This window comes from Escherichia sp. 10290, from assembly GCF_030295155.1.
In the GTDB taxonomy this organism is placed as follows: Bacteria; Pseudomonadota; Gammaproteobacteria; order Enterobacterales; family Enterobacteriaceae; genus Escherichia; species Escherichia coli_F.
Genome location: NZ_AP025742.1, coordinates 57672 through 170424 on the forward strand (window position 1 = coordinate 57672; position 112753 = coordinate 170424).

General features: G+C 49.0%; 114 protein-coding genes and 43 pseudogenes (1 of these 157 running past the window's edge). 37 read left to right on the forward strand and 120 right to left on the reverse strand.

Annotated elements, in window-relative coordinates:
• Positions 1-50: 50 nt before the first annotated feature.
• Together QUE74_RS27630 and QUE74_RS27635 are read left to right on the forward strand one after the other, a co-directional pair.
• Positions 51-985: pseudogene (locus QUE74_RS27630) on the forward strand (IS3 family transposase); the annotation flags it as partial.
• A gap of 152 nt (positions 986-1137) precedes the next feature.
• A pseudogene (locus QUE74_RS27635) lies at positions 1138-1797 on the forward strand (helix-turn-helix domain-containing protein); the annotation flags it as partial.
• On the opposite strand, the pseudogene QUE74_RS27640 reads toward QUE74_RS27635, so the two are convergent.
• The 7 genes and pseudogenes from QUE74_RS27640 to QUE74_RS27670 form a co-directional block, all read right to left on the reverse strand.
• A pseudogene (locus QUE74_RS27640) lies at positions 1792-1875 on the reverse strand (hypothetical protein); the annotation flags it as partial. The pseudogenes QUE74_RS27635 and QUE74_RS27640 sit on opposite strands and share 6 nt — an antisense overlap.
• Positions 1876-2039: 164 nt before the next feature.
• Positions 2040-2321 carry a HigA family addiction module antitoxin gene (locus QUE74_RS27645; RefSeq protein WP_001081196.1) on the reverse strand — a complete coding sequence of 94 codons (282 nt, stop codon included), beginning with the start codon at positions 2319-2321 and terminating at the stop codon, positions 2040-2042.
• 8 nt (positions 2322-2329) lie between these two features.
• Positions 2330-2611, reverse strand: coding sequence for a type II toxin-antitoxin system RelE/ParE family toxin (locus QUE74_RS27650; protein WP_024166187.1), 282 nt, complete (start codon positions 2609-2611; stop codon positions 2330-2332).
• A gap of 164 nt (positions 2612-2775) precedes the next feature.
• Positions 2776-3117, reverse strand: coding sequence for a group II intron maturase-specific domain-containing protein (locus QUE74_RS29695; protein ID WP_001355313.1), 342 nt, complete (start codon positions 3115-3117; stop codon positions 2776-2778).
• On the reverse strand, positions 3108-4019 hold the full coding sequence (ltrA, locus tag QUE74_RS27655) for a group II intron reverse transcriptase/maturase (RefSeq protein ID WP_001355314.1): 912 nt from the start codon (positions 4017-4019) through the stop codon (positions 3108-3110). The genes QUE74_RS29695 and ltrA overlap by 10 nt, the downstream gene beginning before the upstream one ends.
• 580 nt (positions 4020-4599) lie before the next feature.
• Positions 4600-4831, reverse strand: a pseudogene (locus QUE74_RS27665) (arylsulfatase regulator).
• 22 nt (positions 4832-4853) lie between these two features.
• Positions 4854-5432: a recombinase family protein gene (locus QUE74_RS27670; RefSeq protein ID WP_000136193.1), complete on the reverse strand. Its 579-nt coding sequence runs from the start codon at positions 5430-5432 to the stop codon at positions 4854-4856.
• 301 nt (positions 5433-5733) lie between these two features.
• On the opposite strand from QUE74_RS27670, the gene katP reads away from it, so the two are divergent.
• From katP to QUE74_RS27685, 3 genes and pseudogenes are all read left to right on the forward strand, one after another.
• Positions 5734-7944 carry a catalase/peroxidase KatP gene (gene katP, locus QUE74_RS27675; RefSeq protein ID WP_000592772.1) on the forward strand — a complete coding sequence of 737 codons (2211 nt, stop codon included), beginning with the start codon at positions 5734-5736 and terminating at the stop codon, positions 7942-7944.
• Positions 7945-7987: 43 nt separating this feature from the next.
• Positions 7988-8377, forward strand: coding sequence for a cytochrome b562 (locus QUE74_RS27680; protein WP_001172749.1), 390 nt, complete (start codon positions 7988-7990; stop codon positions 8375-8377).
• 104 nt (positions 8378-8481) lie between these two features.
• A pseudogene (locus tag QUE74_RS27685) lies at positions 8482-8853 on the forward strand (helix-turn-helix domain-containing protein); the annotation flags it as partial.
• Positions 8854-8878: 25 nt separating this feature from the next.
• On the opposite strand, the pseudogene tnpC reads toward QUE74_RS27685, so the two are convergent.
• The 3 genes and pseudogenes from tnpC to tnpA (QUE74_RS27700) all read right to left on the reverse strand — a co-directional run bounded on the left by tnpC (position 8879) and on the right by tnpA (QUE74_RS27700) (position 11268).
• Positions 8879-10471, reverse strand: a pseudogene (tnpC, locus tag QUE74_RS27690) (IS66 family transposase).
• A 30-nt stretch (positions 10472-10501) separates the two neighbouring features.
• A complete protein-coding gene (tnpB, locus tag QUE74_RS27695; protein WP_000624677.1) occupies positions 10502-10852 on the reverse strand; it encodes an IS66 family insertion sequence element accessory protein TnpB in 351 nt (116 codons plus the stop codon).
• On the reverse strand, positions 10849-11268 hold the full coding sequence (gene tnpA, locus QUE74_RS27700) for an IS66-like element accessory protein TnpA (protein WP_000422696.1): 420 nt from the start codon (positions 11266-11268) through the stop codon (positions 10849-10851). The genes tnpB (QUE74_RS27695) and tnpA (QUE74_RS27700) overlap by 4 nt, the downstream gene beginning before the upstream one ends.
• Positions 11269-11354: 86 nt before the next feature.
• On the opposite strand from tnpA (QUE74_RS27700), the pseudogene QUE74_RS27705 reads away from it, so the two are divergent.
• Positions 11355-12035: pseudogene (locus QUE74_RS27705) on the forward strand (integrase core domain-containing protein); the annotation flags it as partial.
• Between the two features lie 211 nt (positions 12036-12246).
• Here the strand turns inward: QUE74_RS27705 and QUE74_RS27710 are convergent.
• The 9 genes and pseudogenes from QUE74_RS27710 to QUE74_RS29705 form a co-directional block, all read right to left on the reverse strand.
• The gene (locus QUE74_RS27710) at positions 12247-12492 is read right to left on the reverse strand and encodes a helix-turn-helix domain-containing protein (RefSeq protein ID WP_307722354.1); all 246 of its coding nucleotides are present in this window, start codon (positions 12490-12492) and stop codon (positions 12247-12249) included.
• Between the two features lie 209 nt (positions 12493-12701).
• Complete coding sequence (locus tag QUE74_RS27715; RefSeq protein ID WP_071986334.1) at positions 12702-12968, reverse strand: type II toxin-antitoxin system RelE/ParE family toxin; 267 nt, start codon at positions 12966-12968, stop codon at positions 12702-12704.
• A gap of 22 nt (positions 12969-12990) precedes the next feature.
• The gene (locus QUE74_RS27720) at positions 12991-13254 is read right to left on the reverse strand and encodes a hypothetical protein (protein WP_001089472.1); all 264 of its coding nucleotides are present in this window, start codon (positions 13252-13254) and stop codon (positions 12991-12993) included.
• A 19-nt stretch (positions 13255-13273) separates the two neighbouring features.
• Positions 13274-13411: pseudogene (locus QUE74_RS27725) on the reverse strand (helix-turn-helix domain-containing protein); the annotation flags it as partial.
• A 35-nt stretch (positions 13412-13446) separates the two neighbouring features.
• The gene (locus tag QUE74_RS27730) at positions 13447-13578 is read right to left on the reverse strand and encodes a hypothetical protein (protein ID WP_263811068.1); all 132 of its coding nucleotides are present in this window, start codon (positions 13576-13578) and stop codon (positions 13447-13449) included.
• Between the two features lie 43 nt (positions 13579-13621).
• Positions 13622-13717: pseudogene (locus QUE74_RS29700) on the reverse strand (replication-associated protein RepA4); the annotation flags it as partial.
• Positions 13718-15655: 1938 nt separating this feature from the next.
• Positions 15656-15883: a hypothetical protein gene (locus tag QUE74_RS27735; protein ID WP_000819260.1), complete on the reverse strand. Its 228-nt coding sequence runs from the start codon at positions 15881-15883 to the stop codon at positions 15656-15658.
• A 95-nt stretch (positions 15884-15978) separates the two neighbouring features.
• Positions 15979-16455: a putative adhesin gene (locus QUE74_RS29500; protein WP_349815476.1), complete on the reverse strand. Its 477-nt coding sequence runs from the start codon at positions 16453-16455 to the stop codon at positions 15979-15981.
• A 55-nt stretch (positions 16456-16510) separates the two neighbouring features.
• Positions 16511-16696: pseudogene (locus tag QUE74_RS29705) on the reverse strand (hypothetical protein); the annotation flags it as partial.
• A gap of 387 nt (positions 16697-17083) precedes the next feature.
• Between QUE74_RS29705 and QUE74_RS27740 the strand changes: the two are divergent.
• The 3 genes and pseudogenes from QUE74_RS27740 to QUE74_RS27750 all read left to right on the forward strand — a co-directional run.
• On the forward strand, positions 17084-17602 hold the full coding sequence (locus QUE74_RS27740) for a hypothetical protein (protein WP_024262281.1): 519 nt from the start codon (positions 17084-17086) through the stop codon (positions 17600-17602).
• A gap of 69 nt (positions 17603-17671) precedes the next feature.
• Positions 17672-18037, forward strand: coding sequence for a hypothetical protein (locus tag QUE74_RS27745; protein WP_000124080.1), 366 nt, complete (start codon positions 17672-17674; stop codon positions 18035-18037).
• Positions 18037-18168 (forward strand): annotated as a pseudogene (locus tag QUE74_RS27750) (IS91 family transposase); the annotation flags it as partial. The gene QUE74_RS27745 and the pseudogene QUE74_RS27750, both read left to right, overlap by 1 nt.
• Here QUE74_RS27750 and QUE74_RS27755 read toward each other — a convergent pair.
• From QUE74_RS27755 to istA (QUE74_RS27765), 3 genes and pseudogenes are all read right to left on the reverse strand, one after another.
• Positions 18136-18717: pseudogene (locus QUE74_RS27755) on the reverse strand (transposase); the annotation flags it as partial. The pseudogenes QUE74_RS27750 and QUE74_RS27755 overlap by 33 nt on opposite strands.
• A pseudogene (gene istB, locus QUE74_RS27760) lies at positions 18706-19311 on the reverse strand (IS21-like element IS21 family helper ATPase IstB); the annotation flags it as partial. The pseudogenes QUE74_RS27755 and istB, both read right to left, overlap by 12 nt.
• The gene (istA, locus tag QUE74_RS27765) at positions 19311-20483 is read right to left on the reverse strand and encodes an IS21 family transposase (RefSeq protein WP_000952361.1); all 1173 of its coding nucleotides are present in this window, start codon (positions 20481-20483) and stop codon (positions 19311-19313) included. The gene istA (QUE74_RS27765) and the pseudogene istB, both read right to left, overlap by 1 nt.
• 102 nt (positions 20484-20585) lie before the next feature.
• Between istA (QUE74_RS27765) and QUE74_RS27770 the strand changes: the two are divergent.
• The 3 genes and pseudogenes from QUE74_RS27770 to QUE74_RS27780 form a co-directional block, all read left to right on the forward strand.
• Positions 20586-21011: pseudogene (locus QUE74_RS27770) on the forward strand (transposase); the annotation flags it as partial.
• 115 nt (positions 21012-21126) lie between these two features.
• A complete protein-coding gene (locus QUE74_RS27775; protein ID WP_135276003.1) occupies positions 21127-21378 on the forward strand; it encodes a hypothetical protein in 252 nt (83 codons plus the stop codon).
• 446 nt (positions 21379-21824) lie between these two features.
• Positions 21825-22142 (forward strand): annotated as a pseudogene (locus tag QUE74_RS27780) (helix-turn-helix domain-containing protein); the annotation flags it as partial.
• A gap of 133 nt (positions 22143-22275) precedes the next feature.
• Here the strand turns inward: QUE74_RS27780 and QUE74_RS27785 are convergent.
• The 14 genes and pseudogenes from QUE74_RS27785 to traI form a co-directional block, all read right to left on the reverse strand.
• Positions 22276-22462, reverse strand: a pseudogene (locus QUE74_RS27785) (hypothetical protein).
• A pseudogene (locus tag QUE74_RS29710) lies at positions 22459-22801 on the reverse strand (replication-associated protein RepA4). Before QUE74_RS29710 ends, QUE74_RS27785 begins: the two co-directional pseudogenes overlap by 4 nt.
• Before the next feature lie 363 nt (positions 22802-23164).
• Positions 23165-24022 (reverse strand): incFII family plasmid replication initiator RepA, encoded by an 858-nt coding sequence (gene repA / locus QUE74_RS27790; RefSeq protein ID WP_000829162.1) that lies wholly within the window; start codon positions 24020-24022, stop codon positions 23165-23167.
• A complete protein-coding gene (gene tap, locus QUE74_RS27795; RefSeq protein ID WP_001364037.1) occupies positions 24015-24089 on the reverse strand; it encodes a RepA leader peptide Tap in 75 nt (24 codons plus the stop codon). The genes repA and tap overlap by 8 nt, the downstream gene beginning before the upstream one ends.
• A 243-nt stretch (positions 24090-24332) precedes the next feature.
• Positions 24333-24581: a replication regulatory protein RepA gene (locus tag QUE74_RS27800; RefSeq protein ID WP_000083838.1), complete on the reverse strand. Its 249-nt coding sequence runs from the start codon at positions 24579-24581 to the stop codon at positions 24333-24335.
• A gap of 283 nt (positions 24582-24864) precedes the next feature.
• Complete coding sequence (locus tag QUE74_RS27805; protein ID WP_001312851.1) at positions 24865-25014, reverse strand: Hok/Gef family protein; 150 nt, start codon at positions 25012-25014, stop codon at positions 24865-24867.
• A 255-nt stretch (positions 25015-25269) separates the two neighbouring features.
• Complete coding sequence (locus QUE74_RS27810) at positions 25270-25734, reverse strand: hypothetical protein (RefSeq protein WP_000455478.1); 465 nt, start codon at positions 25732-25734, stop codon at positions 25270-25272.
• 154 nt (positions 25735-25888) lie between these two features.
• The gene (locus QUE74_RS27815) at positions 25889-26479 is read right to left on the reverse strand and encodes a DUF2726 domain-containing protein (RefSeq protein WP_000766788.1); all 591 of its coding nucleotides are present in this window, start codon (positions 26477-26479) and stop codon (positions 25889-25891) included.
• A gap of 37 nt (positions 26480-26516) precedes the next feature.
• Positions 26517-26726 (reverse strand): hemolysin expression modulator Hha, encoded by a 210-nt coding sequence (gene hha / locus QUE74_RS27820; RefSeq protein WP_001355319.1) that lies wholly within the window; start codon positions 26724-26726, stop codon positions 26517-26519.
• 327 nt (positions 26727-27053) lie between these two features.
• Positions 27054-27266: a hypothetical protein gene (locus tag QUE74_RS27825; RefSeq protein WP_001364091.1), complete on the reverse strand. Its 213-nt coding sequence runs from the start codon at positions 27264-27266 to the stop codon at positions 27054-27056.
• A 134-nt stretch (positions 27267-27400) separates the two neighbouring features.
• Positions 27401-27961 carry a fertility inhibition protein FinO gene (locus tag QUE74_RS27830; RefSeq protein ID WP_000139355.1) on the reverse strand — a complete coding sequence of 187 codons (561 nt, stop codon included), beginning with the start codon at positions 27959-27961 and terminating at the stop codon, positions 27401-27403.
• A gap of 54 nt (positions 27962-28015) precedes the next feature.
• Positions 28016-28753, reverse strand: a complete 738-nt coding sequence (gene traX, locus QUE74_RS27835) for a conjugal transfer pilus acetylase TraX (protein WP_000429592.1) — start codon at positions 28751-28753, stop codon at positions 28016-28018.
• Between the two features lie 21 nt (positions 28754-28774).
• The gene (locus tag QUE74_RS27840) at positions 28775-29206 is read right to left on the reverse strand and encodes a hypothetical protein (protein ID WP_000447372.1); all 432 of its coding nucleotides are present in this window, start codon (positions 29204-29206) and stop codon (positions 28775-28777) included.
• Positions 29207-29254: 48 nt separating this feature from the next.
• Positions 29255-34525: a conjugative transfer relaxase/helicase TraI gene (traI, locus tag QUE74_RS27845; RefSeq protein ID WP_000986971.1), complete on the reverse strand. Its 5271-nt coding sequence runs from the start codon at positions 34523-34525 to the stop codon at positions 29255-29257.
• Between the two features lie 81 nt (positions 34526-34606).
• Between traI and vapB the strand changes: the two genes are divergently transcribed.
• Together vapB and vapC are read left to right on the forward strand one after the other, a co-directional pair.
• A complete protein-coding gene (vapB, locus tag QUE74_RS27850; protein ID WP_000450526.1) occupies positions 34607-34834 on the forward strand; it encodes a toxin-antitoxin system antitoxin VapB in 228 nt (75 codons plus the stop codon).
• Positions 34834-35232 carry a type II toxin-antitoxin system tRNA(fMet)-specific endonuclease VapC gene (gene vapC / locus QUE74_RS27855; RefSeq protein WP_000911316.1) on the forward strand — a complete coding sequence of 133 codons (399 nt, stop codon included), beginning with the start codon at positions 34834-34836 and terminating at the stop codon, positions 35230-35232. The genes vapB and vapC overlap by 1 nt, the downstream gene beginning before the upstream one ends.
• Positions 35233-35240: 8 nt before the next feature.
• Here the strand turns inward: vapC and traD are convergent, their stop codons facing one another.
• From traD to traQ, 11 genes are all read right to left on the reverse strand, one after another.
• Positions 35241-37385 (reverse strand): type IV conjugative transfer system coupling protein TraD, encoded by a 2145-nt coding sequence (traD, locus tag QUE74_RS27860; protein WP_000009375.1) that lies wholly within the window; start codon positions 37383-37385, stop codon positions 35241-35243.
• 55 nt (positions 37386-37440) lie between these two features.
• Complete coding sequence (locus QUE74_RS27865) at positions 37441-37977, reverse strand: hypothetical protein (RefSeq protein WP_001355323.1); 537 nt, start codon at positions 37975-37977, stop codon at positions 37441-37443.
• 428 nt (positions 37978-38405) lie between these two features.
• On the reverse strand, positions 38406-38885 hold the full coding sequence (locus tag QUE74_RS27870) for a hypothetical protein (protein WP_001355324.1): 480 nt from the start codon (positions 38883-38885) through the stop codon (positions 38406-38408).
• 203 nt (positions 38886-39088) lie between these two features.
• Positions 39089-39820 carry a conjugal transfer complement resistance protein TraT gene (gene traT / locus QUE74_RS27875; RefSeq protein WP_001364068.1) on the reverse strand — a complete coding sequence of 244 codons (732 nt, stop codon included), beginning with the start codon at positions 39818-39820 and terminating at the stop codon, positions 39089-39091.
• 31 nt (positions 39821-39851) lie between these two features.
• Positions 39852-40349 (reverse strand): conjugative transfer entry exclusion protein TraS, encoded by a 498-nt coding sequence (gene traS / locus QUE74_RS27880; protein WP_024166185.1) that lies wholly within the window; start codon positions 40347-40349, stop codon positions 39852-39854.
• Between the two features lie 21 nt (positions 40350-40370).
• A complete protein-coding gene (gene traG / locus QUE74_RS27885; protein ID WP_001006995.1) occupies positions 40371-43214 on the reverse strand; it encodes a conjugal transfer mating-pair stabilization protein TraG in 2844 nt (947 codons plus the stop codon).
• Entirely contained in the window at positions 43211-44584 is a 1374-nt protein-coding gene (gene traH, locus QUE74_RS27890; RefSeq protein ID WP_001137366.1) for a conjugal transfer pilus assembly protein TraH, read from the reverse strand. The genes traG and traH overlap by 4 nt, the downstream gene beginning before the upstream one ends.
• Positions 44571-44963: an F-type conjugal transfer protein TrbF gene (gene trbF, locus QUE74_RS27895; RefSeq protein WP_000138366.1), complete on the reverse strand. Its 393-nt coding sequence runs from the start codon at positions 44961-44963 to the stop codon at positions 44571-44573. Before trbF ends, traH begins: the two co-directional genes overlap by 14 nt.
• Positions 44917-45231, reverse strand: a complete 315-nt coding sequence (gene trbJ, locus QUE74_RS27900; RefSeq protein ID WP_001244895.1) for a P-type conjugative transfer protein TrbJ — start codon at positions 45229-45231, stop codon at positions 44917-44919. The genes trbF and trbJ overlap by 47 nt, the downstream gene beginning before the upstream one ends.
• Positions 45221-45757 (reverse strand): type-F conjugative transfer system pilin assembly thiol-disulfide isomerase TrbB, encoded by a 537-nt coding sequence (gene trbB / locus QUE74_RS27905; RefSeq protein ID WP_000059854.1) that lies wholly within the window; start codon positions 45755-45757, stop codon positions 45221-45223. The genes trbJ and trbB overlap by 11 nt, the downstream gene beginning before the upstream one ends.
• Complete coding sequence (gene traQ / locus QUE74_RS27910; RefSeq protein ID WP_000624195.1) at positions 45744-46028, reverse strand: type-F conjugative transfer system pilin chaperone TraQ; 285 nt, start codon at positions 46026-46028, stop codon at positions 45744-45746. The genes trbB and traQ overlap by 14 nt, the downstream gene beginning before the upstream one ends.
• 80 nt (positions 46029-46108) lie before the next feature.
• On the opposite strand from traQ, the gene QUE74_RS27915 reads away from it, so the two are divergent.
• Positions 46109-46444 carry a hypothetical protein gene (locus tag QUE74_RS27915; RefSeq protein WP_000415768.1) on the forward strand — a complete coding sequence of 112 codons (336 nt, stop codon included), beginning with the start codon at positions 46109-46111 and terminating at the stop codon, positions 46442-46444.
• Here the strand turns inward: QUE74_RS27915 and trbA are convergent.
• From trbA to traN, 4 genes are read right to left on the reverse strand one after another with little or no spacing between them, the layout of a single operon-like run.
• Positions 46425-46730, reverse strand: coding sequence for a conjugal transfer protein TrbA (gene trbA / locus QUE74_RS27920; RefSeq protein ID WP_236922840.1), 306 nt, complete (start codon positions 46728-46730; stop codon positions 46425-46427). The genes QUE74_RS27915 and trbA overlap by 20 nt on opposite strands.
• Before the next feature lie 44 nt (positions 46731-46774).
• Positions 46775-47518: a type-F conjugative transfer system pilin assembly protein TraF gene (gene traF, locus QUE74_RS27925; RefSeq protein ID WP_001030399.1), complete on the reverse strand. Its 744-nt coding sequence runs from the start codon at positions 47516-47518 to the stop codon at positions 46775-46777.
• Positions 47511-47768 (reverse strand): conjugal transfer protein TrbE, encoded by a 258-nt coding sequence (locus QUE74_RS27930; RefSeq protein ID WP_000864356.1) that lies wholly within the window; start codon positions 47766-47768, stop codon positions 47511-47513. The genes traF and QUE74_RS27930 overlap by 8 nt, the downstream gene beginning before the upstream one ends.
• Positions 47769-47781: 13 nt before the next feature.
• Positions 47782-49686, reverse strand: coding sequence for a type-F conjugative transfer system mating-pair stabilization protein TraN (traN, locus tag QUE74_RS27935; RefSeq protein WP_000662057.1), 1905 nt, complete (start codon positions 49684-49686; stop codon positions 47782-47784).
• A gap of 27 nt (positions 49687-49713) precedes the next feature.
• On the opposite strand from traN, the gene QUE74_RS27940 reads away from it, so the two are divergent.
• Positions 49714-49932, forward strand: coding sequence for a hypothetical protein (locus tag QUE74_RS27940; RefSeq protein ID WP_001364024.1), 219 nt, complete (start codon positions 49714-49716; stop codon positions 49930-49932).
• Here the strand turns inward: QUE74_RS27940 and QUE74_RS27945 are convergent.
• From QUE74_RS27945 to traM, 19 genes are all read right to left on the reverse strand, one after another.
• A complete protein-coding gene (locus QUE74_RS27945) occupies positions 49921-50301 on the reverse strand; it encodes a hypothetical protein (RefSeq protein WP_000009645.1) in 381 nt (126 codons plus the stop codon). The genes QUE74_RS27940 and QUE74_RS27945 overlap by 12 nt on opposite strands.
• Complete coding sequence (gene trbC, locus QUE74_RS27950; RefSeq protein WP_000087541.1) at positions 50298-50936, reverse strand: type-F conjugative transfer system pilin assembly protein TrbC; 639 nt, start codon at positions 50934-50936, stop codon at positions 50298-50300. The genes QUE74_RS27945 and trbC overlap by 4 nt, the downstream gene beginning before the upstream one ends.
• A gap of 249 nt (positions 50937-51185) precedes the next feature.
• A complete protein-coding gene (locus tag QUE74_RS29715) occupies positions 51186-51482 on the reverse strand; it encodes a hypothetical protein (RefSeq protein WP_001364039.1) in 297 nt (98 codons plus the stop codon).
• Between the two features lie 275 nt (positions 51483-51757).
• Complete coding sequence (traU, locus tag QUE74_RS27960; RefSeq protein ID WP_001355328.1) at positions 51758-52750, reverse strand: conjugal transfer pilus assembly protein TraU; 993 nt, start codon at positions 52748-52750, stop codon at positions 51758-51760.
• Complete coding sequence (traW, locus tag QUE74_RS27965; RefSeq protein WP_000650119.1) at positions 52747-53379, reverse strand: type-F conjugative transfer system protein TraW; 633 nt, start codon at positions 53377-53379, stop codon at positions 52747-52749. The genes traU and traW overlap by 4 nt, the downstream gene beginning before the upstream one ends.
• On the reverse strand, positions 53376-53762 hold the full coding sequence (gene trbI, locus QUE74_RS27970) for a type-F conjugative transfer system protein TrbI (RefSeq protein WP_000214089.1): 387 nt from the start codon (positions 53760-53762) through the stop codon (positions 53376-53378). The genes traW and trbI overlap by 4 nt, the downstream gene beginning before the upstream one ends.
• Positions 53759-56386 (reverse strand): type IV secretion system protein TraC, encoded by a 2628-nt coding sequence (gene traC / locus QUE74_RS27975; protein ID WP_001064271.1) that lies wholly within the window; start codon positions 56384-56386, stop codon positions 53759-53761. Before traC ends, trbI begins: the two co-directional genes overlap by 4 nt.
• A 159-nt stretch (positions 56387-56545) precedes the next feature.
• The gene (gene traR / locus QUE74_RS27980; RefSeq protein WP_001278688.1) at positions 56546-56767 is read right to left on the reverse strand and encodes a conjugal transfer protein TraR; all 222 of its coding nucleotides are present in this window, start codon (positions 56765-56767) and stop codon (positions 56546-56548) included.
• Between the two features lie 134 nt (positions 56768-56901).
• On the reverse strand, positions 56902-57417 hold the full coding sequence (gene traV / locus QUE74_RS27985) for a type IV conjugative transfer system lipoprotein TraV (protein ID WP_000802746.1): 516 nt from the start codon (positions 57415-57417) through the stop codon (positions 56902-56904).
• Positions 57414-57734, reverse strand: coding sequence for a conjugal transfer protein TrbD (locus QUE74_RS27990; RefSeq protein ID WP_001057269.1), 321 nt, complete (start codon positions 57732-57734; stop codon positions 57414-57416). Before QUE74_RS27990 ends, traV begins: the two co-directional genes overlap by 4 nt.
• Positions 57721-58308 carry a conjugal transfer pilus-stabilizing protein TraP gene (gene traP / locus QUE74_RS27995; RefSeq protein WP_000002892.1) on the reverse strand — a complete coding sequence of 196 codons (588 nt, stop codon included), beginning with the start codon at positions 58306-58308 and terminating at the stop codon, positions 57721-57723. Before traP ends, QUE74_RS27990 begins: the two co-directional genes overlap by 14 nt.
• Positions 58298-59728 (reverse strand): F-type conjugal transfer pilus assembly protein TraB, encoded by a 1431-nt coding sequence (gene traB / locus QUE74_RS28000; RefSeq protein WP_000146619.1) that lies wholly within the window; start codon positions 59726-59728, stop codon positions 58298-58300. Before traB ends, traP begins: the two co-directional genes overlap by 11 nt.
• The gene (gene traK / locus QUE74_RS28005) at positions 59728-60456 is read right to left on the reverse strand and encodes a type-F conjugative transfer system secretin TraK (protein ID WP_001355329.1); all 729 of its coding nucleotides are present in this window, start codon (positions 60454-60456) and stop codon (positions 59728-59730) included. The genes traB and traK overlap by 1 nt, the downstream gene beginning before the upstream one ends.
• Positions 60443-61009 carry a type IV conjugative transfer system protein TraE gene (gene traE / locus QUE74_RS28010; RefSeq protein WP_000399757.1) on the reverse strand — a complete coding sequence of 189 codons (567 nt, stop codon included), beginning with the start codon at positions 61007-61009 and terminating at the stop codon, positions 60443-60445. The genes traK and traE overlap by 14 nt, the downstream gene beginning before the upstream one ends.
• Before the next feature lie 21 nt (positions 61010-61030).
• On the reverse strand, positions 61031-61342 hold the full coding sequence (traL, locus tag QUE74_RS28015) for a type IV conjugative transfer system protein TraL (RefSeq protein ID WP_000012121.1): 312 nt from the start codon (positions 61340-61342) through the stop codon (positions 61031-61033).
• 14 nt (positions 61343-61356) lie between these two features.
• The gene (gene traA, locus QUE74_RS28020) at positions 61357-61716 is read right to left on the reverse strand and encodes a type IV conjugative transfer system pilin TraA (protein ID WP_000340277.1); all 360 of its coding nucleotides are present in this window, start codon (positions 61714-61716) and stop codon (positions 61357-61359) included.
• A gap of 33 nt (positions 61717-61749) precedes the next feature.
• Positions 61750-61977 carry a conjugal transfer relaxosome protein TraY gene (gene traY / locus QUE74_RS28025; protein ID WP_001254381.1) on the reverse strand — a complete coding sequence of 76 codons (228 nt, stop codon included), beginning with the start codon at positions 61975-61977 and terminating at the stop codon, positions 61750-61752.
• Positions 61978-62070: 93 nt separating this feature from the next.
• Positions 62071-62757 (reverse strand): PAS domain-containing protein, encoded by a 687-nt coding sequence (locus tag QUE74_RS28030; protein WP_000332479.1) that lies wholly within the window; start codon positions 62755-62757, stop codon positions 62071-62073.
• Positions 62758-62950: 193 nt separating this feature from the next.
• Positions 62951-63334 (reverse strand): conjugal transfer relaxosome DNA-binding protein TraM, encoded by a 384-nt coding sequence (gene traM, locus QUE74_RS28035; RefSeq protein ID WP_001151555.1) that lies wholly within the window; start codon positions 63332-63334, stop codon positions 62951-62953.
• Between the two features lie 423 nt (positions 63335-63757).
• Between traM and QUE74_RS28040 the strand changes: the two genes are divergently transcribed.
• On the forward strand, positions 63758-64267 hold the full coding sequence (locus tag QUE74_RS28040) for a transglycosylase SLT domain-containing protein (RefSeq protein WP_000759166.1): 510 nt from the start codon (positions 63758-63760) through the stop codon (positions 64265-64267).
• Between the two features lie 296 nt (positions 64268-64563).
• Here QUE74_RS28040 and QUE74_RS28045 read toward each other — a convergent pair.
• Both QUE74_RS28045 and QUE74_RS28050 read right to left on the reverse strand, forming a co-directional pair.
• Positions 64564-65385, reverse strand: a pseudogene (locus tag QUE74_RS28045) (DUF932 domain-containing protein).
• Positions 65386-65503: 118 nt separating this feature from the next.
• Positions 65504-65791 carry a hypothetical protein gene (locus tag QUE74_RS28050; RefSeq protein ID WP_000107535.1) on the reverse strand — a complete coding sequence of 96 codons (288 nt, stop codon included), beginning with the start codon at positions 65789-65791 and terminating at the stop codon, positions 65504-65506.
• Between the two features lie 244 nt (positions 65792-66035).
• Here QUE74_RS28050 and QUE74_RS28055 point away from each other — a divergent pair, with 244 nt between their 5' ends.
• Positions 66036-67046, forward strand: coding sequence for an IS110 family RNA-guided transposase (locus QUE74_RS28055; protein WP_001132300.1), 1011 nt, complete (start codon positions 66036-66038; stop codon positions 67044-67046).
• 93 nt (positions 67047-67139) lie between these two features.
• On the opposite strand, the gene QUE74_RS28060 is transcribed toward QUE74_RS28055, so the two are convergent.
• Positions 67140-67400, reverse strand: coding sequence for a hypothetical protein (locus QUE74_RS28060; RefSeq protein WP_000547943.1), 261 nt, complete (start codon positions 67398-67400; stop codon positions 67140-67142).
• Positions 67401-67469: 69 nt separating this feature from the next.
• Between QUE74_RS28060 and QUE74_RS28065 the strand changes: the two are divergent.
• Positions 67470-67642 (forward strand): annotated as a pseudogene (locus tag QUE74_RS28065) (hypothetical protein); the annotation flags it as partial.
• A 424-nt stretch (positions 67643-68066) separates the two neighbouring features.
• Here the strand turns inward: QUE74_RS28065 and QUE74_RS28070 are convergent.
• Positions 68067-68192: a type I toxin-antitoxin system Hok/Gef family toxin gene (locus QUE74_RS28070; RefSeq protein WP_001372321.1), complete on the reverse strand. Its 126-nt coding sequence runs from the start codon at positions 68190-68192 to the stop codon at positions 68067-68069.
• Positions 68134-68283 (reverse strand): annotated as a pseudogene (mok, locus tag QUE74_RS28075) (plasmid maintenance protein Mok); the annotation flags it as partial. The gene QUE74_RS28070 and the pseudogene mok, both read right to left, overlap by 59 nt.
• Positions 68284-68304: 21 nt before the next feature.
• On the opposite strand from mok, the gene QUE74_RS28080 reads away from it, so the two are divergent.
• The gene (locus QUE74_RS28080; RefSeq protein WP_001355331.1) at positions 68305-68493 is read left to right on the forward strand and encodes a hypothetical protein; all 189 of its coding nucleotides are present in this window, start codon (positions 68305-68307) and stop codon (positions 68491-68493) included.
• On the opposite strand, the pseudogene QUE74_RS28085 reads toward QUE74_RS28080, so the two are convergent.
• The 5 genes and pseudogenes from QUE74_RS28085 to QUE74_RS28105 form a co-directional block, all read right to left on the reverse strand.
• A pseudogene (locus tag QUE74_RS28085) lies at positions 68438-69224 on the reverse strand (plasmid SOS inhibition protein A). The gene QUE74_RS28080 and the pseudogene QUE74_RS28085 overlap by 56 nt on opposite strands.
• Positions 69221-69655 (reverse strand): conjugation system SOS inhibitor PsiB, encoded by a 435-nt coding sequence (gene psiB / locus QUE74_RS28090; protein ID WP_000845944.1) that lies wholly within the window; start codon positions 69653-69655, stop codon positions 69221-69223. The pseudogene QUE74_RS28085 and the gene psiB overlap by 4 nt, the downstream one beginning before the upstream one ends.
• A gap of 68 nt (positions 69656-69723) precedes the next feature.
• A complete protein-coding gene (locus tag QUE74_RS28095) occupies positions 69724-71688 on the reverse strand; it encodes a ParB/RepB/Spo0J family partition protein (RefSeq protein ID WP_000117199.1) in 1965 nt (654 codons plus the stop codon).
• Positions 71689-71751: 63 nt separating this feature from the next.
• A complete protein-coding gene (locus QUE74_RS28100) occupies positions 71752-71985 on the reverse strand; it encodes a DUF905 family protein (RefSeq protein ID WP_000005990.1) in 234 nt (77 codons plus the stop codon).
• A gap of 57 nt (positions 71986-72042) precedes the next feature.
• Positions 72043-72582, reverse strand: a complete 540-nt coding sequence (locus QUE74_RS28105) for a single-stranded DNA-binding protein (protein ID WP_000290857.1) — start codon at positions 72580-72582, stop codon at positions 72043-72045.
• A 225-nt stretch (positions 72583-72807) separates the two neighbouring features.
• On the opposite strand from QUE74_RS28105, the pseudogene QUE74_RS29720 reads away from it, so the two are divergent.
• Positions 72808-72966 (forward strand): annotated as a pseudogene (locus QUE74_RS29720) (hypothetical protein); the annotation flags it as partial.
• Here QUE74_RS29720 and QUE74_RS28110 read toward each other — a convergent pair.
• From QUE74_RS28110 to QUE74_RS28130, 5 genes and pseudogenes are all read right to left on the reverse strand, one after another.
• Complete coding sequence (locus tag QUE74_RS28110; protein WP_023147917.1) at positions 72966-73223, reverse strand: hypothetical protein; 258 nt, start codon at positions 73221-73223, stop codon at positions 72966-72968. The pseudogene QUE74_RS29720 and the gene QUE74_RS28110 sit on opposite strands and share 1 nt — an antisense overlap.
• Positions 73136-73349, reverse strand: a pseudogene (locus tag QUE74_RS28115) (hypothetical protein). Before QUE74_RS28115 ends, QUE74_RS28110 begins: the two are co-directional and overlap by 88 nt.
• A gap of 25 nt (positions 73350-73374) precedes the next feature.
• Positions 73375-73938 (reverse strand): class I SAM-dependent methyltransferase, encoded by a 564-nt coding sequence (locus tag QUE74_RS28120; protein WP_047088974.1) that lies wholly within the window; start codon positions 73936-73938, stop codon positions 73375-73377.
• 46 nt (positions 73939-73984) lie between these two features.
• Positions 73985-75346 (reverse strand): DUF3560 domain-containing protein, encoded by a 1362-nt coding sequence (locus QUE74_RS28125; RefSeq protein WP_000170660.1) that lies wholly within the window; start codon positions 75344-75346, stop codon positions 73985-73987.
• Between the two features lie 51 nt (positions 75347-75397).
• A complete protein-coding gene (locus tag QUE74_RS28130) occupies positions 75398-75628 on the reverse strand; it encodes a hypothetical protein (RefSeq protein WP_000218637.1) in 231 nt (76 codons plus the stop codon).
• A 516-nt stretch (positions 75629-76144) separates the two neighbouring features.
• Here QUE74_RS28130 and QUE74_RS28135 point away from each other — a divergent pair.
• Positions 76145-76462 (forward strand): hypothetical protein, encoded by a 318-nt coding sequence (locus QUE74_RS28135; RefSeq protein ID WP_179799909.1) that lies wholly within the window; start codon positions 76145-76147, stop codon positions 76460-76462.
• Between the two features lie 146 nt (positions 76463-76608).
• Here QUE74_RS28135 and QUE74_RS28140 read toward each other — a convergent pair whose 3' ends face one another.
• The 8 genes and pseudogenes from QUE74_RS28140 to QUE74_RS28175 form a co-directional block, all read right to left on the reverse strand.
• Positions 76609-76800 carry a hypothetical protein gene (locus QUE74_RS28140; protein WP_001027514.1) on the reverse strand — a complete coding sequence of 64 codons (192 nt, stop codon included), beginning with the start codon at positions 76798-76800 and terminating at the stop codon, positions 76609-76611.
• Entirely contained in the window at positions 76800-77219 is a 420-nt protein-coding gene (locus tag QUE74_RS28145; RefSeq protein WP_000271768.1) for a DUF1380 family protein, read from the reverse strand. Before QUE74_RS28145 ends, QUE74_RS28140 begins: the two co-directional genes overlap by 1 nt.
• Positions 77220-77265: 46 nt before the next feature.
• On the reverse strand, positions 77266-77691 hold the full coding sequence (locus tag QUE74_RS28150; RefSeq protein ID WP_001198949.1) for an antirestriction protein: 426 nt from the start codon (positions 77689-77691) through the stop codon (positions 77266-77268).
• Between the two features lie 417 nt (positions 77692-78108).
• The gene (locus QUE74_RS28155; protein ID WP_001006229.1) at positions 78109-78879 is read right to left on the reverse strand and encodes a YubG family protein; all 771 of its coding nucleotides are present in this window, start codon (positions 78877-78879) and stop codon (positions 78109-78111) included.
• A 44-nt stretch (positions 78880-78923) separates the two neighbouring features.
• Positions 78924-79351 (reverse strand): annotated as a pseudogene (locus tag QUE74_RS28160) (DUF1380 family protein).
• Complete coding sequence (locus tag QUE74_RS28165) at positions 79347-79568, reverse strand: YubE family protein (RefSeq protein WP_001104895.1); 222 nt, start codon at positions 79566-79568, stop codon at positions 79347-79349. Before QUE74_RS28165 ends, QUE74_RS28160 begins: the two are co-directional and overlap by 5 nt.
• Positions 79569-80252, reverse strand: coding sequence for a DNA methylase (locus QUE74_RS28170; protein WP_000085877.1), 684 nt, complete (start codon positions 80250-80252; stop codon positions 79569-79571).
• 78 nt (positions 80253-80330) lie between these two features.
• Entirely contained in the window at positions 80331-80627 is a 297-nt protein-coding gene (locus tag QUE74_RS28175; protein WP_001364075.1) for a hypothetical protein, read from the reverse strand.
• Positions 80628-80769: 142 nt separating this feature from the next.
• Here QUE74_RS28175 and parM point away from each other — a divergent pair, with 142 nt between their 5' ends.
• From parM to QUE74_RS28190, 3 genes and pseudogenes are all read left to right on the forward strand, one after another.
• The gene (parM, locus tag QUE74_RS28180) at positions 80770-81732 is read left to right on the forward strand and encodes a plasmid segregation protein ParM (protein WP_105279257.1); all 963 of its coding nucleotides are present in this window, start codon (positions 80770-80772) and stop codon (positions 81730-81732) included.
• Positions 81733-81734: 2 nt separating this feature from the next.
• On the forward strand, positions 81735-82085 hold the full coding sequence (locus QUE74_RS28185; protein WP_024166183.1) for a plasmid partitioning/stability family protein: 351 nt from the start codon (positions 81735-81737) through the stop codon (positions 82083-82085).
• Positions 82086-82191: 106 nt separating this feature from the next.
• Positions 82192-82665, forward strand: a pseudogene (locus QUE74_RS28190) (AcrIF11 family anti-CRISPR ADP-ribosyltransferase).
• A gap of 303 nt (positions 82666-82968) precedes the next feature.
• Here QUE74_RS28190 and QUE74_RS28195 read toward each other — a convergent pair.
• The 5 genes and pseudogenes from QUE74_RS28195 to QUE74_RS28210 all read right to left on the reverse strand — a co-directional run.
• A pseudogene (locus QUE74_RS28195) lies at positions 82969-83172 on the reverse strand (hypothetical protein); the annotation flags it as partial.
• 105 nt (positions 83173-83277) lie between these two features.
• Entirely contained in the window at positions 83278-83553 is a 276-nt protein-coding gene (locus tag QUE74_RS28200) for a type II toxin-antitoxin system RelE/ParE family toxin (protein ID WP_000421249.1), read from the reverse strand.
• Positions 83553-83837: a CopG family ribbon-helix-helix protein gene (locus QUE74_RS28205; protein ID WP_001355337.1), complete on the reverse strand. Its 285-nt coding sequence runs from the start codon at positions 83835-83837 to the stop codon at positions 83553-83555. The genes QUE74_RS28200 and QUE74_RS28205 overlap by 1 nt, the downstream gene beginning before the upstream one ends.
• Before the next feature lie 189 nt (positions 83838-84026).
• A pseudogene (locus QUE74_RS29725) lies at positions 84027-84149 on the reverse strand (replication-associated protein RepA4); the annotation flags it as partial.
• Between the two features lie 80 nt (positions 84150-84229).
• Positions 84230-84451, reverse strand: coding sequence for a MarR family transcriptional regulator (locus QUE74_RS28210; RefSeq protein ID WP_001261037.1), 222 nt, complete (start codon positions 84449-84451; stop codon positions 84230-84232).
• A 106-nt stretch (positions 84452-84557) separates the two neighbouring features.
• On the opposite strand from QUE74_RS28210, the pseudogene QUE74_RS28215 reads away from it, so the two are divergent.
• From QUE74_RS28215 to QUE74_RS28230, 4 genes and pseudogenes are all read left to right on the forward strand, one after another.
• Positions 84558-84966: pseudogene (locus tag QUE74_RS28215) on the forward strand (hypothetical protein); the annotation flags it as partial.
• A 3-nt stretch (positions 84967-84969) separates the two neighbouring features.
• Positions 84970-85221 (forward strand): annotated as a pseudogene (locus QUE74_RS28220) (integrase core domain-containing protein); the annotation flags it as partial.
• Between the two features lie 115 nt (positions 85222-85336).
• A complete protein-coding gene (locus tag QUE74_RS28225) occupies positions 85337-85927 on the forward strand; it encodes a hypothetical protein (protein ID WP_001355339.1) in 591 nt (196 codons plus the stop codon).
• 1684 nt (positions 85928-87611) lie between these two features.
• Positions 87612-88484, forward strand: a pseudogene (locus QUE74_RS28230) (IS3 family transposase); the annotation flags it as partial.
• Here QUE74_RS28230 and QUE74_RS29730 read toward each other — a convergent pair.
• The 6 genes and pseudogenes from QUE74_RS29730 to QUE74_RS28255 form a co-directional block, all read right to left on the reverse strand.
• Positions 88428-88643, reverse strand: coding sequence for a replication-associated protein RepA4 (locus QUE74_RS29730; protein ID WP_502877073.1), 216 nt, complete (start codon positions 88641-88643; stop codon positions 88428-88430). The pseudogene QUE74_RS28230 and the gene QUE74_RS29730 overlap by 57 nt on opposite strands.
• A 96-nt stretch (positions 88644-88739) precedes the next feature.
• Positions 88740-89117, reverse strand: a pseudogene (locus QUE74_RS28235) (transposase); the annotation flags it as partial.
• Positions 89118-89237: 120 nt separating this feature from the next.
• Positions 89238-89600, reverse strand: coding sequence for a YopT-type cysteine protease domain-containing protein (locus tag QUE74_RS28240; protein ID WP_001355468.1), 363 nt, complete (start codon positions 89598-89600; stop codon positions 89238-89240).
• A 195-nt stretch (positions 89601-89795) separates the two neighbouring features.
• A protein-coding gene (locus QUE74_RS28245) for an IS3-like element IS2 family transposase (protein WP_088895425.1) occupies positions 89796-91024 on the reverse strand; the annotation gives its coding sequence in 2 pieces (ribosomal slippage) (positions 89796-90709 and positions 90709-91024; 1230 coding nt in all).
• 179 nt (positions 91025-91203) lie between these two features.
• A protein-coding gene (locus tag QUE74_RS28250; RefSeq protein WP_088895425.1) for an IS3-like element IS2 family transposase occupies positions 91204-92432 on the reverse strand; the annotation gives its coding sequence in 2 pieces (ribosomal slippage) (positions 91204-92117 and positions 92117-92432; 1230 coding nt in all).
• Positions 92433-92744: 312 nt separating this feature from the next.
• Positions 92745-92873: pseudogene (locus tag QUE74_RS28255) on the reverse strand (transposase zinc-binding domain-containing protein); the annotation flags it as partial.
• Between the two features lie 30 nt (positions 92874-92903).
• Here QUE74_RS28255 and umuC point away from each other — a divergent pair.
• Positions 92904-93850, forward strand: a pseudogene (gene umuC / locus QUE74_RS28260) (translesion error-prone DNA polymerase V subunit UmuC); the annotation flags it as partial.
• 1 nt (position 93851) lies between these two features.
• Here umuC and QUE74_RS28265 read toward each other — a convergent pair.
• A complete protein-coding gene (locus QUE74_RS28265) occupies positions 93852-94268 on the reverse strand; it encodes a plasmid partitioning/stability family protein (RefSeq protein ID WP_001278817.1) in 417 nt (138 codons plus the stop codon).
• A gap of 79 nt (positions 94269-94347) precedes the next feature.
• Here QUE74_RS28265 and tnpA (QUE74_RS28270) point away from each other — a divergent pair, with 79 nt between their 5' ends.
• From tnpA (QUE74_RS28270) to QUE74_RS28280, 3 genes are read left to right on the forward strand one after another with little or no spacing between them, the layout of a single operon-like run.
• A complete protein-coding gene (gene tnpA, locus QUE74_RS28270; RefSeq protein WP_001339397.1) occupies positions 94348-95025 on the forward strand; it encodes an IS66-like element accessory protein TnpA in 678 nt (225 codons plus the stop codon).
• Positions 95025-95372: an IS66 family insertion sequence element accessory protein TnpB gene (gene tnpB / locus QUE74_RS28275; protein WP_000624622.1), complete on the forward strand. Its 348-nt coding sequence runs from the start codon at positions 95025-95027 to the stop codon at positions 95370-95372. Before tnpA (QUE74_RS28270) ends, tnpB (QUE74_RS28275) begins: the two co-directional genes overlap by 1 nt.
• A 19-nt stretch (positions 95373-95391) precedes the next feature.
• Positions 95392-96963 (forward strand): IS66-like element ISCro1 family transposase, encoded by a 1572-nt coding sequence (locus QUE74_RS28280; RefSeq protein ID WP_000381395.1) that lies wholly within the window; start codon positions 95392-95394, stop codon positions 96961-96963.
• A gap of 25 nt (positions 96964-96988) precedes the next feature.
• On the opposite strand, the pseudogene QUE74_RS28285 reads toward QUE74_RS28280, so the two are convergent.
• The 5 genes and pseudogenes from QUE74_RS28285 to QUE74_RS28305 form a co-directional block, all read right to left on the reverse strand.
• A pseudogene (locus QUE74_RS28285) lies at positions 96989-97948 on the reverse strand (plasmid segregation protein ParM); the annotation flags it as partial.
• Positions 97949-98360: 412 nt separating this feature from the next.
• On the reverse strand, positions 98361-98669 hold the full coding sequence (locus QUE74_RS28290; RefSeq protein WP_000030204.1) for a molecular chaperone GroEL: 309 nt from the start codon (positions 98667-98669) through the stop codon (positions 98361-98363).
• An 86-nt stretch (positions 98670-98755) separates the two neighbouring features.
• Positions 98756-99400: a ParA family protein gene (locus tag QUE74_RS28295; RefSeq protein WP_001144034.1), complete on the reverse strand. Its 645-nt coding sequence runs from the start codon at positions 99398-99400 to the stop codon at positions 98756-98758.
• A gap of 179 nt (positions 99401-99579) precedes the next feature.
• Positions 99580-100387, reverse strand: a pseudogene (locus QUE74_RS28300) (site-specific integrase).
• Positions 100388-100510, reverse strand: a complete 123-nt coding sequence (locus tag QUE74_RS28305; protein ID WP_001364100.1) for a putative type II toxin-antitoxin system PemK/MazF family toxin — start codon at positions 100508-100510, stop codon at positions 100388-100390.
• A 40-nt stretch (positions 100511-100550) separates the two neighbouring features.
• Between QUE74_RS28305 and istA (QUE74_RS28310) the strand changes: the two are divergent.
• Positions 100551-101074: pseudogene (gene istA, locus QUE74_RS28310) on the forward strand (IS21-like element IS21 family transposase); the annotation flags it as partial.
• Here istA (QUE74_RS28310) and QUE74_RS28315 read toward each other — a convergent pair.
• The 10 genes and pseudogenes from QUE74_RS28315 to QUE74_RS28360 form a co-directional block, all read right to left on the reverse strand.
• Positions 101074-101168: pseudogene (locus QUE74_RS28315) on the reverse strand (transcriptional regulator); the annotation flags it as partial. The pseudogenes istA (QUE74_RS28310) and QUE74_RS28315 overlap by 1 nt on opposite strands.
• 66 nt (positions 101169-101234) lie before the next feature.
• Positions 101235-102672, reverse strand: a pseudogene (ehxD, locus tag QUE74_RS28320) (enterohemolysin T1SS ABC transporter subunit EhxD).
• A gap of 3 nt (positions 102673-102675) precedes the next feature.
• Positions 102676-104795 (reverse strand): annotated as a pseudogene (gene ehxB, locus QUE74_RS28325) (enterohemolysin T1SS ABC transporter permease/ATPase EhxB).
• Between the two features lie 49 nt (positions 104796-104844).
• Positions 104845-106239, reverse strand: a pseudogene (gene ehxA, locus QUE74_RS28330) (enterohemolysin EhxA); the annotation flags it as partial.
• Positions 106240-106342: 103 nt separating this feature from the next.
• Positions 106343-107571 (reverse strand): IS3-like element IS2 family transposase gene (locus tag QUE74_RS28335; RefSeq protein WP_088895425.1). Its coding sequence is split into 2 segments (ribosomal slippage): positions 106343-107256 and positions 107256-107571, totalling 1230 coding nucleotides; the frame shifts between segments, so codons are not numbered across the junction.
• A 75-nt stretch (positions 107572-107646) separates the two neighbouring features.
• Positions 107647-108815, reverse strand: a protein-coding gene (locus tag QUE74_RS28340; protein ID WP_286332277.1) for an IS3-like element IS2 family transposase whose coding sequence is annotated in 2 segments (ribosomal slippage) — positions 107647-108491 and positions 108491-108815 — 1170 coding nt in all. Because the reading frame shifts where the segments join, the coding sequence is not laid out codon by codon here.
• A gap of 31 nt (positions 108816-108846) precedes the next feature.
• Positions 108847-109050 (reverse strand): annotated as a pseudogene (locus QUE74_RS28345) (IS3 family transposase); the annotation flags it as partial.
• A 90-nt stretch (positions 109051-109140) separates the two neighbouring features.
• A pseudogene (gene ehxA, locus QUE74_RS28350) lies at positions 109141-110745 on the reverse strand (enterohemolysin EhxA); the annotation flags it as partial.
• Position 110746: 1 nt separating this feature from the next.
• Positions 110747-111262, reverse strand: a complete 516-nt coding sequence (gene ehxC / locus QUE74_RS28355; RefSeq protein ID WP_001355427.1) for an enterohemolysin-activating lysine-acyltransferase EhxC — start codon at positions 111260-111262, stop codon at positions 110747-110749.
• A 358-nt stretch (positions 111263-111620) separates the two neighbouring features.
• Positions 111621-111794: pseudogene (locus QUE74_RS28360) on the reverse strand (IS3 family transposase); the annotation flags it as partial.
• Between the two features lie 64 nt (positions 111795-111858).
• Here QUE74_RS28360 and QUE74_RS28365 point away from each other — a divergent pair.
• The 3 genes from QUE74_RS28365 to QUE74_RS28375 form a co-directional block, all read left to right on the forward strand.
• Positions 111859-112137, forward strand: a complete 279-nt coding sequence (locus QUE74_RS28365; protein WP_000982737.1) for a plasmid pRiA4b ORF-3 family protein — start codon at positions 111859-111861, stop codon at positions 112135-112137.
• A 69-nt stretch (positions 112138-112206) separates the two neighbouring features.
• Positions 112207-112404, forward strand: coding sequence for a hypothetical protein (locus QUE74_RS28370; protein ID WP_001355426.1), 198 nt, complete (start codon positions 112207-112209; stop codon positions 112402-112404).
• A gap of 34 nt (positions 112405-112438) precedes the next feature.
• A protein-coding gene (locus QUE74_RS28375) for a hypothetical protein (protein ID WP_000124091.1) crosses the window boundary here: on the forward strand, positions 112439-112753 show its 5' portion. Its footprint extends 51 nt past the window's final position; 315 of the gene's 366 nt are visible here — the first part of the coding sequence; the start codon lies at positions 112439-112441; the stop codon falls past the right edge of the window.

Sequence of the window (112753 nt, forward strand, 5' to 3'; positions counted from 1 at the left end):
AAACACTCTACCAGGGTACAGCTCACAGGGTGGTGGGGACCATCTCATTAACCATGGAAGTTGAGATCCTCAAAGAAGCGGTGGAGTATGGTCAGTCGCGAAAATGGATAGCGCATGCGCTCTTGTTGCCAACGGACAAGGAATAACCCTGGTAAGCCGTATTCTGGGCGTGTCGCGTGCGCAACTGGCACAACGGATGAAAACATCTGGTAATAAGCCGAATAAACGTTGTCGCAGATGTGATGAGGCTGCGGATGCGGAAGTGGTAGCACGCATCCTTGATATCATCAGCGATATGCCGACATATGGCTATCGTCGTGTCTGGGCCATTCTCAGACGACAGTCCCGTAACGAAGGACTGCCGTTCGTGAATGCAAAGCGCGTTTATCGGATAATGAGGGAAAATAGCCTGTTGTTGTTACATGACAAACCATCACGACCGCAGCGGGAACATAAAGGCCGAATATCGGTGAAGGAAAGCGACCAGCGCTGGTGTTCCGATGGCTTTGAGTTCGGTTGTGATGATGGCGCAAAACTGCGTGTCACGTTCGCACTGGACTGTTGCGCTCGTGAAGCCATAGACTGGGCAGCAGGCACGGGAGGTTATGACAAAGCAACGGTGCAGGATGTCATGTCAGGAGCAATAGAAAAACGCTTTGGCGATAAAGGAGCGGAACGGCCAATCCAGTGGCTGACTGATAACGGTTCGGCTTATACAGCTCATGAAACACGGCAGTTCGCCAGGGAGTTGAATCTGGAGCCCTGCACGACGGCAGTCAGTAGCCCTCAGAGCAATGGAATGGCAGAAAGGTTCGTGAAAATGATGAAAGAAGACTACATCGCGTTCATGCCGAAACCGAATGTAAGAACGGCATTGCATAACCTTGCAGTGGCGATCGAGCATTACAATGAAAACCATCCGCATAGTGCGTTAGGTTATCTCTCACCAAGGGAATATCGACGTCAGCGGGTAACGTCAACTTAAGATACAACGACTGTCTGAATATCGTGGGTCAAGGACATATATACATCAATTGTATTAGTCGCGACTTGATCTGACACTGAGCCTTGAAAGGTTGAGAGTTACCGGTTTTGATATGGGTGTCGAATCCTTATACAAAACACGAGGTAACTCTCATGCTTCATACTACCAATCCCGTTATCAAACACAAAGCCGGTTTGCTCAATCTGGCTGAAGAACTCAGCAACGTATCAAAAGCCTGTAAAATCATGGGCGTTTCGCGTGATACGTTTTATCGTTACCGCGAACTGGCCGATGAAGGCGGTGTGGATGCGCTGATTCATCGTAATCGCCGCGCTCCTAACTTTAAGAACCGTACCGATGAGGCAACTGAACAGGCTGTTGTTGATTACGCCGTCGCTTTCCCGGCACACGGTCAGCACCGGACCAGCAACGAGCTGCGTAAACAGGGCGTTTTTATCTCCGGCAGTGGTGTCCGTTCTGTCTGGTTACGCTATAACCTTGAGAATTTCAAAAAACGTCTGAAAGCACTGGAAGAAAAAGTAGCCCGTGATGGTATTGAGCTAACTGACAGCCAGATCGCAGCACTGGAGCGTAAAGCCAGTGATGACGAGGCCTGTGGCGAAATCGAAACAACTCATCCGGGATATCTGGGTTCGCAGGACACGTTCTATGTAGGCAACCTGAAAGGTGTCGGGCGTATTAATCAGCAGACGTTCGTTGATACGTACTCGAAAGTGGCTCACTGTAAACTTTACGTCACCAAAACACCGATTACCGCGGCTGACTTACTGAATGATCGTGTACTCAGCTTCAGAGTCTGTATTAACTGCTTCGGTCATGTAGTCGCTAATACGTTCAGCGGTGATTTTCGTTATTTCATCGTAGTTCATTTTATCCCCCTACAAGGCGCCGCTTTACCCGTTCAATTTCAGCCAGCGTTGCGGTGTCAGCTCCAGTGTAGTCCGGCGGCATGACGATTTGGGCTGCATACTCGCCTCAATCCTTAAGTACCAACAACATTATAGGGGGGCCAGACGGCCCCCTATAATGGATGTCAGGCATGGTGAAATAATGGGCGAATGTTTGGGCGAGCGGTTTGCGAAGCAACCCAAAGCTCATACTGAGATTGCATACCAGTCCACATTTCGGCGCTAGTTCCGAGTGCGGATTCCAGGCGGAGCGCCATATCCGCAGAGATACCAGCTTTTTCATTCAGAATCCGGGAAAGCGCCGTGCGAGTAATGCCTAATGCGGTGGCAGCGTCTGTGACTGACATTTCTCCCAGATATTCACGAAGAACCGCGCCTGGGTGCGCGGGATTATGCATACGATTCATAGTTTCCCTCAATGATAATCCTGATAGTCAACCAGAATTGCGTCTTCACCTTCAAATCGGAAGGTAAGTCGCCAGTTACCGTTTACAGATATAGCCCAATGGCCTTTAAGATCAGCTCCCTTCAGAGGGTGTAATTTCCAGCCTGGTGCAGACATATCGTCTGGGCGTTTAGCCATATTAAGGGCGGTTAATTGAATGCGTAGCTTAACCGCATGTTTGGCCTGAATGCCTGCGGTTGAACCTGTCTTGAAAAAGTGTTCAAGCCCTTTATGGCGAAATGACTTAATCAAAATAATTTCATCCATACGCGCAAACTGTGTGTATACACTACACAGGCGTAACGTAAAATGCAACCATCAAGGGGTTATCGGGTGGCGCAGGGGAACTGCCCCCTACGCTCCCACGGAACCGTACGTGACACTCTCGCGTCATACGGCTCTTGTCGTTGAATCATTCAAGTATCGTAAGCTAAGCACCAGTGTGCAAACAGCGTCGGGCAGTCGTGACGAATTCGCCGTAACCACTCGAATGCACGCACCAGACTACCTCGCGCTCGCTTGTGTTTGCGGGCAATCCACTTGGCCAAGTGCAGGTCAACCTGCGCCATTACCGGGTATAACTTCAATTGGTAAAAGCGACTGTAATAGGTTATCCACCCCTGAAGAATGGGGTTGATCCGGCGCGCTATTTCTCCAAGAGGAATAGGCGTGCGCCGTTGCAGTTCCCAATCCCGCACAGTTTGACGAATAGCCTTAGCCGCCTTGCCACTTATGGCTGCCAGGAAACTCAGGAACACTGACCCGTCGCCAGCTTTTGTCTTCCGAGGGCGAAACGTATAGCCCAGGAAGTCAAAACTGATCTCAGGATAATCGTCTGTTCGCTTCCCATCCCATCCTTGCAGTAGACAATCTTGGTCTTGCTCGGACTCAGTTCCAGCTGGCAAGCTGCCAGACGACGCTTGAGCTTGTCCCGCACCATAGTTGCCTGCGCGAGACTTTTACAGTGGATTACGATGTCATCGGCATATCGCTCAAACCGGATGCTCGGGAATTCCCGCTCCATCCAGGCATCGAATGCATAATGCAGAAACAGGTTGGCCAGCAGCGGGCTAATGACCCCACCTTGCGGCGTTCCTTTGTCTCTTGCCAGTAGCGTCCCATCCGGCATTTGTACCGGCGCAGTCAGCCACCGTTCGATATAGAGCAATACCCATTTGCAATCGGTGTGCTTGCATACCGCCTTCATCAGAAGTTTGTGATCGAGGTTATCGAAGAACCCCTTGATGTCCACGTCCAGTACCCAGTCATTACGCCAGCATCGTCGCCGGGCAACGCCTAGCGCATCATGCGCGGATTTGTGTGGTCGGTAACCATAGGAGTAGGCATGAAAGCACGGCTCCAGTATCGGCTCCAACGCATCTTTGACGACCATCTGCGCAATGCGGTCTGCTACCGTGGGTATACCCAACGGTCGTACCCCGCCTGACGCTTTTGGAATCTCGACGCGCCGCACTGCTGGCGGCATGTAGCTGCCGGAGGCCATTCGGTTCCAGAGTTTGTAGAGATTTCCTGTCAGGTTCTCCTCAAACGCCTCGACTGACTGCCCATCGACACCTGCCGCACCTCGATTAGCTTTGACCCGCTGGTATGCTTTCCAAACCGCATACTTAGAGACCTCGAACGGCTTTGGCTGACTCATGGGCTCCTCCCGGCTATCCGGTTGACCGATAAACCAGCCCCAACGACTGCCCCCCTTCGCTTCATGCCCATTACAGGCACTTCCTCACTACTACGAGGCCATCTGCCCCTGTGTCTCGCATCTGTACTCAGGAGCTTGCAGTGCCTCTGCTCCACGCCGCTCCCTTGGCATCGAGACGACAGGTTCCCACGTTCCGTACGAGAGCCTGTGTTGCGTTCATGCTGCCTATATGCCGGATGCCGCCCAGCCAGTACCCAGATATCTGCTGGACTCGTCATGCGCTGCGTAGATAGCACATTTTCGACATCGCCTAGAGGTTCCTTTCGACACTTCATCGACAGTTCACTTTCGTTCATCTCCGCAACACCTACCTGACGCATGTTCTGCGCCTTTTAACCTTGACGCTCACCACCACCGCTCTTAACGGCAGCAGCTCAAGGCGGTTTGAAGGCTGCGTCTGGACGCCGCCTCCGAGGGGCCGCCCCTCATCTCTCATACAGCATTGCATCCAACATCACGCCACTGGATGCATTCGTGGCACACCTACGCCGGAACCACCGAAATTTCCGGCCTGTGATTTTTAGCGGTCCTTCGGGACTTCAATAACACCATCCGCTATCCCCTGAGCAAGTTGTTCCATCCATTTCGCAAACCGAAAATACCCAGGGTATTGCAGCCATCTGAACTTTTGAGGCGTTGTCCATTACCCGTTTAAAGGCATCCATGTAGTCATAACAACCTTGCAATAATTGAGCATCACCATCTGCTGTCAGTGGGAACCGACTGGCATAATCATGAACTATTTTTGTCAGTTATCGTTGTTCTGCTGTCAAATCAATCATTTTTTCCTCGCAAAAGTGTCCGGTAGACTGTTGGACGTGAAACGGAAAATAATTCAGCCAGATCGCTGATTGAGTACTGCCCGGTTTCATGCATCCGGCAAAGCTCTTTTTGTTGTTTATCTGATAGTTTTGGCTGCTTCCCCCGCAACTTTCCCTTTGCCCGTGCAATTGCCATACCTTCCCGTGTGCGAAGACGTATCAGCTCACTCTCAAATTCGGCAAAGGTTGCCAGAACGTTAAAAAACATCTTCCCCATCGGGTCCCCAGGATCATAGAGGGTGGTACCCAATGCCAGTTTCACTCCCCTGGCCTGTAATGTATCGGCTATTTCCTTGGCATCAGGTACCGAACGCGCCAAACAATCAAGTTTCGGTACAACCAGCGTGTCTCCCTGGCGTACAGCAGCCAGAGCCTGCTCCAGACCGGGCCTCTGACGGTTTGCTCCTGTCAGCCCTTTGTCAATGTAAATCCGCTCCGGAGAGACCCCCAGTTTTATCAGAGCCTCCTGTTGGGCGGTCAAATCCTGTTTATCAGTGAAACAACGGGCATAACCAATCCGTATTTCAGTCATAATATGTACGTTTAAGGGGCCATGGAAGAGATTGATACCGTACCAGTTATATGAGACAACGTCAGCAGTGATTTTCTCTGAAATGTGAATTTAATTTTTTACCGTCCGCAGAGCGCAGTCTTACGTACAGGTTGCCGAGCGCAAAATTTATACATTCCGGAAATTTCTGCGCTTGCGGCTTGAAACCCCTTAGTATTTTTTGTCTGTAGTATCTATCCCAGCAATAGGTATATCCTGTTGCATCAATAAAGTTGACTTTTGTATACAACATGCGAATTTTCCTTAATCCGGAGCTATTCGTATGATAAAAAAAACTCTTCCTGTTCTGATTCTTCTGGCGCTATCGGGGAGTTTTTCTACCGCTGTAGCCGCTGATAAAAAAGAGACTCAAAATTTCTACTATCCAGAAACACTGGATTTAACTCCTCTGAGATTACACAGCCCTGAATCAAATCCCTGGGGGGCTGATTTTGATTATGCCACCAGATTTCAACAGCTGGATATGGAGGCTCTGAAAAAAGATATCAAAGATTTGCTGACAACTTCCCAGGATTGGTGGCCTGCGGATTATGGTCATTATGGTCCTTTCTTTATTCGTATGGCTTGGCACGGTGCCGGAACATACAGGACATATGATGGCCGGGGAGGCGCCAGTGGTGGTCAGCAACGTTTTGAACCGCTGAACAGCTGGCCGGATAACGTTAATCTGGATAAAGCCCGTCGATTGCTGTGGCCAGTCAAGAAAAAATACGGCTCCAGTATTTCCTGGGGAGACCTGATGGTCCTGACTGGTAATGTTGCCCTTGAATCCATGGGATTTAAAACGCTGGGATTTGCTGGCGGAAGAGAAGATGACTGGGAGTCGGACCTGGTATACTGGGGGCCTGACAACAAGCCTCTTGCAGATAACCGGGATAAAAACGGGAAACTTCAGAAACCTCTTGCCGCCACGCAGATGGGACTTATTTATGTCAATCCTGAAGGCCCCGGTGGAAAACCAGATCCTCTGGCTTCCGCGAAAGATATCAGGGAAGCTTTTTCACGTATGGCCATGGATGATGAGGAGACTGTGGCCCTGATCGCGGGAGGGCATACATTTGGTAAAGCACATGGTGCAGCGTCTCCTGAAAAATGTATTGGCGCAGGGCCTGATGGTGCACCTGTGGAGGAGCAGGGACTGGGATGGAAAAATAAATGTGGTACAGGAAACGGCAAATATACCATCACCAGTGGCCTGGAAGGAGCCTGGTCAACATCGCCAACCCAGTTCACAATGCAGTATCTGAAGAATTTATATAAATATGAATGGGAGCTGCACAAGAGTCCTGCCGGTGCTTATCAGTGGAAGCCTAAAAAAGCGTCAAATATAGTTCAGGACGCGCATGATCCGTCTGTCCTGCATCCGTTGATGATGTTTACGACGGATATTGCTCTTAAAGTTGATCCTGAATATAAGAAAATAACCACCCGTTTCCTGAATGATCCAAAAGCTTTTGAGCAGGCATTCGCAAGAGCATGGTTTAAACTGACCCACCGGGATATGGGACCGGCAGCCCGATATCTTGGTAATGAAGTTCCTGCAGAATCATTTATCTGGCAGGATCCTCTTCCTGCGGCGGATTATACAATGATTGATGGTAAAGACATTAAGTCGCTGAAAGAGCAGGTTATGGATTTGGGTATCCCTGCATCTGAGCTGATAAAGACAGCCTGGGCTTCAGCTTCCACATTTCGTGTGACTGATTATCGTGGGGGAAATAATGGTGCCCGCATCAGGTTACAGCCCGAAATTAACTGGGAAGTTAATGAGCCTGAAAAACTGAAGAAAGTACTGGCATCCCTGACCTCATTACAGCGTGAATTTAACAAAAAACAGTCTGACGGAAAGAAAGTGTCGTTGGCTGATTTAATTGTTCTTTCGGGTAATGCTGCAATCGAAGATGCGGCCAGAAAAGCCGGGGTGGAACTTGAGATTCCCTTTACTCCGGGAAGAACTGACGCCTCTCAGGAGCAGACGGATGTTGCCTCATTCAGTGTACTGGAGCCGACAGCAGATGGATTCAGAAATTATTACTCAAAAAGCAGAAGTCATATATCGCCGGTTGAAAGCCTCATTGATAAAGCCAGTCAGCTGGATCTCACCGTTCCTGAAATGACGGCATTACTGGGTGGTCTGCGGGTAATGGATATTAATACAAATAATTCTTCGTTGGGAGTATTTACCGATACCCCTGGTGTTCTGGATAACAAGTTTTTTGTTAATCTGCTGGATATGTCAACACGATGGAGTAAAGCAGATAAAGAAGATACATACAATGGATTCGATCGTAAAACGGGAGCATTAAAATGGAAAGCATCCTCTGTTGATTTAATATTCAGTTCAAATCCTGAATTACGTGCGGTGGCAGAAGTATATGCCTCGGATGATGCGAGAAATAAGTTTATTCATGATTTTGTTAAATCGTGGAATAAAGTTATGAATAGCGATCGGTTTGATTTAAACAATAAATGATAAAACTGATGAGGGAGGGCACCTCCCTCATGAAGGAGAAATTATGCAGAAAAGCAATAAAGTTATAATCAGCTGTGGTATGGCATTATATTTTGTGTGTGTGGGGATTACAGTGGCAGAAGAACTTGATGAAAGCATGCAAGTTCTTGCAAGGAATATGAGTGTACTTCAGTCATCAATGGATAAAAAGGAGCTTCTTGAAGCTCTTGACAGAATGGATGATGCTGTAGATGAGTCAATGAAGCGTCTTCCTGAGAGCATTTCACCGGCTGATGAAGAAGGGAAGAATGACTATATAAAAGAACTTCAAAAGCTTGAAAAAGAGATTATGCTGGCGAAACAAAAAATCTTATCGGGACAGTTATCAGATATACCCGATTCGGTAAACAAGATGAATAAAATCAGAGTTGAGGGGCATGATAAATTCAGATAAATTGTATTAGTCGCGACTTGATCTGACACTGAGCCTTGAAAGGTTGAGAGTTACCGGTTTTGATATGGGTGTCGAATCCTTATACAAAACACGAGGTAACTCTCATGCTTCATACTACCAATCCCGTTATCAAACACAAAGCCGGTTTGCTCAATCTGGCTGAAGAACTCAGCAACGTATCAAAAGCCTGTAAAATCATGGGCGTTTCGCGTGATACGTTTTATCGTTACCGCGAACTGGCCGATGAAGGCGGTGTGGATGCGCTGTTTCATCGTAATCGCCGCGCTCCTAACTTTAAGAACCGTACCGATGAGGCAACTGAACAGGCTGTTGTTGATTACGCCGTCGCTTTCCCGGCACACGGTCAGCACCGGACCAGCAACGAGCTGCGTAAACAGGGCGTTTTTATCTCCGGCAGTGGTGTCCGTTCTGTCTGGTTACGCCATAACCTTGAGAATTTCAAAAAACGTCGTAAGCGTCAACGGAGCACCGTATTGACGCTTATTTATTGGTGAGAACCACGTTCCATGGCAGGAGTTCGTCAACACGGTTGGAGGGCCATTCCGGCAGTACGCTCAGAATATGGCGCAGATACGCTTCCGGATCGATACCGTTCAGACGGCAGGTGCCGATCAGCCCGTATAGCAGTGCACCACGCTCGCCACCGTGATCGCTACCGAAGAACACGTAATTTTTCTTTCCAAGACAGACTGCACGAAGCGCTCTTTCCGCTGTGTTATTGTCCGTCTCCGCCAGTCCGTCATCACTGTAATAACAGAGGGCGTCCCACTGATTCAGTACATAGCTGAACGCTTCGCCCAGTCTGGATTTTTTCGACAGCGTGCCATTCTTCTCCACCATCCATTCATGCAGCGACGTCAGTAACGCTTTGCTTCACTGCTGTCTGACTGCAAGACGCTCTGACTCTGGTAATCCCCGTATTTCATCCTCGATGGCGTACAGTTCACTGATTCGCTTCAGGGCTTCTTCTGCCGTCGCACTTTTGCTGCTGATGTATACATCGTGGATTTTTCTCCGGGCATGGGCCCAGCACGCAACTTCTGTCAGCGCACCACCTTCACGTTCTGCACTGAACAGCCTGTCATAACCTGTGAACGCATCCGCCTGCAGGATACCCCGGAAGGGGCGGAGGTGTTGCTCCGGGTGTTTCCCCTGCCGGTTCGGTGAGTACGCGAACCAGACCGCCGGAGGAGATGACGAACCCGCATTGCGATCATCCCGGACATACGTCCAGATGCGCCCTGTTTTCGTCTTTTTCAAGCCCGGTGCCAGTACCTTTACCGGTGTGTCGTCAGTGTGAAGCTTGCGGGTATTCATCACATAACGGTACAGGGCATCATTCAGCGGCATCATTAACTGGCAGCACGCGTCAACCCAGTTGGAGAGTAATGCACGGCTCAGTTCGACACCCTGTCGGGCAAAGATTTCACTCTGACGATACAGTGGCAGGTGTTCGCAGTATTTTCCCGTTAACACGCGGGCAAGTAATCCGGGGCCCGCGATACCACGCTCTATCGGGCGGGACGGCGCCGGTGCTTCAATGATGCAGTCACATTTTGTACAGGCTTTTTTTACCCGTTCTGTGCGGATCACTTTCAGGGCGCTGCTCACCAGTTCCAGCTGCTCAGTACTGACTTCCCCCAGATAATCCAGCTCGCCGCCACATTCCGGGCAACAACTTTCTTCAGACTCCAGACGGTGTATTTCACGGGGAAGGTGTGCCGGTAACGGACGACGATGGCGCGACTGTCGCAACTGGCGGGGAACCTGTGGATCGTCTTCCCGCCCACTGTAACGATCGCTGTCCTGTTCGCGTTGTTTCAGCAGGGCCTCAGCCTGTTCAACTTCACGACGCAGTTTTTCAGAACGGGTACCGAACAGCATCCGGCGCAGTTTTTCTATCTGAGCCCGCAGATGTTCTATTTCCCGTTCATCTTCTTCGATCTTTTCTTCGGCACGTGCCAGTGCAGAGCGCAGGAAGGCCTCCGTCTCTTCAACCAGACTCAGTTGCTGGTCTTTCTGACGGAGCTGGCTTTCCAGTTCTGCAATGCGAATGAGGTATTTCTGACTCATGGCCGTTTTTATAATGCGGCCAGGCGTTTTTTACAACATTGTCAGGGCGTTAAGGCGGGATGTTTTTGGCTGACGCCAGTCCAGCTTATCGAGGAGCATTGCCAGTTGCGAGCGGGTAATGGATACCTTACCGTCACGCACCGCAGGCCAGATAAACTGGCCTTCCTCCAGGCGTTTGGTGAACAGGCACAGACCATCAGCATCAGCCCAAAGAATTTTAACGGTGTCACCCCGTCGGCCACGGAAGATAAACAGGTGACCGGAGAAGGGATTAACATTTAACACATGCTGTACCTGTTCACCCAGCCCGTTGAAAGACTTACGCATATCGGTTATCCCGGCAACGAGCCAGATACGGGTACCGGATGGGAGTGAGATCATCTTCCCCTCCCGGTCAGTTCACGAATCAATACAGTGAGCAGCTCTGGTGAAGGATTTTCCAGCGTCATGTTACCGTGACGGAACTCCACCTTGCAGGAGCTGGCACTGACAGTAGTCTGAGTGGATAAGGGCGGAGTAAGAGCAGCCATCGGTTCTTTCGGCTCATCAGAGGTTATCTCTACAGGTAATAATTCAAGGCCTGCATCAGAAGTGGTTGTCACCGGAAGACGCCGTGATATACGCCCTTCGTTTTGCCAGAGTCTGAGCCATTTGAAAATAACATTATCATTGACGCCATTTTCTCGTGCAATCTGAGCCACACAAGCACCGGGTTGTGATGCCAGTTCAACCATACGAAGTTTGAATTCATTCGAATACTTTTTACGAGGTTCTTTTCGCCAGTCCTGTAATTCCATACTTAGATGTCCGTCTGTGTCAGATGGGCGTCTAAGTTACCAATTCTTGTCTAATGGCTACATACGGCGGTCGGTTTACGCTTACAAAACGTCTGAAAGCGCTGGAAGAAAAAGTAGCCCGTGATGGTATTGAGCTAACTGACAGCCAGATCGCAGCACTGGAGCGTAAAGCCAGTGATGACGAGGCCTGTGGCGAAATCGAAACTGCTCATCCGGGATATCTGGGTTCGCAGGACACGTTCTATGTAGGCAACCTGAAAGGTGTCGGGCGTATTAATCAGCAGACGTTCGTTGATACGTACTCGAAAGTGGCTCACTGTAAACTTTACGTCACCAAAACACCGATTACCGCGGCTGACTTACTGAATGATCGTGTACTGCCGTTTTATGCGTCTCAGGGCCTGCCGATGCTGAGAATACTGACCGACAGAGGCACGGAGTACTGTGGCAAAGTAGAGCAGCATGATTATCAGCTTTATCTGGCAATAAACGACATAGAACACACGAAAACGAAGGCGATGTCCCCGCAGACCAACGGCATCTGCGAGCGGTTCCATAAAACAATCCTGAACGAATTTTATCAGGTAACGTTCCGTAAAAAACTGTACGGCGATCTTGATACATTACTGTCGGATCTTGATGAATGGCTGGCTCACTATAATAATGAGCGAACCCATCAGGGAAAAATGTGCAATGGGCGGACGCCAATGGAAACGTTACTTGATGGAAAGCGCATCTGGGCCGGGAAAAATTTAAGCCAGATGTAATCTGACAGATACCTGTATAAATAACCGGTAACTGTCAGATCAGGTCTGAGCTAATACACATCAATAGCATAAAACTGAGCGTTTGTTTTAGCATGTCGTTTATAATAATTGATACACTTCTATATTTTTTATTCTTTGATGTGTTTTTGGATATTTACTTTTCTATTAGTCTAAACACTACCATAGTTAAAATAGTTAATTCTCAGAGCGATTAGTAAGCAACCAAATAGGAGAGCATTTTCAACGCAATACTCGACGGGATACTCCGTTTCTGTTCCCGGCTGCGGATCAGGTCAACGCTGACTCCCACCACTTCTGCAAATTCAGCCTGTTTCATTCCGACATGTTTACTAATAGCCTTCACATCCGGCAGTGTATGACGGTGAATATTTTTTGCAGCTGGCTGGATTTGACCATTCTCACTGGCTACCATTTCTTCCATGCTGTTGATAAGCAATTCAAAAATTTTCTTTTACATATATTTTTCCTCGTTATGGAGAGACCTGCCACCATTTCTCAGGCACTGTTGGCACACCAGTGCATCACATCTGCGAAGAAGTGTACTTACCTGTCGCGATAGGGTGTACTTCCGCGCTCTACGGTGTTTTCAGAATTGTATTTTTTCATCATTTATAATTCCCAGTAACCAGCTCCCTACTCGAGCACTCAAAGAATGAATCGGGGATTCTGACGCTGGCCTACAACCGCCAGGATATTGACACGACTGGCTTTATCATTCACTTCATAAAGTACATGCTGCCCAAGTAAGCTAATGCGACGCCCCCCTTCGCCATAGCGTTCATCAGTTTCATACAGGCGAGGGTAATCGGCCAGGCGCTCGGTTGCAGTGATCAGACTCTCAGTCACGTTCCTTGCATCCCAAAGAGATGCATTCTCGACCAGATATTCAAACAACACCGTTATATCCTCAATCGCACCTGGTCGCTATTCTACTTCATAACTCATTGTGCAGTTCCTGATAACGTCCCTGTAGTCGCTGGCGCAGTTGCGCATAACTCATTCCCGGCCGCTTATCGGCGCGAGCAGCGGCAACTTTCGCTCGTACCTGTTCGTCGTATTCCGCCCGTGCCAGTTCTTCATTAGCGAGGCGTTGCAATAGTGCAAACTTGTCTGTGCTGCCTTCTGGCAAAATACGAGTCAGGTTTTCGGCCAGCTCGCGCAGGAAATTGGCGTTTTCGTAATGTGTGGTGCTATTCACAGTTGACTCCTCCCTTCATTCAATAAAGGGCAATTGCAGTTCTTTTGATGCCGCACGCATAGGTATAACGAGTCAGAGTATCGATATTGGCCCCGGTGATATTGTTTCACAGGCAGGCGATAAGAGGAGGAATAATGCCCATTCGCCTGGTAATCTGCGTGTTGTCAGGTTTTATGCAGAGTATATAACCTTTCAGACACAGCCACCAACATATGCCGCGTCAGCGGCATGGAAGGCGGCAACTATGGTTACATGTGGCACAGAAACAAAACCACCGAAGCCCGGCGTAAGCCGGTACTGATTGACAGATTTCACCTTACCCATCTCCATCCTGCAAAGCTATATCCACTTTCAGCCATGACAGAGCCTATGTGCGCGGTCGGAGTGGTCCCGACAAGGGTTTACCCACAGTCGGAGCGTATCTCCGCGTAAGCGGGCCGTCAGGGCCGCTTACGAGCGTGTATGACAGACATTAGCGGGCATAAAAATGGCAACTATCAAAGACAGTGGCGTTGACACAGCGGCAACAACAACTACCTCTCTAATCCTGGTCTGGCAGGTTATGTGGAACAATTACGTATTCCGGGCGTATCCCTTTAACGACACACGGAATAAAAAAATCCCCACAAAAAAGTGGGGGCTCCAAGAGAAACAACAATTACAGGTGCGTTGGTCATATTCGAATAACGATAAATCAGCTACGCTGAAACAAAAATTTAACCGTACAGCCCACTGATTTCAATACTTAACTTAAGCTTCTGGCGTATAATTAATACGCATCAACAAACTCACATCAGACAAAACAACCATTCGAGTAAACAAAAACAAGAATAACCATCTGCACAATACTTTAAAGATATATGCTTTTATCCATTAACTCCTTCATGTTTATATGATTATTTTTTGTGAAATAAATCGCATTTTTAATAAAAACTCAAAACAAAAGCTTATCTCTTATCAGTTGATACGCAGAAACTATGGCAGAGTCCATGGTCAATAAATAACTAAAAATACCCCGAACAATATCACAAAAATTCTACATTTAATATTAATCTATTGCAAAAAAGGAGTGGGTGATTTATAAGTGGAAATGTAACAACCTCCTCTATAGTTCCATTAGTTTAAAGTGCAACATAAACTGAGCATTCATTTGTTCTCTTACCCCTGTGTTACCAGGGTTTTTTTATACTTATAACAAACCGAAGAGTTATCAGGCACTATAAGCAAAGCACCAGTAAGACAATAAGTTAAAAAACAAACACCAGAAGACATGATTTGCATATTATTTCGCAACAGAAGCTTCCCCCCATTATTCTGGACATGAAAAAACAAACATGTAACATGATATTAATACGATTCCGGTACTGTATGTCAGGGTAATGATGTAAATGGTGGTACCGTAATATTCATTCAGGAAATAAAAAAAGCCCTCTGAGAGCATACAGAGGGGGTAAGGAATGATTCAGTCAGAATAATGAGTCCTTAGTATTTATATACATTCAATACAACATTATTCAACAAGATACAATATTAAATCCTAAAATTTGTGAGCTGAAACCTTAAAGCTGAGTTCATTTGTATATCTGTCGCACAGAACATAAATCTTACCCTGAACATTGAGGCGAAGTACGGCTGATTAATACGTTGCGTGCAGTATTTTTCACGTTACACAAGCATCTGCGAAGTTATTTCTTCTTAACGTCGCCACTACCAATGTTTTTTTCTGACTTACTGACTCATAAATAATAGTGACAAACACTCGTTCTCACACTATTGTCAGTGCTGGTGATTCAGGACGGTAACCGGAGTTTACCCGGAACACGTAATCTATGGTCACTCCCGTTTTAGTAACACCGGTTTTGAAGATAAGCTGACAACCTGTATCTGTCGTGGTAAAGATGAAATCTGGTAAACCATGTCAGAATTGTTTTTATCCCGTTCTCTTTTGATACTCACCACTACTGAACGTCATCGACTGAGGAGCCGTTCATGATTTTCTTTTCCGGGTTTCCGTTTATTCTCCCCCCTGTCGATACCCCTACTGATAAATTTTTTTCGAGCGATATGCCTGCCACAGGGGCAACGAAAAGACATCCTCCTGAGATAGTTTTTTGTAGTTCTTCCAGAAGACAAGATTCTTTCGTACATCTGGCATGTGACGGTGTCTGTACAGCCATCGCAACTCACTTGCTGTAACACTCCTTCCGTGCCCATCGGTTTTACTGGCAACAGAGGATAAATCAAGACCATCAATAAAAAAAATGCACTCTGTTTTTCAAAATAAGTAACTGATATTCAAGCCCGTACTTGCTTGTCTTTTTAAATACATTAACTCTGTTTTTAAATGTGTTTGAAATAAACAATGCAGAGACATTATATCTGTCGTGCATTGATATGTGATTTAAAAACCCACGGACCTGTCATTTGTATTTTTTACGGCAAATCGGGTATCAGCGTAACTCCACACATCATTTGTTAAATCTGCCTGAATAATATACTGACAGTTTCTGTCCTTAATCAGATGGAGCTGTATTTCTTTTATTATAATGGCAATACCAAAAATGAGTTCTCCATCAGAAAACTCATCATCAATTTCTTTATATTTGTTTTTTAAGAAGAAACGTTTCATATCAAACTACCAGAGAATGATTCAGAACAACATCCGCCCACGGATGTTACCATGTTTTTTTTGCACAGATAATAAATGTTTTCTTATTAATAATGCTATATGATGTCCCCCTGAGTTAAGCGGAGCGCCCTGCACGAAAGGAAATGAACTTCTTTATATTTTAATACATTATTATTTATACCCTCAATGATATCCTGCGTCGTAACAGGGTCCACAGGGTTAAGTACATCACATTTACCTCCGGCGCGTGGAGTACAGCATCGTTCAAGAGCTGGCTCAGGACGTGATGAGTAGTTTTTCACCATTATTCTCCCGGAGTAATCTTTCTGAGACTCGGGATGTCTTCCCTGATGAAGAAGCTCAAAAATCTTTATGACATTATGATTAGAAATCGTCTCTCCATGCCTTACATACCAGTGAACGGATATGTCCATCCGGTTGACAGATGCAGATACATGGGGCAAAAGTGGAGTGTATCGGCCATGACTGATAACAGCAAGACGTTCAGAAAAAACATGGTTACATGTTCTTAACCTGACCCTTTTTCCATTCAGATATAATATCTCATCCATTCAGGAGCACTCTTCGCTTCTCAAAACATTCACAGAGCATCTGCCATCCACATAATTACCGGAACCATGAGTTTTCCATGTTGCGGATATCATATGTCTGACGCAAAAAACACCATCCACCGGAGATACTCTCTCTGTACCCAAAAAAGAGTGTTTTATAAAACATAGCATTTTCACCATGATGCCCATAATGCCATGGGGATATAATTTTTGCATCGTTTCCTGCTACATTATTTACTATTGCTAATATCTGCATTCATACTAATCCATTCATTTCCGATATTAATAATATACAGTAATAAAATTAATATAAACCTGAGCAAAAATAACACAAGGATACTGTATTATATCCAACGGAAAAACGTTTCTTCATTCAGTGGAACAAGGATAAAGACGGTCAGCCCCCAACGTCAGGGGCATGCTGGTTACAGGCTTATCATCAAAATCTGTACGAAACCACAGATTTCATTTTCCGGGCGAACTCCGGATACAGCGAAAGCGTTCGCATACCAGCTGAAACAGTGGGCGGAGTGAATTTGCACTACAGTAATGGTTGATTATGATATATTGCAAAGCTGTACGACCATTAATGTTTAAAATATTTTATAAATAAAGAGATATTAATGTCATGAAAAAACCAATGTCTGATATAAAGTTCATTTTTCACACAAAATCACCTCTGACAATATATAAGCAGATGCATAAAGGTAATGTCAGATTAAATATTGATGTTCATGGTAGTCCCTATAAAAGTGGTCAGGGTGGGCTTTACGTTGGTGATGCTATTTATAGCCCCGGAATGCTGCATGACTGGCTTAAGACGGTCGTGGATTTACAGACAATACATTGCATAAGACTTGTTTCATGTTTTTCCGCTTATGGTGGAGGCAGCAGCTTTGTTTGCCGTTTATCCCGACTGCTTCCTGAGGTGTATATCAAAGGTTATGTTAATGAAGTGTTCAGCGAAATGTCTCCTCAGGCAATAGGATATTGTCTGGGCGAATTTGGGCCTGTTCAGACAACTGTACTACTACAGAGACTGTTTCCTGATGGTCCTCCACCGCTGGATAAATTTGATAAGGATTTTTGTTCTGTCACCTATAAAAATGGTATTTTAATTAAAAGAACAGACAGTAAAAGCAAATAATTTCGTTGCTGTTCATTTGAATCAGATGTTACTGAAGTCGAGCAGGCAGCCTGACGGCTGCAGCTTGTCATGGCCCGTTCAGCTAAACCCCGTAAACGAAAACCTGCACCTCAAATAAGCAAACTTCCCCGCTATGTCGTGAGGCTTCACGACGATAACTTTTTTGATGAAGAAGAAGCTGAGGTTCTGCACTTTGATAATTTTGACAATGCCGTTAAGTGCTGCGCAGACCTGAATATTTCGTTCTTTGTGGATGTGGGAAACAAAAAGCTGGTCTTCTGGTTTGTACGTGTTGATGACGAAGGGTATCCGGAAATCGCCCGTTGCACGGAGCGGGAGTTTGCGACCATTCTTGCCGGTATCAGCGCCGGCGGCATGTTCTGCCCGGAATGTGGCACCGTTCACTGGCCGGATAGTGTAAACCCGCCCTTCTGATGCTTCCCCGTTTTGCGGATATTTTTCAGCAGGGAAACCGCTGGCTTAACTGGCTGGAGAAGCAGCCGGAAGGTTCAGTGCGTCCGGTAGTCATTGAATCGGTGACAAAAATAACTGCTACGGGCAAGACCCAGAACACGCAGTAATTCTGTCAGGGGATATGTTTGTCTCAGGGCATCAATAATCTTTGTTTTTTCTCTGTTGTTCAGGTGACTGATACTGATGCCCGGGTCTTTTTTTATGATTTCCTCCGCTTTTTTCAGAATATCCAGCTCCATCTGCCGGCGGCGTATTTCCTGATTCAGTCGGGCGACTTCCTCCCGCAACGCATCGCGTTCTGCCTCCAGGGAAGGGGCGTTATGTTTACGCATAGTCTGGTAAGCACTGTTGCCGATAATTTCATCTTTCCATTTATACAATACCGCACGACTGACACCAATACGCCTGGCGATTTCACTGGCTGATCCTTGTCGTGTACAGAGTGCCATGACAGCCTGACGTTTGACTTCTGGTTCAAAGGGGGCAACCGGATTGGTCTTACTGGTAAATATACGTCGTCTGTCGGGGTAACGTTCATTAACCCAGCGAGCGAGCACATCGGTGCAGGGATAACCCAGAGTTCTGCTGGTAAACGCCAGGCAGCAGCCGTGGTTAAGATAATGTTCAACGGCAACCCCTTTGTTTGACGTCAGTATGATGCTCGCTTTTTCATATCGACGGTTCAGTAGCCGGAAGAACAGGCTGGCTTCCTCCCTGTTCATCGGCAGATAGCCTATTTCATCCAGGATCAACACCCGGGCATAACTCAGTTGCTGTAGCTGACGCTCCAGCCGGTTTTCCTGTTTCGCTTTCATCAGTGTCGCGATCAGTCTGTCCAGTGGCATAAACAGTACCCGATGTCCCGCATCCACCGCTTTCACACCAAGCGCTATGGCCAGATGCGTTTTTCCGGCACCAGGAGGTCCCAGCAGGATCACGTTTTCGCTGCGCTCCACGAACGCCAGACCAGCCAGTTCCCGGACAACCTTACGGTCGATGCCCGGCTGGAAGGTAAAGTCGAACTGCTCCAGCGTTTTGACCCACGGCAGACGAGCCTGCTTCAGCCTGGACTCCATACCGCGCTGATGCCTGCCGTTCCATTCCTGCTGTAGCGCCATGCACAGGAACTCCCGGTAGTTCAGCTCTTTTTTAGCTGCCTGTTCCAGCAGGCTTTCAACGTGATAACTCAGATGCTCCATTTTCAGGCGACTCAGCAGGACTTCCAGTTCATGCATCACAACAGCTCCTCACAGGCACTCAGTGGTCGATGTTCCACCTGACTGACCTGCTGCCAGAGCGGGGAGTGATGCTCCGGCACTGTCTGCCAGCCAGACGATGCCGAACAGAGGCGATGTGAGGCCACCAGTTTCTCATTACTGTAGATCCGTAACTCGTCATCCAGCGATATTCGTATCGATACCGGCTGACCACACAGCGCTTCGGGAACGCTGTAACGATTACCACCAACCTCGATATAGCTGTCCCAGGACACATGGCGGATATCGAAGTAACTGGTATCGAAGTCCGTATCCGGTAACGGCTGCAGATGTTCCTGCTCCAGCGCGAAGCGCTGTTCCGGCGTTTCTTTGAACTGGCGAAGTTCCCGTTTGTCAGCCACATCGGCTATCCATTGCTCCAGTTGTTGATTAACATGAGTGAAGCTGTCGAACCTGCGGTACCGGATGAAGAAGTTCTCCTTGAGGTATTTCACCATCCGCTCAACCTTACCTTTTGTTCTGGCCCTGCATGGACGGCATGCCCGTGGCAGGAAGTTATAGTGGTCGGCCAGCAACAGGAATCCGGAGTTGAACACGACTTTCCCGTTGTTATTCTTCAGCACCGCAGCCTTCTGGCTATCAACCAGCACCGTTTTCACACAACCACCGAAGTAGCGGAAGGCGCGAACCAGTGATTCGTAGGTATGCTCAGCATCCTGTTTTAGTGCGGCAAAGGCATGGAAGCGGCGGGAGAATCCCGGCATATTAACCGCAAAGTTAATTTTGCACCGTTGCCCGGCAACCTCCACCTCAACGTCGCCCCAGTCTTGCTGGAGCTGGTATCCAGGCTGAGTTTCGAAGCGAACTGTTCTTTTTGACGGACGCATTTTACGTTTGGGCTGGATGTAGTAACGCAGCATGGAACGTCCGCCCGTATAGGCCATTGCCTTAATCTCCGCGAAGATAACCTCGCTATTCCAGACATTCTCTGCCAGGCGCATGTCGATGTAATCCATAAACGGTTTCAGCTTAACCATTTTGTGGCGGGTCTTTCTGGCTGGCGGTTCAGGGTATTTGAGGTAGCGTCTGACCGTCCGTTCAGAGCAACCAATCTGAGTCGCAATATCGACAATGTACGCGCCCTGCTGGCGCATTTGCTTTATCATGTAAAAGTCCTCTCTGCTCAGCATGTTGATGTCCTTTCTGGTGTGAGAACCTTAAGGAAACAACATGTTGGGTGGAGCGGACAATCCAAATGGTGAATTACCGTCTTATATCACTGGCGCTGACAGCACTGCGGAGTGAAGGCTGGCGCACAGAGGATACAGTATCTGCTGAGTCTGGTCCCCGACTGCCCGTGGCAGCATATAGTGTTCACACTTCCCTGCCAGAACTGGTCCCTGGTGTTCCACAACCGATGGTTACTGCGCATTGCAGCGGATGTGATACAGGAAATCTGCCGTCAGGCAGATGTGGAGCCGGGGATATTCACGGTAATCCACACATGGGGGCGTGACCAGCAGTGGCATCCGCACATTCACCTGTCGACCACAGTCGGAGGAGTGACGCCGGGTCACACCTGGAAAAACCTTCATTTTTACGCCCGTAAGGTGATGAGCATGTGGCGTTACCGGATAACACGGTTACTGTCACGGAAATATCCGGAACTGTTGATACCGGATGAGCTGGCCGTTGAGGGAAGCAGCAGACAGGAATTTACTTACTGATCTTGCCGAGATGCATCATGAGCAAAATCTTATATTATCTGCAACTAGATCATTTTATCGCGCAAAGGAATATTCTGAAATGATAAAAGCATCCAGGAATATTCTTATGAATCATACTCTTCTTGGCTTTACTGCATTCAGGCAAAGAATAATCAATTTGCAACTGAGTAATGAGACTAAAAATTTCAATAAAATTAATGATAAATATATTCGCGGCGCGGTGCTTTTAAAACTTTCAGTTGGATCTGTCGAGAACCGAAAAAATGCCGGGACTGCCTTCAACACCAGTAATTGGGATTATGCTCAAAATCATATGGGGTTAGCTGTATTTGAAGGTAATGGGGGTGTTTGTTTTTGACCCTAATTGTGGTGGTGCGCTAGTCAATTGGGTGGCGGATGTTTATTTACCAACCCCAGTAAAACTAGTGGATTCAATTTTATTGCGAATGTACCGTTTATATGATAGAGAAAATGGAAAAGAACTGCCAGTCTTAAACGATTTGAATGTCTGAACTATAATGAATTGCCGTTTGGTGATTCTGTTATTTGAGTAATTGTAAATAAAGACCAATAAGGAATTGCTTTTGGGTGTGAGCATCTTTTTGGTTGAAAAGACTACTGATTCACTAAATAGCTGCGCGAATTTTGGACAGACCTTGTGAGGCAAGATCGCCAGGGCATTTCCGCAGCCATGTGGCGTTACATCAGGCTTGTCATATTAGACGCGGCTATTTAGTTCAATCATCTCGGCATGGTTAAAAAACAGCCTTAACGTACAATAATTTTCGATATCCAAACTGACCCCTCTATGAAAAACATGGAGAAAAAGGTTTAATTCCCAAACCTAAAGGTGTTAGTGCTGATCCAGAGTTGCGTATTAAGGTCGTGAAAGCTGTGATCGAGCAGCACATGTCCCTTAATCAGCCTGCTGCTCACTTTATGCTTGCTGGTAGTGGTTCTGTAGCCAGGTGGCTGAAGGTTTATGAAGAGCGCGGAGAAGCTGATTTACGCGCGCTCAAGATTGGCACCAAAAGAAACATTGCAATATCAGTTGATCCAGAAAAAGCGGCATCAGCATTGGAGCTGTCAAAAGACCGACGCATTGAGGATCTCGAAAGGCAAAATTCCAGCAGCTCATCCAGTGCGGTCGGGTGAGTAATCACATTAAACATATTATAGCCTCCGAAAGAATAAAATACACCAGAACGGGAAAATTGCGCAAATATCAAATTTCACCAATAAATGAAAATACACATTAAGTACAGAGATCACTGGGGAAGAAAGGGGTTTTGATGCCGCGCCAGCGGCATGTAAGGCGGCACTCTGTTGTTTTCATATGATACTGGAGTAAAACCGCCGAAGCCCGGCGTAAGCCGGTACTGATTGATAGATTTCACCTTACCTATCCCCAGCCCTGCTAAGCCATACCCGCTTTCAGCTATGACAGAGTTTTTGTGCGCGGTCGGAGTGGTCCCGACGAGGGTTTACCCGAAGTCGGGGCGTATCTCCGCGTTAGCGGGCCGTTAGGGCCGCTTACGAGCGTGTACTCAATACCTCCAGCGAGAAGACTGACAGCGATGAAAACTTTAGTTACAACATTCATAATTAAAAGCGACTCTGTTCCGGCCCGAAGGGCCGGGGCGGGGCCGCTTTTCAGTTATGAGGGAGGGGCTTTGTGGTTTCAGTTCTGCGTAGGATCGGGTTTTTTCCGGTGGTTGTATTTGAGTGTTGTAACTAAAGTGGCTCTGGTTGGGGCCCGCCGCTTGCGGTGGGAGGTGCATATATGTCTGTCCAAAGGACAGGCAGTGAATAGGTTTTCTTTTTAAATGAATGTAATTAAGTGGTTTAAAAGAGATATAAGCAGTTGTTTAAAAGATATATTGCACCCTGTAACGCTGGCGGCTGGCGCTTTATGACATGAACGGTTGTAACTTTATGGGGAAGCCCCTTGCAGTTTAATGTGGATAAGCAAAATTCCCCGTCTGTGAGGCGTGTTTTGTATCAAAAACAGGGGAAAACGGATGCACCAGAAGGTGGATGATGAGGTTGTTTTTTGTATATGGCGCTGCTTTTTTGTTCGCGGACAGGCTTCAGGCGTGCAGATGCCTCCGGCGCGGGCCCGGATTATTCAGTGCAGGTTACTTTCAGGGGGAAGCGGTGGCCAGCCGGCTGTAATTACGGTTACGTGACAGAATCATGCGCTCTTTCACACGACGCTCCACTTCACGTTTTACCGCCTCATGATTGCCAGTGAAACGTCCTTCCGCGATTTCACGCGTCAGCTGCCGTTTCACCAGGGTGACGATATCCTGACGCTGCCTGTCCGCATCGCGACGCGCACGGGCACGCTTTATTCCACGGGACTTAAGCTCTGTCTGGTAACTGCGGAAACGCTCACGGACAAAACGCCAGGCTTTCGCTATCAGCTCATCCATAGCCAGGGTATCCAGCCCCTGCTTTTTGCGCTGTCTGTTTTCCCATTCCACGCGGCTGCGGCGTGCAGAAGCCACTGCCTCCTCTGATACATCGAGGGCAGCAAACAGCGCCGGTGTGAACGTGATATCGGTCGGAATGTAGCACCCGATAAGCGGATCATATTCCGTCTGGTAGGTAATCAGTCCCAGCTCTGCAAGGAACGTCAGGGCCCGTGTGGCCCGGGTGATGGAGAGTTTTCCGGCAGCAGACTCCGTCGCCAGTCCGCACTCAATGGCCAGCGTGGTGATGGAGCACTGGACGCGGTTGGCCAGCGGGTCATAGTGGAAACACAGCCCCTGCAGCAACGCATCAATAGCCCGGCGACGCAGTACCGGTGGCATGCGTCGACGCAGGCCCCGGGAGCGGGCATGTGCCACATGAATGGCGAAATCAAAACGGGAGGTGAAGCCCACCGCCTTTTCCATCAGTTTTTCGCAGAACGGCAGCGTTCCTGCTCCTTCACGGGGTGTGAACACCGGATTCGGGTTCTTTACCTGGCGGTAATACGTTTGTTGAAGCTCAGCCACACCATCCAGCACTTACAATGCGCAGAAGGAGTGAGCACAGAAAGAGGTCTTGAATTTTTCCGGGCATATAACTATACTCCCCACATAGCTTGATTGTTGGCTATGCGGTTTTATGGGGCCCCGGTAATCTTTCATGTCGCCAAACTTGAAGGAGATTATCGGGGTTTTCACTTTTCTGGCTCCTGTACATCCACATCAGAACCAGTTCCCTGCCACCTTATGGCGTGGCCAGCCACAAAATTCCTTAAACGATCAGCAATCTATCACGCACACCAGAAACAGGCAAGAATGTGATGTCGCTACATTTTAGTTAGCTGAAAGCACTCTTCTGCTTTATCAGTTCAGCAATCATCTCAGCCTGAGTAACACCTTCAGCTTCACACATCTCCTGTAATTGCGCTTTTAACGCAGCAGGAATGAACACTCTGAGTTCTTTATGTGTGGCACGTTTTCTTGCCAGAGATGCCTGCTGACGTTCTGCAAGCGTCAGAGGATTACCTTTTCGGTATGCTCGCTTTGTACCTGATGAGGAGGTCACTGCATTTTCTGTCTGCGACATCTCGCCTCCTCAATTCTCAAACAGGGATCGTTTCGTAGAGGATACTACAGTTTTTTGAAATCAGCGACTTGAAAGTTGTGACGATGATCTGTGTTGGCGCACAAATCATGTCTGATTACGACCGTTTAATGTGATTTTGATAATGAAATGACTGAAAAGCTGGAAATGCCTTAACCTGGATGCCGGCCCCGGGCGGGACCGGCTGTTTCTGGCATGTCGGGTGTCTGCCCCTGAAGTACCTCACACTTCCGGAAAGCGGGGACTTCCGTCCCCGCCCGGCAGCTTACTTCCGTGCTTCGTAGGCCAAAGTTACCTGCACCACTGTATTTCCTCTGTGAATATTCAGTTCACATAACCGTTCCCTGAATATCAGTGAAAAACACAACACCGTAGCGCACACAGCGAGCAACCCGATAAGGGCATATTTCGTCATAAACTTTGACCTCTCTGCAAAGAAGAGGCTACAATCAGTAGTGCTACGTACTTCATGCAGACCTCACGAGTTAATGGATTAACGAGTGGGGTCTTCGCATCTCTGGTACCTGCGTCTTGCCTGAACCAGAAAGGCTCAGACACCCGCCGCGATAATACCACATTCCCCGTTGCTGACTATTACCTGCATTTCCCGCTTTTTACTACAGAAGCACGAAGGCGTCACTCCAGCCAATAAGTATGCTTTTTATTTACATCAATTTTTAATCCGGTACCGACGTTTCCCTCCAATTAACTCGCTTTTCGTATGACTCATGGCAATAAAATTTTCTTTACCATATGACAACATCCCAATAATATCAAAGTTGTCTTTTAAGTTGATGGCATCCTTTTCACTTACAGCGACAATAAGTTGTTTACCAAATTTTCTGGCCATCATTGCAAACTGTGATACTGCTGATCCACCACCTAAATCAGGCCATCCAACACAATTAAAAATGATTGTGAGCTCATCACTATTCATTGCATCCCTGATAAAGGAGACAACATTCTCATTTTTCTCTACATCTGAATCACTGTTAATCTGGGTGAAATCATAATATTTAGAACCAGGTATAGAATCCCCCTTAAAAAACTTATCAATGTGAGAGGCAGAATTCCCCACAATAAGAATATTGTGTTCACACTTAATCATTAATTCTGATACATCATCATATTCCATATATTCACCATTATTATATAAAGTTTAGGTACAGGTGGTTCCGGAATTTACTCTGTGGCCACCATTTCCCGTTTTTTATTACAGAAACGCCGGGAGCGGGGAAAACTTGCTTTTTCCCGTTTCCGGGGTTGGACAACTGAGCAACGCGAAGGCGTCAGCTACGATATTCCTGTGACTGCTGCTCAGCCCCTGTTGTATTCAGCCATTCTACGGTCATCTGCAGCAGTTTTCTGGTATCGTGGCTTCTGAGCAACGGAATACCAGCCTGCCTCAGAACCTCTTCCAGAAGAATATCCCGGTGTCTGCGTTCCGGTCGTAAATGGCTGGCATCATCCAGCTCTACTGCTGCAACAATACTGAACGAACGCCGTTCAACGATAACCACATCAACATACCACTGAGACACCATCCTGAATAACTGCCACCACTGGCGTGATTGTGGCCGGATATTCCTGTTCAGCTGGACGATATCCGCGACCCGTACCTGCGGACACAGATACCACCGCTTCATATCCACAATTCTGAACAGTCCTTTCATAAAACTGACTTCCCTTTCTGTCAGCAACGTCTTCTGACGTTGCCAGTATTCACCGCTGGCCAGTATTCGCTCTGCATCACCGGTCCGTATACCTGCCGCATGCAATTCCATCAGCAAAGGAGAATGCTGATTTACACTTTTGAGGATAATCCGGATAAGTAACGCTGCAATAATCAGAACAATGAGAATAAAAATAATCAGTTTCATTGTTTATCTGCTCCTGGTGATTAACTATGCTGAATTATTACCTTACATATTTCCATATCTCTTTTGGTATCCCGTCATATAACTTTCCGGTGATTAATTCCGCTAACCGGTGGTCTGCTGCTGAATTAAATGATTCACGTTCACTGCCCGATAAGCTGTCTCTGTTTTTATGAATAATTTTTTCCAGCGTATTGACTGATGAACATCGCCGTAACTGATACAGCCATTCCTGTTTTGTTTTCGCCATTTTGATTCCCGCTGAGAACAGATGAATGATAAGATTTCCATCGCTTTATTTACGGTGTCTCCATATCCAGGGTGGAACCGGATCAGCATTTTTCCATATCAAATAAATGGCTCCTTTATTTCAGACATCCTGAATATTGCAGCACACATTGAATAACGCCTTATTTTGTGAAATAAATCACAAAATATAAACTCACGACTTAATACGGAAAAAACTCTGTGCTACTCAGAATTGTCCGGTCATACTACCCGACCGGAGATTAAAAAAGTAAATCTCATGCATTATTCAGCCTTCTGACTCCTGGAGTAATGAAGGCTGCTTTTTTCGTTACACCCTTCCCCGGCAGCGCCGGTGGCAGTGTTCAGCCCTTTTCCGGGCAAACTGCTGCCAGTCTGTCCGGGGCGCAACACCGGCAGCCCGTCGCCATGCTTCAGCGGCTTCCATCCAGAGCCCCCTGACTTCCAGAATAACAGCCCGGCCTCCGGCACGCTGCCAGCGCCAGACCTGAGCGTTCCGTGAACTGTTTCTGAATCCATTCATTTTTCTGTCCCTCCCTTTCAGTCGTCAGTATTATTGTGGTAAATAATTCAGTGGACTGGGTTCCTTTCGGGTACGGAAGTTATTTCCTTTTAAGCCTTATTTCCCTGCTTCCTCTCTCTGATGGAGGCTTTTTTTTATTTCTCATCAAGCACGGCCTGAAGTTCTGCCTTTATCCGGTTCTGGCGGCGGATTTTATCCAGACGCGCTGCCGCATACGCTTCCTCCTCCTGAGAAATATGCTCCGTCACATACCCTTCCGTGTCATACCGGCAGGCACCGGCTTTCATGGCACACAGATAGCTTTCTGAACGGGTAATGGCCTTCAGCGCCCTGCGCAGTTTTTTATGCGAGAGCGGGATATTCCGCTGCACCACGTCTTCCAGTAACACGTCACGGATACCGCAGGCCAGAAGCCGGGGGGTGTCACCGTCAAATAATCCCGGCCACCAGGGCTTCAGGGTGTTCACGGCCTCATCCAGTGTGGGCAGGTTCAGATAAATGGACAGCGCCTGTCTGGCCTGCGCTTTTTTTGCCGCCTGCTCTGCTTCCCGGGCCGCTTTCTCGGCCAGCTTCTGCTTTTTCACCTTCCATTTTGGTGGCGTGGTGACATTGATGATGGTTTTCCGGCTGCGGACAGGCGTCTCTCCTTCCGTTTTCCGCTTCAGTGTCAGTACCGGTCGCTTCTGCTCTGTCATGCTGTGTTCTGCCTCTGACGAATCATCCTGTTACAGTCAAAGATACCACACCCGTCACAGTGCCAGAACGCCCAGCACAGCCAGATGACAGGCATAGAAAATCGGGAAAAAATCCCCGGGCCAGAAACGGGGTAGTGATTTCCCTGCACACGACACCAGACCAACGGTCAGCACCGTCATCACAAGGCCAGCTACAGCCGCCACATCACTGGTGGCGAGGTTAAGCGCAGGAATCACGGTCAGCAGGCAGGCAACCAGCGCCAGACGTTCCGTTCTGTCTTTCTCCCTGTACAGCCTGTGGCTGACCGCCAGCATTAGTAGCCCGGCAATGCCGTAACTGGTGCCGGACAAAGGCAGCCACGCTGCCAGCAGCAATATGACCCCCACCAAACGCCACCAACTGCGCGTTTCACACCACGTCAGCATCTGTGCCGCAACCGCAAAGGCAAACAGGATATTCCCTTCATACCAGGGAAAGCCGGCAACGTAATACGCGAACTGGGCAATCACAGCCCATCCCCACAGCCGGTTAATGGCCGACTGCCGGATATGCGCATGACGGGACAGATTCAGCCCCCATACCAGGGCAAACAGCGGAAAGGCTCCACGCCCGGCCAGAAACATCCACGTCTGGTCCAGATGCAGAATGCGGTTTGCATGGTCCAGTACCATCAGCACCAGTGCCACCGTTTTGATGATATCCCGCTGTCCGGGGGACCAGACAAGAAGGCGCTCCAGCCACTCCCGGGGTTTCATGGTCACAACACCGACCGTGTTATTCATATTCTCCATATCATCACGCCTTACGAAGCTTTAAAACCATACATGTGCCAGCACAGTTCCCCCGATAATCAGTATCATCACTGCGGTAAGGCCGAGAAGAGACACATTCATCACACCAACCCGTCGGGAAACCGCATCCATCCCGATTAAAAGGCGGACGTAAGCTTCATTTTCCTTAAGCTGTGTTCTGAGCTCTTCCACCGACGAAGATATCACGGGCAGCAACGGATGCGCGGGGTCGGTTTTTTTAAGTCTCAGCCGGGTTCTCAGTAAAGCTTTCAGGAAGGCGCACCCCGTCTTGTAAAACTCCATGTTGCAATATTCATCCTCGCTTATGCAGTTTTTCAGCGATGCCAGCTCTGCCGTAAAGCCATAACGCTCAGGAATATTGTCCACGGATAACGCGCTCAGTATGTCTGCTGTTTTTCCCCGGATGTCATCAGGGTCAGGGAAGGTTTCCATATCAGCAATCTCCTCAGGGGGTTAACACAAACGCCCGGGCCGACAGTATCAGTCTCCGCCCAGGGTTTTCTCTTTCTGCAGGTCACGGACCATATCCCGCTCCATCTGCTGCAGTCGCTCCTGCAACAGATTTTCCCGGGCAACCTCCCGGACAGCGTCCTGCACCCGTTGAGGCTCACGCAGCACACTCTCCGGCAGTACGGCTTCCCGTTCAGAAGTGACAGCCCGGTCACGCTCCTGCCCGGCAATATCCCTGACAGCCTGCTCTGTTTTGTCATCCGGCTGGTCAGGTTTTTCCTCTGCCATTTTACGGACAATTTCATCTGCGCGACGTTCCGTTTCACGGCGGATAGCCTCTTCAGCCTGCCGCTGTGCCAGTACCTCTGCCGTGACCGGTTCGCCATTTCCGGCTCCCGGCTGGACGCTGTTGTCCGGGATATCCCCCCACACGCGGCCACCGGTGATGGCACCCGGATTCCACGGGCGACCTTCACCGGCAATTCTCACCACCACACCGCTGTCAGGATTATCACGGGCAATCCGGACACCATCCTGCATATTATCAGCCAGCAGACTCTCTCCGTTACGGCTGCCCTGCAGGGCCACAAACTGTGCATCTTCACTGCCCTTCACCCGGCCTTCACCACTGAATCCCCGCAGCCCGTTTCCGTCATCCGTGGTCAGCGGGTTCAGCCAGATACCAGCTGACCTGCCGTTACGGTCAAAAGCCGGCAGTGCCACATACGGCTGCGGATATTTGCGCCCCAGTGCAATAAACCGTGCAGGACTGTCTCCCCCGGCCAGCCCCGCCTGACGAAGAACGGCACGGCCTGCCGCCACATCCCGCAGCTCCCGCGCCGTACTGAACAGCCGCTCTGCATTCATGACCTCCCGGTCCGGTTTCGGTTCAAACACATCGTGGGCTGTTCCTTTCTGTACGGCATTGTTAATGGCATCCGTCCAGCCCTGACGGTTATCGGTGTACACCTGTACATGCTGCTTCATACGCGACAGGGCCACGTAGGCTGATTCAAAGCCTGCCATCAGTTTCCGGTTACCTTCCGTGCCTTCAAGCGCGATGGCAAAGGTTTCACTTGCCCCCTGCGCACCGTGGGCGGTGATGGCATAGGCCAGGTCAATATGTTGCTCTGCCCGCTCCTGACCGGGGCGAATCACCCGCGTCTGCTGTCCGTCCGACAGCGTGACACTGTCACCGGAAACCGCCATCACCGTCCAGACGCTGTTGGCCACATAACCGCGCTCCCGGTCACTCTTCGTGAAGCGCATCCGGTCACCGGTCCCCACCCGGATTTTGTCCGGGGTGTACAGTGTGACACCTTCAGCCACCGCCTCCCGGGGCGAAATCAGCCGTGAGTTACCGTCCGTATCCTGCAGGGTTATCAGCCCGTCATCCCTGCTGATACCGGCAATCCGGTGATACACATTATCCACCAGGACAATGGCATCCGGGTTATTCTCCCAGGTGGAGAGACGACGCAGTTCCCCGTCGCGTATATTCGCTGTATTCAGGACAGGCACCATGACCTGCTCTTTTCCCAGCTCACCGGCCTTTTCCCGTGCATCATGAATCATGCTGTTCAGCACGCGCCGGTCTTCATTCAGGTGCGTGACAATCAGCGTCTGCTCCCGTGCTTCCGGTGTCCTGCCGGTATAGTCACGGACAATGGCTTCATACAGTGTCATGGGGACATCCGGAAAAGCCTCGCCTTTCAGCATCGCCTTCTGCTGCGCTTCTGCCAGTTTCGCTTCCTGGCTGTGACTGAACTCCGTCACGGAGTGCTCCGGTGCCCAGGCGCCCTCCTGACGTGGCACCTGAGACGGTTTCACACTCTCAAGCCCGGACAATGCTCTTTCCACATCCCGGTTAATCAGGCTGTATACCGCCTCCCGCAGTTCCGGCGTCTGACGCACAATCTCCTTCATGATGGCCACATCGGCAGCACTGCGCGTCTGCTGGAGACGGAAAGGCTGACCGGGCGCGATGGCCTGCAGCTGGTCCGTGTCACCGCTGGCCACAGCACGACCACCACCGGCCGCAATCAGGGCGTATGCCCGTGCCATGTCGGTATTGCCCACCATAGAGCTCTCATCGAGCAGGAACAGCGTGTTGCTGAAATCCGGCGTTTCTCCGCTGCGCTGCTGCAGCTGCGTGTCATGCAGAAAGGACGCCAGTGTCTGCGCATCCACGCCGGCGCTGCGCATCTCCCCGACCGCACGGTGAGTGGGCCCCAGCCCCACAACACGGGGACGCTCACTCTCCGGCAGCATGTTCACGGCTGACATCACCGCCCGGAACTGTGTGGTCTTACCCACACCGGCATAGCCCTGCACCACCGTGAAACGGTCGATGGTTTCCAGTATCATGCGGGTGGCGGCGCGCTGTCCTGATGTCAGTTTCTCCATGAGTTCGCCAGGTACTCTCTCCATCAGCGGCGTGACCGCCTCCTTACCTTCGAGAATATGGCGAAGAATGCTCTTTTCTGCCTCATACGACGCACGGGAAACCAGCAGTCCTGTGCCATAGCCTTTTGCCACATCCACATACAGTAAATCACCGCGTTTTATCTGCGCATTGATTTCCCGTCCCAGGTCAGTAAAACTGGTTCCTTCTGCAGCAAACGACTTCGCCTCTGTCAGCAGGTCCACCTGGCTGAAGGCCAGGTTTTTACTTTCCACCACCGGAAGGGCCAGATGAATGGCCTGCTGTGCCGGCGTGTGAAGCCCGGCTTTCTGCAGACTGATAGCGGTTTCCAGCAATGTCTCACCGGCACGCGCCTTTATCTGCTCAGAAACCACCGTAAAGGACGGATGGCGGGCAAGTTTTTCCGCAGTACGGGTTTCATCCAGTGAGGAATACAGCCGGACATCACGACCGCTGCGGGCCAGACCGTTCAGGGTGGCGTTGTCCATTGCCATCTGTGTGACGGAGGCAAACACCGTCGCACTGTCACTGACGGAATGCCCGGGCGTTTCCACCCAGCCGCTCTCCAGCTTCAGTGCCGTGAACGGTGAGTAGCCAACAGGCAGGGAGGCCGGTTCAGCCCGCCCCGGCACAACAACCGTCATCGCGTCCTCGCTGACGGATGCCACCTGCAGGCGGTCACCGCCGGAGATGCGGAGTCCGGGGATTTTTCCCGTCACCCTCAGACGCTCGCCCTCTGCCACCGGTATTTTTTCCGGCCGGAACAGCGACCAGCTGCTGTCCAGGGAGGAAATACGCACCACCTGCGTTTCGCCCTGCGCATCCCGCAGGGTCAGACTGTGACTCTGCGCCGTCACCCGGTCTATCACATAACGGTCATGACTGCGTGTCTCCGGGTTCCACTGCTCCATCACCATCCCCGGGCGATACATATCCCGCAGATAACGGCTCCGGCTGTCCAGCCAGACCGGTGACAGTGCAGTCATGGTCACCTCCGGGTGTCCGAGCACGCCCTGTGTTTTCAGCTCACTGCGAATGGCCTGTGTCAGTATGGCCTGTTCCCGTACTCCGCTGACCTGTGCCACGCTCTCTTCTCCGGCTTTCACGCTGGCCGCAAAGTCCCCGGCCAGCCGGGCATAGCGGACATTCCGGTCCGGTTCACTGATGATGGTTGCCGGTCGCTGCTCTCCCCCCTGCCAGCGATATGTGTTCACCCCGGCATCTTTCATGGCCATCAGCGCACTGCCTGTACCGGTTCGCTGTCCGCTGTCGCTTATCAGGACCTGTACGTTATGACGTGCGGCACCGTCCAGCAGGGTTAACGTCTCTTTCAGGGAGAGTTTTTCGCCCTGGTCAACGATAACAGTACTTCCCGGTGTGAAGGCCATGCCCTCCAGCAGCTGACGCCGCCCGGTTATCAGCTCACCGGACAGCCGCTCATCCTGCTTCAGGTTCATCTGCGAGCGACGGTCAGCGGCGATAATCTGCACTTCCCGCCCCTGCTCCCGGGCCATCATTGCCAGCTCGGCCACCCGCTCACGCTGCCCGGCTGCACCGCCCTGCCCGGACACAATGGCCAGCGACGGACGGTCCTGTGCCAGAACGCTGACAGCATCGCTGTAACCGGTCGTCCGGGGGACACTTTTCTCCGGATGTACAGTCACCCGGTTCTGTTTCATGATGTCACGACTGAGTGCCCGGACTGACAGCTCATCGAGCACATGAATCCCGGACGTGAACAGCCCCTTCTCACGGTCGAGGGGAATCAGCTGCTCACGGCTGATGGCCTCATCGATACCGGCACGGGCCCGCTCAATCACACCATTTTCCGGCGGCAATATACCGACCGTTCTGGCCAGCACGTCCGTGTACGTAAACTGCACTTTTCGTTCACTTAATCCGGCAATGGCCTGTGTCACCGCCTGCTGCACATCCGGCCCGTCCTGTGAAGCTGGCCCGGGCGTCTGCATGCGGCTCTCCGCACGCTGATCCGCCGCGTCACGATATGCCCGGATGTCGAACCCGGTTTCCTTCAGCGTCTGCATCCATTCAGCCATTCTGACTTCAGGATCGACGTGCTGTTTGGATTTTCGCGTATCCAGTGCCGCCACATCCCGGGATTTCAGCGAGGCGTCTTCCCCGACGGCCGCCCGGATAGCCTGCGAGCGTCCGGAAAAGGCCTCCACCGGTACGCCCGGCATTTCCCACATACCGTGCTTACCAACCACTTCAGTTTCATAGCCCAACGCCTCAACCTGCTCTTTCAGTTTTTCCCGGTAGAGCCTGCCAAAGGCAATCTGATTAGCGTACACATTCTCAATGAACCCCGTTTTCCCCACTTTGTCACTGCTCAGTGTCTTCCACTCGCCGTTATGCTGCGTGACATTAGCCACCACCGCATGCGTGTGTAACTGTGGTTCCTGATCGCGACTGGTGTCGTGGTTAAACAGTGCCATCACCAGATTACCGGTCAGTACCGTTTCTGACTGTCCGTCCGTCATCACCCGTGTGGAGGCCAGCGCCTCCACCTGACGGACAGCAAAATCCACGGCCTGATTATGTGCATCAATCAGGCGCTTATCGCCACCTGGCATGGCCATCATGGAGACACTTTTGGGGGCGGAGAACGTCAGGTCGTAACCGGGACGATGCCTGTTACTGCCATCCTGCATGCGGCTTAAATCCGCTCCGTCCGGCAGTTTCCCCTCCAGAAGACGGGTAAAGACATCCTTATCGACACTGCCCTGCAGCCCCAGTTGCTCTGCCCCCCTGCCGGCCCAGCGTTCCCCCATGCTGCCCAGCACATAGTAATTATCCTTGTCGGTATAATAGTTACCGGCACTTCCGGCCGATCTGACCTGCGCGATACTCATCATAAACGTATATCCCTTTGACATATCCCGACAACGATCCCACAATGGATATGCGCAAGACATATCCATGTAAGGAGGTAAATGATGGAAACCACCGTATTTCTCAGCAACCGCAGCCAGGCGGTCAGGCTGCCAAAAGCGGTTGCATTGCCGGAAAACGTAAAACGCGTTGAAGTGATTGCTGTCGGACGAACCCGTATCATTACGCCAGCCGGAGAGTCATGGGATGAATGGTTCGACGGAAACAGCGTCAGCGCTGATTTTATGGATAACAGGGAACAGCCCGGCATGCAGGAAAGGGAGTCATTCTGATGCTGAAGTTTATGCTCGATACCAACATCTGCATTTTCACAATAAAGAACAAGCCCGCCAGTGTCAGAGAACGTTTTAACCTGAACCAGGGGAGAATGTGTATCAGCTCTGTCACCCTGATGGAGCTGATATATGGTGCAGAAAAAAGCCAGATGCCTGAACGCAATCTCGCTGTGATCGAGGGATTTGTTTCCCGCATTGATGTTCTGGATTACGACGCTGCAGCAGCCACACACACCGGCCAGATAAGAGCAGAACTTGCCCGTCAGGGACGCCCTGTCGGACCATTTGATCAAATGATCGCAGGTCATGCCCGCAGTCGGGGACTGATTATTGTGACTAATAACACCCGGGAATTTGAACGTGTGGACGGTCTGCGAATTGAAGACTGGAGCTGACCTGTTCATCAGAAATCATCTCCCGGCTCAACATCCTCCCCGCGCTCCCGGTGCACGTTGATATTTACCTCTTCACGGCGCTGCATCTGCTGCTGGATATCCGGATTCTGCTCCCGTTGCCATGCCTCATAAACGGCCATATCCACCACTTCACCGGATTCACTGATCCCGGGTGGCAGTTGCTGTTCCATCTCTTCTTCCGGTTTCATTTTCAGCTCCTGCGCGATCCCCCCTGCCGGAACACTCACACCTGCATCTGACTTCTTATCATTGATGACAGAAGACACTGGCTGTTGTGGCTGTTCAGCCTGAGTCACGTCTTCTCCGGAGACAACCTCCGGTTCGAAGAGACTGGCCATCTGGCGACCTTCTGCTTCCCTTGCAGCAAGCACGGCGCTCAGGCGGTTCTCCATTTCCGGATTGAGGTCACGCGGAATAAACTCCGGAGCAACCTTCGGTCGTGCCTGATATTTCAGTGAGAGTTTTACTGCCGGATACGGTCCGGGCAGGGTGACATAGCAGGTCAGATCCGGCAGAGACTGAATGTCGGAATAACTGACCAGCGTCTGGCGCTCCATATCCTTACCGGTCGATACCCCGTCACGTACAGGGTCAGCACCGTAGGAATACTGCTCGCTGGCTTTCAGGTGCTCTTTCTCACCAATTTCACCGGCAGCGAACTCTGCAATCTTATGGCTGGGAGAACGGAAAAAGGCACGGGTGTTCATGACGTCAAACAGCGTGGCTGCCGCTTTCTCACCGTAGATATCTTCCAGCTGGGCATAGGACTGGATACCAAACACATAACAGCCACCGAACTTACGGGCTTCCGGCAGGATCTCCACCAGGTCCGGCAATTTGTGTAACGTGGGTAACTCATCACAGAAAAACCACACACGACGGTTACGGTTTTCTCCCATTGCCAGCAGCCCACGAATGGCAATGGACAGCCACATGGAGATCACCGGTTTCAGGGAAGCATGGGTGTCGGCGTTCGACGAGATAAACAGCCAGCCGTTTTTCTGATCTTCCCGGACACCACGCATCCAGTCACGGATGGTGAAGGGCTCACCGTTATGCTCAATCCCCTGCAGGTAACGGATGGCTTTCACGTAGTTGGTCAGCACTGCACGGATGGAAATCGCCGTTTTCTCGATTTTCTCTTCCACCAGGTTGGCCGCAGGTGAATTACGCAGGAAGGTACGCAGTTTTTCAATTTTGATGGAAAGCAGTGTGTCCACCAGTTTGCTGTAGCTGCGGTTGGGGTCATTGCGCATCAGGTACGCCGCTTCCGCAAAAATGGTACGTCCTGAACCCTGCCAGAACGGATCCTCTTTTGTACCCATCGGGATCAGGGTATTTGCCGTATTATCAAAATCCGGCTGTGTCAGGCACTCCTTCCACAAATCCCAGGCGGCACAGCGGGCATCCAGCGGATTCAGGATCTTATCAATGGACGGGTCATAGTAACTTTTAACAAATTCCCCTGATCGGTCATAAATCACCACCATATCACCACGCTGACGGGCGTAGTTGGCCAGACGACGGATAACTTCCGACTTACCGGCCCCGACCGTGCCGTGCAGACAGAAGTTCTGGATTTCGGAATCCCGGATAATCGGCAGGTCGCCAATCCGGATATCGGAGTCCTTGCCGTCTTTTTTCAGCATCCGGGCAACGTCCTTCGGGTTGTCTGTCAGCTGACGACCACCTGTGACTTCATTTTCGCTCTGTTGTTTACCCTGACGCCCCAGAATCCAGGAGACAACAAAGAAGGTGATCAGGCAGATAACCAGGGCCACAATAGTGGCCAGAACGAATGCGGACCATAGCTGCTCACCGCACCAGATCATATATTTATCATGCAGTACCTGAGCCGCGTTCATCCGGAAGGTTTTGCCGTAATACTGGATCTCATAGACCGGCTGGGACCTGATTAAATCCCGCATGCCTTCCAGCGTGGTGCACCACCAGTAAATACAGCCGTTCACAAACGTCTGCCAGCTTAGTTTTACCCATAAAACCAGACCAACGAGGATCCAGAAAAAAATGAACAGGCAGTAAAGCATGATATTGGCGATCTGGCTGAACATGCGGATACGCATGGACGCAATCTGACCGCCCTGGGTCATATCCTTTGCGTTAAAACTCATGATGAAACTCCGGGAAAGTCAGGAACAGAGCAGAAAAGAGCGGTGTGGAATGCATTCACAGAACAAACCATGTATACCCTGTATACCGGTGGTGATAGCCGCCTGCTGGCCTGCCGGAAGAAACTTTTTCCAGCACGATATCAGTCAGGCGCAATATTTCAGACCAGTCACTCTCGTGTGAATACTGGATCTGAACAAAAAGGCGTACCCGCTCACGATAATCCAGAGCCGTGCCCGGTTCATAAAAGTGGCCACTGTCAGGAGATACACGGGACGTTTTATTGATGAGCTCGTATTTATCGGCATGAGTCTGTGACGACAGAGACCAGGTAATATTTTCTTCCTGCTCACCATCAATACGGCTATTCCCGGGCGTCCAGGCAATTTCCTGCGCACTGGTCACGATGATCTGTCTGGAGACTTCTGCCAGCTTTTTGGGAGTACAGAATACCCGGGCCAGCACACACAGGGACAACAAATTACAGCGGCCCTCTTCCGGCTTAAGCGGATTGCTCCCGGATTTCTCAGGAAAAGATATTTTTGTCAGTATTTCAGTTAATTCCTTATACCTGAGAGAATTAATAAAGTACATGACAAGCATCATGAGAAACAATATAACAATAAGCCCTCCGATAACCACTAAAAGGTCAGTATCAATATTATTGCTGTACAGATAGTCTTTAGTTGTCGCTGTATTATCCTGTATCACCGGGGGGATTCAGTTACAGGCTTCTCAGTAAATTGATTATTCTCACCAACATATTCAGCGATATTGTCTGATGTCATAATGACTTTCTCCGGAAGATCCCGGCTTCGCCGGCAACACTTCACGGTCGCACAAAGAATTTGCACAACCGTTCAGTGTTCTCATATTTATTTCGGAAACGCCGGGAAGCGACAAAATTTATTTTGTTACTTCCCGGGGTTAGACAACGAGCAACGCGAGGCGTCAGTCAGGAGGCCAGTCATCCCAGCCACGGATAATATTCTCTTGACGCTATTTAGTTTTATCCCTAAAGATCAGCTATTAACCGTCATAAGCATCCATATCTGGTCAACATCTGATGAATCCTTATCAACAGCGACTGGTTCAATTGAAAGCGACCATATTGTTTTTCCATTAACAACACAGGAAAAGTCATCAAAGAAATAACCTCTTTTTATATGCTCATCCAGCTTTTTCGTTTGAAATCTATACGCAACTTTTTGTTCTTCAAAACTCTGATAAGAATCCCTGAATGCTTCATATGCTCCGAAATGAGCATACAATCCCATATCACGAAAGGCTTTAGCAACTTTATAGCCTGATTCAATAAAAGTATCAGCCGTAAATTTCTTAATTCGACCTTGCCCTCCGCTTATAATACATAAGTTTTCAACATTCACCGATGGTGCTGCAACCTGTTTATCAACAAACAAAGCTGGAGTATATAAAAAATAAGTATCAGAACCTCCAGTGCGGGTGATATAATTATAATTCTCATTATGAATATTATACATTATCTGATCGGACAAAAATTCTCTTACATGTTTATTTTTATATTTATATAAAGCTCCTTCAGATACTTCTGTACTTATGCATCCCTGAATGAGAAAACAAATTAATAACACTATACATTTTCTGATTAACACGACTACCCCCTTAATGCCATAATAGGGAATTTATATGAGACTGGTACAGCTTTATCCAGTCTCATCCTAAATTACAATATATTAGCAATTGATTTGGCCAACTGGTCTTCGAGAACAGGTTTCGCCTCTTCAAATTTCAGGTTAACCTTGTTCGCATTTGAGACCACCCGGGTCTGGTATTTATGCTGGTTACCCGTTTCAGTACTGGTCTGAATTTTCTCACCTGATGTGCCCTGACGAAGAGCGGCAATATTATCCGTTGTCACCGTTGCCTTAGTACGCTCTGCAATCTGCACATCCGTGATCATGGTATAGTTCACATCTTCCACCATTGCATCTGCAGCCATACCCACCAGACCAGCAGCAAGGCCTACACCGAGTGTGGCACCGGCAGAATTGGAGTTATATCCGGTAATACCGGCACCTAATGCTGCACCAACAGCTGCGCCTTCATAACCACGGTTCAGCCATCCCTGAGACTCCCGCAGATCCATCTTATCGGCCTTCAGCACATTCGCCTGAATCCTGTAGTAGGCTTTATCCGGAGAAGTCACCACCTGATACCCTTTTTCTTTCACAGCATCAGCAATTTTGCCCTGCAGCCCACTCATATCTTTATCAGACGTGTTTTTGATCTGCAGAAATACCGTGCGTTCGCTGGCGGGTTCAAGCCAGATGGTTTCACTCATCTGAGTTTTGACTTCAAGATTACGCTTCTTGATTGCTGTGCTCATCGCACCACACCCTGAAAGGACCAGAGTGGAACTGACCAAGGTAACCATCATCAATTTTTTTGTTTTCATCAAATTACCTTTATTACAAGCTACAGTTTTCTTATCGCCTATCATCATAGTCCTGCCAACAAGTTCCAAAAGTATTTCCTGCTGAATCAAATCCTCCATGCATAGCTAATCCTGTTGCCGGATTAGTACGATAAAAATCCACATAATCAAAACTCACATCATCAAAATCCAGATGCAATTCTTCATTGGCGTTTTCATTTACCTGAGATTGCATCCATTCTCTTACACTTACACAACCACAAACTCGCCTTAATTCGTATAGTGTACCAATGATAAAAGTCATCAGGCTTAATAACGGAGAGAATAAGGAAGATACTGGCATCAGTATATACCAAACGCCTTTACTGAATTTAAACTCATCCGACACATGCCGTTTTTTTCGTATTTGAGAAAACAACCATATAAACAGTCCCTGCCATAGTACAATAAAGCACAGGATAAAAACTGTTTCAGCGCTCCCCCAATCAGCCAGATTACAGGCAATGAGCTGTATCACAGTTATCAGAGCAATATGAGCTAAATTTTTCATTATCATCTCCCAAACCCAGCATTATTGCTTATACTTATCCTGATACTCTTTTGCCCTGTTCATAAGATCCTGTGGGCTGTCAGCACCGGGTATTCCTTCCTGAGCTGATTTTTCTTCATTATATTTATCATTCTGAGATAATGCCTCTGTTTTATGGTGATTTTGCAGTTCAGAATACTGTCCTATTACAATACTTTCCTCGCCGCGGATGCTGTTCTGAGTATCTCCGATATTGCCTCGATATTCTGTGACCATATTATCAACCTGCTGCTTCACATCGTTACGGATATTACTGTCCTGCGTTCTTTGCTCAATAATACCCAGATGCCCCTGATGGTCTGCAATAATATCCTGGCTGCCACCGCCCGAAGGTACGCTCTCCATTCCTTTACCGATATCGCCACGGGATTCACGCCAGGCGCTATCAACACCAGGCTGCACCTGTTCCTGAACAAAAGACCAGGCCATTGCCCGACGACGTTCTGCAATCTCCGGTGAACTGGTGTTTGTCAGAATAGCTTCTGCATCCTGCGGCGCATGTTTCATCACATACTGTGCAAACTGTTGCGACAGGTCTTCACTCATCTGTCCGCTCATACTTTCAGTACGGGAGGCCATTTCCGCATATTCATGGCTGCGGGTCATATTCGTCGTGTACTGGTCGTAACTCTGTTTCGCTGAGTTCAGGGCTGCTGACAACTGATCCACGCGGGAATCGGCATTATTGTCAGTATGGCTGCCGGATTCACTGACCTTGCGATTAATAAAGTAGTCGCTTGCTTCTTTAAAGTCTTGTGTAGCTCTGGCATCAATATCATGACGGGCATCATGGCTGGCCCGTGAACCACTGCTGGCCTGATGCGCATCCTCATCATTCCAGTCAATACTTGTCCTACCACCACCTCTGACACCTGCGCCACCACCAACACCAAGAATTTTAGGTTTAACCCCCCATTCAGCATGAGCATCACCATACATCCCCGCAGAACCTCTCGTACTTCTGGATGCCAGTTCTCTTGTCGCCTGCTCATTACTGATATTATGCGCCTTCGCATAGCTTTCCACCGCACTGCGCATACGGCTGGCCATCATGGAGTCCTGCGCGCTCATCGTGCTGTCAGCGCCACTGGTGACTGAATCACTGCTTCCCCGGTTAGAGCCAAACTGGCTGAGTGTGTTCCAGGCACTGCCAATACTGCTGCTGAAACCATGCAGGGCACTTTCCGCCTTATTCATCGACTCCCGGGCCATTTCCTGTTGCGCTGCTGCAATCTGACGCGTTGCATTAATACCAACCGGCAAACGGGACATTGCCCCACTGGCGTCCATCACCATACTGCCGTCACGGGTCTGCGTGGCGGTTGCACCACTGCCAGTCTGGTGCATCATCTGACCAAATGACGTGGTACTGTTGGTGCTCCAGCTGAAGCCGTTCACGTTCTCCGTCTGCATGTTGCCGTAGGAGTAATTACCGTCAACCACACTGCCTGCCGCACTGGCGGTTGGCGTGATGGAAGAAGACGCAAAGTGGCTGTATACGCTGGAAAATCCGGCACCAAGGCCTCGTACCATCATCCATGACAGAGGGGGGATCATCGCTGAGAGATAACCTGCGGTTGATGCCAGGTCGGAGTATTTCAGCTGTATCTGAGAGACTTCCGACAACACCACCGGGGCACCGTTCTGCTTCGCATAGAATGTCATGGCACTGTTCAGAATGGCGTACAGCAGAGGCCAGGTCTGCAGCCACATAAGGGCAAACACATAACCCTTCAGCACCGGCAGTGTCATTTTGTTAAATGCAGCAGCCAGTACCAGAAGCGGGAAAATACCAATGGTTATTCCGGTCAGAATGGTCTGGACCATCGGCAGGTTTCGCATTATCACATGCCCGACAGAGACGTGCGCCAGTCGCTGTTTCTCCATTGATGAGGTGGTGGCCAGACTCACCAGGCTGGCCGTATCACCGTTACGGGCCGCATTACTGGTGATACCCTCTTTCAGTGCATTTATTGTCACATTCTTACGCATAATCTGGCTGGCCGACTGGCTGGCACCGTAGAAATAGCTGTAACTGTCACTGAGCAGTTCCCTGAATAACAGGTCAGGGTCCGGTCTGCCGCCAAATAACTGCTGCACATAATAATGCCAGGTCTTGCCTCCGGTATTCGTATCAAAATTCAGCTTATCCTTCAGTCCGACGGATGCGTCCTTACAGGACACAAACGGCTCTGAGCTGTGCAGAAAACTGTAATTATTATTCGGCACCTGACGTAAAGGGCTGGGCTGAGAAAAGATTATGGTATACGGGTCAGAGGAGGCCATCAGGTCTTCCAGCGTGTATTTGTGGTTCAGGTAAATATCACCCAGCACGCAGTTCTGGACGTAGTCCTGAAACAGACTGATGATTTCCGGATTCCGGGAGAGAAAATCGGTGCTTTTCACTATCAGATTCGCCCCGAACAGCATCCCTGTCTTGCTGTAGGTGGCGCTGTCCGGCTGAGCGAAAACCATCTCATAGCCGGCCACCATTGCATGCCCGATACGGGTTGTCAGCGATAATGGCATCGCCAGCCCGACCGGTACATTGTCCACACGATGAACCTGAACCAGGTCACTGTTATCAATAATCTGCACCGATGTGCGGACATTAATCAGCAGACTGATAAGCACAAACACGGCAACCCATCCCAGCAAATCCATCACGTTATGTCGCTGTACCCACATAAACGCCACAGCAACAACAGACAGGGTGAGCGCAATTTTTTCGATGGAATCCCACGTCCGGGTACTAATAAAGGCAGCGATGGCATTCAGGTTGTTCCGTAACCATTCCCCACCGGCGATGACATAGACCTCGTTCACTGTACGCCTCCCCCGAAGTGATAATTATTCTGGTAACGGCTGAGCATACGGGCAGACAACTGCTGACGCATGTAGCTCATCTGACGGTCAACGACCAGCAATGCATCCTGCTGGACCTGCACCTGGCTCTGGAAAATGGCAATCTGTTGCTGCGCCTGATTAAGGTTATCGAGCACACTGTCCAGGACCGCCTGCGGGTAGTTCCCGGTGGAAATCATCGCCCGGGCCTGCTGAAGCAGTTCCTGAATGTACTGGAGCATGATGTCGTAACCGATATAGTCCGTCAGCTGGTAGAGCACACTGTTGGATACGCCCAGCATCAGTGGGTCAACCAGATATCTGAAAACAGGAATGGTGGTGCTCTGAATGAAGTTTTTTTCGTTCTCAGCCAGCGGAGAATCACTGAGCGCCTTGTTCTGAATACTGGTGAGCAGTTTTGCTATCTGTGACTTGAGCGCCCTGTCCTTACTGATGGTCACATTCGCATCGGCCACCACGTTGAGGCACTTATCCGAATCATTGCAGTGATAAATTTTCGCGGTGCCCCCTTCCATAATCGCCCGGACAATATCGCGGTCAGTGGTTCGTGCAGGAAGAGGGGTAATCTCACTGTCTTCACCAAAAATCAGCGTACCGGTGAGCGTCATAATGAACTCTTTCAGCTCCTTGTTACCATCAAGCATCCTGTTTTTGGACAGAGAATCCCAGATGATATTGATGTTTTTCAGTACCCGCTCCTTGTCCTTATCGCTGGCCTTGTCACGAACCGCTGAGGACTGCCCTCCGACAGTGCACCCCTGACGGGAAGCGGCCCAGTCAGCAAAGATATTGCTTTCACTGCCAATGTCCTGGCAGACTTTCCGCTGAGATTCCTGCGTCTGAGGGAACAGGCCACCCACAAGCCCCTGGGCCACCTGACAGCTACTGAGGTTCATACTGTTAATGTCATTCGCCATCTTCTGCAGGAAATCTTTCGCGGTTTTGATTTCGGGCACCGTTGTCTGCAGGGCAAGGTCAAAAAAGTAACCCATCGCGTTACTCATAATCTGCTTAACAAAACGCTGCAGCTGCTCACCATTAATAAAACTGAATGAGCCGAGATAAGCATCGATGCCGCCACACCCTGCATTGATATCCGGCAGTGTCATGGAGATAAGCTGGATATTTCTGACCTGATTACGGGCATACAGAGAACCGCCATAGGCATACCCGGCAGCCTGCCCCTGCCAGACTCCGGCCTGGGTGGTATTGGTGGCAAATCCCAGCTTATTAAAGAACTGATTCATGTCGCTGTTCACATCCGCTGACGCTGCGGGTGTGACCGTCAGTAAAACGGCACAAAGAACCAGAAGAGGTTTAATGCGAGGCATCGTGATTACCCTCCCTGAAACTGTTCTCCCGGCGCATACGACGTTTCAGCAGGAATATCATGATATTCCCGAATATTAATTCATACATTGTGGACAGAAAATATGTAACAAGAAACCCTGCTGCAAGCGCATATAACGTATACGGAATTGCATACATCAGAATGTTCCACATATAAATCAAATTATTTAATTCCGGCTCTGTTTTCCACGAATCAATACCGGCGCTGAAAATAGCATGCATACCGTGCCATAAAAGCAATCCGGCAACAAAGAAAACCACAAAAAGCCAGAAGTGTTTTATGGAGTTATCACAACTGCGCTCGATATCCCGTTTAATTTTTCTGATTTTGAATTCCTGATTCTTTTTGTTTTCTGTCATCATAAGTTTCCTCTGATATTTCTGATGATTCATTCAGACCGGTCATGCGGCTGTAATATATTTCAGACACCGAAATCCATCCCACAATTGCCCCCACAAAAAACACAACAGAAACAGAAAAGGTAAGACACAGCGAAACGACAATTTCTGCAGGGCTGGAGGGATAAAAAAGCCCCTGACGGATAAAGGGGATATTCAGGCTGACGATGATTCCGGTCGCGATGCCGGATATTCCGGCAATGAGTAACACCACCTGCTTATTTCGCACCTTTTTTTCCTCCGTACATCTGCAGAACGGTATCCATCCGCGCCATAAAACCGGCAGCATCCGATGCGCCCTGTAAAAGCGGCAGCGCTTCAAGCGTATTGACGTTAACCAGGAAGGTGGTCGGTGTGGCCACAGGGATATTCGGGAAGAATGTTTTCAGCACATCCGGTGGTGCAGGTAACGCCTGCGGGAAGGCCGTATCACCCTGACCATCCAGGGTATAGGGAAATACGGAAAATCCGTACTGCAGCGCCAGCTGTTTCAGTACCGGGTCAAACTGGTGACAGTACGGACATCGCCCCTGCATGAACAGCACCACTTTCCAGTCAGCAAGATTGACCTGAGTTCCGTTGCTGAGGCGGAACCAGCGGGGAGCCGACTTTTCTGTCCTGGCTGACGTGTCTGCTGCAGGCTGTGCGGCCATACCCTGCGGATTCCAGAGTCGCTCAATCTCATTCCGGATGGAGGCCTGCACGGCAGCGGCGCTCAGTAACAGGGTGAACACCAGTGATTTAGTGAGAGACATGTCTGCTCTCCTTCTCTGCAGCAAGAATGGCGGCCTGACGGGCTTCCAGAGCTTCCCTTTCCTCCCGACTGACGCGGGCTATCCATGTATCCAGTATCTGGTATGCGCCAAACATTACGAGAATGGCCGCAATCAGCTCTGCCAGAAAGAAAGCCATCCAGGGCTTTCTGTAGACCAGACGGGCAACAATATGAAACCAGAGCCCCAGGGAGAACACCCATACACCGGTAATATCCAGCCGGGGTAAAGAGAATCTGTATTTACTTATCATTTGAATATCCTGTTGTGGTTTACATGAATTTATTCACGCATATAATCTTCATATTTTTGTGAAATTAATCAGAACCTTACATGGAAAAGTCATCTTTCAAAGAAAAACTGGAAATAGTGAGAAACATCATAAGAGAGTCATTGTCAGGTAATACGGCTTTTGCTTTGCTGGTGTATTTATTATTGCATTCCCTGCCCATTAAAACCTTCGCTGATTTATTTATGACAGTTCTGTTATTTATAGCAATTATCGTTGTTGTGATATGGATATTTTTAATCACCTACGTTTATTTCTGTGAGTTATTCAGAAGTCACTGGATAGCAGTCTGGTTTATCCTCTGGTCTGTGGTAATCAACCTCACTATTGGATTTGGCATTTATGACAAATTAGCACCAGTCATTTCACTAATGAAATAATAAAAAACCACATCACTCCAGACCATATGGCTGACAACATAATACAAACAAACATCCTTCTGAAACTGTCAAACTTCGTGATAACCGGCATGGTACTGACTGCCATTGAAACAACCGGTACGGCACACTGATTCATAACCGCACCACAAAGAAACAAGAAATTATCTGGCAGCACACATACACTTATGACATTTACTACAAAGAAGACAAACGAGCTCAGCAGATAAACTCCTTTATTATTTGGTCCTGTAAAGAAATAACCCCCCCACGATAAACAGGCTGGCACCTGTAAAAAAACACAAATCCCCTGTATGCATATATATCCTTTGGTTAAAAATTCGGTTTAAAGTCTTCAGAAACGTTCAGGAACTGTTTTGCCAGGTCGTCCTGCGAAATAAAGCCGTATGATAACGGGCGAACACTGCCCTGTTTCGGGTCTACCAGCATCATGGCCGGGAAATATTTCACGCCGAGGCGCTGCGCCTGCCCCTGGTCAGTCCGGGAATCCGGCAACAGCGGATTAATCACGCCATCCACGGAAACGGGAATAACACTCAGACCATACGTATCCCGGAAGCCATTAATGACCTGCGCCAGTTGCCCGTCGATGGGGTCCTGCCCACGGTAAAAAAACATGATGCCGTAATGCTCTGCCAGTCTGGCAATGGCCTGTCGCTGCTGCGCCTGGTCTGCCGCCAGCTGGTTCCGTACCGTACCGTTGTAATGGCTGTACTGCAGGTTATAGTCCAGTTCGGGATGTGCCAGCATGGCCTTTCTGGCACTCATGGTGAAAAGCCCGGCCTGCTGAGTCCAGTAATTCTGCAGCCGGAAATATTTCACAAAATTATCCACGCCGGGATACAGAATGGCTTCGTACAGCGCCCGCTTTGTTGCCGTCTGCAGCGCAGTCAGTTTCTGCATAATATCCGGCTCCTGACGGGGAGCCGCAGGGACTGGTTTATTTTCTTTTTTCTTCGGATTTATTTTCTCGTTATACCACTGCCAGCCTGCATCTTTTCCTGACGCCGGAAAAATAAAGCAGCAGAGTAACAGTGGCAGTAATGCTTTATTCATCTTCATTCCTTTCATCACTTTTTCTTTCATCAGGTTTCTGCAGGTCAGCCAGTGCAGAAAAACAAAAATACAGAATAAACAGGAGCTCACCGGAGTAAAGAATAACGAAAGCAGCAGCAAGTATCCCGCCCACCGTGGTTTCTTTTACCGTATTCCATGACCAGATAATTACCGGGGAAATGACAATTGCTGTAATAACAAGCCGGATAAGAAAATCAACAAGACGATTCGACGTGAATATGACTTTCATTATTTTCCCGACCTTACTGCCCCACCTGTTTCAGCTGACCGGCAATCTGCTCTTTCACTTTTTCGGTCAGCGCACCATTATCCGGGATTTTCTGGTTATTCATCAGGTCTTCGTAGAAGTTAGTGAAGTCCAGCTGGTCGAACTTAATACGCTGCAGTTCATCCACGGTGATCCCCCGGCAGTCAGGACTTTTTGCGCTGCCAAAACCAATACGCAACTGTCCGTTGCGCCCCTGCTGCTGGACTATCTGCGCCAGCTTCGAATCAAACTGGCAGTAACTGCGCTTTTTCTGCAGACAGACACCCAGCACTTTCCGGGAGCAGAACTCACCCACACTCACCGTCAGTTTGTTGTCCTTCGCCTTTCCCAGCGCCTTTTCTTCACTGTTACATTCAGCCAGCCCCACATCCTGCCCCCAGCCGCCATCCTTACAGCAGTTACTGAAGCCGGCTGCAGCCTTACGGCAGAATTTCGCCTCACCGGTAAAAGCCCGGACATCCACACCATTCAGGGCGGCAACATCCTTACCTGCGGCGGCAAGCGCAGCCAGTTGTGAGACGGCTTCACCAAAATCACTGCTTTTTCCGCTCTGCGCCTTATCACATTCACCATCGAGACAGAAGACATCACCACCACAAACCATCACTTTCCCGGATGTTCTGGACTCGCAGGAGTACGTGGCATACTCATGCAGACAGGCTCCCTCATCGGAATAAAACGCGCACTGACGTGAGGCCAGCGTACAGGCCGGATTATCAACATATTTCTGACAGGTGCCGTTATCTGCCGACTGCGTGACATATTTATCCCGGTATGCCCAGCACGCCTGTGTGATGCTCCAGGGTTTACCTTCCATCACACCTGTTTTCGTACCACCCGGCTCTGAACACTCAGTGCCTTTCAGCACGCCATCCGCTTTATTAAACGGACAACTCTCCACCCACTCCACTCGTGGAACCCATTCTTTATCACGGACCTTCATCCTGAGTTTCAGCGTAAAGGTGGAGGCGCCGCTGGCCAGTTTCTCATAAACCTGTTGGTCACCGTTCCCGCCAGAAAGGCAGTTACCGTTAGCAGTACAGCCACTGCCGGTCAGTACCTGCCCCTGTGTCACCTGCAAACCTGTTGCCCCGGACAGAGGGAAAGTCCCCGACTGCCCGTTTGCCAGGCCAACATTGAACGTTGAATTCATGAAGGTATAACGAGAGTTCAGGAAGAAAAAAGCGGCGTATACAGACAATGATGCACTTTCCACTGTACCGGTTACCGGAGCCGTGACACTGAACGCCAGTTTCAGCCCGTTCATACTGAACCGGAACTGTGAGTGCGGTATCGTCACCTCACGATATTCATCCGTGTATTTCCAGTCCCCTGTGATACTGGCGGTTCTGGAACAATATTCCTCAACCATCGTATCCCGCTCACAGGTATAGTTGGTGAATTCACTGCGGTTTATCTGTTGCGCACTGCACTGCTGTCCGGTGTTTCCCACGATGCTGTCAGCCCGGTTCACCACATCCCTGCCGGTCTGAATAAACGGCGCATCCGGTGACAGAATGTCTTTCGGCTTGTTCATGAAGGATTCTGTGATGGTTTTGCCGGTTTCACTGGTTGCCCATTGTGTGGTGCCGTTATTTTTCAGACCGCCATCCCCGTCGGCAGTCACCCCACCGTAATACTGCGTCTCATCCGGGTTCGCGTTATACCCCGGGATACTCTCCTGCGGATTAAAATTCTGAATACTGCCAATACCCTGCCCCTGGATCTGACGGGCAAAATCGGAACCTGCCCGGTAATCACTGTTGCTGTCTGCAAACACAGAAAAGCTCAGAAAAAAAACAATTGCACAAATATTGCACGGTTTTCCGGAGTCATTAAAATTCAGAGACCTGAAAAAGGTATTTATATTTTCTTTCATAATCTGAACCAAATGGAGAATGAAGTGATGTCATCTCAACTTCAGAACTGTGTTGATTGTGGTAAAGCATTAAGTCGAACAGCCACAACATGCGGGAATTGCAGCTCAACGGACCCTTTTGGAAAAAAACGCCGCAACGATCGCTTGCATCAATGGTTTGCCGGGCTGTTTATTACGGCTACTATTATTGCTGGCGGGCTATGGTACATGGGAATTCTTGATGTTCCGGGATTATTACTCAGATAACGATTTCAGTAACGATATCAGTGTCCTGAAATCAGCACATAACGAGTGACGACAGTACCGGTTATACCAGTAATAAGGGGCTTCGGGCTGAAGCCTGAAACAGAGCTGAAACTCGCTGTTAAAAGCCCCCTTCACCGACCATCCCCATGCCAGACGTGGTATTGCTGATTCAGCATCCTGCCGCAGTCGCCGTTCAAGAAGGGCAGCCATTTTTACCGGACAGACAAAGGCAATATAAGGCGGCAGCTTTGTAACAGGAAAACCATGCCCCTGACAGGACGCATATGTACGGAATCCGTGAACGTTCATCGCGGCCACAAGTGCACGGATGTCCGGGTCAATCCGGTAATAGCCTGCTGGAAAACTCATTGCGACTTATCCCCGGTGCCGTCCAGCAGTCCCTGAGCCACCTGCCGGCAGTCTCCCGTGGCGGCCACTTTTTCCAGCGCCTGCCTGACGCGCAGATTTCCCCGGATGATGTCGTGCCCCTGGCTGCAGAACACCACCAGGGCCGGCACGCTGCGGATGCCGTACTGTGAAAACAACGTCGGGTCGATCTGAACACCATCGGTCGCGCCATCTTTTACCAGAGACAACACGGCTTCAGCGGTAGTCTTCAGGTCATTGTTCACCATGCCCCGCAGTGTGGCCGGAATACCGTAGTGCCCGGTTTCGCTCAGCATCTGTTTCAGCCCCTCTTCGGGTATGGAAAACGATACAAAATACACGGCCCCCTGTTGTGGTTTGTCTTTCTGAGCAGCCTGCTGCTTACGGACCAGTTCATCGAGAAACTGGTTATCGGAATGCTGAAGGGGATTCGCCCTGACCTGCTGTTCTGCCCATGCCTGCAGTTGTGTGTCCGGCTTTTCACGTAACTGCTGACTCAGTGTTTCCTGCTGCTTCAGGAACCGGCGGTTTTCTGGCGTATTCACGTTTTCCGAAGCGTGGGCAGAAATAAACAGTCCTGCTGTCAGGGAAAAAAGTACAAATATTTTACGGCTCATATCATCTCCCGGCATAGTGATATAATTTAATTACCGGCGCACTTTTCTTTCAATCTTTCAGACAGAGCATATAACTCATCCATTTCTTCCTGAGTAATGCATTTTCTGCTGACAGTAATCTACACCGTAGCCACGGCGGTATCTCTGTTCAGAATAATATCATCACCGTAATTTTTTAATGACAGATGGTCTCCCTCTCTCCGGGCCTGGTATATTTTTTTCCGGTGGATACTCAGACAATTCGTTCTCCTACCTGTCTTTAGATTTATCATTACAATTATATTCAGACATAGTGCTGATGAATTCCCGAAATCTTCTGTCAATAAACTCCAGTCGATTCAGTATATCCTCTGATTTCCTGACATCTTCAATATCTGTAAGCCGACGGCACTCCAGCAGAGGATAATATGCCCCACCATTTTCAGTCCATTGTCTGACCACATCAAAAGCACTCACCTTTTCCAGCAGGGAGAAAAATCGCTCCTCACTGATAAAAATTTCTTTTTCTTTATTACTTATCTTTCGTAAAAATGATAAAAAACTCATAACACACCTTGATTTATATTGTACACATGCACACACGGTTATATTTATGAGAACCGCCAGACTCATTTCCTGCGCTTAACAGACATAAACTTATCTGACGAAAGATACGAGAAAACAACGCAGATTGTTGATTAGCTTCTTTCTCTGTTTATCTTTTTTCTGAGTCTGGCGGCAATTAATTGCCAGTCTTCTCTTTCACTCCGGCTTACAGCACTTTCTCTTGCGTAAACATGCATAGTGATTTTATTTTTCACTTTCATCCTTCACCTCTTTATTTACAGGAACACACAGTTACGTTTACGCCACATCAGGTAGCCGAAATTTTTCTTTGTGTTGGGCGGATTTTTTCCCGTCTCCCAGCGCATCACACTGCGCCCGAACGGATGGCACTGCCCGCTGTCCGGGTACATGTTCACCATCTGGTAACGCCAGCGTTCTTTGGGAAGTATGGGAGACGGATATTCGTTACAGACGGCACTGTCCTTACCGATGGTTTCCATAATCATGCCCTGGCGGTGGAGCTTAAATGCCATCCGCTCACTGACCAGCAGGGAGGACTGCAGCGGGCTGGATTCATTGCTCACCCAGCCATTAAACGGATACATACTGCCCTGCGAACCGGCACACCAGAACAGAATATCCAGAGGTTTATTAAAGGCGCTGGCAATCGCATCAGCTGCACAGGCACCCTGCGCTATCGGGTTGGCAAAAATAACCGCTTCCGGATTGAGAATGGTGGTCAGACTGCTGTCCGTCCATGTGGGATCGATTTCGGAAAGATACGCGATATCCAGGTCACCACCTTCCAGACAGCCCAGCGATGTGATGATATTCAGCCAGTACGTCAGCGGGTATTTGTACCAGTGCACGTGATAGAACGCCCCGTTCACCTGTTTATCTTCTTTTCTTGCCGTCCCCTGTGCCGTTTTCCCGAATTCCGGCAGACTGAACCCCAGATTAACCATGCATCCCGGTGAGCGGGTGACATCCGTCAGGGCCATCGGCTCCCAGTAACCAATAGCCAGCCCGATACGTTTAAAAACAGGGGGAGGCGCCGGGCAGAACTGGATCGGCATTGACGGGTTTGCGGTATCCGGCACCTTCCCCTGGCTCACTTTTGTGCTGCCCAACGAGAGAGGGAAAATGCAGCTCCAGCAAATATCCGTGATCGGGTTAACAAACCGCCCCTCACAGGCAGCGTCCGCTGACGCTACGGGAACATGGCCAGTCAGCAGCAAAACCACACACAACCACATACACCGTTTCATTTCCCTCCCTCCCCGACCGGAATAAATTCCACCTTCAGGAAGCGATCGCCGGGGACCGCGCTCACCCGTGCCGGAACCTGATCGATGCCGAGGCGCTGACAAATCACACCGTTCTGGTCAAAGTAAACACGACTGTCCAGAGCTTTCTGCATCTCCGGGATACTGCCCTGCACCAGGATAATTTTGCTTTCCAGCGTGGGAGGCGTCTGGCGGTTCATCCATTCAATCTGCTCAGGATCATCACCGTTGATGAAATACAGCGTCTGGTTGAAAGGCACATACTGCAGCGGGTTCATCACCTCCCCCTGGCGGGCAAAGATACGACCTTCGTTATCCCGGATATCCGCAGCCAGTCTGACCGACGGGTCAAACAGCCGGCTGCTGTATTTCTCCGTCCTACCGATACCGGGCACGGCAGGGGGCCGCAGGCTGTTGCGGATAACCCGCGCCTTAAAGGCATCCATTTTCCGGCCCATCTCACCGGACTGCTCCAGAGCTGTCAGGCGCTGCATGATCACCGTCAGCATGTCCGGCTCCTTTACCGGCCACAAATCCCCCCAGGTGCCAAGATCGGCTGCAGCCACACTCTGCCCCCATATCAGCAGGGCAATCAGCCCCCGGCATTTCATGGTTCTGCCCTCATTCGCCGGGCAATATCCTGCTGGATTTCACGGGTGATATCCGGTACCCCCTGTACCACGGCAGGCGACACCAGAATGACAGCGTGGTGCTTCTGCTGCCACGTCTGCAGACTGGCCTCCAGTGCCGCGTTAAAACGGTCAGCCAGCGCCTTCGACTGCGCTTCTGACAGTTTTTTCTGGCTGGCGCTGTCAAAAAACGCATCCACAGTCTGTTTCATGTTGAAGGCGACGGTTACCGGCGTGTTCAGTCTGACAATGGCGTAACTGACGGCTGCGTTCAGTAACACCATTGCCAGGCATCCCGGCACCATCCACCACCAGTGGCAGCGTTGACGGGCTGTAACATCAGTCGTTTTTTGCGTTGTGGTCATGCAACACTCCTGTATTTCTCATGTTCTTCCAGCCAGGCCTCCAGCGAAGCCATCTCCGGCCCTGACTTCTTCCACGCCAGCTGCCACACCGCCTCATGAATACTCAGGCCCTCCTGACGCTTCTGCTGCACAAACTCAAAATCCGGGCCGTCAGAGCTGTACATGGCACGGCTTAACGGATCCACAAACAGACGGTGCCAGGAGGAATGGTTTTCCACCTGCAGCAGGAAGGAACTGAACCACTGGTCTTTGGCCGCACCAAACTTGCCAATCATGTCACGCTGCAGTGGCAGGAACTGGTCCGGATACAGCTGGTTGTATTTCGCGAACTCCTTCGCACTCTGTTTGAGGATAATTTTGTAGGAGGAGTTACCCCATGCCGCACGGGCAGCACTGGACGCCTTGTCAGAGTCAAAGTCGACGATGTTCTGTGTGATGGTGATATAGGCACCGGTATGACGACGGGCGGTACGGTAACCTTTCTCAATAAACTCACCGACCTTGTGATTTTTGAAGTCCAGCAGACGCCAGCCTTCATCAATAACGTTCAGTTTCTTGAGGTTACGCGGCGTGCGGTACATCCGGTTCTCGATGTAAATAATAAGGCTGAACATCACCGCAACCAGCAGGGACGGACGGTCTTCCAGTCCGCCCAGCTCCAGCACCACCATTCTGGCATCATCCCGCAGGGACGGCTCATCGGAGTTAAAATACCGGCCGTAAGTGCCGTTGGCAGTGTACTGGTCAAGCAGCACAATCATTTCGTCCAGACGGCTGCGGATGGTCGGTGACTCAGCATACTGCTCGCTGTCACTGGCGTTTTTCAGGAAATCCACCACGTCATCAATTCGTGCCCTGTTCTCTTTGACCAGCCATGATGCCCTGACTGCCTGCAGCAGCAGACCTTCATGCACTTCATCCAGGTTACCGTTGGGGCTGGCCATCACCGACAGCTGGTCACGGACACGCTCCGCTGACTGGTCAATATCGGTGATATTCGCAAACGGGTTAAAGCGCAGGGTTTCACCATCCAGATATACGCCCCCCATGTTCTCACACAGGGACTTGTAGCCATCCCCCATGTCGAACACCACGGCAAAGCCCCCGGAGTCCAGCACGCTGCGGATAAGTGGCTGTATCAGCCCCGTCTTACCGGCCCCGGATGTTCCACAGACCGCCATGTTGTAGTTGGTGTTATTCATCCCCCGGAAGAAAATATCGATAAACGCCAGCTGGTTACGGTAGGTGGGGGCCAGCAGACCTGCCGGTGTCAGGGGGTTATCCGCCACTAACGGCATCAGGTTGGCCACATTAAAGCTCTCTGCGCGCTGAACCACACCGGCCTCTTTCAGCTGTTTAAACAGCCCTTTCCCGGCCATAAAGGGCAGGCAGGTCAGGAAATTGCGCATGTGGTTAAAGCGTGGTGAAATCAGCTCAAAACCGTTTTTACGGAAACTGTTCAGGATGTCCTGCTCCACTTCCAGCGCCGTTTCATTATTGTCCTTGCAGAATGCGGTGATGTTGAGGAAGTAGGACACGACAGAAGACTGACCGGAGCCCAGACGCTGACGCAGTTCCCCCCACTCCTTCGCCTCTTTCTCCACGGACGGAAACCATTTGGCATAGGAGGTCTTCGACTTTTTCTCCAGGTCCATGTACTTCAGGTTGGCTTCGCTGTGGGTTTTCACCTGGTCTTCCACCACCAGAGTCAGCGTCAGGATGAACGGGCAGGAGATGGACAGTTCCGGGTTCAGCAGGTTGCTGTAGTTGTCGGCCATGTTCCACAGGAAGGCGATTTCCGGGTTACGGGCCAGATGGAAATTCAGGATGCGGGCGGTGCTGTTCCTGCCGTTCTCACGCAGGCCCAGCGTCAGGTAATCAGCCCGGACTTTCAGATCAAAACTGTCCTCCACACACTGATAATTCAGATCAGAATACGGGTCCAGCTGACGTCTTTTCGGGTACAGGGAGTCCGGGTTATGGTTAATCATCTCCCCGACAATATCGATGAAAGCCTGCGCATCCACCGTCTGCGTGGTGATATATGCTCCCTGCAGAGACGCCCGGATGATTTTCACCAGGTTTTCCATTTCCAGAATGTCGGCCCGGCTTTTTTTCTTCGAGGGAGAACAGTACGAGATAAACACCCGGTAATGGCGCAGGGTCAGAGGCAGGTTCAACCCTTCCGGCAGCGGAAACAGTGTTTCTGCGGCTTTCATGTAATAGGCCCGGGTAATGGCGTTAAACCGTTCTGCCTGTTCACCTGACCAGGAGAACTCACGCAGCCCGTACTTAATCCGCTCGCCAACCAGCTGGCTGGACATCAGATGGATACACAGCGGAATACCGCGCGGCAGTTTGGTGCGCAGCATGTGATCGAGAGCCTCCACAATGGTCTCATTCGCCCCATTGATGGGAATGGCTTCCAGCATAAAGCCCATCGTGGTGTCATTCATGAACAGACCGGACTCCTGGTTGTAATCACGGTACGGCAGCAGACGGCTGAACTGTGGGAAGCTCATTTCGCCCAGAATTTCATTGGCCTTTGAGGATTCGTCAGGCAGTTTCAGTGCTGTGACGAGGGAGTTAACCGCCTGAGTGACGGCCTCAAGTGGGTTATTCACATGAATTCCTTAGTTGAAAAATAAAACGAGAAATGCGGAAAGCATGAAGGGAACATCTGTAATTAACGCGCTATTTCCCGACGCATATACAAATATTTCTGTTTTCTGAATATCCGCGCATTCTCATCCGGAATTAAATCAATATTTCCTGCGACTGACTTATGCATAATGTTTTCTCTGCTTTTCCTGATACGCCTGACATTCAACGCACAACGTCACACCGGGAAATATTTTCCTCCGGGCTTCAGGAATAGGATTTCCGCATGCTTCACAGAGATAAACAGGAATACCATGAGCATTTATTTTCTGGCGTATCCGGTTTATTCCTGTCATGGTCAGTTGTTCTGTCACTGAATATGCTTCATCGGCTTCATCACTCACGGAATATTCCTCCCGACATGTTCTGGCACGCTACCGCCCATCCCTTTTCACGCACAGGGCACTCGTTTTACAGGCAGATTTTAAATACAGAAATCCCGCCGGCATTGTCGGCTGATATACAACTTCAGGGCCAGTTAATTAATACGTGGTTTTCCCCACGCAGACGGTTTAATAACAAAAAACACACTGGATGGCTGATGATAAACATCCTGATTATCAATATAAGGCGCTATCCATAATGCTGCCGTCTGCTCACCCGTTCTTAGCGGACGGGGAGGTGTTACCGGCGTAACTGAACTGACCGGAACAACCGTTTTCACTTCCCGGGCAGCGGTAAACAGCGGGCGTGGTGCCAGCAGTTTCTGCTCCGGAAGTGCTGTCACAGCAGGCCTGCTGTGGGACGGCGTTGTCGTCGCAACGGCCTGCACCGACGTGGTCCGGAAGTCCCCGTCAGCCAGGCTCGGCAGTGATGCCGCAACCGGCTTTGCTTCTGAGGACTGCTCCAGTTTTTTGGCCTTCTCATTGGCCTGCTCCATCGTCATACAGGTATCGGATGTGGTGGCATCACACTCAAAATCGGAGTTCGTTCCGGCACAGCCAGAAAGTAATAACGTCCCCAGCAGCGGAATAAATAAAGAAATCGGCTTCATTGTCCTTCTCCTTTTTTATTACTCCCCACAACAGAAGAAATGAATTCAGCCATCAGATTTGATTTCCCTGCACAGGGTTGTCCGAAAATTACTGTATATCCAGGAGAAGAAAACAAACTCATCGACATCCCCTTCTTCATCACACCGACAGCAGCCATATTAAAATTGTGCGGCAATAATTCAGGACTGAATTTCTCCTGTGCAGGAAGTACGATTCTTGTGGTGCAGTTACTGAGAACAGCATGCATAAAATCATCTGATATGCGTTTATCCGGCACAGAGCGGGCAGTAATAACATGAATATTACGCATGTTCATTTTTATCTCCGTTGTTTCTGTTTGTTCTGTTATCAGGGAAATAAGCATGGCATTTCCTGATTTTTCCCGGCAGGGAAGCGTCTTCAGCAAGTACTTCCCTCAGTCGTTCATCTGCGGTTCCCACCCGGACACATTTCATTTTTCCGGGCCACATCGGATATTTCCCGGTGCCTGCTGCAAACGACATAAACATCAGTGCCAGTGTTGCCCATAATGCGGTGACCAGTTGCATCAGTGACCGGTCAGTCTCCCTGGCATACTCTGTGGCTCCAGCATTGCGGTAATGGCAGATTTCTTTTTCTTCTGCTCCGGGAAGGTCTGAGGAAGAAAACCGGCATTCACTGACCGGAAACTGCCCGGCAGTGGCTGTCTGTCTTACAAAGTTAATCTCCTGAACCAGTAATTTCCCCGGCGTGGTGTTGTCCTTCCATAAAACAAATAACGCCATCAGGGCCATTGTTGCCAGTGGCAGAATGACGGTGTATTTCAGACACCAGAACAGTCCTCGCAGAACCCGGGCGACAACATACCTGGCGGCATGGCACGCCTGACAGGACGACGTATTATTTGCCATCGTTGCCCCCTTCCTGACCACCGGCCATAAACTGCTGCGGATTCAGGTCGCCCAGCTGTTTCAGCATCTGGTCGGTATTCAGACCATTCAGGTGACTCTCTGCGGATGGCGGGTTCGGCACGGGACTTCCCGGGTTACTCTCTTCCGCCTGCCCCTGTGCCTGCTCCAGCGCCATCTCTTCCACGGTTTTCAGCTGGAAACCGTCCTGGAACACCACGGTCACTTCATTACCCGCCCCGATGGGTATCACCGGGTGATACTGCTCAGCGCGTTTGATGTAGTAGTCACTGAGGGTCTGTGCCGCTTTCGATGCACCGCCACCGATACCCATTTTCAGCACATCACCGGCCGCGTAAGCGGCAGTGGCTCCCAGCCCGACAGCAGGCTGTGAAGCACGTTCCATTCCCTGGCCGATACCATCAACAAATCCAGCCCCCCATGCCCAGCCGAGGATTTTGCCGTTACGCATCACCACTTCACCCTTGATACCGTTTTTACCCCGGAAGCTGACATGCCCTTTAACCGGCATATCGATGGTTTTACCCTCCTTCAGGCAACTGATATTGCGGGTACGCACGATGGCACGCTCACTGGAAACATCCCCCCAGGCTTCCAGCCCAACAAAGCATCCCGTTGCGTCATAGGTTTTGCTGTTCGGCATTTCCACCAGACCGGTGATACGCAGCTGCATCGGCACCGTGGATTCATTACCGGTGACAGAGGCATTGGCATCCGCCCCTTCAATCAGAATGGCTTTCGCAAAACTGCCTGACGGAATGTACGGCAGGGACGGAGTTTGCTTTGTGCCGGCATCATAGCTGAACGTTTTACGCTGTATCCGGTTCGGCACCGGCACAGACTGGTACGTCACCTGTGGCGGCGGCGTGGCTCCGTTGCCCGGATAGAACGCGGTGGGCGGTGGCACAGCACCTGCCCCCTGCGGCGGAAAAGCAACGGGCGCATTACCGGGCTGAGGCTCCCCCTCCGGACCGGGAGGGGATGCCGGCATCTGTGGCACAGGCTCTCCGGTCACTGTCACGGGATTCGCGCCCAGGGCTTTCACCTGCTCTGCCAGCGCAGCATTCTCCTGCCCCAGCTTTTCAATGCGACGCTGGTCATCACCACGCTGTTTGTTCAGAACATCCATCTCACGACGGATTTCCTCATACTGCTTCTGCATCTGTGCCGCCGTCACCTGCATCTCTGTGGTGGCATGCTGACGCACCTTGTCATCAAAGGTGGTATCCACAACACCGGTCATATCCGGTACAGGTTCCTGCTCTGCAACGGCATCAGTGTTCCCGGACATATCCATATCAGACAGATAAAGCGCACCACCAATTGCTGATACCGATCCGACAATCACAATCCCCAGCCACAGGAACTGCTTGCGTTTCACAATGGTATTGATACTGGCCATCAGTTGCCCTCCCCGTCACGAATGACGTACACATCCATACGGGCAGCGGCCAGTAACTGGCTGACAGGCTGGCTGAACATCACCGCCCGGGTTCCCGGCTGCCAGAAATCACTTTCCCGGATATTCAGCGCAGACAGCGTTTTATTTTCCACGGTAAAGCGCACCATCTTCAGGTGATTCCCCGTCCATACGGCTTCAGCTTTTGCGGACATTCCGGCAGGGGCCTGCAGGGTTTCCTGTGTCACGGGGATCTGATACCAGCCTTCTGGCAGTTTTCCGGCACGGACCGCCTGACTGATGGAAACCAGCAGGGATTCGTAAGGCGTGGATGTTTCCCATGCACCGGCAGTTTCTCCTGTTCCGCGCAAATCGCTGACCAGCTGAATGGTACGCCCGGCTCCTTCACGGGGAACGGCCTGAATGGAAAGGTTAAGACCACGTTCTGTTTCCAGAATGAACGTAAAAGGCTTTTTGTTGACGGTGGCCACCACCACACCACCGGACGCAGTCTGCTCATTATTGGTCAGCGCACCATCCAGACTGTTCACGGCGATAATCCGGTCACCGGGGACAGTAAACAGATTCGGGCTGGTATTACTGATGGCAATACTTGCCTGACCGCCATTGACCATCGGAACCACTGTAGGTGCCAGTGTGCCGTTTCCTGCCAGCACGCTGCCGGAAAAAAGCAGGCAGGCGGATATTATTAGTGTCTTATTTTTTCTCATCGTCTGTTTCCCCGAAATTATCCAGCCAGGTCACCCCGTTTTCCCGTTTCAGAATAAGAATGTAATGTTTGATATCAGTGAAAGGTTCGGAGTTACCAATCCATGTTTTCCGAATCCCTCGGATTTCCACACGACCATATTGTGGCCAGACACGAACACTGGTCTGGAAAAAAGCAGAATTCACGTTATCTTTTTTGATGAGCTTTGCTTCTTCGGCCAGAATCACTTTCATCTGGTTCTGTGCGCCCGGACGGATATACTGCAGAAGTGCCTGGTGAGAAGCATCGACAATTTCCGGTGAGACATTCAGGCGCAGGGCAATAAACGCCAGTGCCATCTGCTGCAAAAAAGAGGCATCAGCACTGTTCTGTGATACCGCAAAGGGCATATTAAACCCCATCGGTGTCACGGCAGTACGCTGTTCATTCTGAAGGCGGTAATTATTCACCCCCTGAATCACGTTAACAGCCAGACTGAGAACAATGAGCAGGGACATAAATATAAAAGCAATGGCCAGTACACGACTGGTACTTAAGCGGGCACCGTGTTCCATATAACAATCCAGGTATCAGTTCTATTTAATCCACTGCCGGAAACACGAATCAGGAACATTATGAAAAATACCGCGAAGCAGGACTGTTGGCATATACCAGTAAACAAGATCCCGTAACCAGGAGCTGCCCCGCCCTTTTTTCAGTTTTTTAATTCCGAAATAAACCAGAACCGCTGCACCAATACCGAAAAGATATTTCGATGTTGTGATACCCCAGCCAATACAGATCGCTGCGGGGATCAGTTCATCCACTGGCAGGCCAAACCAGCGGCTCTGGTTGGTCAGTGTTTCCGGGAAACGATATTTCTTAAGTTTATTCTCGTCTCCCGACATCGTTTTATTTCCTGTCAGAGGCCAACGACGGTCATACCTATAGCAATAAATACAGATATGATGGCAAAACCGGCCAGGAACTTGACGTTTTTGGTCATCATGTACATGACCGCCCCGACCAGCACTTCAGCCAGAACGACCCATTTAACAATACTGGAGTCCTTACCAAAGGTGGCTTTGACGGTGTCATTACCGGACTGCATGAGGTCCTGACCGCCAGCAGCCAGGGCCGCCTGAGGGAAGAACATCATCAGCACAGCAGCCGGGATCACAGCACGAACCAGGCGAAGCATATTCAGACGAGTGAATTTAGAAAAAAACGACTTCTTTTTGACGGGCGCAGAAGCACCCTGAACACTTAAAACGGCGTCCATATGATTCCTCTGTTTAATATTGATAGATAAAAACTAAAGCTCTTTAAATGTTGACTCGCTCTCTTCGGTCACCTCCCTGAAAATTTCTTCGTTATAAAAATCCGGATATCGCTTCAGATGATCTCTCAGGCGAATCTGAACTTCGATAGTTTTACTTCTTCCGCTCCGATCTTTTGCTCTGATAAGCCGGTTATTTGTATCTTCATCGAGATAAACTGAAATTGTTCTGCTTGTACCGGCTTTAGCGTTCCGCCTCCTCACAGATTCACCTCATTCTTAATGGCTAATAAGAGGATGATTGCACAGAAATCGACGAAAAAAAACACGCCAAAAATGGCGTGTCTTATTTAATATTTACTTAACACCATAATATTCACGTATAACATCAATTAATTTTGTGAATTCATTACTTGTTATTAAAGATATTCTAAAAAGATCAAACTTAGCATATCTGGTTTTAACTTTACGTTTCATCGGTTTAATTCTGTCCTCTGATGCACGAATGGTAATACCTAACTCCCTAGCAATTGTTGCATGACCAACACCAAACATATACATCGCAAACACAATTAAAGTACCAGGAGATAGTTCATTCAACCAAAAATTATCATGCGCAACAGCAATTTTTTTCATATAATCATTTTTCAGAAAAAAATGATAGTCAGGAAACAAATTTATCTGCCACAAAACAACTGATTCGTTACTGTCAAAAGAAATATTTTCCATTCTTATCTGATAGATTTCGCCATGAAAATTAAAGCGACGACAAAAAGCTGAACCATGCCCAAGAGACTGACACTCCAGCTCCAGAAAGGATAAATAAACCTCAACCTGATAACGAATATAGCTTTCCCCCGAAAGGGGCTGATCTTCTTTTGAAAATAACTCAATAAATGCACCATTGGCATAAAGTATTTTACGATTCTGATTTCGAACACAGACAGGAACAGGTGAGTTACGATAGATATCCTGAACACTCAGGATATATTTATTTACAGATTGACTGTTACGTGGCCTTTCTCTAGGATCCAGTGCACACATAGGAACCTCCGTTAAGGATTCTATGGACAGTCGATGCAGGGAGGTCTGAACTCCCTGCATCGGCGATTTTTAATATCAAGTTTTAACGTGGCATTAACCACATAATTAATATACCCTTTATGTGGTTAATTGTCATCAAATTGAACCAGATCAAAATCCTGTTATTTTAAGCAAATCAACTTTTAATTCTTTTTTATTCCTCATCATTTTCTGGAAAGAACCTCTCCATCTCAGATGACACCTTATCCCTGATATCTTCGACCATATTCGCATATTCAAACTTTGGATTCCCGGAAACATGAGGGCTTAGTGACTCAATACCTAAAATCTTAGCAACTGTTGACTGTGTTTTTATCGCACATTCAAGAAGTACCTTATTAAACTCAGCCTGATTGAACGCTGACTCTTTACGCTCCATCTGAGCCTCATATACACGAAGCCCTAATTCGAGAAGCATAGTGGATATGCTTGAGAAACTTACATCTGTACTTTTAGCTCCTTCTGCACGTCTTCTTTCCACAATTTCATTTATTTTATAGACAATTTCGTCACTGACATAAGCCTGCACTTTCGCCATATGTATACCTCTTTATTTTCTTATCGCATCAAATTTATTTCACATATAAAAAAATGACAATTCATCGATGAATCGAATCGTGACGCAAGTTACGATAATTACGATTCATGCAGCAAATCACATCACGATTTGAATCTAGAGTCAATTCGCTTTAACTCGTTGTTTTATTATTACTGATTCATCTATGAGTTGTGTTAAATTCATTGGTGAATCATATGTGATTCACCAATGAATCCTTTTTATAATGTAAAATAAATTAAAATACATTATTTAAGACATAAGTTAATGATTCAAATAGCAAATCAGCAAAAACTTGTTTTTGCGTGGGGTGTGGTGCTTTTGGTGGTGAGAACCACCAACCTGTTGAGCCTTTTTGTGGAGTGGGTTAAATTATTTACAGATAAAGTCACCAGAGGTGGAAAAATGAAAAAATGGATGTTAGCCATCTGCCTGATGTTTATAAATGAGATCTGCCAGGCCACTGATTGCTTTGATCTTGCAGGCCGGGATTACAAAATAGATCCTGATTTACTGAGAGCAATATCATGGAAAGAATCCCGTTACCGGGTTAATGCCATCGGTATTAATCCGGTAACGGGATATGGCAGCGGACTGATGCAGGTAGACTCCCAGCATTTTAACGAACTGGCCCGCTACGGAATTAAGCCGGAACATCTGACAACAGATCCCTGCATGAACATTTATACCGGTGCTTATTATCTGGCAATAGCCTTTAAAAAATGGGGCGTCACCTGGGAGGCCGTTGGTGCATACAATGCCGGATTCAGGAAGACCGAACGCCAGAACCAGAGACGTCTTGCCTACGCATCAGATGTTTACCGGATTTATACCGGGATAAAAAGCAGTAAAGGTATCCGGCTTCCGGCCACGAAGAAATCACTTCCGGAAATTAACAGCGTGCAGAACAATTAATCTTACAGACATTGTCAGATACCGGTTATGCCGCAAAAGCGGCATGGAAGGCCACACACAAAAATACCATTTGAGTGACAATACTGACTGGCCGAAGCCCCGCGAAGCGGGAACCCATCTTATATATACCAGGTAACTGCGCAGCCTCCTGCCAGACCATTTTTCGCGGGCACAATATTTACAGACAACCGGAAAGCCAGTTGATGAAATTGAGGTATATCAGACGACACAGCGATGCCGAAAAATGATAATATAAGTAAAGCCCTGAAAATTTTTTCGGGGCTTTACTTATATTATCATGACTTCCACTTTCTGAACTGTTCGGCAATCACCCATAACGCCTTGTTGATTCTTATATCACCATCAATACCTGTAATGGCTCTTGTCCTGGTATTTTTCCCGGAGGCACTTCGCCCCGATAATCCACCTTTTATCATATTCTCCTGAACCCGCTGCCAGGTTGTCCAGAGATCGTTCTGTTTATCTTCCCGACGACGGGGAGTAATTATCTGTTCAGGCGTCACTGGCGTTTTATTTTCATCTTCATACCTGACCATCAGTGCAGCTCTGCCAAATAAATGTTGCTCGTCACTGTTAAGATGAATTTCTTTCATCTCCTCCATATTATCAGTGACCTTATCAAAGACACCGAGCACTTCATACGCTCCCTCGATAACCTGCCCGACAATATCACCTTTATGTGGAACGCGGATTTCGCTAAAATTATTTCCGCACACCAGGCCATTTGTGCAGACAAAACGAAAAATTCCGGGGATCATCTGATAACTGGATGAACCATCATGTGAATTAAGCAGGATAATTTCAGGAACTTCCTGCCCGTTAATATGCCCTTCCCTGCGAAGACGTAACATATGTTTACTGTATTCGCGACGTCCCGAATCACGAACCCGACTCTGACAGGCAAAGAATGGCTGGAAACCTTCATCACGTAACTTATTGATGATATTGATTGTTGGAATATACATATAACGTTCACTCCGGGACTCATGTTTATCACCGGAAAATACCGAAGGCACGAACTGCATTAATTAATCATCCGTTAAAGGACGTTCACGGCGGATGGAATTATACCGACCAAAACGGGAAGCTAATCGCATAACAGCCACTCCTTTATGAAAGAATAAATTTAATAAAAATTTTTTCCGCTTAATATCATCCCTCCCGATCTCCATTAACAAGATTGCAACAATCAGGAGGGATATTCATCACATCCGGTCAGCAGATCGCCCGGATATCGAGGCCGGCACGCTTAATCTGACGCAGGAACTGTTTGAAGTGATCGGCTTCCGCAATGTTGATATGGCGGAACTGCTTATCCACACCCTGACTGAGCGCGTAGCTATAACTGAAGGCCATCTTTTCCGGGTGGCTTTTGCGATATTTTTTCAGCTCAGTCAGGCTGCTGAATTCCAGGACGTCCCACTCTTCCCCGGTGTTTTTTTTCTTCCCGGCAACAAGAAGCGTGTACGACGCGGTGTTAACGTGGATATTTCGGGTACTCATCCTGCTTTCTCCTCTCTCAGGTTTTCAGCCCCCATCATCTTGTATGTAATCAACGAGCGATGATTAGCTACCATCGCATGAAGCGGAGAGAACCTACCCCATCATCTAAGGTAATAACCTTCGTCAACAGCTATAGTCCTCTGCTTCACCTTTCACGCCAGCATTAACATTGAACGGTTGCCAAGAGCTAAGACTCTGCATGAACAAGACAAATTGGCGTGATGGTTATGTGAAAGGAGAAAAAATGCCGATGTACCAGTTAGGTATTGATGTCAGTAAAAACACTCTTGATCTATGCCTCTTACGGGAGGGCATCAAAGGGAGGATCAAAACTCGTAAGCTAAAAAATACTGCTGATGCGGCTAAAGTCGTGGCAGAGTGGCTTAAAAAGCAATCCTGTGAACTGGGCGAAGTTCATATCATCATGGAAGCCACTGGGGTATATCATGAACCTCTGGCTTATGGCCTTCACTTTGCTGGCGCCAGAATTTCTTTAGCCAATCCTCACCGCACAAGGGAATTTGCCAGAGGTATGAATATCCTGACCAAGAATGACAAAGTTGATGCCTGGATGCTGGCTTGTTATGGCTCCCTTAAAGAGCCTGAGGCATGGACTCCACCACCAGAATCTGTGCGGTATCTTAGAGCTCTTTTACGCCGCAGAGACGCTCTTGTTGCAGACAGCACCAGAGAAAAAAACAGACTTGAAAAATCTGTTTTTACAGACAGCCCTGATGCCGTCAGGGCGTCAATTGAAAACATGCTTCAGGAGCTGAGCAATGAGATCGAACATCTTGATGTCCTGATCCAGGAACATATTAAAACTCACCCTGAGCTCAACCAGGATTTCAGACTGTTAACATCAATAAAATCTGTTGGTTACCTGCTGGGATTAAATATGCTGGCAATACTCAAAAGCCATTCATTCGAATCAGCAGAGCAGGCAGCAGCATTCCTTGGTGTAGTTCCGGTAGAAAGGAGATCTGGCACATCTGTAAAGGGAAAACCTAAATTATCTAAAATTGGACCACCGGAGATAAGAACAAAACTTTATCTTGCCGCTTTATGTGGGCTGAGATTCAACCCTGTAATGAAACAGATGTATACGAAGTTATGCCAGAGGGGAAAGTCAAAGATGTGTGCTATTGGAGCATTAATGCGAAAACTTGTGCACTGGTGCTATGGTGTGCTGAAAACGCAGTTACCATTCGACGCTGAATACAACCAACAAAGTCATTATAAAACAACATGTTAATCAACACCATCGGAGCAATACTGAAGCAACATGTTTGTATCTTTTTCCTTCTATCATGGTATTTAACTGAGCATCTGCTCTTTTTATAAAAACTCAGAGAAAATTTCTCCTGAAAATGGAATGTTCAAACATCACATAATTTTCTTGACTAAACACGGTAGCTGTTGAGTTTCGGGAGCCGCGGTTTTGACGTTTTGCGGGGACCTGTCTTTTGTTCCCTCCGGTATTAACCATCACCCGTTTGAGAACCTTCGCCGCAAGGGGCATCACTGCCACGGCCGGAAACGACTGTCCGGGGGCAGACCGCAAAAGTTTTTGCCTGCTTTTGGGCAAAAACTTTTGTGGGATGTGCATTTCACCCCTGGACTGGCGGAGACGGTTGTGGCTGTCTTTGCCCCCGGCGACAGGGGCTTACACGGGTGTATGGCACCGGATACAACAACGGGCAGGCACCCGCCGCAACGACGAAGAGCGCGTGCGCGAAACGGCGTTGCCCCTCACATCCCGGCGGCCTTTTGCCGGGATGCCAGGAGCGCAGGCCACGGCGCGACAGAGGCGGCGCGACCGTTCCGGTCGCTGCAAGCCGGGGGTTTTCACGCATCGGACCGTAGCGACAGCCCGAAACCGCGCCAGCGGGTTCGGCGGAGACTGGCAGGTGCGCCAGCAGCTGCCTGTCGGAGTCGGGCCTGACGACCGGATGCCGCCAGGCAGCCGGGAGCCGAAGGGGCGCCCGGCAGACAGGACAACACTGCAGTAGTCAGAATCAGAGTAGGAAGAAAAAGAGAATAATCACGGGAAAGGTAATGTCATTTCTGACAACTGGCCATAAACAGAGAAGGCGCGTTCATCCCCGTTCCCGAAGGGAAACGGCCTTCCTGAAATCAGGTTGTTCATGCCCGTACAACATCAGCAAGGAGAAAGGGGCTACCGGCGAACCAGCAGCCCCTTTATAAAGGCGCTTCAGCGCAGTCAGACCAGCATCAGCCCTGAAAAGGCGGGCCTGCGCCCGCCTCCAGGTTGCTACTTACCGGATTCGTAAGCCATGAAAGCCGCCACCTCCCTGTGTCCGTCTCTGTAACGAATCTCGCACAGCGATTTTCGTGTCAGATAAGTGAATATCAACAGTGTGAGACACACGATCAACACACACCAGACAAGGGAACTTCGTGGTAGTTTCATGGCCTTCTTCTCCTTGCGCAAAGCGCGGTAAGAGGCTATCCTGATGTGGACTAGACATAGGGATGCCTCGTGGTGGTTAATGAAAATTAACTTACTACGGGGCTATCTTCTTTCTGCCACACAACACGGCAACAAACCACCTTCACGTCATGAGGCAGAAAGCCTCAAGCGCCGGGCACATCATAGCCCATATACCTACACGCTGACCACACTCACTTTCCCTGAAAATAATCTTGTCGTTCAGCCAGTTCACGGGCAATCCGTGTGATTGTTGCCTCATCACGCTGCCTCCCGGAGTTTGTTCGGCACCATCCACCGTTCCATCTCACGGACAGCGTGACCGGCCTCCCTTGCCGCCATACCAGCCTCTGCAATGACCTGCCAGAATGGCATATCCTGCCACTGCCAGCGTTCCATTCCGGCCAGTGACGGAAAACGCTCGCCCCACTGCCAGAACAGGGTTTCCAGGTCATGCTCTGCCACCCGGTCACTCCAGCGTGCATGCCAACTTCCGGCTGTTTCCGGCGAATGGAATGCCAGTTCGATTTCTGCCTGAGCAACCAGCGCCTGGTACGCATGGGTTTTCTGCTCTGCCTCCCTCGCCTGCTGACGGCTGTACTTCTGCATGACCAGTGCAGATTTATGGCGACTGCGTTCCCTGACACGGAACCGCACTGACGGGAACAACCGCTCTGCTGCATCACCGGGAAGAGGAAGGAGGCAGACCTCGCCCTGTGTTTCAATCAGCACATCGATGGCATACAGCCACTGAAGACGGTTGCCGCGCAGTTCTTCTGCGGTCAGGGACGGCATGAAAAATCGCAGGTCAGACAGCGAAATCCTGCGGCTTCCGTTCAGACAGCGGAAAAACGCCCCCGCATACGGATATTCCGCCAGCGTGTTTCCCTGATGGCGGCGTTTTTCCGTCTCCGCCACCGCCCGCCATGCGGCCTGTTGCTCTGTGCTGAGGGGAACCAGTGCCCGTGAACGTACGCTCATGCCTGACCTCCTTCCGCCATCAGGATATGGATGATGTCATTAACGCTGTACCTCTGCGCATCCAGTGACGCCGCCAGTGCCAGTGAATGGCTGACGGCTTCCGGTGCAAACCGCCGCTGCACCTGAACCACCGCAAACGGCTCACCACCGGCATTCACCAGAACCAGCACCCAGACCTGAGAGACATCGCCCGGTGAACATAACGCCAGGTGAAAACGTTCGTGGGCAGGCGTGAAACGGACCTGGACGGGGAAAAAGCCGCCAAACTCGCTGCCGTACTCGCCGTTCAGCGTCCAGTTGTCCGGCGCATCCAGCTCCCGCATCACGGCGTGTGTCAGCTCACGACGTTCATCACTTCCGGCTGCCCGGATATCTTCATATTCCTGTGCGCTCATGGTCTGTAATACATTCAGGGTCAGTTCAGTTTTCATCACGGTATCTCCCTTGCTGCCGCCCCGTCTCCGGCGGGGCGGCGTGATAAATGGTTTATGACTGGCGGTCAGGCGGCTTCTGCCTGGTCGTCACGGTACTCCGTGGTTTCCGTCTCTGCCTGTGGACGTGGTGCACACATCCAGCCAGGCACCCAGCGGTTGTCTTTCATGTGGAACTCTGCATGTTCAGCGGCATCGCCTTTCTTCATCTTCTCTGCGTCCCGTGCGGCACCGGACAGTCCTGCCTCATTCAGGGCTGCGATAATCTGCGGCTTTTTCAGGTGTCCGAAGAAGTTTGCTTTTGTCGGCTGCCACCAGTCGCGCATATGAAAGCCGATGGCGCTTTCCAGCGAATCCAGCGGACTGCGTGACGTGTGACCATACTCACGGATCTGAACACCGTGGATGCTGCACGCAGTGCAGAAACTGAGCAGGGATAACAGCACCTCCTGACTGAGTGACAGGAACGTCGTCATGTCACGTGACCATCCCTCCGGTAACAGGGCAGCAAGACGGGCTTTTTCTGCCATCATCGCCATGAATGCGGCACCGTCCTTCCCCGATGGCGCATCGCTGGTCAGCGCATAATGCTCACATTCCAGACGAATTTTTGCGGGATTGCTGTAAGCTCCGCTGCCAAACACATTCAGGCAGAGCGTCCATGCCAGCAGTGCCAGGGATTTGTCCGGTTGCTGCATCAGTGCTGCCTGGACTGCCAGCGTGCGTTCGGAAGACATTTTCGTCAGCAGTGGCAGACTGATTTCCTCCACTGACGCTTTCTCCTGCACCTGTTCCGTGCGGTCAGCGTCGTCAGCCGCGTCATCTTCACTGCGCAACTGCACACCACGCTGGACACACACATTACCGTAACGCCAGGACACCACCACACCGCTTCCGGCACGCATCTCCGGCGTCCACGCTCTGACCTTCGCCATGCAGCGCATCAGCTTCATTTCTGCTTCCAGCAGGTCGGATTCCTCACACTGGTTTTCCAGCGAGTCGTAACGTGCCATCAGTTCGTTCAGGCGTTCTTCTTCCGCCTCCGTCAGCACCGCTTCCGGCTCCGGCAGACTGCGATATGTTCCGGCATCCTCACGGCAGAAACCGACAGGCTCCATGCGTCCGGCGCACCATTCCCAGCCTTCAGCTTCCCGAAGGTGTTCAGCGACAGCCTGGAGTTTTTCCAGCAGGGCGGCATCGAGCGCAACACAGTCCACATAGCCACCCTCGTCGTCGCTGAACAAGTCAGTGCGCAGTTCATCTGGCGAGAAGGCATCAGCCCCCACGAAGCGGAATTTAGTGTTCCCCACCACCGCCACTTCACTTTCGGTCACCAGACGACGAATGGTCTGTACTTCCGGCTTACCTCCCCATCCCGACTGACAGGCGGCTTCAAACACCTGCACCTGACGCGCGGTGTCGTTCTCCAGCGCCAGCGCCTGACAGTGCTCGGTGGTGATGCAGTCTTCTGCCAGCGCATCGAGGATAACCGGGGCAAGGTCAGCCAGTTTCAGCATTCGCTGAACGTGGCGGGGTGAATAGCCCAGCAAATCACCGATTTGTGCAGGTGTTTTGCCTTCCTGCGCCATTGCGCGGAATCCGGCAATCTGTTCGGCAGGGTGCATATCCCGACGCTGACCGTTCTCGGTCATCGATGCGGCAGTCGCCAGCTCCTGCGGAATGACCTTCACGCGTACAGGCCAGTCAGCCGGAAGGATGTTGCGCTCTGCCAGCATGTTGAGTACTGCCAGTCGGCGACCGCCTGCGGCGACACCGTAACGGTCACCTGGCAGGGCATGAACAACCAGATTCTGTAACAGGCCGACACCTTTAATGGAGTCCGCCAGTTCGCTGACGGACTCCGCAGAATACGGCACCGTGCGCACATTCAGTGGTGATTTAATCAGTGAGGCCAGCGGCACGCTCACTTCCGCCGTCTGCGCCAGCAGGGCAGACAGGACTGTTTCCTGCGTTTTTGCAGGTTTACGGCTGGATTTACGCTCCGTTTTTGTCTTAGACTCTGTAACTGACATATATTTCTCCTTTGACCGGGATGGTTGTATGTCTGCCGGACGCGTTCCCGTCCGGCACCTCTCTTACTTAAGAATGCCGAAATCCCGGATGACATGGTTCATCCAGTACCCGGCACCGTCCTCAAAATTCCAGGTGCGCCAGACCATTGCACCGTTATTACGGACAACCAGGCGAAACTGTTCGCCGTGGTCATCCTCGATAAAGACGTTCCGGTACTGTGCGGCAACGGCTTCGGCATGTTTGCGGGTAAAAGGACCGTCAGGCAGTCCCTGAAGTATTCTGAAATATTCGCTCATCCTCATCTCTCCGGTGATGCCCCGCGCAGGGCGGGGCGGTTATCACAGTCAGGCCAGTCAGAACGGGATATCGTCTGAAAACCCGTAATCCTCCCCCTCCGGCGGTTGCGGCTGAGGCTCGGGCTGCTCGGCCTTACGTCCACGGCCTTTCGTTTTTGCGCCACCTTTTTTCGTACCGGCCTCCGCCTGTGGTTCCGGCTGAGGCTGACCGCTGAACTGTTGCCCCTCTTCCGGCTGAGTCTGAGCACCTGCGGTACGTCCCAGCATCTGCATGGTGCCCGTGGTTTTCACAAGGATTTCGATGACGTAACGGGTGATACCGTTATCCTCCCGGCTACGGGTACGAAGCTGGCCTTCGATGTAGACCTGCACGCCCTTGCGCAGATATTCACCAGCCACTTCCGCGAGCTTGCCGAACAGCACCACGCGGTGCCATTCCGTCTGCTCCCGCATCTCCCCCGTCTGTTTGTCGCGCCAGCTTTCTGACGTGGCCACCTGCAAGTTTGCCACTGCGCCCCCGTTGGGGATGTAACGGACTTCCGGGTCTTTACCCAGACGACCAACGAGTACAACCTTGTTAATTCCACGAACTGCCATGATGTGCCTCCTTCTGTTGATGTTTTCAGCCCCCATCACCCGTTTGAGAACCTTCGCCGCAAGGGGCATCACTGCCACGGCCGGAAACGACTGTCCGGGGGCAGACCGCAAAAGTTTTTGCCTGCTTTTGGGCAAAAACTTTTGTGGGATGTGCATTTCACCCCTGGACTGGCGGAGACGGTTGTGGCTGTCTTTGCCCCCGGCGACAGGGGCTTACACGGGTGTATGGCACCGGATACAACAACGGGCAGGCACCCGCCGCAACGACGAAGAGCGCGTGCGCGAAACGGCGTTGCCCCTCACATCCGCCGGGATGTGAGGAGCGCAGGCCACGGCGCGACAGAGGCGGCGCGACCGTTCCGGTCGCTGCAAGCCGGGGGTTTTCACGCATCGGACCGTAGCGACAGCCCGAAACCGCGCCAGCGGGTTCGGCGGAGACTGGCAGGTGCGCCAGCAGCTGCCTGTCGGAGTCGGGCCTGACGACCGGATGCCGCCAAGCAGCCGGGAGCCGAAGGGGCGCCCGGCAGACAGGACAACACTGCAGTAGTCAGAATCAGAGCAGCAGGAAAAAGAAGAACAGTAGCAGTAGCAGTAGCAGTAGCAGTAGCAGTAGCAGGAACAACAACATCAGTAACAGACAAATGACAGGCATGAAGAAACAGAAGCCCCCATCAGAACGTCCGCGTAATGAAAGGGGCGGCGCGTCAGCGCGGCCCCTTTCAGCGCCGCCGGCGCGCGGTTTTTTCCCGGCGCGGGCAGACAGGCATTTATCCTCCCGCCTGCCCGGCGTCATCAGGCACGCAGACGAATAATCATCGTCGGAACACGGGTATAAGCAAACGTACCGCGTGGCAGCTCCTCGCGGACGTCAGAAAACGGTAACAGCTTCTCCTGCTGGCGCGGCCCGTTCAGACAGACGGCAACCAGCACGCCCCCCGGACGCAACAGGGAAAAAGCCCGCAGGATATGCCGGATATCCTGCCCGTGACTGAACGGCGGATTCATAATAATCCGGCTGTAATACTGCGCCGGCTGCCATTCCATGAAGTCACCATGCTGCACCCTGACACCGTTAAAATTTTCCCGCAGATACCGGACCAGTCCGCTGTTAATCTCCACCGCATCACACATGGCCCCCGGCGCGGTATCCCGAATCGCCCGCAGTATGGCTCCGGTGCCGGCAGAGGGTTCCAGAATGTGATCACGGTTGCTGATCTCCGCCAGTGTCACCAGGCGCTTACAGACCGGGGCAGGTGTCACAAAAAGCTGAGATTCAGCCCGGATTTCAGCAACCGGCGCGGCGTTATCCAGCCTTGCGCGCATCAGCCGGATACGTTCTCTTAACTGACTGTGCATGTCATTATCTCCGTCATACCCCGGGGCTTTTCCCCGGGGATAAGCCTTATTTCTGCGGGATTTCCGTGATTTTCATGTCGGTGATATACACATTCACCAGGCGGAAATTATTGTCCATTGTGCGGCGGTAACGATATGCCCCGTGGTCTTCTGCCTCTGCCACACTGCGCACGGCCTTACAGTCCCGGGGCAGGGCAGCCCACTGTGCCTTTGTCATTTCCCGGAAACCTTCTCCCGGATAGTTGACAACAGGCGGGCGCTTCGCGGCCTGTCTGGCGACGGCGGCCTCTTCTGCCGATGGTGCTTTGTAGTCCGTGATGCGATCGGGCGTCACTTTCATCGTGCCGCTGTACCCGAGAAAACTGTAATTTGGCGTTGTGACTGAACTCACCGCCCCGTTGCTTTTGTTCACACGGATGATGGTCAGCCACTCGCCCCGGCTGAAAACCTGCCCGCCCGGCTCAAAATCCTGTGTCCGGGTAACCACGCCGCCGCTTTCGTCCAGCATGGCACGCTCATAGATCAGGCGGTTCTGATAGTGGTTAACCCAGCGTTGCTGACGCTGAATCTGCCGTTCATGACAGCGGATCGCAATTTCGCGGGCCTGCTCCGTGGTGATGATGTCATCATCCAGGGCCGACCATAACGATCGACTTCCTTCATACTGGCTTTTTTCTGCCGGGCGCGGATACGTATCCAGCGGGAAACAGGCGCTGATATGGTCATGACTGCTGATGAGTTTTGCCATATTCAGATCCAGCGATTCAGCCCGCCACATCGTCAGATATTTCTGCGACTGCGCGATGGTCTTTTCAGACTTGTGCAAATCAGCTTCGATTTTTTTGATACGACGCCAGCGAACGTCCGGACGTTCTTTATACTTCGCGTGAAGCAGTGCCGACCGCGCCCGCTCTTCCCAGTATTCCGCACGTTCAAAGAGCATCACGGCACGTTTCATGCCGTTTTCAATACGCTGCGCATCACGACGGGCGCGGCGTTCACTGTGATGCCCCACAAGAATGGGCTGACCGGGCGGGATCATCGCGGCCAGTCTTTCCACTTCATCAAGTGCCTGTGCGGATTCACTGGCCCGCTTTCCGCTGTATCCGGTAAACCGCTCCGCCCGTGCTTCCTGACGTTCAGCGAGCGTGCTGTCTTCATCCTCAATCTCTCCGGCAAGTGAGAGGAGCACGTCTTCCCGGCCCGGTGTCCAGGCTGGCGCCACAAACAGCGCCTGTTTGGGTGCCCAGCGGAAACCGGCATCATGAACTTTTTTATACGTCTCCGGGTCAAGACGTGACGCGGCATACAGGCGCAGTTTGTTGTCATCCGGTGAGTAGGTCGCGCGGTACATCTGCACAGGGCTGGCGGCTTCCGGGGCGGTCATGGTGATTGCTGCTAATGTCATAAAATGTTCTCCTTCCGTCTGTTGCCGCCCCTCGCGGGGCGGCTCACCTCATCAGTTAAAAGCGCGTTTCAGTTCGAGTGTGCGGAGCACCTGCCCGAAGGCCGTGTTTTTCATGGCGGGGATGTGTACACCACGCCCCCGGTGAAAACTCCGGGCTATGTGTCGCCCGAAGGCTTTCAGCACGGGGGCAATTTCCGGCGCGGGGATGTCTTCGCGTCTGAAACGGGGATGACGGCGGGGCTTTACAGCCGCTGCGGAAGGTGAAACAATACTGACTGTCATAAATGAATCTCCTTATGGCACAGGTTAGTGAAGCCGTGAAAATCGATTGCGGCGATTTCTACGGCGTGGATTAAGCAGGTCCCGGACCTGCTTTTTTCATATCTGCGTCTGACGTTCTCCGGTGTTTTCCTCCTTCTGTTCCTGCGTTCTCATTACCTGCCAGCCGGATGACTGACAGAGCGAATAAATGCGTATTGCCGGAGCCTTAAATAAATCCTGATTTTTAAAGAACATCACCCGTTGAGTTTCGGGAGCCGCGGTTTTGACGTTTCGCGGGAACCTGCTGCTGTATTCCCTGTGGTATGAACTTCACCCGTTTGAGAACCTTCGCCGCAAGGGGCATCACTGCCACGGCCTGACGCACCTGTCCTGGGCAGAACGCAAAATTTTTTACCGGGTTTTGGGTAAAAAATTTTGTGGGCTGTTCATTTACCCTGGACAGTCAGTGCGGCAGGTTGTGGCTGTCTATGCCCCCGGCGACAGGGACTCATACGGGTGTGTGGCACCAGGCAGGCAATGAGCAGGGACCCGCCGCAACGACGTGAAGCGCGTGCGCGAAACGGCGTTGCGCCTTACATCCCGGTGTCTTTTTGCCGGGATGCCGGGAGCGCAGGCCACGGCGCGACAGAGGCGGCGCGACCGGAACGGTCGCTGCAAGCCAGGGTTTCGCGTCAGGGGTGGAAGCCCGCCAGGGCGGAGACAGCTCCGCTGGCTCCGTTCACGACAGCCCGCCCCGCCAGGGGGACGCCCGGGAAAGCCATAAACAGGAGAGGAACGGAAATAAGAAGAGGAAGAAGAAGAACAGTAACAGGCACGGTAACCACAGAAAAATAACATCAGAAAAAAATATTCCGGACACATCACAAACGGGAAGGGTAACGGGCTACGCGCCAGCGTGGCCCGCTTCCCTTCCGGCAGGCGCCAGCCTGCCAGGGGTTTTCGCGCGGGCTGACAGGCGGCCTCCACCGCCTGCCCCTGTATCACCTGTGCCTGCTGCCCTGAAGGATGTAGTGACCACCGAGGAAAACCGCCTGCTGATTCGCCACAAAATCACAGATTTCATCAACAATCTGCGCGGTGGTGAGCGGTTTCTGCCCCATTTCACGACGCCGCGCATTAATCACGGCCCTGTAATTACGCAGAATTTCGCGGGTTTCCGTGCTGATATTCATTACCCGTTCTCCCCGTCCAGCGCCTGACGCATCACCCGCATAATCTCACGTTCTTCCCTGACAAATGCGTCACCGTCGCCCCCGTTCTCGCTCCCTACAGCATGGAGGCGATAAATTTCACTACCAGCCATCACCATCACTTTTTCCAGCAGCACCGCAGGGACTGTTACAAGACGGTTTACGCGCTTTTCCTCCATCAGTTCATTGACAATATCGGAAACAACTCTGTCACATGCGCCATATACAAAAGCATCGTCCAGCCGCTGCATGACGGTTTCCAGCTCATCGTCTGACAGGTTCCAGTCCCGGGCTATGTGGCGCACATCCCCGCGGGTCAGCACCACGGCAAAAACGCATTCACTGTCCGGCACGTCTGTATCCAGTACATCGCGGATAACTTCTTTAACAGTACAGTACATGTTCTCGTCTCCTTTACAGGGGCGGCATTGCCGCCCCGTCCGTTAATCAGTCCAGTGCCGCGTAAATCGCGTTGCATTCGGGGTGAAATTCGATGTGGCTCCACAACTGCGCATCGCGCATCCGGTAAAGGTGTGTCAGTCCCGCATCCCCGCTGTCGTGGTACAGCCACAACTGGCGGTTAATCACAAGGGAAGTCAGGATGATACCTGCGGCATCAGCACTCACAGTGCGGTCAAACCAGTTTTCACCGTTGACCAGATGAAAACGGTCGCCATCCGGCATCATGTAACCGCCACCGTCCGGCAGGCGGATGAAATGCCAGAAGCCTCCCTGATATTCCGGCATCATTTTTTGCGCCAGCGCGTACACATACGCCTCGGCATACAGAAAATCGTTGCCAAACAGGTAAGGCAGAAAGGAGAGACGGTCACACTCTTCAACGTACAGAGTGACAGGTTTCGCATACTGCATGATGTTTTCCTCCGTTGTTCACATATTCCGCGACACCGGGCGGTGCCGTGCCTCCATAAAAGCCGGGCGATAAGGCGGGGATGCACAGGGCGCAAGGGAAGCCGCAGCCTGACGCACACGGCTGGCGGGAGTTGGAGGGTGAGACCGCGAAATCTGAGCGGGTGAACGACCGGAAAATCACGGCAGACGGGAAGGAGGGACCGGGTGACCGCAGCGGCGAAGCGTACCCTTGCATCCCTGCCAGCCCGGCTAAGATGGAGGCACGGCACAGCCCGCACACGACGCTGAGGCCACATAACTGAAAAACCACAAGGCCATGCCCTGCATGGCCGGGTAAAGCGGAGCCGGCGGCGACTTCCTTTGTGCTCTGTCCGGGGACCGGCAGGAAAAAGGCGGGGATTTACCCCGCCAACGTCATCATTTCCGGATTTTTGCCAGGGCATCCGCCATGCTGCGGATTTCGGCCCGGGCTTCCCGGACCACCTCCCGCAGAACACCACGGTCAAACCAGCGGCGGGGCGGTTCATCCGGTATACGCAGCACATCGCAGGCCAGCCCACTGGACAGGATATGCTCAATACAATCGCTGACCAGGTACATTTCCACCGACGAAAAACGTGCTCCCCGGTTCACGATGGCATCGAGCACCACGGGCAGGTTTTCGTCATCTTCATCGAGCCAGCAGGGGTGATCGCTTTCCTTCACGACCAGGCGAAAGCGGCGCGTCTGGCGGATCAGCAACGTCTGACCGGTGGTGGTCAGCGCCGCCCGGATACGCCGCGCATCTTCTGCCACCTGGTAACAGATGCTTCGTACCGCATCGTGCACCGCATCAAGAACTGCCCTGATTTCGTCTTCGGTCAGCCATTCACCCGCATACGGGAAAGACACCTGCGTTCCGTCTGCCGGAAGTACCGGCAGCGACTGCCACTGACTGCCGGACAGTACCAGTTCCGCCCCGGTTCCGGTCAGTTTGTGAATGGCGGAGGCCAGGTGCGGCGGCAGCACGCCATCGTGGCGGTTAACGAGTAACGTCGCCAGCCGGGACGCATCCAGCCGCACGTAAATGCTGATCCAGCCCGGATAGTTCGGATTTCGCTGGTCAACATCCGTCTCTTCCGGCCAGCCCTGCGCCAGCAGCAGGTTACGGGCGTGGCGACAAATCAGTGCATTCAGCGTTTCGTTCATGATTCATGGTCTCCCTGAATCGCCACCCGCAGGCGGCGATAACATCAGTCGTTTTCGTGTGTGTTGTTTTTCCGCAGGGCGCGGGCCTGAATAACCACCGTCTGACGGCGGGTAATGCATTCCGGGCGGCCCATTCACGTTTCCACAGTGCCTGTTCAGCGGTCTGAATCAGGGACGCCAGCAGTTCAGCAGGGACGGTCACCTGGCGGTTTTCGCTCACGTTGCTGATAATCTCCATCGCCGCACCGGAAGAAATACCGGACTCAATCCGCTGGTCTTCCGGGATGTCCTCCAGGCGCGCCAGGACAGTCCTGATTTCATGATCGGTCAGGGAAATATCCATTCCGTCAGCCAGTGCCTGAATCTCTTCCGGGGACCAGACAACCAGCATCAGCGGCGTGTCTCCCGGATACTTTGCTACCAGCTCCCGGCAGAGTATTTCGCATGTCCGTACATACTCTCTCCCCTCAATCTTTGAAGCAGGAATCCAGTTCCAGAATTTCGGTATATGCTTCCATCAAGAGGCGGTTTGCGCGAAACAGCGTCTGACGCACCAGACGTTCCGGCAGGGTGTCGGCATTAAAGCTGTACCGCTGCTCCATCTCATTCATGGTTGTACGCAGGTCGCACATGGCACTGGCCACCTCCGCCACTTCGGCGCGAAGTTTTTCGTGTCCGGCATAATTCATTTACGCAGCCTCCGGCATAAACCAGTCATCATTCGCGGCCCCCTGCTGCATGGCCCGTTGAACGGCAGCCAGTCGTTGCTGTCCGGCACGGTGATACTGCTCAAGCAGCTCGATACCGATATACCGGCGTCCGGACCGGAGGGCGGCAACGCAGGTTGAGCCGCTGCCTGCAAAAGGGTCCAGCACAATAGCGTTCGGGTGTGTGAAGCTCTCAATCAGCGGTTGCAGGCTGCTAACAGGCTTTTCCGTCGGGTGATGACGATTGCCTGAATATTTCCAGCCCTGCACATCCGGTAAGGGTTTCTGAGGCAGCGCCGGACGCCCTTTTGCCAGGATGTAGGCGCATTCGTGGCGGTACGCGACATACGCAGATTTGGATGTGTAGTTTTTGGTGAACACAAGGTGCCCTACCACGCTGAATCCGGCGCGTTTCCAGGCCGCCATAAAGCGGTCAATACGGTTCCAGCCGTAGAAGCTGACCATCAGCGCGTCTTTTTTGAGCACGCGGTACATTTCATTGCAGGCTGGTTGAAGCCACTCGTCAGTTCTGTCACCGGCAAGAGTACGGCCGGAACGGTCGCAGAAACCGACCAGATAAGGTGGGTCGGTGATGATGAAATCGACAACATTGTCCGGAAACGTGGCCATAACTCGCACGCAGTCACCCAGAATAAAACGGGACATAACAGCACTCTCCTTCTCTTACAGAGGGCACCAGGAGGGCCCCCCTGTGGTGCCCGTTCCCCGCTGCCTGTGGGCTGTTCACCGCGTCCGGTAACGGGTCAGGCCGACCGTGGAATATCGCAGCCGTCGTCTTTTTGACGGCGAGAATATGCCGCGAAAGCGGCTTGAAGGGCGTTCATCAGAAAAGGGCGACAGGCTGGCGTACACTGTCACCGACGCCAGCCGGGAGCGGTAAAAGCGCCCGTCCCGTGCCCGCCGGACGCGGGACACTGACCACAGGCAGCGTTCCTGCCGCGCCGCGTCAGCCGGCGCAGTAAAAAGAGGAGCCCGGCGACATCTTTTGTTACTTGCCAAGAAAACCCCAAAATAACCCACAACAACCCCAACAAAACACCAAAAACAAGACAAACAATCATTGATTGATGGTTTAAATGGGGTAAACTTGACAAATAAACCCACTTAAAACCCAAAACACCCCCAAATAAACACCAAAAAAACACCATAAGGAGTTTTATAAATGTTGGTATTCATTGATGACGGTTCAACAAACATCAAACTACAGTGGCAGGAAAGCGACGGAACAATTAAACAGCACATTAGCCCGAACAGCTTCAAACGCGAGTGGGCAGTCTCTTTTGGTGATAAAAAGGTCTTTAACTACACACTGAACGGCGAACAGTATTCATTTGATCCAATCAGCCCGGATGCTGTAGTCACAACCAATATCGCATGGCAATACAGCGACGTTAATGTCGTTGCGGTGCATCACGCCTTACTGACCAGTGGTCTGCCGGTAAGCGAAGTGGATATTGTTTGCACACTTCCTCTGACAGAATATTACGACAGGAATAACCAACCCAATACGGAAAATATTGAGCGTAAGAAAGCAAACTTCCGGAAAAAAATTACATTAAATGGTGGGGATACATTCACAATAAAAGATGTAAAAGTCATGCCTGAATCTATACCAGCAGGTTATGAAGTTCTACAAGAACTGGATGAGTTAGATTCTTTATTAATTATAGACCTCGGGGGCACCACATTAGATATTTCTCAGGTAATGGGGAAATTATCAGGGATCAGTAAAATATACGGAGACTCATTTCTTGGTGTATCTCTGGTCACATCGGCAGTAAAAGATGCCCTTTCTCTTGCGAGAACAAAAGGAAGTAGCTATCTTGCTGACGATATAATTATTCACAGAAAAGACAACAACTATCTGAAGCAACGAATTAATGATGAGAACAAAATATCAATAGTCACCGAAGCAATGAATGAAGCACTTCGTAAACTTGAGCAACGTGTATTAAATACGCTCAATGAATTTTCTGGTTATACGCATGTTATGGTTATAGGCGGTGGCGCAGAATTAATATGCGATGCAGTAAAAAAACACACACAGATTCGTGATGAACGTTTTTTCAAAACCAATAACTCTCAATATGATTTAGTTAACGGTATGTATCTCATAGGTAATTAATGATGGACAAGCGCAGAACCATTGCATTCAAACTAAATCCAGATGTAAATCAAACAGATAAAATTGTTTGTGATACACTGGACAGTATCCCCCAAGGAGAACGTAGCCGACTTAACCGGGCCGCACTGACTGCAGGTCTGGCCTTATACAGGCAAGACCCCAGGACCCCATTCCTTTTATGTGAACTACTGACGAAAGAAACCACATTTTCGGATATCGTGAATATATTGAGATCGCTATTTCCAAAAGAGATGGCCAATTTAAATTTTTCAACAATCATTCAGTCCTCTTCACAACCGGAGCAAAAAAGTGATGAGGAGACAAAAAAGAATGCGATGAAGTTAATAAACTAATTAAATTATGATTGCGTTTCCTTTATCCACTATCAGGCTGGATAAAGGGAACTTAATCAAGTTATTTTCTTGCCAGTCATTACATAAAATAAACAGGGTCGTTATTATGAAATTATTCCACGGAACTTATGAAAAAGTGGCTCCAATAATCAAAATTGGTGAGTTCGCAATGTCTGGCAATAACGTTTTTGATGGGTTATTTGCCAGCCCGGAGCGCGATATTGCTGCCAGTCACGGAAACACCGTATTCATATACCATGTTGATGATGATAAAATAGCCAAATCCCGTGATCTTGATGCTCATTTTCAAGAGGTTTATGCCTTCTTACATAACGAACTGGATACTGCTGACGTAGAGGAAATAGCAGATCACGTCATGTGGGATAACAATTCAGATATCGAGGATTTTGCAGATATTCTCTCGCCACGCCTCGGCAGCGATATTAGGGGAGCATACTCATGGTAATTGCAACGCCTGCGTGGTCGTGTAGCCACTTACCTTGGATTTGATGCCATAGAAATGAACGATGAACACGGCACAAGTTACCTCATTGTGAATCCACAAATTAAAGGTGAATAAAATGAATTCCCGCATTAAAGGGACTAGATATTCTCCAGTTCCTCCTGTCCTGCAAGGCTATACGGTCTGTACAGCAATGAAAATGAGCTGTACGCGGTTGAAGGATTTACCCGCAGTCGGGCCGTGAGGGCCGCTTACGAACATGTATGACAGAGTTACATTTATACAATGTCCTGCAGGGCATAGAAGGGGCGAAAGAAAATACCTGGGCGAAGCCGCTGAACATCATTCTGGCGATTCCAATAAAGGTACTTGCTCGCGCTCTGTCATTTTCTGAAACTCTTCATGTTGCATTTCGATTTTCCTTCTAAGATCATAACGCGCATACCTGTTCTTTTTATGTATATCTATATCTATTTTTGTGACGAGTTCAAACCACAATGTTCGCACTCCCCATGCAGCGTTATGAAACATTTCCGCAACGGCTATAGAGTCTGTATTAACTGCTTCAGTCATATAGTCGCTAATACGTTCAGCGGTAATTTTCGTTATTTCATCGTAATTCATTTTATCTCCTACAAGATTATTTAATGGAATACAAAATATCTGGCCTGATAATAATTTTCCAGAATTAATATCTGCAGGCTATGTTAAGTTGTCCTCACACACAATCTACCTGTTTTCTCGTGTGTGCCACAGGCGCAATACATAAATAGTCTGACCAGTAAGTTCGTAACGGATTTCGTACTCACCAGCAAAAATCCGTCTGACCTCCCTGGGTTCAAACTGAAACAACTGTTCTCCCATACGTGGATGAGTTAACAGAATGATCGGTGCCTGTGTCAGGGACTGCACCGTTCTGGCTGCAGCTGGTTTACTGGCCAGCGCCAGAAAATCATATAACCGCGCCAAATCAGAAAGCGCCTTACTGGTCCACTTCAGTTCCATCAGCGAGGCACCGGTAACGAATTGTCAGTATCGAGGCTGTCCGCCCAGGCCTGTACAGCCTGATGGTCGATAACCCGTCCGGATGTCACATCGTCCAGTGCTTCCAGCGTCAGGCGATTACGCTCCTCCTCCTGGGCAATCCATGCAGAAAGCGCCTGTTTGATAATCCAGCCCCGGGACCGTTCCAGTCTGGCGGCCATCTGGTCGACTTTATCAGCCATAAGTAATGGCACATGCGCGGTAATTACTTTTGTTGCTTGTGCGGTATTGTTTTTCATTTGCATATCCGATTAGTTGTTAATCACATTTAATCATAGTGATTACATTCAGGCGGAACAAGGCAAATAATGCGCGCCAACGCATGTAAGGCGGCACTCCGTTGTTTCATATGGCACAGAAATAAAACCGCCGAAGCCCGGCGTAAGCCGGTACTGATTGACAGATTTAACCTTACCCACCCCATCCTGTTAAGCCATACCCACTTTCAGCCATGACAGAGCTTCTGTGCGCGGTCGGAGTGGTCCCGACAAGGGTTTACCCGAAGTCGGGGCGTATCTCCGCGTAAGCGGGCCGTCAGGGCCGCTTACGAGCGTGTATGACAGACATTAGCGGGCATGAAAAAATGGCAACTCTCAAAGACAGTGGCGTTGACACAGCGGCAGCAGCAACTACCTCTCTAATCCTGGTCAGGCAGGTAGTAGGCGTTGGCTTCATGCCTGCCGTTGGTGGTTGTTCTGGTAACGGTGATTTGCCCTGCCTGTTCCAGCGTCTGAATTGCCCGCTTAACACTCTGTCGACTAATACCGGACAGGATAACCAGTTCAGTGATTGAGATTTGATTTTTTCCGGCAGCAATGAAGCTGGCGATTACACACAGGATTGAACTTGTCGTTCTCAATGTCAGCGACCCCTTATCACTGCCAGACCATGTTTTTTGCTTGCGGCTGTCTGGATGTCGTCCGAAGGTCATCGAATAGTAGTTCAAAGAAAAAAAGACATCGAGAAACACGGGAACTCTTTATCTGTCCAGTTTTAACCATGAGCATGCGCCTGAATGCCCCATGTATCGTCAGTTTTCCGGAAATGAAGAGGAAACCTCCTCCGGAACAGGCCGGCATCCCGTGCTCCCGTATAAATAACAGAAACTTTTTACCACCTGATGACCGTAATTCCGTTATCAGACTGCAGGCTCGCTCTGCTTACCATGATGGTGAGCGCTCCTCCGTTCGCAAGAAACGTCCGCGCCTTTCCCGTTTACTCCAGTCTCTTATTGAAGATGCCGGGCTGAATAAACTGGATTCCCTGACCAATCCCCGTATCCGGGCTAATTATCGTGAGTGTCCTGATGCCATACGGCAGGTTACACTGCAGCAGGAGTATATTCGGGGAAGAGCCTTATCTGAAATTATCCAGCCTGAACTGAAGAACACGGTGGTGCGGAGTCCGGAGAGTAACGGAACAACAGAAAGCTTAGTGAAAACGATAAAGCGTGACTACATCAGTATCATGCCCAAACCTGACGGGTTAACCGCAGCAAAGAACCTTGCAGGGGCGTTCGGGAATGATAACGAATGGCATCCTCATAGTGTGATGGGTTATCGCTCGCCACGGGAATATCTGAGGCAGCGGACCAGTAATGAATTAAGTGATAACAGGTGCCTGGAAATACAGGGGAAAATCCACAGAAAAACATTTATTCTGTTGTCTTGTTATGTTTTAAAAACGCATGTTACCATCTGTGTTGCCCGGAAGCTGTTTCTGAATTATTGTCTGGTGATTTAATATGAAGCGTTTTTTTGTAAAAAACAAATATAAAGAAATTGATGATGAGTTTTCTGATGGAGAGCTCATTTTTGGTATTGCCATTATCATAAAAGAAATACAGCTCCATCTGATTAAGCGCAGAAACTATCAGTATATCATTCAGGCTGATTTAACAAATGATGTATGGAGTTACGCGGATACCCGATTTGCCGTAAAAAACACAAATAACAGGTCCGTGGGGTTTTTAAATTACATATCAATGCACGACAGATATAATGTCTCTGTATTGTTTATTTCAAACACATTCAAAAACAGAGTTAATGTATTTAAAAAAACAAGCAAGTGTGGACTTGAATATCAGTTGCTTGTACTGAGAAAAAAAGTGCATTTTTTTATTGATGGTCTTGATTTATCCTCTGTTGCCAGTAAAACCGATGGACACGGAAGAAGTGTTACAGCAAGTGAGTTGCGATGGTTATACAGACACCGGTACATGCCAGATGTACGAAATAATCTTATCTTCTGGAAGAATTACAAAAAACTATCTCAGGAGGATGTCTTTTCGTTGTCCCTGTGGCAGACATATTGTCCGAAAAAAATTTATCAATAGGGGCATCGACAGGGGTTTTTAATAAACGGAAACCCGGAAAAGAAAATCATGAACTGCTCCTCTGTCGATGACGTTCAGTAGTGCTAAGTATCAAAAGAGAACGGGATAAAAAACACTCCTGACATGGTTTACCAGATTTCATCTTTACCACGACAGATACAGGTTGTCAGCTTATCTTCAATACCGGTGTTACTAAAAAACGATAGTGACCATAGATTACGTTTTTCGGGTAAACTCCGGTTACCGTCCTGAATCACCAGCACTGACAATGGTGTGAGAGCGGGTGTTTGTCACTATTATTTATGAGTCAGTAAGTCAGAAAAAACGTTGGCAGTGGGGACGTTAAGAAGAAATAACTTCGCAGATGTTTGTATAACGTGAAAATGTTGCACGCAACGTATTAAATCTGCCGTACTTCGCCTCAATGTTCAGTGCGGCAGATATACAAATGAATTCAGCTTTAAGGTTTCAGCTCACAAATCTTAGGGTTTAATATTGTATCTTGTTGAATAATGTTGTATTAAATGAATATAAATACTAAGGACTCATTATTCTGACTGAATCATTCCTTACCCCCTCTGTATGCTCTCAGAGGGCTTTTTTTATTTCCGGAATAAATAATAAAATAAAGATGCGATTCCGGCACCACCATTTACATCATTACCCCTGACATACAGTACCAGAATCGCATTAATGCATGTTACAAGTTTTGTTTTTTCATGTCCAGAATAATGGGGGGAAGCTTCTGTTGCGAAATAATATGCAAATCATGTCTTCTGGTGTTTGTTTTTTAACTTATTGTCTTACTGGTGCTTTGCTTATAGTGACTGATAACTCTTCGGTTTGTTATGAGTATAAAAAACCCCTGGTAACACAGGGGCAAGAGAACAAATGAATGCTCAGTGTATGTTGCACTTTAAACTAATCGAACTATAGAGGAGGTTGTTACATTTCCACTTATAAATCACCCACTCCTTTTTTGCAATAGATTAATATTAATTGTGAAAACTTTGTGATATTGATCAGGGTATTTTTAGTTATTTATTGACCATGTACTCTGCCATAGTTTCTGCGTATCAACTGATAAGAGATAAGTTTTTTGTGTTTTTATTAAAAATGTGATCCATCTTGCAAAAAAATAATCGTATAAACATGATGGGGTTAATGGGTAAATGTATATGTCTTTAAAGTATTGTGCAGATGGTTATTCTTGTTTCTGTTTGATCGAATGGTTGTTTTGTCTGGTGTGAGTTTGTTGATGCGTATTAATTATACGCCAGGAACTTAAGTTAAGTATTGAAATCAGTGGACTGTACGGTTAAATTTTTGTTTCAGCGTAGCTGATTCATCGTTATTCGAATATGACCAACGCACCTGTAATTGTTGTTTCTCTTGGAGCCCCCCACTTTTTGTGGGGATTTTTTTATTCCGTGTGTCGTTAAAAGGATACGCCCGGAAAACGTAATTGTTCCACATAAGAATAATTAATCTGAGCAAGTTATTTCATCCTGTCTTGTACAGAACGTTCCACCACATATTGCGATTTTTATTCTCACGTAAAATATATTCTGCTGGTTTCAGTAATTCGGGAGATTTATGAGGCCTTTTACTGTTGTACAGTACCGGGGGCGTATTTTCATGGAAGGAAATCACTCAATAACCGATCTCCTTCACGGTAATACGCATGAACAACAGAGAAAAAACAAAGATAGCTGATGCCCTGAGACAAACATATCCCCTGACAGAATTACTGCATGTTCTGGGCCTTGCCCGTAGCAGTTATTTTTATCACCGGGCTGCACTGAAAGCCGGTGATAAATACGCCACGATACGTACGATGCTGACAGATATCTTTAACAGTAATTACCAGTGTTATGGCTATCGTCGCCTGCATGCGATGCTCAGGCATGAGGGGGTTCGGCTATCAGAAAAGGTTGTACGCAGACTTATGGTGGAGGAACAGCTTGTCGTCAGCCGTAACCGTCGTCGCCGCTACAGCTCATATTGCGGAGAAATCGGACCGGCTCCGGATAACCTTATCGCCAGAGATTTTAAGGCGGAGCAACCTAATCAGAAATGGCTGACAGATATCACGGAGTTCCAGCTCCCTGCAGGTAAAGTCTGGCTATCACCGCTCGTGGACTGCTTCGATGGAAAAGTTGTGAGCTGGTCTCTCAGTACACGTCCCGACGCTGAACTGGTCAACACCATGCTGGATAATGCGGTCGAAACGTTAAATGCTGGCGAACGACCGGTGATACACAGTGACAGAGGTGGGCATTATCGCTGGCCAGGCTGGCTGGAAAGAGTGAATGCAGCAGGTCTTATTCGCTCAATGTCCCGTAAAGGATGTTCACCTGATAATGCCGCATGCGAAGGCTTTTTTGGCAGACTGAAAACGGAAATGTATTATGGGCGTAAATGGTCGGGCATCACGCCAGAAAAGTTCATGCAGCAAGTGGATGCTTACATCAGATGGTATAACGAGCGGCGTATAAAATTATCGCTGGGTGCCGTCAGTCCCAAAACGTACCGCCAACAATGCGGACTGGAATGATAAAGCAGTCCAAGAAATCGTCCGCATCCCCGTTTCTGTGCGCGGTCGGAGTGGTCCCGACGAGGGTTTACCCGAAGTCGGGGCGTATCTCCGCGTTAGCGGGCCGTGAGGGCCGCTTACGAGCGTGTACTGAGAACTTCCAGCAAGGATACAACCCACGCCGTTACTGGTCGCGGAAAAATCTAGGTTTCCGGCTGGAACCCCTTGATCTGAGCTCTCAGTAAATATCAATACGGTTCTGGCGAGCCGCTTACGTTCTTTGAACGCAGCGGCTATCTCACGGGTGGTCATCCCTTTGGCATACAACGAGAGGAGCTGGTTATCCATCCCGGTAATACGGGTCTGATTTTTCTTTACCAGTTGTGGTTCGAAGGTACCGTCACGATCGCGCGGAGTACGCAGTTCCAGTGGACCGTCGCCTGTGATAACGGTCTTTGTGGAATAACCGTTGCGGGAGTTAGCTCCTGGTCTGGACTGATTTTTCTCATACCCAAGATGGTGTGTCATCTCTGCATTGAGAGCGGCTTCAACGCTGAGCTTTTTTAGCAGCCGATCAAACTGACTGAGGTCTTCAGGGGTTTTGAGGTTTTTGGCCAGTTCGTTAGCCAGAGCCTGTAACTGTTTTTCGTCCATAAATTAACCTTCATTTGATGCTGGATTGAACATATCAAAATCAGGCAATTACACAAATCTATGTACAGGCTCCACCAAGGGAATATCGACGTCAGCCAAGCTGAAACTATGTGATTGCCGTCAACAGTTACTGTTCAGTATTCTCCGTCCATCAATGGATTTAGCCGAATATAGTGATATATTATCTAAATTATAATAACCTTTATATTTCTGTTTTAAAAAGTTTATAAGCTCCATCTTATTTCCTACAAGATATTCACCAAAATTTGGATCAAAGAATAAAGAATGCCGACCATTTTTTATAAATGCTGTAGTATGTGACATTGTACCATTTGAAAGAGATAAATTAATAATATAAGAATCATCCTTTATATTATAGAGTTCAACAGGATTTACACCCCCTTTTATTTTTTTTAGGTGTATCTTTCCGTTTTTTATTAAGTATGGGTCTTTAATGGTTCCGCTTTCATATGCAAGTAACATTCCTCTGTATCTTGAGGAAAATGCATATGTCTTGCTAAAAAAAATGAAATCACACTTTATGTCGTTTAATTTGTTATATATATAATCAATACACATAAAAAAACATAATCCATTATATATGCTTCTGTCTGTATGTTGAGACTTTATGAATTCAGTTTGAGAAAACTTAAATATATTTTCCATATGGATTTGCCCCTATATTTCCAGACATCTGTTATCACTTAACCCATTACAAGCCCGCTGCCGCAGATATTCCCGTGGCGAGCGATAACCCAGCGCACTATGCGGATGCCATTCGTTATAATGCTCGAACGCCTCTGCAAGGTTCTTTGCTGCCGTTAACCCGTCTGGTTTGGGCATGATACTGATGTAGTCACGCTTTATCGTTTTCACGAAGCTCTCTGCTATTCCGTTACTCTCCGGACTCCGCACCGCCGTGTTCTTCGGTTCAAGTCCCAACATCCGGGCGAACTGGCGTGTTTCATTAGCCCGGTAGCATGAACCATTATCCGTCAGCCACTCCACTGGAGACGACGGAAGATCGTTGCCGAAGCGGCGTTCCACCGCTCCCAGCATGACGTCCTGTACTGTTTCACTGTTGAAGCCGCCAGTAGTCACCGCCCAGTGCAGTGCCTCACGATCACAGCAGTCCAGCGCGAACGTGACACGCAGTCTCTCTCCGTTATCACAGCAGAACTCGAACCCGTCAGAGCACCATCGCTGATTGCTTTCTTTCACGGCCACTCTGCCTGTATGTGCCCGTTTCGATGGCGGTACAGCAGGTTTTCGCTCAAGCAACAGCGCATTCTGGCGCATGATCCGGTAAACACGTTTGGCATTGATCGCAGGCATACCATCAAGTTCTGCCTGTCTGCGAAGCAGCGCCCATACCCGACGATAACCATACGTGGGCAGCTCTCCGATAACATGGTGTATACGGAGAAGCACATCCGTATCATCAGTGTGACGACTGCGGCGGCCATCCATCCAGTCATCGGTTCGTCTGAGAATGACGTGCAACTGCGCACGCGACACCCGGAGACAACGGCTGACTAAGCTTACTCCCCATCCCCGGGCAATAAGGGCGCGTGCGCTATCCACTTTTTTGCCCGTCCATATTCAACGGCTTCTTTGAGGAGTTCATTTTCCATCGTTTTCTTGCCGAGCAGGCGCTGGAGTTCTTTAATCTGCTTCATGGCGGCAGCAAGTTCAGAGGCAGGAACAACCTGTTCTCCGGCGGCGACAGCAGTAAGACTTCCTTCCTGGTATTGCTTACGCCAGAGAAATAACTGGCTGGCTGCTACACCATGTTGCCGGGCAACGAGGGAGACCGTCATCCCCGGTTCAAAGCTCTGCTGAACAATTGCGATCTTTTCCTGTGTGGTACGCCGTCTGCGTTTCTCCGGCCCTAAGACATCAATCATCTGTTCTCCAATGACTAGTCTAAAAACTAGTATTAAGACTATCACTTATTTAAGTGATACTGGTTGTCTGGAGATTCAGGGGGCCAGTCTACCATATTTATCTGTATGTTTTCCATGTTTATTTCTGAACTTTAGAGTAAGATTATAACTTAATCTGACATAGGTTTTTGGATTTGCCCCTATATTTCCAGACATCTGTTATCACTTAACCCATTACAAGCCCGCTGCCGCAGATATTCCCGTGGCGAGCGATAACCCAGCGCACTATGCGGATGCCATTCGTTATAATGCTCGAACGCCTCTGCAAGGTTCTTTGCTGCCGTTAACCCGTCTGGTTTGGGCATGATACTGATGTAGTCACGCTTTATCGTTTTCACGAAGCTCTCTGCTATTCCGTTACTCTCCGGACTCCGCACCGCCGTGTTCTTCGGTTCAAGTCCCAACATCCGGGCGAACTGGCGTGTTTCATTAGCCCGGTAGCATGAACCATTATCCGTCAGCCACTCCACTGGAGACGACGGAAGATCGTTGCCGAAGCGGCGTTCCACCGCTCCCAGCATGACGTCCTGTACTGTTTCACTGTTGAAGCCGCCAGTAGTCACCGCCCAGTGCAGTGCCTCACGATCACAGCAGTCCAGCGCGAACGTGACACGCAGTCTCTCTCCGTTATCACAGCAGAACTCGAACCCGTCAGAGCACCATCGCTGATTGCTTTCTTTCACGGCCACTCTGCCTGTATGTGCCCGTTTCGATGGCGGTACAGCAGGTTTTCGCTCAAGCAACAGCGCATTCTGGCGCATGATCCGGTAAACACGTTTGGCATTGATCGCAGGCATACCATCAAGTTCTGCCTGTCTGCGAAGCAGCGCCCATACCCGACGATAACCATACGTGGGCAGCTCTCCGATAACATGGTGTATACGGAGAAGCACATCCGTATCATCAGTGTGACGACTGCGGCGGCCATCCATCCAGTCATCGGTTCGTCTGAGAATGACGTGCAACTGCGCACGCGACACCCGGAGACAACGGCTGACTAAGCTTACTCCCCATCCCCGGGCAATAAGGGCGCGTGCGCTATCCACTTTTTTGCCCGTCCATATTCAACGGCTTCTTTGAGGAGTTCATTTTCCATCGTTTTCTTGCCGAGCAGGCGCTGGAGTTCTTTAATCTGCTTCATGGCGGCAGCAAGTTCAGAGGCAGGAACAACCTGTTCTCCGGCGGCGACAGCAGTAAGACTTCCTTCCTGGTATTGCTTACGCCAGAGAAATAACTGGCTGGCTGCTACACCATGTTGCCGGGCAACGAGGGAGACCGTCATCCCCGGTTCAAAGCTCTGCTGAACAATTGCGATCTTTTCCTGTGTGGTACGCCGTCTGCGTTTCTCCGGCCCTAAGACATCAATCATCTGTTCTCCAATGACTAGTCTAAAAACTAGTATTGAGACTATCACTTATTTAAGTGATACTGGTTGTCTGGAGATTCAGGGGGCCAGTCTAGTTTTTATGATATATATCATTGAAATTGTAATTTCATATATATGTATACATGAGAGTGAGTGGTACTGTAAGTGACCTGAATACTTCAGGGCTTCACTGCGAAATTCAGGCGAATGCTGTTTACGTGTTTTTTTGCTGGTTGATACTGTTTTTGTCATGTGAGTCACCTCTGACTGAAAGTTTACTCACTTAGCTGCGTGTCCACTATTGCTGGGTAAGATCAGGTCTGTTGCCTTCTTTCCGCAGGACGGGCAGGCACGGCTGCCGCATGAGCAGGTCAGGTACTTTACGTGATGACAGTCCGGGTTATCACACCCGAACTCTTTTACACCCAGTATCCGTGTGCACAGATAAAACATTCTCCAGGAAAACCGGGGCGATTCATTGATTTGCGGGGGATAAATCATTGCATCTCTCCGGAGGTTTTTGGTCATCAGCTCAGGGAACACTCACCATGGGGGTGGGTATTGCGCCTACAAAAACGCTGGCTAAAAGTGCACAGTGGGCAACAAAGCAATGGCCACAGTTTTCCGGTGTGGTCGCGCTGACAACAGAAAACCGTAATCGGATCTTGAAGCTACTGGGGCTGCAGCCAGTTGGTGAGGTCTGGGGAGTAGGACGCAGACTGACGGAAAAGCTGAATGCGCTGGGTATTAACACAGCACTGCAGCTGGCGCAGGCTAACACGGCATTCATCCGGAAAAACTTCAGCGTCATTCTTGAGCGTACGGTACGCGAACTCAACGGCGAGTCCTGCATATCCCTGGAAGAAGCACCACCGGCAAAACAGCAGATTGTCTGTAGTCGCAGTTTTGGTGAACGAATCACAGACAAAGATGCCATGCACCAGGCTGTTGTTCAGTATGCAGAGCGGGCCGCAGAGAAACTACGTGGGGAGCGTCAGTATTGCCGGCAGGTGGCGACATTTATACGAACGTCACCCTTTGCAGTGAAAGCCCCCTGTTACAGCAATGCCGCTGTGGAAAAGCTTCCATTCCCCACACAGGACAGCCGGGACATTATTGCCGCAGCATGCAGAGCGTTAAACCATGTCTGGCGTGAAGGGTACCGCTATATGAAGGCAGGAGTCATGCTGGCTGATTTCACACCATCGGGTATAGCGCAGCCGGGATTATTTGATGAAATCCAGCCCCGTAAAAAAAGTGAAAAGTTAATGAAAACACTCGATGAACTGAACCAGTCGGGAAAAGGGAAAGTGTGGTTTGCGGGGCGAGGAACCGCCCCTGAATGGCAAATGAAACGGGAAATGTTGAGTCAGTGTTATACAACTAAATGGCGAGATATTCCCCTGGCCAGGCTGGGTTAGTTCAGTCATCTCCGAACATATTTTCAGCGTTTCTTCTGGTCTGGTCTTCACCGTCATTTCTCGCCAGGCTCTGCTCTGTAAGAGGAGCACTACAATCCACAGACGTATGGAGACCAGATTGTTTTTCCAGTAATTCAAGCAATTTCTTTTCAACCGAAAAAGCACCTGGTATTACGCTGGAAATCACCTTATTAATATCATCCAGAGTCGTATTTTCTGTCAGTAACTCCGATATCAGCAAAGGAAGACGTTTATCTATAGCTGCAAACGCCGCACCAGTAACTAACATCGCGCGCATGAAACGTCCCCGCTCCTTCAGTTTTTCATTTGCAATGAGCTCATCTGCTATCTTATCTCCTGTCCGTTCATCCGGGAAAAGTTCAAATGAGCAGCGTCTGGATTTATTTTCATCACTCATTAATCACACCACCTTTCATTTTTATCGTAACCGGCTCATTTAAACCGTCTGGTCTGTTTCCTCCGGCTCTACAAAAATAATGTCCATCATTTTTAATGGACACTATCGTATGAAACACCGGACCTGGATCACTGAAGCTTTACGTCTTCACTTTGAAGAACATTTACCCCGGGTTGTGGCCGGGCGTCGCCTGGGTGTACCAAAATCAACAGTTTGTAGTATGTTCGTGCGCTTTCGGAGAGCTGGCCTTTCGTGGCCTTTGCCCGCAGGCATGTCGGAGCAGGAACTTGATGCCTGCCTTTACGGACAATTTTCCACGGTACCAGTCGTACGTCCTGAAAGCACCGTTATATCCGAAGCCCCCGTGGTAAAAAAACGTCCCCGGCGGCCCAACTTCCCTTATGAGTTTAAAATCGCCTTAGTGGAGCAGTCACTGCAGCCCGGAGCCTGTGTGGCGCAGATCGCCCGGGAAAACGGAATCAACGATAACCTGCTCTTCAACTGGCGCCATCAATACCGGAAAGGTGGCCTGCTGCCTTCCGGAAAAAATATGCCGGCACTGCTTCCCGTGACGTTAACGCCGGAGCCGGATAATAAAATCCCGGCCCCCGCACAGGAACCAGAGCAGATAAATACACCGTCCGACAGTCTGTGTTGTGAGCTGGTTCTGCCGGCCGGAACTCTCAGGCTTAAAGGTAAACTGACGCCGGCGTTATTACAGACACTTATCCGCGAAATAAAAGGGAGCAGCCACTGATGATATCTCTCCCTGCAGGTTCGCGTATCTGGCTGGTTGCAGGTATCACCGATATGCGAAATGGCTTTAACGGCCTGGCATCAAAAGTTCAGAACGTCCTGAAGGATGACCCGTTCTCCGGACACCTGTTCATCTTCCGCGGACGTCGGGGTGACCAGATAAAAGTGTTGTGGGCTGACAGTGACGGACTGTGCCTCTTCACCAAACGCCTGGAGCGGGGCCGCTTCGTCTGGCCAGTCACCCGTGACGGCAAGGTGCACCTTACTCCGGCTCAGTTATCCATGCTTCTTGAAGGTATCAACTGGAAGCACCCGAAACGAACGGAACGCGCTGGAATCCGCATATAACCCGTTGTAAAGTGAGGATATGGACACCTCACTTGCTCATGAGAACGCCCGCCTGCGGGCACTGTTGCAGACGCAACAGGACACCATCCGCCAGATGGCTGAATACAACCGCCTGCTCTCACAGCGGGTGGCGGCTTATGCTTCCGAAATCAACCGGCTGAAGGCGCTGGTTGCGAAACTGCAACGTATGCAGTTCGGTAAAAGCTCAGAAAAACTTCGTGCAAAAACCGAACGGCAGATACAGGAAGCACAGGAGCGAATCAGCGCACTTCAGGAAGAAATGGCGGAAACGCTGGGTGAGCAATATGACCCGGTACTGCCATCCGCCCTGCGCCAGTCTTCAGCCCGTAAACCGTTACCGGCCTCACTTCCCCGTGAAACCCGGGTTATCCGGCCGGAAGAGGAATGCTGTCCTGCCTGTGGTGGTGAACTCAGTTCTCTGGGATGTGATGTGTCAGAGCAACTGGAGCTTATCAGCAGCGCCTTTAAGGTTATCGAAACACAACGTCCGAAACAGGCCTGTTGCCGGTGCGACCATATCGTGCAGGCACCAGTACCTTCAAAACCCATTGCACGCAGTTATGCCGGAGCGGGGCTTCTGGCCCATGTTGTCACCGGGAAATATGCAGACCATCTGCCGTTATACCGCCAGTCAGAAATATACCGTCGTCAGGGAGTGGAGCTGAGCCGTGCCACACTGGGGCGCTGGACAGGTGCTGTTGCTGAACTGCTGGAGCCGCTGTATGACGTCCTGCGCCAGTATGTGCTGATGCCCGGTAAAGTCCATGCTGATGATATCCCCGTCCCGGTCCAGGAGCCGGGCAGCGGTAAAACCCGGACAGCCCGGCTGTGGGTCTACGTCCGTGATGACCGTAACGCCGGTTCACAGATGCCCCCGGCGGTCTGGTTCGCGTACAGTCCGGACCGGAAAGGTATCCATCCACAAAATCACCTGGCCGGTTACAGCGGTGTGCTTCAGGCCGATGCTTACGGTGGTTACCGGGCGTTATACGAATCCGGCAGAATAACGGAAGCCGCGTGTATGGCTCATGCCCGGAGAAAAATCCACGATGTGCATGCAAGAGCGCCCACCTACATCACCACGGAAGCCCTGCAGCGTATCGGTGAACTGTATGCCATCGAGGCAGAGGTCCGGGGCTGTTCAGCAGAACAGCGTCTGGCGGCAAGAAAAGCCAGAGCCGCGCCACTGATGCAGTCACTGTATGACTGGATACAGCAACAGATGAAAACACTGTCGCGTCACTCAGATACGGCAAAAGCGTTCGCATACCTGCTGAAACAGTGGGATGCACTGAACGTGTACTGCAGTAATGGCTGGGTGGAAATCGACAACAACATCGCAGAGAACGCCTTACGGGGAGTGGCCGTAGGCCGGAAAAACTGGATGTTCGCGGGTTCCGACAGCGGTGGTGAACATGCGGCGGTGTTGTACTCGCTGATCGGCACATGCCGTCTGAACAATGTGGAGCCAGAAAAGTGGCTGCGTTACGTCATTGAACATATCCAGGACTGGCCGGCAAACCGGGTACGCGATCTGTTGCCCTGGAAAGTTGATCTGAGCTCTCAGTAAATATCAATACGGTTCTGACGAGTCGCTTACTTTTTATCATTCCCATGACTAAATCAAACTGCGGGGATGAGCTCAGATAAAAGCGCTTATCAGGAACCCTAGTCAGGTTCTTCACAGCCTCGGACACAATTTCAGCCCCACCACCAACACACATTACATGTGTATAGTCGGTGAAACGGCTGATGACATCATTAACTCGTTTAATAAGCAACTTCTGCCGTTCATTGATAACATTAATGATAGACTCACGCTGTTCAGCATTATAAATGCGACGGGAAAGGTAGTCAGGTTCATTACGGTGCACAATGATATTGTCAGCCTGGAATGAGCTCACTCTTGTATTAGCATGTACAGCCATCTGTTCCTTAACCCCGGATGTAATCAGGGACACGCCGATATTCGGATCACACCAGGTTTTTGTAATCCCTGTCATTTTGCTACGAACATGCGACACATCAAGAGTTGTACCACCGAGATCTACGATCAAAAGGGATTCATCATCCTCAAGCCCCGCAAGAACACTGAAACCAGCGGGAATACTTTCAGGAAGAACGGAAACACTGCGAATAACAAATGCATCACTCCCCTGCACCCGTACTTCACGCATCACATTTTTTTTCTTTCTTTCAATGTTTTGCTTATTTTTCTGATTGTTGGCGTCAAGGTATTCAGAGATCGGCAATGTGACGATGACATCAACAGGCTGCGCTTTCAGGCCGGTCTGCTGTAGCGCATGCTGAATGGCCACAACATTCACATCACTGTACTGATAGCGTGTTTCAGTCGTTACGACAGCATCAGCACTTAATGGATCAAATGAAAACTTCTCGCCGTCGATCTCGTAATTAGCCGGGGCAGCATCATCCAGTAAACTAAAAGACCATTCCGGTTTAAAGCTGTTAGGGCTGATTAGCGTTTTCACGTCACCATCCTCCAACCAGGCAAGTTTAATGTTGGTAGAACCATCATCAATAAAGATTTTCATAACCAGTCTCCGTTGCTCATAAACAAATAGAAAAAACAAACATACTTCATACATATAATGTATATTCAATTATAATGAAAAAATGGTCTTTCTGAAAAGACAAATACAACATAAAAACACGATAAATTGCATGTGCATTGTACACACAACTTTAAGACCGAGGAAATCATAGATACAAAAACATTATGAAGGTTATATGTGATACATAAATGCAATATAAAAACATCTTTGACATCATGGTTCAGGTTAAGGGAAAAGGAATGAAATGGTGAAACTGAGAGGAAAGGAAAGCGGTGACGAATCATGTCACCATATACAGAAAGATGTCTAATGGGGACTCTTCAGGTACCTGAAGAATCCCCATAACGCATTTAAAAGACACCCATCAGATACCCTCAAGGTACCCTATGAATTATTGACCTATTGCACCGTCACGTTCAAGCTTCTCTCTTATAGCCTCAATAATATATGAGCTAAAATCCAGAGATGTTTTACTGGTCGCTTTAAGTTCCGCATGTGCTTCAAAATACGACAGCGGTATGGCCTTAAGATTCTTAGCCTTCGTCCTGGCAGCTACGGGACGACCTGAAACTTCCTCTGCACCTTCATTTGGCTGAGACGGGACTGTTGCTGTTACGGCAGAAGAAGAAGTTTGTAATCTGGCAGAATCCACCAGGTTTTTCAGTTTTTCAGCCTGTGCACTAAATTTCGCTTTGCTCATGAGATAACCCAGGATGTTTGTTAGATACTCAAAAGATATCTATTAAAAGCCTAAAGGATACTATATGGATACCCAATAGATATACCTTACTGTTTATTATTTTCAATCAGATGATTGATTTCTTCGATCAGGGCAATAACTTCCTTACCTCCTGCCGAATAGCGCCCATGAACAGACTCAGTGATTCCCATCCCAGTCTCAATGACATCCTCAAATTCTGCACGAGCAGAAATGCGGCTCTTCATCAGCTTCAGATGTTTGAACGATGGCAGGATTGCATCAAGCTTAGGGAATTTCTTCTTGTTAGGATTAACTTTACAGAGATACAGGTGAGCAATTATATCGGTCCCCATGATAGAGCTGATTTCGTCCAGTACTCCATCAAAATGCATCAAACCAATACGCTCAGTCAGGGAATCTTTTGAAGGGACAATAACGCAGTCTGCAAAGGCAATCGCAGTACGGGTAAGATCTGAGTCAAATCCCCCACAGTCAATAAGTAACGTCTTATCGCTGTTCTTGTAGGGAGTCATAATTTCGATTAACTCATCCACTGTTTTGGGTACTTTCACGGAAATTTCTTTTCCTTCAGGTCTCAGCCCCAGAATGATAGAAAGCCCAGTATGAGTATCCAGATCAACTGTATCAGACTTCATTTCACCAACAATGTTTACGGATGAAGTTGTCTTACCCACACCACCTTTGGGATGCGTATTAGCAATAACAGGCATAGTGTATCTCCAGAATCCAAATGTAATACCCATAAAGAACCCCAAAGACATCTTTCGGATATCCAAGAGGTACTCAACAGATGTTTTTTTACTCTATACCAGTCCGGCATGTCAACAGAATATGAAATACCGATAATATATCCATGAGATATCCGAAAGGGATTTAAAAAAGTCAGAGCTTAAGGAATTCTTTTGAGCATAGACACTGCATCGGACTCAGGCATCGCAAACTGCACCCGGTGCCGTGCAGCCACATCCAGTGCAAACACCTTCGTGTAGACCTCTGTTGAGCTGATGGACTTATGCCCCATCAGGCTCTGCAGGACCTTCAGTGGAATACCGGCATACAGCATATGCATCGCATAGGAGTGGCGGAATGTATGTGGTGTGACAAGAACAGAGAACGTCACACCGTCAGCAGCAGCGGCGGCAACCGCTTCCCCAATCCAGGTCCTGACTGTTCTGTCCGTCACTTCCCAGATCCTCACTTTCTCTGTTCTGCCGGTGCGACAGTTACGCCGCTCCCTGGGGATTTTCAGTGTTGCCACCATCGTCTGCAGCTGGCTGAGGTACCAGGCATCAGAGATGCGGAACCAGCCGGTGAGTCTGCTTACCGGCCGGCGATCTTCCTGCCGTTCTGGCTGTCTTTTCGGTCCGTTGTTTCAGGGTCGCAAGCTGCACAAACGGATACGGAGGCGCGAGCGAAAAATCCCCCCGTGTCAGCGCCAGTGCTTCATTAATGCGCGCACCGGTGTTCCACAGTGTGGCCAGCAGCATCTTGCGGCGCAGATCCGGGACGTAATGGAGCAGGGCACTCACTTCCGGAGCCAGCAGATATTTCGGCAGTTCATCATGGACCATCGACATCTGGCGAAGTGCCAGAGCTGCCGGATAATCAATGACAGCAGGAAGTTGTGGAGACTGTCCGGCAGAATACACTGCCGGTACCATGGCTGCAGACTGGCTGTGTATAACGGAGCCTGACATTTATATTCCCCAGAACATCAGGTTAATGGCGTTTTTGATGTCATTTTCGCGGTGGCTGAGATTGTCAGCGCCAGTGATATAAGACGGTAATTCGCCATTTGGATTGTCCGCTCCACCCAACATGTTGTTTCCTTAAGGTTCTCACACCAGAAAGGACATCAACATGCTGAGCAGAGAGGACTTTTACATGATAAAGCAAATGCGCCAGCAGGGCGCGTACATTGTCGATATTGCGACTCAGATTGGTTGCTCTGAACGGACGGTCAGACGCTACCTCAAATACCCTGAACCGCCAGCCAGAAAAACCCGCCACAAAATGGTTAAGCTGAAACCGTTTATGGATTACATCGACATGCGCCTGGCAGAGAATGTCTGGAATAGCGAGGTTATCTTCGCGGAGATTAAGGCAATGGGTTATACGGGCGGACGTTCCATGCTGCGTTACTACATCCAGCCCAAACGTAAAATGCGTCCGTCAAAAAGAACAGTTCGCTTCGAAACTCAGCCAGGATACCAGCTCCAGCACGACTGGGGCGACGTTGAGGTGGAGGTTGCCGGCAACGGTGCAAAGTTAACTTTGCGGTTAATACGCTGGGGTTCTCCCGCCGCTTCCATGTCTTCGCCGCACCAAAACAGGATGCTGAGCATACCTACGAATCACTGGTTCGCGCCTTCCGCTACTTCGGATAGATAATAGCTTTATCAAGTAATTTAATACTATCCATTCCATTAACTCTTTTTTAAAGATAAAAAACTGTACCATAGTTTGTTTAAATAACATAGATAATCGTTACAAGATTATTGCAGAAATCTATATCATATAAAAAGCCAATATATTATTTATATACTAACGTTCACGTAAACTTTCATTAATAGTTTCATTTAATGGGCTAAGAAGATAGCTGATAACACTACGCACTCCTGTTTTTATTTCTGCCATAACCGTCATTCCAGCTGTAACAGGAATTTTTTTTCTTTCTCCCTGTATATCATTCCGATCAATAGATATAATCACGTTAAATACAAGTCCTGTATCCGGAACAGAAACAGGATCTGCAGTTATATTTTTTACTTTCCCCGTAAGGTAACCATAGCGTGTATATGGATATGCATCTACTTTAATAACTACCTCCTGTCCAGGTTGTATAAAACCGATATCCTTGTTAAGTACAGACGCTGTAACTTCGAGAATGTCATTATCAGGGACAATCATCATCAGCGTTTCTGCTGTTGTGACAACTCCACCTTCTGTATGTATATTTAACTCCTGAACAGTACCACTAACAGGAGCTTTAATAAAAGATGACGCTTTTCTCTGCCTGTTTTTTTCAAGCTCATGCTCCAGTAACACAATGTTATCTGTTGATTTTCTGTGCTTCTCGATAATTTCACTTCTGAAAATATTCGTCTCCAGTGCCAGTTCTTCCCGCACAAGTTCTATTTCTTTTTCAAGTTGAGAAACCTGTGCAAGCCAGACTGCATGTTCATTTTTTGCCTGAATATACTTATTTTCCTGCTCCATAACTGAATGTTGAGAAACAGCTTTTTTATTCAACAAATACTTAAAATCATTGAGTTTTTTTCTTCATGTGATACCTGATGCTCATACAGGCTAACACGAGCAAGCGCTGCATCCCGTTCAACTACTTTTTTATTTAATGTAAGCTGCTTTTGATTTTTTCTGTTCTGCCATGTCATGAATTGTTCTTTTATTAATGAGCTAACCCTCAGAAAATGTTCACCTCCCGCGTTATCTTCTCCACCAGGAAAATCTGTTATCCTTATTTCTGGAAGCTCATTCTTTTGAATTGATTCAGAAAGAATTGCGTAGCGATATTGTTCTGTTTTTTCATACAACAAAGATGCTTCTGATTTTGAAATATCAGATTCAACACCAGGCACTGTCAATTCAACTAATGGATCATTTTTTTTACAAAAGCGCCATCTTTTACCATTATTTTTTCTACAATTGCATTCTCTATCGGTTTTATTTCTTTGCTTCTTCCACTATGAGTAAACTTACCATTTGCTACTGAGACTATTTCTACTTTCCCAAGGACAGATAAGAGAAGAGATATAATTACAAATAATAAAATACTCCATATAACAAAATGAGAACGTCTGGATACTGGTGTTTCAATGAGTTCAAGGTGAGCAGGAAGAAATGCATACTCATCTTTTTCTCTGACAGGAGCGTCAAGTGTGTGACGAATTTTCCAGACATCAGAAAAAACCGCCTTATAACGGCAAATCAAATCCCATAAACTTTTCATGTAAAAGCGCATACATTATGCCTGCAAATGATATAAATATGCATATAAACTGTCTTTTTTGGAGATAAGCTCTTTATGTGTGCCATCTTCAGAAATAATACCATTATCCATAACAATTATTCTTTTTGCATTTTTTACAGTGGACAACCTGTGTGCAATAATAATTACGGTTCTGTTCTTACATATTCTTGACATATTTTTCATTATTATATTTTCCGACTCATAATCAAGAGCACTTGTTGCTTCATCAAAAATAAGAATTCGAGGATTTGTAACAAGAGCCCAGGCTATTGCGATCCGTTGACGCTGCCCTCCTGAAAGACCAACGCCCTGTTCTCCAACAATAGTATTGTACCCTTCTTTTAGTTCCGTAATAAAATCATGGGCACCTGCAAGTCTGGCTGCCTCAATTGCCTGCTCCATAGATACAGTCGGAGAAGCTAATGTAATATTATCGATAATACTACGATTTAATAGAGTATTTTCCTGCAATACAACACCAATCTGGCGTCGTAACCATTCTGGATCAGAAAGTGATAAATCATGCCCATCAATTAAAATCTGTCCTGTCTCTGGTATATAAAAGCGCTGAAGCAGTTTTGTTAATGTACTTTTTCCTGAACCAGAACGGCCAACTATACCGATAACATCCCCCTTCGATATGTATAAATTAATATTATTTAAAATAACATTGCCGTCAGAAGAATACCGAAACCTAACATTTTTAAATTCGATATCCCCCTGAATTTCCGGCAGTATATTTCTGCCTGACTTTTTCTCTACCGGTGTATTTAATACATCTCCAAGGCGCTCAACAGAAATACCAACTTGCTGAAAATCCTGCCAAAGATGAGCCAGTCTGATAACAGGAGCAATGACCTGACCTGCAAGCATATTAAACGCGATTAACTGCCCGATGCTTATCTCTCCCGATATGACAAGATGTGCTCCCATCCAGAGACTAATTACCATTACACTTTTCTGTATCAGCTGTATACCCTGCTGCCCTGTCATTGCAACCAGATTTACCCTGAAACTGGAAGCAACATACCCGGCCAGTTGTTTATCCCATGTAGCAATCATTTGTGGCGATACTGCCATGGATTTAATTGTATTTATTGCTGTTACCATCTCGACAAGAAAAGCTTGATTTTCTGCATTCCTGAGAAATTTATCATCAAGACGTCGACGTAATAAGGGTGATATAAACAATGACCATATAACATAACAAGGTAGTGACAATAATATAACCAGTGTTAATTGAGGGCTGTAATACCACATGACACAAAAAAATATTACAGAAAAAATAGATCAAGAACTGATGTCAACGCTTGTCCGGTTAAAAAATTACGAATTTGTTCCAGTTCCCTTACTCTGGCAACGGTCTCTCCGACCCTGCGATTTTCAAAATATGAAACAGGTAATGCAAGCAAATGTCTGAATAACTTAGCACCCAGTTCAACGTCAATACGACTTGTCGTATGAGAGAAAATATAAGTTCTGGCTCCGGTTAATATCACTTCAAAAATTATCACTATAATAAATGCCATTGTAATAATATTTAACGTTGAAAACCCCCGATGAACTAAAACCTTATCCATTACAACCTGAAAAAAAAGAGGTGTTATTAACGCAAGAAACTGAATAAAAGCAGAAACAGTTAACACCTCAAGTAAAATCTTCCTGTATTTCACAACAGAGGGGATAAACCAGGAAAAATCAAATTTAGCTAACTCTCCGACTACTGTTGCTCTTGACGTAACCAGAATAACTTTTCCCTGATACAGTTTTTCGAACTCATCCCGGCTAAAAGTTTGTGACTGATGCTGTTCAGGATCATAAACAAGATAGCGTGATGAATCTTTAGTTACACGAGATAATATATAATGCTTACCGTCATCCCGCCATATCAACGCAGGTAATGGAATCATTGATAATCTGGCAAAATGTTTTTCTACATATTTTGCTTTTAAGCCAATGGATTTCGCTGCCAGTAACCATTCAGTCACCCCAAAATCTTGTGTGTGGGTATTAAACTGATGCCTTATAGTTTCAGCATTGACAGTTATATTATGATATTGTGCAAGCAATATCAGTGTATACAAGCTACTATGAGAACTACATTTACTCATGATAAAACGATGCCCATTCCTCCTGGAATGGGCATCACCTCCGCTTTTAGTCTCAGACAGTTGTCGTTAAAATTGTTGAGTGTGTGTTATTTTGATGTAAGGCTAAATTATATAAAGATGCTAATCGTTCATCACCTGAATCTAACCCTGAAACTGAAGAAATAATTTTGTTAATATCATTGGCAACACTGGTGATATTAACCATATTTTTTTCTGATGCTATAGAACTAGCTTTTATATAACCTGACCAATCATTATTTTTATGAGGTATGTTATCAGATTTAATTTCACGACCATCTTTATCTGTTATAATCTCAACAAGATGATTATCTGCTCCTGAGGCATCTTTCGCAAACCAGTTTTTAAATGTTATCCCATTGACATCATTTGACTCATTAAATGATAGTACACCATTAATGGCTTTATTCATGATAAGATCATTTCCCACTTTCTTAAATGCGATATCATCAAAGCTAATATCAGATAAGTGCAGGCGATCTCCTTTACCTCCTTCATCTGCAATTGTATGATGACCATAGTTTTGCCGATAAACATAAATATCATTACCAAAACCGCCATTCAGATAGTCATTACCTTCCCCTCCATCCAGAAGGTCAATACCACCACCATAAAGTTTATCATCACCAGTGCCACCTGACAGAATATTATAAGCTCCGTGTGCCTGAAGCTCATCATTACCGCTTCCTCCTGTCAGATAATTATTACCATCCCCTCCACTCAATTTATCGTTTCCACTACCACCAAATAACTGGTCGTCGCCCTGTCCTCCGGATATATAATCATCCCCATCATCGCCGTATAGTCGATCATTACCATAATTACCTTCGATATAATCGTTCCCATCTGCGCCATGGAATATATCATTAAACTTACCGCCTTTGAATTCATCATCATGTTTTCCGCCGATGAGTTCTTCAACAGAATGTAGCTTATCTATCACATCATAAGAAATTCCACCGGCTCTGAATTCAAAATCACGATATTGTATTTTCTCTGTTCGCTTTCCCACTGACACCTCCTGTTCATTAACGACTTCCTGCAATACCTTCACGTCACCATACATATTTTTTGAAACTATATACTCACCAGGTTTCGATGCTCCTGTTGCATCAATTGTTAGTTTGCCAGCATCCGTCTTATTATAAGATACGGTGTCATGGCCTTCTCCAGCAAATACTTCTGACGAGCCTGAGCCAGAATAAACAATATCATTTTTATCTCCGAGCTCAGAAATTATTTTCGCCTGATGGTATTTATTATCCTTTTCAACAAACTGAATCAGATTTGAATAATCATATACACCTTTATGACTTTTTAATCCTTTTACAGACCATGTATCCTTACCATTTACAATAAGAGATGTCATATATTCATATTTACCACTCTGTTTTCTTTCTCTGACTTCTTCTCCTGGGGTAAATGTTGGTGGATTTGCCCCTATATTTCCAGACATCTGTTATCACTTAACCCATTACAAGCCCGCTGCCGCAGATATTCCCGTGGCGAGCGATAACCCAGTGGATTTGCCCCTATATTTCCAGACATCTGTTATCACTTAACCCATTACAAGCCCGCTGCCGCAGATATTCCCGTGGCGAGCGATAACCCAGCGCACTATGCGGATGCCATTCGTTATAATGCTCGAACGCCTCTGCAAGGTTCTTTGCTGCCGTTAACCCGTCTGGTTTGGGCATGATACTGATGTAGTCACGCTTTATCGTTTTCACGAAGCTCTCTGCTATTCCGTTACTCTCCGGACTCCGCACCGCCGTGTTCTTCGGTTCAAGTCCCAACATCCGGGCGAACTGGCGTGTTTCATTAGCCCGGTAGCATGAACCATTATCCGTCAGCCACTCCACTGGAGACGACGGAAGATCGTTGCCGAAGCGGCGTTCCACCGCTCCCAGCATGACGTCCTGTACTGTTTCACTGTTGAAGCCGCCAGTAGTCACCGCCCAGTGCAGTGCCTCACGATCACAGCAGTCCAGCGCGAACGTGACACGCAGTCTCTCTCCGTTATCACAGCAGAACTCGAACCCGTCAGAGCACCATCGCTGATTGCTTTCTTTCACGGCCACTCTGCCTGTATGTGCCCGTTTCGATGGCGGTACAGCAGGTTTTCGCTCAAGCAACAGCGCATTCTGGCGCATGATCCGGTAAACACGTTTGGCATTGATCGCAGGCATACCATCAAGTTCTGCCTGTCTGCGAAGCAGCGCCCATACCCGACGATAACCATACGTGGGCAGCTCTCCGATAACATGGTGTATACGGAGAAGCACATCCGTATCATCAGTGTGACGACTGCGGCGGCCATCCATCCAGTCATCGGTTCGTCTGAGAATGACGTGCAACTGCGCACGCGACACCCGGAGACAACGGCTGACTAAGCTTACTCCCCATCCCCGGGCAATAAGGGCGCGTGCGCTATCCACTTTTTTGCCCGTCCATATTCAACGGCTTCTTTGAGGAGTTCATTTTCCATCGTTTTCTTGCCGAGCAGGCGCTGGAGTTCTTTAATCTGCTTCATGGCGGCAGCAAGTTCAGAGGCAGGAACAACCTGTTCTCCGGCGGCGACAGCAGTAAGACTTCCTTCCTGGTATTGCTTACGCCAGAGAAATAACTGGCTGGCTGCTACACCATGTTGCCGGGCAACGAGGGAGACCGTCATTCCCGGTTCAAAGCTCTGCTGAACAATTGCGATCTTTTCCTGTGTGGTACGCCGTCTGCGTTTCTCCGGCCCTAAGACATCAATCATCTGTTCTCCAATGACTAGTCTAAAAACTAGTATTAAGACTATCACTTATTTAAGTGATACTGGTTGTCTGGAGATTCAGGGGGCCAGTCTACCCAGCGCACTATGCGGATGCCATTCGTTATAATGCTCGAACGCCTCTGCAAGGTTCTTTGCTGCCGTTAACCCGTCTGGTTTGGGCATGATACTGATGTAGTCACGCTTTATCGTTTTCACGAAGCTCTCTGCTATTCCGTTACTCTCCGGACTCCGCACCGCCGTGTTCTTCGGTTCAAGTCCCAACATCCGGGCGAACTGGCGTGTTTCATTAGCCCGGTAGCATGAACCATTATCCGTCAGCCACTCCACTGGAGACGACGGAAGATCGTTGCCGAAGCGGCGTTCCACCGCTCCCAGCATGACGTCCTGTACTGTTTCACTGTTGAAGCCGCCAGTAGTCACCGCCCAGTGCAGTGCCTCACGATCACAGCAGTCCAGCGCGAACGTGACACGCAGTCTCTCTCCGTTATCACAGCAGAACTCGAACCCGTCAGAGCACCATCGCTGATTGCTTTCTTTCACGGCCACTCTGCCTGTATGTGCCCGTTTCGATGGCGGTACAGCAGGTTTTCGCTCAAGCAACAGCGCATTCTGGCGCATGATCCGGTAAACACGTTTGGCATTGATCGCAGGCATACCATCAAGTTCTGCCTGTCTGCGAAGCAGCGCCCATACCCGACGATAACCATACGTGGGCAGCTCTCCGATAACATGGTGTATACGGAGAAGCACATCCGTATCATCAGTGTGACGACTGCGGCGGCCATCCATCCAGTCATCGGTTCGTCTGAGAATGACGTGCAACTGCGCACGCGACACCCGGAGACAACGGCTGACTAAGCTTACTCCCCATCCCCGGGCAATAAGGGCGCGTGCGCTATCCACTTTTTTGCCCGTCCATATTCAACGGCTTCTTTGAGGAGTTCATTTTCCATCGTTTTCTTGCCGAGCAGGCGCTGGAGTTCTTTAATCTGCTTCATGGCGGCAGCAAGTTCAGAGGCAGGAACAACCTGTTCTCCGGCGGCGACAGCAGTAAGACTTCCTTCCTGGTATTGCTTACGCCAGAGAAATAACTGGCTGGCTGCTACACCATGTTGCCGGGCAACGAGGGAGACCGTCATCCCCGGTTCAAAGCTCTGCTGAACAATTGCGATCTTTTCCTGTGTGGTACGCCGTCTGCGTTTCTCCGGCCCTAAGACATCAATCATCTGTTCTCCAATGACTAGTCTAAAAACTAGTAACAACCTGTTCTCCGGCGGCGACAGCAGTAAGACTTCCTTCCTGGTATTGCTTACGCCAGAGAAATAACTGGCTGGCTGCTACACCATGTTGCCGGGCAACGAGGGAGACCGTCATCCCCGGTTCAAAGCTCTGCTGAACAATTGCGATCTTTTCCTGTGTGGTACGCCGTCTGCGTTTCTCCGGCCCTAAGACATCAATCATCTGTTCTCCAATGACTAGTCTAAAAACTAGTATTAAGACTATCACTTATTTAAGTGATACTGGTTGTCTGGAGATTCAGGGGGCCAGTCTAGTTGGTGTTACAAATGTCAAAACACTTGATACATTACCTGTTGAAAGGTCTATGGTCCCTTTTTGAGGATCAAAAACTTGTTGTGTAAACTCCTTCGGTTGATCCTCTAAAAGCCCTCCATTCTCCAGATAATTAATATATGCCTTACCACTCTGACTACGATCAGCATTACGGGTTATACCTGCAAGTTCACCGATCTTCTCATCCCAATGTTGCTGAGTTATTGCGACAGCTCTTTCTACTGCATGCTGACGAGAAAAATCTGCAAGCAAAGACAGAGAGTCTTCTAAAAATGCAGCATGTCTTGCATCATAGCCATTCTCAAAATAATTTTTGCCATGCTCCTTTTCCCATTCATTGATCCGAGCAGCGAATTTATCTGCAACGTGCTCAAACATAGCCTGTTTTGATGCTTCCAGAATGCCAGATATCGTACCGGTTAATGCACTCACTAGCATGCTTATCGGGGCCCCTATGAGGGATGCACTGGAGGCTGCACTAACTCCCGCAGATACAGAACTCAGAACAGTATTTATTGTTGTCAGGGCTGCATCTATAGCTCCGGTTTCTTTATGAAAGGCTGCAAGTAAAGCATCCCCTTCATAATTCAATTTTTTAAATCGTTCAGAATATGCTTCAAGCTGCTTAGCTCGCTCAAATTTATCTGCAATAGCCAGGAAAGAAAGAGGACTGATAGCCAGCATAACAGCCGATGTGATCAGACCCGCACTTGCAGCTGTTGTCGATAAGCCCTGTGCCATTCTCTGAGCCAGAATATATTGTGAAACAGCTTTACCAACATTTCCCAGAACCTGAGTTGTCAGTTCGATACCTGCTGCTGCTTTTGTTCCTGTATGTGCGTCACTGTTTCCCAGAATAAAGCTTGCTGATACAGCTGAAAGAATTCCAGAGATAACATCCAGCCCATCCCCCAAGGGGCCCAGGTCAGGTAAATTTTGTAATTTTCCACCAACAGAACTTAAGCTAGGTTTACTGGATAAAAATGAGCCAAGCTGGTTAAGCTGCTCAGAAAATGAATCAACAGTACTGTTTATACTTGATACTGTATCTACAAGGTGATTAATAAGTTCAATACTATTTTTGGCAATATCATTCTGACTTATATCCTCTCCTCCCCGTTGTTTTCTCAGCAATTCATCAAGAGCCATGCCTGATAAGGCAATCCCCGTAAAATTATGTAGTGCTGAAAGAACTGTTCCGGCTTTTCCCAGATTATTACCTACATTCTCAGCGGTTCCGCCTATTTTACTCCCAACGTTCTGATACTTCTGCAGAAGTTTATCAAGTTGTGGTGCGAATATTGCAACACCACGTTCAGTTAATCCTAAAACTTTTTCTGCTGTACCAAAAAACTGGTTTGCAATCGCTGTATCATCTCGTTCAGTACGGTGTATTTCTATTCCAAGCTCATCAGCAGCTTTGACCAACTCATTAATACCCACGCCCTGAGCTTCATAATCATCAGGTATTAATAATATGAGTTTTTTTCCAGCGGTACGTACGTTTGATGATGCTGTATTAAATGCTGATTTTGTAGTCGATGTCGCATTGCTGAAAATGTTCTTTATTTTATTTACTGTCATATTAGTTTGCTTTCTCAATATTAAAATTAAAATCTTGTCTATTTTTTACTTCAGACATAAGTTCATGATGGTATTGCCTGAATATTTTTGATGCCAATTTTTTATCTATCCCCCCACCATGAAACTCAGCTATTTTCCCTGTTTTACCATACTCATCTAACCTTATTGCTCTGAATAACTCATAAGGATACTTTTTCCTCATGTGTTTATATAAGTCCATGTTGTGTCCAAATGGCGCTATCCAGTCAATAAACCACTTCCTTTCTCCCGATATCCAGTCCTTTGCATACAAAGATGTTACATCATTTATATATTTCACCTCGCATTCCAGATCTAAACTGGCCCAGCTACAAAAAGCTACAGGAAGGTCATCCTTTGTCAGCAAAGCAAATTGATTTGTCTGAATGGCAGGTATGACATTAATAGCAAAAACAGACAGAGGCCATTTTCTATGCAGCGGAGAACAGGCCCATAACCATGCAACCTTTCCCATGACATCAAAGACATTAGATTTCATAATATTTAAAGATGTATAAAATTCAAGAATGGTAAAGAAATTAAAATAAAGACACAGAAATCATATTATTTGAAAAATAAACATCTAAAAACAAAAAGCTACCGCAAGGAGCTCCCCTCCTAACACAAACAACTATAATATATTGGCTACAACTCTTATGCATATTACAGATGAGTTATATTATAATACTCAGATGATTGTTTTGTAAGATAACAAATGATTTTCATATGAGTCCCCTGCTACAAAAACTTTATTAAAGAGGTATCAGACAGATTACAGCAAACCATTTGGTTACAGTTACCAAAGAAAACCCACTCAAGTTTCATACTGAAGGTATTCTCATCCAGCATTGAAGTGGTCAACAAAAACTGGTCACCGCGTTAGAGTTTTTCCAGTATCGATTTTCCGATTCGTTTGGGGGTAACCCACCGTTATATTCGTGCGGTCTTAGTGCGCTGTAATATCCAACGATATAGTCCGTTATGGCGTGAGCTGCCTCGCTGAAGCTTACGTAACCCACCACCGGCATCCATTAACCCCGGGGCAGTCACTGAATGAGGGACCAGCAGCGGTAAAATAACCTGCATAATTTCATAATGATGCCTCTGTTAGTTATGAAGGTTTACGTCATTAAAATTGCTGTTCGTGGTGTCAGTCCTATGGTCTGGCGTCGGCTGAGGATTGCAGCCGATACATCACTGGCTGCACTCCATTTTATTATCCAGATCATTCAGGGCTGGGGTGATGACCACCTGCACCAGTTTCATATTTACGGTAAAGATTACGGTATCACTTACGAGGGGAGCATTGGTTTTCCGGATAAGCCGGAAACCGGATCTGCGCGGCGGGGAACGGGCAGGAAATATGATGATTAAGCAACTTACATAAAATCATATCAGATATGATTTTTACCTGTCAGAATATTATCAGATGGAGCGTGCAGGATGGATGAAGAAAGGGTGTTTTCACTCAGCTATGAGCAACTAACCCGAATAGCGGAAAAAAATATCCGTGAATGTGGGCTGGACAGCCAGAGCGCCAGGTGCATCAGTGAATTGAAGGCCTCAGCTCTGCTGTGGTTGTGGTATCGAGTAGGCAGCCTGACGGCTGCAACTTGTCATGGTCTGCCATTACCGCTATAAAAACAGACAATGTTATTGTCTTTCAGGTGGTTATATGGCCCGTTCAGCTAAACCCCGTAAACGAAAACCTGCACCTCAAAGAAGCAAACTTCCCCGCTATGTCGTGAAGCTTCACGACGATGACTTCTTTGACGAAGAAGACACAGAAGTTCTGCGCTTTGATAATTTTGACGATGCCGTTGAGTGCTGCGCTGACCTGGGTATTCCGTTCTTTGTGGATGCGGGAAACAAAAAGCTGGTCTTCTGGTTTGTACGTGTTGATGACGAAGGGTATCCGGAAATAGCCCGCTGCACGGAGCGGGAATTTGCAACCATTTTTGCCGGTATCAGCGCCGGCGGCATGTACTGT

Bases quoted from the DNA above. Each gene is read 5' to 3' on its own strand.
- traM (WP_001151555.1), bottom strand. From the start codon at position 63,334: ATGGCGAAAGTGCAGGCTTATGTCAGTGACGAAATTGTCTATAAAATA.
- QUE74_RS27730 (WP_263811068.1), bottom strand. From the start codon at position 13,578: ATGGGTAAGGTGAAATCTGTCAATCAGTACCGGCTTACGCCGGGCTTC.
- QUE74_RS28125 (WP_000170660.1), bottom strand. From the start codon at position 75,346: ATGACATTAGCAGCAATCACCATGACCGCCCCGGAAGCCGCCAGCCCT.
- vapB (WP_000450526.1), top strand. From the start codon at position 34,607: ATGGAAACCACCGTATTTCTCAGCAACCGCAGCCAGGCGGTCAGGCTG.
- traS (WP_024166185.1), bottom strand. From the start codon at position 40,349: ATGAAAAATTTAGCTCATATTGCTCTGATAACTGTGATACAGCTCATT.
- traL (WP_000012121.1), bottom strand. From the start codon at position 61,342: ATGTCGGGAGACGAGAATAAACTTAAGAAATATCGTTTCCCGGAAACA.
- traP (WP_000002892.1), bottom strand. From the start codon at position 58,308: ATGGCAAATAATACGTCGTCCTGTCAGGCGTGCCATGCCGCCAGGTAT.
- tnpA (WP_001339397.1), top strand. From the start codon at position 94,348: ATGTCCATCATTTTTAATGGACACTATCGTATGAAACACCGGACCTGG.
- QUE74_RS27930 (WP_000864356.1), bottom strand. From the start codon at position 47,768: ATGAAAGTCATATTCACGTCGAATCGTCTTGTTGATTTTCTTATCCGG.
- hha (WP_001355319.1), bottom strand. From the start codon at position 26,726: ATGGCGAAAACAAAACAGGAATGGCTGTATCAGTTACGGCGATGTTCA.
- QUE74_RS28095 (WP_000117199.1), bottom strand. From the start codon at position 71,688: ATGTCAGTTACAGAGTCTAAGACAAAAACGGAGCGTAAATCCAGCCGT.
- QUE74_RS28185 (WP_024166183.1), top strand. From the start codon at position 81,735: ATGGACAAGCGCAGAACCATTGCATTCAAACTAAATCCAGATGTAAAT.
- QUE74_RS27805 (WP_001312851.1), bottom strand. From the start codon at position 25,014: ATGACGAAATATGCCCTTATCGGGTTGCTCGCTGTGTGCGCTACGGTG.
- QUE74_RS28105 (WP_000290857.1), bottom strand. From the start codon at position 72,582: ATGGCAGTTCGTGGAATTAACAAGGTTGTACTCGTTGGTCGTCTGGGT.
- QUE74_RS28080 (WP_001355331.1), top strand. From the start codon at position 68,305: ATGAAAATTAACTTACTACGGGGCTATCTTCTTTCTGCCACACAACAC.
- istA (WP_000952361.1), bottom strand. From the start codon at position 20,483: ATGCTGAGCAGAGAGGACTTTTACATGATAAAGCAAATGCGCCAGCAG.
- QUE74_RS27735 (WP_000819260.1), bottom strand. From the start codon at position 15,883: ATGAAACGTTTCTTCTTAAAAAACAAATATAAAGAAATTGATGATGAG.
- QUE74_RS27825 (WP_001364091.1), bottom strand. From the start codon at position 27,266: ATGAATGGATTCAGAAACAGTTCACGGAACGCTCAGGTCTGGCGCTGG.
- QUE74_RS28040 (WP_000759166.1), top strand. From the start codon at position 63,758: ATGAAAAAATGGATGTTAGCCATCTGCCTGATGTTTATAAATGAGATC.
- QUE74_RS28055 (WP_001132300.1), top strand. From the start codon at position 66,036: ATGCCGATGTACCAGTTAGGTATTGATGTCAGTAAAAACACTCTTGAT.
- QUE74_RS28135 (WP_179799909.1), top strand. From the start codon at position 76,145: ATGAGCAGGGACCCGCCGCAACGACGTGAAGCGCGTGCGCGAAACGGC.
- vapC (WP_000911316.1), top strand. From the start codon at position 34,834: ATGCTGAAGTTTATGCTCGATACCAACATCTGCATTTTCACAATAAAG.
- QUE74_RS28170 (WP_000085877.1), bottom strand. From the start codon at position 80,252: ATGTCCCGTTTTATTCTGGGTGACTGCGTGCGAGTTATGGCCACGTTT.
- traK (WP_001355329.1), bottom strand. From the start codon at position 60,456: ATGAGAAAAAATAAGACACTAATAATATCCGCCTGCCTGCTTTTTTCC.
- QUE74_RS28370 (WP_001355426.1), top strand. From the start codon at position 112,207: ATGGATGAAGAAAGGGTGTTTTCACTCAGCTATGAGCAACTAACCCGA.
- traA (WP_000340277.1), bottom strand. From the start codon at position 61,716: ATGGACGCCGTTTTAAGTGTTCAGGGTGCTTCTGCGCCCGTCAAAAAG.
- QUE74_RS27815 (WP_000766788.1), bottom strand. From the start codon at position 26,479: ATGAAACTGATTATTTTTATTCTCATTGTTCTGATTATTGCAGCGTTA.
- trbF (WP_000138366.1), bottom strand. From the start codon at position 44,963: ATGACAGAAAACAAAAAGAATCAGGAATTCAAAATCAGAAAAATTAAA.
- QUE74_RS28140 (WP_001027514.1), bottom strand. From the start codon at position 76,800: ATGAATATCAGCACGGAAACCCGCGAAATTCTGCGTAATTACAGGGCC.
- QUE74_RS27645 (WP_001081196.1), bottom strand. From the start codon at position 2,321: ATGAATCGTATGCATAATCCCGCGCACCCAGGCGCGGTTCTTCGTGAA.
- ehxC (WP_001355427.1), bottom strand. From the start codon at position 111,262: ATGAAATCTAATGTCTTTGATGTCATGGGAAAGGTTGCATGGTTATGG.
- QUE74_RS28225 (WP_001355339.1), top strand. From the start codon at position 85,337: ATGAAGCGTTTTTTTGTAAAAAACAAATATAAAGAAATTGATGATGAG.
- QUE74_RS28060 (WP_000547943.1), bottom strand. From the start codon at position 67,400: ATGCACATCCCACAAAAGTTTTTGCCCAAAAGCAGGCAAAAACTTTTG.
- traX (WP_000429592.1), bottom strand. From the start codon at position 28,753: ATGGAGAATATGAATAACACGGTCGGTGTTGTGACCATGAAACCCCGG.
- QUE74_RS28240 (WP_001355468.1), bottom strand. From the start codon at position 89,600: ATGTTACTTGCATATGAAAGCGGAACCATTAAAGACCCATACTTAATA.
- QUE74_RS28280 (WP_000381395.1), top strand. From the start codon at position 95,392: ATGGACACCTCACTTGCTCATGAGAACGCCCGCCTGCGGGCACTGTTG.
- trbB (WP_000059854.1), bottom strand. From the start codon at position 45,757: ATGTCTCTCACTAAATCACTGGTGTTCACCCTGTTACTGAGCGCCGCT.
- traE (WP_000399757.1), bottom strand. From the start codon at position 61,009: ATGGAACACGGTGCCCGCTTAAGTACCAGTCGTGTACTGGCCATTGCT.
- QUE74_RS28100 (WP_000005990.1), bottom strand. From the start codon at position 71,985: ATGAGCGAATATTTCAGAATACTTCAGGGACTGCCTGACGGTCCTTTT.
- QUE74_RS27810 (WP_000455478.1), bottom strand. From the start codon at position 25,734: ATGGAATATGATGATGTATCAGAATTAATGATTAAGTGTGAACACAAT.
- QUE74_RS28050 (WP_000107535.1), bottom strand. From the start codon at position 65,791: ATGAGTACCCGAAATATCCACGTTAACACCGCGTCGTACACGCTTCTT.
- QUE74_RS28150 (WP_001198949.1), bottom strand. From the start codon at position 77,691: ATGCAGTATGCGAAACCTGTCACTCTGTACGTTGAAGAGTGTGACCGT.
- traF (WP_001030399.1), bottom strand. From the start codon at position 47,518: ATGAATAAAGCATTACTGCCACTGTTACTCTGCTGCTTTATTTTTCCG.
- QUE74_RS27915 (WP_000415768.1), top strand. From the start codon at position 46,109: ATGGAAAAGTCATCTTTCAAAGAAAAACTGGAAATAGTGAGAAACATC.
- trbI (WP_000214089.1), bottom strand. From the start codon at position 53,762: ATGACCACAACGCAAAAAACGACTGATGTTACAGCCCGTCAACGCTGC.
- QUE74_RS29500 (WP_349815476.1), bottom strand. From the start codon at position 16,455: ATGGATGAGATATTATATCTGAATGGAAAAAGGGTCAGGTTAAGAACA.
- QUE74_RS28155 (WP_001006229.1), bottom strand. From the start codon at position 78,879: ATGAACGAAACGCTGAATGCACTGATTTGTCGCCACGCCCGTAACCTG.
- QUE74_RS27745 (WP_000124080.1), top strand. From the start codon at position 17,672: ATGGCCCGTTCAGCTAAACCCCGTAAACGAAAACCTGCACCTCAAATA.
- QUE74_RS28165 (WP_001104895.1), bottom strand. From the start codon at position 79,568: ATGAATTATGCCGGACACGAAAAACTTCGCGCCGAAGTGGCGGAGGTG.
- tnpB (WP_000624677.1), bottom strand. From the start codon at position 10,852: ATGATCTCACTCCCATCCGGTACCCGTATCTGGCTCGTTGCCGGGATA.
- QUE74_RS28145 (WP_000271768.1), bottom strand. From the start codon at position 77,219: ATGTACTGTACTGTTAAAGAAGTTATCCGCGATGTACTGGATACAGAC.
- QUE74_RS28265 (WP_001278817.1), bottom strand. From the start codon at position 94,268: ATGAGTGATGAAAATAAATCCAGACGCTGCTCATTTGAACTTTTCCCG.
- QUE74_RS28305 (WP_001364100.1), bottom strand. From the start codon at position 100,510: ATGTTGGGTGGAGCGGACAATCCAAATGGCGAATTACCGTCTTATATC.
- QUE74_RS29715 (WP_001364039.1), bottom strand. From the start codon at position 51,482: ATGAGTTTTTTATCATTTTTACGAAAGATAAGTAATAAAGAAAAAGAA.
- tnpB (WP_000624622.1), top strand. From the start codon at position 95,025: ATGATATCTCTCCCTGCAGGTTCGCGTATCTGGCTGGTTGCAGGTATC.
- psiB (WP_000845944.1), bottom strand. From the start codon at position 69,655: ATGAAAACTGAACTGACCCTGAATGTATTACAGACCATGAGCGCACAG.
- QUE74_RS28130 (WP_000218637.1), bottom strand. From the start codon at position 75,628: ATGACAGTCAGTATTGTTTCACCTTCCGCAGCGGCTGTAAAGCCCCGC.
- QUE74_RS28365 (WP_000982737.1), top strand. From the start codon at position 111,859: ATGATGCCTCTGTTAGTTATGAAGGTTTACGTCATTAAAATTGCTGTT.
- traU (WP_001355328.1), bottom strand. From the start codon at position 52,750: ATGAAACGGTGTATGTGGTTGTGTGTGGTTTTGCTGCTGACTGGCCAT.
- QUE74_RS27740 (WP_024262281.1), top strand. From the start codon at position 17,084: ATGAAAAAACCAATGTCTGATATAAAGTTCATTTTTCACACAAAATCA.
- QUE74_RS28120 (WP_047088974.1), bottom strand. From the start codon at position 73,938: ATGCACAGTCAGTTAAGAGAACGTATCCGGCTGATGCGCGCAAGGCTG.
- QUE74_RS27945 (WP_000009645.1), bottom strand. From the start codon at position 50,301: ATGAGTTTTCCAGCAGGCTATTACCGGATTGACCCGGACATCCGTGCA.
- traT (WP_001364068.1), bottom strand. From the start codon at position 39,820: ATGAAAACAAAAAAATTGATGATGGTTACCTTGGTCAGTTCCACTCTG.
- ltrA (WP_001355314.1), bottom strand. From the start codon at position 4,019: ATGAGTCAGCCAAAGCCGTTCGAGGTCTCTAAGTATGCGGTTTGGAAA.
- QUE74_RS28295 (WP_001144034.1), bottom strand. From the start codon at position 99,400: ATGCCTGTTATTGCTAATACGCATCCCAAAGGTGGTGTGGGTAAGACA.
- QUE74_RS27940 (WP_001364024.1), top strand. From the start codon at position 49,714: ATGTCATCTCAACTTCAGAACTGTGTTGATTGTGGTAAAGCATTAAGT.
- traH (WP_001137366.1), bottom strand. From the start codon at position 44,584: ATGCCTCGCATTAAACCTCTTCTGGTTCTTTGTGCCGTTTTACTGACG.
- QUE74_RS27830 (WP_000139355.1), bottom strand. From the start codon at position 27,961: ATGACAGAGCAGAAGCGACCGGTACTGACACTGAAGCGGAAAACGGAA.
- traQ (WP_000624195.1), bottom strand. From the start codon at position 46,028: ATGATAAGTAAATACAGATTCTCTTTACCCCGGCTGGATATTACCGGT.
- QUE74_RS27775 (WP_135276003.1), top strand. From the start codon at position 21,127: ATGAATCATACTCTTCTTGGCTTTACTGCATTCAGGCAAAGAATAATC.
- QUE74_RS27670 (WP_000136193.1), bottom strand. From the start codon at position 5,432: ATGACTGAAATACGGATTGGTTATGCCCGTTGTTTCACTGATAAACAG.
- trbC (WP_000087541.1), bottom strand. From the start codon at position 50,936: ATGAGCCGTAAAATATTTGTACTTTTTTCCCTGACAGCAGGACTGTTT.
- QUE74_RS28205 (WP_001355337.1), bottom strand. From the start codon at position 83,837: ATGCAAATGAAAAACAATACCGCACAAGCAACAAAAGTAATTACCGCG.
- tnpA (WP_000422696.1), bottom strand. From the start codon at position 11,268: ATGGAATTACAGGACTGGCGAAAAGAACCTCGTAAAAAGTATTCGAAT.
- traI (WP_000986971.1), bottom strand. From the start codon at position 34,525: ATGATGAGTATCGCGCAGGTCAGATCGGCCGGAAGTGCCGGTAACTAT.
- QUE74_RS27840 (WP_000447372.1), bottom strand. From the start codon at position 29,206: ATGGAAACCTTCCCTGACCCTGATGACATCCGGGGAAAAACAGCAGAC.
- QUE74_RS27870 (WP_001355324.1), bottom strand. From the start codon at position 38,885: ATGTATAATATTCATAATGAGAATTATAATTATATCACCCGCACTGGA.
- traV (WP_000802746.1), bottom strand. From the start codon at position 57,417: ATGAAGCCGATTTCTTTATTTATTCCGCTGCTGGGGACGTTATTACTT.
- QUE74_RS27990 (WP_001057269.1), bottom strand. From the start codon at position 57,734: ATGAACATGCGTAATATTCATGTTATTACTGCCCGCTCTGTGCCGGAT.
- QUE74_RS28200 (WP_000421249.1), bottom strand. From the start codon at position 83,553: ATGGAACTGAAGTGGACCAGTAAGGCGCTTTCTGATTTGGCGCGGTTA.
- QUE74_RS27800 (WP_000083838.1), bottom strand. From the start codon at position 24,581: ATGTCGCAGACAGAAAATGCAGTGACCTCCTCATCAGGTACAAAGCGA.
- traW (WP_000650119.1), bottom strand. From the start codon at position 53,379: ATGAAATGCCGGGGGCTGATTGCCCTGCTGATATGGGGGCAGAGTGTG.
- traB (WP_000146619.1), bottom strand. From the start codon at position 59,728: ATGGCCAGTATCAATACCATTGTGAAACGCAAGCAGTTCCTGTGGCTG.
- parM (WP_105279257.1), top strand. From the start codon at position 80,770: ATGTTGGTATTCATTGATGACGGTTCAACAAACATCAAACTACAGTGG.
- QUE74_RS28030 (WP_000332479.1), bottom strand. From the start codon at position 62,757: ATGTGTGCACTGGATCCTAGAGAAAGGCCACGTAACAGTCAATCTGTA.
- traN (WP_000662057.1), bottom strand. From the start codon at position 49,686: ATGAAAGAAAATATAAATACCTTTTTCAGGTCTCTGAATTTTAATGAC.
- traD (WP_000009375.1), bottom strand. From the start codon at position 37,385: ATGAGTTTTAACGCAAAGGATATGACCCAGGGCGGTCAGATTGCGTCC.
- QUE74_RS27865 (WP_001355323.1), bottom strand. From the start codon at position 37,977: ATGTACTTTATTAATTCTCTCAGGTATAAGGAATTAACTGAAATACTG.
- QUE74_RS27680 (WP_001172749.1), top strand. From the start codon at position 7,988: ATGCAGAAAAGCAATAAAGTTATAATCAGCTGTGGTATGGCATTATAT.
- katP (WP_000592772.1), top strand. From the start codon at position 5,734: ATGATAAAAAAAACTCTTCCTGTTCTGATTCTTCTGGCGCTATCGGGG.
- QUE74_RS28290 (WP_000030204.1), bottom strand. From the start codon at position 98,669: ATGAGCAAAGCGAAATTTAGTGCACAGGCTGAAAAACTGAAAAACCTG.